Raw genomic sequence first — 113325 nt, 5'->3', positions numbered from 1 at the left:
CGGAAATCCTGAAAATCAATGACCTGATGATGTCGGTCTACAAGGATTTCGGCTTCGACGAGGTGGTGGTGAAGCTGGCCACGCGGCCAGAGAAGCGCGTCGGCACTGATGCAGCGTGGGACCATGCCGAGGATATTCTGCGGCGTGCGCTCTCCCGCATGGCGCGCGAGGACAACCGCATCAAGACCGGCATCAACGAAGGCGAGGGCACGTTCTACGGCCCAAAGTTCGAGTACACGCTTCGCGACGCCATCGGCCGCGAATGGCAGTGCGGCACGACGCAGGTTGATTTCAACCTGCCGGAGCGTTTCGGCGCGTTCTACATCGGCTCGGATTCGGAAAAGAAGCAGCCGGTCATGGTCCACCGCGCCATCTGCGGTTCGCTCGAGCGCTTCCTCGGCATCCTGATCGAAAGCCACGCCGGGCAGATGCCGCTGTGGTTCGCGCCGCTGCAGGTGGTGGTGGCAACGATCACCTCCGATGCGGACGAGTACGTGAAAAAGGTGGTGGCGAAGCTGAAAGCGGCCGGGCTTTCCGCCGAGGCCGACCTGCGTAACGAGAAGATCAACTACAAGGTGCGCGAGCATTCGCTGGCCAAGGTTCCGGTCATCCTCGTCTGCGGCAAGCGCGAGGCGGAGGAAGAGACCGTCAACATGCGGCGGCTCGGTTCACGGGATCAGCAATCCTTCGGACTTGCCGAAGCTGTTGGCTTGCTGGTGGACGAAGCTTTGCCACCGGATCTGAAGCGCCAGCGCGCGGGTAACACATAGTGCAAAAGGCGATGCCGGCTTGGCCAGCGTCGCCTTTCAAGTGTCAATCGGCGCCTTCCTCGGGGTCGATGGCGGTGGCATCGGACGCAATCACCTCGACCTCGGCGTTCTTGCCGGCCTCGACCTTGATGTCCTTCTGGTAGATTCGGTCGCGGTTCTTGGCGATGACGGTGTAGTCGCCTTCGGCAAGCACCATGGGTGCGAACGCGCCGACCATTTCCTTGATCGGATCGCCGGATTCGTTGAGCACAGACCATGACGTGTCGGCGATGGCTTCGCCGCCGGTTTCACGCACCAGCTTCATGGTGACTTCGGCGGCGCGGTGCTCGACCGTCGCCTCGGTCAGCTTGCCTGCCTCGACGCGGATGTCGGAGCGGATCACGGCGTTGACCGCGCCGTAGGTGGACACAACATGATAGACCCCGGCATTGAGGCGCACCACGGTGTTGGGTTGCACGTCCGGAATGATGAGGGGGCGGTCGCCATCCGCTTCGGCATGTCCGTCGTAAATGGAGAAGCGCAGCTTGCCGGGCGGAATGCGGACGCCGCCGGACGAAACCGCGTCCAGTTCAAGCCCGCCGGCATCAAGGACGAGGCTTTCGCGCTTCGGTTCCCGGCTGACGGTTATGCGCTTGGTGGCGCCGGCGCGGCCATAGGAGGCGTGGACGAGATAGCTGCCCGGCTCGAGCTGCAGCACGCTGGTGCCGCCATGGGCAGATGCGACCAGCGGCAGCTTGCCGTCGGCGCCCGGTTCCGGCCGGAAGACGCGCCAGACGATGCCGCGGGTGATATCGGCGCCCTTGTCCATGAGCTGGGCGCTGAGTGTGATTTCTCCCGCCTGGTCGGTGGCCAGAGACCCATTGCTGCGGGGCGGGGCATAGCCGGAAATATCGGGCAGATGGAGATTGCCGAGGCCATCGGCATCCTGCGTCTGCGCAACCCCTGCGGCCATCGCCAGCATGGCGGCGGCGAGGGCGGGGACAAAAAGGCGGCGGACCTTCACGAACATGCTTGCGTTGAACCCCAAGCCGGTGGCAATTTCAAGACCCAGAAGCCTAGGCTGACATGCCGGACGCTTCTTTTCCAGCACGACAGTGCAAGCCCGAGCCGCCCGACTTCCCGATGGTGCGCTTCAGCCCAAAATCAGACTTGAAGGATCGCGCCGTGACGTCGCCCATCATAGATTTCCTCCTTACCCGAAATTCCGCGCCGATTCCCGAATTGCGCGACCCGGCTCCCAGCGACGCCGATATTGCAACCATGATCACCGCCGCGTCTCGCGTGCCCGACCACGGGCGGCTGGAGCCGTGGCGCTTCATCGTCTACCGCGGACAGGCTCGCATCGAGATCGGGGAGAAACTGGCGGCGCTGGCCGAGGCGCGGGAGGGGCCGCTTGCGGAAAACCGCCAAAAGCAGGAACTCAGCCGGTTCTCGCGTGCGCCGCTGGTCATCGGCGTGGTCTTCGTGCCGCGCGAAAGCCCGAAGATCCCGGAATGGGAAATGTTCATCTCCGGTGGCATGGCGGCGATGAATTTGATGATCGCGGCGAATGCGCTCGGCTATGGCACAAACCTGATTTCCAACTGGTATTCTGACGTGCCGGAGGGCAGGGCGCTGCTGGGGCTGGCGCCGCAGGAACGGGTGATCGGCTTCGTTCATCTCGGCACGCTTGCCAGCCCGGCGCCGGAACGTCCGCGCCCCGATCCGGCAAAGCTGGTGACCGAATATGCGGGGCCGTGGAGGGATAACGCCTAGACAGCGATACCCGCCGCCTTGCCGCGCGCCAGCAGGCGCTGCGCCAGCCGCAGGTGCGGGCGGTCGTACATCTTGCCGTCGATGCCGACGACCCCCGGATCGCCGGCGGCCTCGAAGGCGGCCACGATCGCTGCCGAGCGCTCCAAGGCTTCCGGTGTCGGCGTAAACGCCGCGTTGATGATCGGCACCTGATCCGGATGGATCGCCATTTTGCCGGTGAAGCCATCACGCTCGGCCTCGGCGCATTCTGTCGCAAGAGCGGTGCTATTGCGGAAATCCGGGAAGATGGTGTCGATGGCCGCGACCTCTGCCGAACCGGCGGCCAGAATGGTCATCGTGCGGGCCAGACGGAAGACGTCGGTGTAGCGGCCCGTTTCATCGCGCGCGGCGCGTGCGCCGATTGCCGCCGAAAGGTCTTCCGCGCCCCAGGTCAATCCGCTCAGCCGGGCGCTGGCTCCGGCATAGGTGGAGGCGGCAAGCACGCCGGCAGCCGTCTCGGTAATGATCGGCAGGATGGCTATACCGCCGTCCGGCAGGCCGCTTTGCGCCTCGCACACCCGCAGCATGGCCGACAGGTGCTGGACGTCGCGACCGCTGTTCGACTTCGGCAGCATGATGCCGTCGGGCCGGACGGGGACCAGCGCGGCTAGGTCGGCTTCGGTCATGCCGGTCGAAAGATCGTTGACGCGAACATAGACCGCCGCCTTGGTGGCGTTGCATTGGGCGGCGATGAAAGCGGCGGCGGTCTGCCGCGCCGCATCCTTGTTCTGCTGCGCGACGGAATCCTCGAGATCGACAATCACCACATCGGCTTCGGACGAGAAGCCCTTCGCCAGCTTCCTTTCCGAATCTCCCGGAACGAACAGCAGGGAGCGCATCAGGCGGTTGCCTGGGATGGCTTTTTCATCATCATCGCCTGCCGGATGCATTTGGCGACCAGAACGTCGTGCTGGTTGTAGGCGCGATGCTCGAACTCGACGATGCCGCGGTCGGGCTTCGACTTCGATTCGCGCACAGACACGACCGTGCTTTCGACCCGGATCGTGTCGCCATGGAAGACCGGATGCGGGAAGATCGTTTCCTTCATGCCGAGATTGCCGATGGTGGTGCCCATCGTCATGTCGTTGACGGAAATGCCGATCATCAGGCCGAGCGTGAAGAGCGAGTTGACCAGCGGCTTGCCCCATTCGGTCTTCGAAGCGAAATCGAAATCGATGTGCAGCGGCTGCGGGTTCAGCGTCATGACTGAAAACAGCATGTTGTCGCTCTCGGTCACGGTCTTGCGCAACGTGTGCCGGAAGACATGGCCGACGATGAATTCCTCAAGATACAATCCGGCCATGATGATCCTCCTGCCAAGTTTGATAAGCGCTGGCCGGCGGCGCTTCAAGCGGGTTAATGAACATGGTGAACCGTTCGTAAACCATTTCTGCCTAGGGTTTCGGCAGGGCTGGAACCATTCCGGCCAGGGGCGATCGGGCGGCATGGTTGTTTCGCATTTCCTGAAATGGATCCACACGGCAAAAGTCTCGGAGCGGGTGGCCGCGGCCGCGGCGCTGGCGCGCGCCTACATCGACAGAGATCTGCCTTTCGACGACCGCTGCGCGGCGGAAGCGGCGCTGACCCTGCTGCTTGACGATCCTTCGTCCAAGGTGCGGCAGGCGATGGCGGAGGTGCTCTCCATGAGCCATCATGCACCGCCGCAGATCATCAGCGCGCTCGCCTCCGACCAGCCGGAGGTTTCCGGCGCGGTGCTGGTGCGCTCTCCGCTGTTGTCCGACGCCGATCTCATCGACCGGGTCGCTGGTGGCCAGAAGGCCATCCAGGCGCTGATCGCCGATCGGCCAGCGGTTTCCATGGCCCTGGCGGCTGCCATCGCCGAGGTCGGCGAGGCGGAGGCCTGCAAGGTCCTGCTTTCCAACAGCGGCGCCCATGTCGCCTCCCTCAGCTTTCGGCGTATGGCCGAGCGTTTCGGCCATCTGCCTGCCGTACGCGAGGCGCTGATCGGCGACAGCCGGTTGCCTGCGGACTGCCGCCATATGCTGTTGGTGAAGCTGGGCGAAGCGCTGCAGGGATCGCCGTTCGTGCTGGCGCTGATCGGTCAGGCACGGGCCGCGAAGGTTACGCGGGACGCCTGCGTCAAGGCCTCGCTGACACTGATCGAAAGCACGCGCGCGGTGGAGCATGCCGCGCTGATCGAGCATCTGCGGTTGCGCGGCGACCTGACGGCTTCGTTCCTCATTCGCACCGTGGCGCATGGCAAGGTGGATTTCTTCGGTTCGGCGCTTGTCGCCTTGACACAGCAATCCGAGCCACGGGTGAGGGCGCTGCTCGCGGGCGGTCAGGACGTGGCGCTGCAGGCGCTGTTCCGTGCCGCGGGCCTTGCCCAGGCAACCCATGGAATCCTCATCCGCGCCATGAAAATCTGGCGGGAGGTCGCCAACGGCAAGCGCGTCGCCGGTGTGCAGGAGGTCAGCTGGCTGATGCTGAAGGAACTGGGTGGCCAGCAGGCTGAGGGCGATCTGGCCGTGCTGGTGAAATCGATCCATCTCGAAGCCCTGCGGGAAAATGCCCGCGACCATGCGCTGGCGATCGCCGCTGCTTGAGAGCGATCAATGCTTCCGGTGGAAGAACGCCGGATAATCCTCGACGGCGGCGGCGATGACCCGCATCGAGGCCGCGGCGCGAAGCGCCTCGGAGGACTTTTCCGTAGCCAGTTTCGCGGAAGCGTTTCGCATCGCTTCGACCGAAGCCGCCAGGGGGTCGCTGCCTGACGTCACGATCAGGCTGCGCGCCAGCAGGCGCAGGAAATCATCGACGGGGCGGGCGATGTGGGCTGAATGTTCCGGCGCGTCCCTCAACTTCAACACTTCGAGCCCGACGGTGACGGCTGCGATGCTGCCGCCGAACAAGGCCTCACCGCGTCTGCCGGCGCGCTGTGCAAACGGCATCAGCTCGTTGATGCGGTCGTAAGAGAGGCTTTCGAACGCCGATCGCCTGGGCAGGCGGGGGTGCAGGCAAAGCCGAATCAAATCCTCGCGCAAGGCGCCGACGATGCGGGTGACGCGCTGTCGCGGATCGACTGGCAGCACGACGATGAACACGCCGATCGCCAAAAGGATGCCGACCAGCACCGACGCCGCCTGCGTCAGAAACGGCAGGGGCGCGTACGTCATCACCTGATGCGGGTTGAGGAAAACCAGGAAATTGATGGCGAAGGCGGTGGCGACGCCGACATGGCGCTGATTGGCCATGGCAAGCGCTGCCGGCACCAGAATGGGCACGACGGCGAGCGCGAACCAGCCGAAGCCCGGCAATACCGGCAGGACGAGCTGGCCAACGAGAAAGGCGAAGGGCAGAGCCAGCAGCGTTCCCTTGAAGAAGCCCCATGCGACTTCGACAGGCGCCGGGCGGGCGGCAAACAGGCTGGAGACAACGGCGACGAGGATGACGGTGCCGGTGGCCTCGGACCATTGCGTCGCCAGCCAGAATGCCCCGACCAGAAGCGTCGCGAGTCCGGCGCGGACGGCATTGCGCAGCGCTGCCTCATAGTCGCGATGGATGACAAGAGCAGGCTGCTGGCGTCGTCGGCTGCTGGTGGCGGACGGGTAGCGCAGGGCATCGAGACCGCGCATCACCTGTTTCAGGGCTTCGGCGAATTCCGCCGCTACGGTCAGCCGGGTCAGCGTGCCGACGCTGTCCGGCCCTTCGTCCGCCGAACCTTGAACGCGGGCCAGCGCGGCGGCATGGTCCAGCCGGTCGATCCAGTGCCTTGTGTCATCGAGCGTGTCGGGATTGGACGCCGCCATCTCCTCGACGATTCCTTTCAGCTCGGCGCGCACCGGCAGAAGGGCGGGGTTCTGCGGCGCCATATGGCTGTGCAGGGCGCGTGCCGCTGACAGCGCCGACAGGAGATTGCCGATGGTGCGGCGGACAGAATGCGCCCGCGTCGCCAGGCTCGGCGCTTCCAGCCTGGCATAGGCGCGCATTTCGCCAAGCGTCTGGGTGTCGGCGATAAGCTTGCGGTACGCTGCTTCGAGGGCCGCTGCTTCACCGCCGCCAAACGCGCCGCTGGCATAGGCGGCAAGGTCGCCGATGCAGCGTTTCAGCCGGGCGCTCATGGCGTCGCCGGCAAGCTGCGGCAGGATGAGCCGGCTGGTGATGCCGGCGCAGACGATGCCGAGCACGATCTCGGCGCAGCGGGCGATCGCGATATCGACGACAAGATGCGGCTGGCCGAAGACGGGCAGGGCGATGATCGTCGCGGTATAGCCGGCCAACGCCGCGCCATAGGCTTCCGGGTTGCGCAGCAGCGAGGAGACGAAGGTGCAAAGGCCGATCCACAGAACCAGCGTCGCGATGAGCAGCCAGGGTTCGGGGCCGAAAAGCTTGGTGATGCCGATGGCCGCCAGAGCACCGGCCATGGTGCCGAGCAGGCGGAAGAAGCCTTTTGCCAGCACCATGCCGGCGACCGGCTGCGCGACGATGAAAACGGTCATCATCGCCCATTGCGGGTCGTCGAGCTTCAGCGCGTAGGCGGCAAACAATGCGAACAGGCCGGCGGAGACCGTGCGCAACGCGAAAATCCAGTCGCTCGGGGTTGGCTGGATGAGGCCGGCGATGGTGTCCGCCGTATAATTTCGGATGGTCTGGATCACGTCCGTCTCCCGCGTGACCCGCAGTCTTACCCGGAAAATCCAGTGATGGAACCGCAGCGATCAGATGTCGAGAACTTCGGCCAGGGCAAACTCCGCCCGTTCCTGGATGAAGCGGAAGCGCGCTTCCGGCTTGGTGCCCATCAGCGCATCGACCGCGTCCTTGGTGCCATCCGGATCGGCCTCGTCCACATCGACCCGAAGCAGCGTGCGCTTCCTCCGGTCCATTGTCGTTTCCTTGAGCTGGGAGGCCATCATCTCGCCCAGTCCCTTGAATCGGCCGATCTCGACCTTGCCGCGCCCGGCGAATTCAGTGCGCAAAAGTTCGTCCTTGTGCGCGTCGTCGCGGGCATAGGCGACCTTGCCGCCCTGCCGTATCGAATAGAGCGGCGGCACCGCCATATAGAGATGGCCGCCCCGGATCAGGTTCGGCATTTCCTGATAGAAGAAGGTAATGAGCAGCGAGGCGATGTGAGCGCCGTCGACGTCGGCGTCGGTCATGATGATGACGCGGTCGTAACGCAGATCGTCGTCGCGGTATTTCGAGCGCGTGCCACAGCCGAGCGCCTGAATCAGGTCGGAAATCTGCTGGTTGGCGTTCAGCTTGTCGTTGCCGGCGCTGGCGACGTTGAGGATCTTGCCGCGCAGGGGCAGCACCGCCTGGCTGGCGCGGTCGCGCGCCTGCTTGGCCGAGCCGCCGGCGGAATCGCCTTCGACGATGAAGAGTTCCGCGCCGGCCGCCGCGTTCTGCGTGCAGTCGGCGAGCTTGCCGGGCAGGCGCAGCTTGCGCACGGCGCTCTTGCGGGAAACTTCCTTTTCCTGACGGCGGCGCACGCGCTCGTCGGACCGTGCGATCACCCATTCGAGCAGCTTCGAGGCTTCCTGCGGATTGTCGGCCAGCCAGTGGTCGAACGGATCGCGGATGGCGTTCTCGACGATCCGGATTGCCTCGACGGTCGCCAAGCGGTCCTTGGTCTGACCGACGAATTCCGGCTCACGGATAAAGACGGACAGCATGCCGGCGGCCGAAATCATCACGTCCTCGGACATGATGGCCGAGGCGCGCTTGTTACCGATCAGGTCGGCGTAGGCCTTGAGGCCGCGGGTCAGCACGTTGCGGAAGCCGGCTTCGTGGGTGCCGCCCTCATGCGTGGGAATCGTGTTGCAATAGGAGTTGACGAAGCCGTCGCCGCCATACCAGGTCACGGCCCATTCCAGCGAACCGTGGCCGCCCTGTTTCTCGCTCTTGCCGGCGAAGACCTCGCGGGTGACCTGGAAGTCGTCGCCAAGGCTGGCCTTGAGGTAGTCCTTGAGCCCGCCGGGGAAATGGAACTCCGCCTTTGGCGGCGTATCGTCCTTTTCGGTGAGCATCGACGGGTCGCACGACCAGCGGATGTTGACGCCGCCAAACAGGTAGGCCTTCGAGCGGGCCATGCGGTAGATGCGGGCCGGCTCGAATGCGGCATTCTTGCCGAAGATGTCCGGGTCGGGATGGAAACGGGTGCGGGTGCCGCGGCGGTTGTGCACCTCGCCGAGGGTTTCCATCGGCCCTTGCGGAATGCCGCGCGAAAAGCGCTGGCGATAAAGCTGGCGGCCGCGCGCGACCTCAACCTCGCAAAAGTCGGACAGCGCGTTGACCACCGAAACGCCGACACCGTGCAGGCCTCCGGACGTCTCATAGACCTTGCTGTCGAACTTGCCGCCGGCGTGCAGCGTGGTCATGATCACTTCCAGCGCCGACTTGTCCTTGAATTTCGGGTGCGGATCGACCGGAATGCCGCGGCCATTGTCCGTCACCGTCAGGAAACCGTCGGCGGAGAGCTCGACCTCGATGAAGGTGGCGTGCCCTGCCACCGCCTCGTCCATGGAATTGTCGATCACCTCGGCGAACAGATGGTGCAGCGCTTTCTCGTCGGTGCCGCCGATATACATGCCCGGGCGACGACGCACCGGCTCAAGTCCCTCCAATACCTCGATGTCGGCGGCGGAATAGCCTTCGCTACCGTCGCGCATGGCAGGTTTCCTGGGAGAGGCGGCGGCCTGCACCAGCGGGTCGGCCGGGCGCGAAACGGGGAGCGCGGGCTGCGCCGGCTTTTCAGAGCCGCCGAAAAGATCGTTCATGTCGTCCATATTTGCCGCAAATTCCGTCACTGCGAATCACCGCAGATACTGCCACGCTTCGGTTAACGAAGCGAACGAAACGGGTCCATATCTGTGTGGTTGCCGCTGTTTCACCCAACCATTGCGACGGCAATACGCCCTCGCCAGACAGTGTCCGTCATCCGCGCCGTGCGAACAGAATGCCGGCGATCACGATGACGCCGCCGATCGCCTGCAGGAGGCTGATCGGTTCGTTCAGCAGCATCCACGCGACGCCGGCCGCCACTACAGGCTGGATGAGGAGCGTGAGCGACGAGAAGGATGCGGGAAGCAGGGCCAATGCGTAGATGATCAGTCCCTGGCCGCAGACATGGCAGAGCCAGGCCAGCGCCAGAAGAATGGCCCATGCGTAGATCGTCGGCGGCCAGATCGTTGGCTCGAAGATGACTGTGAACGGCAGGATAAAGACTGCCGCCGAAGCGGAGGACCACAGCAGCGTCGTCAGCGTCGAGTAACGGCTGCGCAGGCGCCACAGGGCGAGGATGTAGCCGGCATAGAACGCGGCCGCGACAAGAGCGAGCGCGTCGCCGCCGACATGGCTTTGGCCGCCGGATGCCGCACCGCCATTGAGAATCGCGATACCCGCCACCGACACGGCCAGACCGATCAAGAACGTCCGTGTCACGGCGGTCCGGAACAGCAGCCAGCCGCCGAGCACGACGAAGATCGGCGCGATATTTGCGAGCAGCGTGGCGTTCGCCACCGATGTCAGATGGATGGAGACGTGCCATGTCAGAAGATCGCCGGCGAGCATCACGCCGGGCAGGGCGAGGGCAACGACATCCTTGATGCTGCCCGGCCGCTGCCGGCTGCCCGTTGCGGTGTCCGAGACTGCGCGCCAGGCGATCAAGGGCAACATGGCCAGCGCCACGCGCCACAAGGCCGTCGCCACCGGCCCGAGTTCGGACAGCCGAACGAGGATCGGCGACAGGGCGATGACGACGCCGCCGAGCACGAGCGCGCCGAGCGACAGGCCTGATGTCTGGGAGAGGGACGGGTTCATTTCAGGCCGGGGATTGGAGGTTGGCAAGCACCTATCAGCAGCGCCAGCCTCGCGTCACGACCACATGCGTCATTTCATGCGGCCAGGCGGTGCGTTCTAGTCTATCCTGGTTGCCATGACGGAAACGCAATCGCCGGCCTGCACCAGGCCGGGGAAATGCCGCGCCGCCAGAAGCCCGGAAATTGCCGCCTCGATGTCCTGCGGTGCGCCGCCGGTGCGTGCGATCGGATGGATACGGGCAACCACCTGGCCTGCTGCGACGGTTTCGCCCAGATCGACCATGGTCTCCATCAGCCCGTCGCTCTCGGCAAAGCAGAAGCAGCCGTCCGGCATGTCGAGCCATGTCGTCGGCGCGGTCTCGACGTCGCCCGCGAGGATGCCGGCATGGCGCAGCACGTTCGACACGCCGCGCCGGGCAATGCGGACGGTCTCGGCCGTCGAGCCGCCGCCGCCGCCGAGCTCGGTCGTGACGAAGACCTTCCCCATTTCCTCGGCGGCGGTGTCGTACATGCCGACCGTGTCGATTTCCAGCATCTTGACCGACCATGGCGCTGAAAACGCTTCCACCGCCGCGAAGGCCGCTTTTTCCTGAGCCTTGTCGGGTAGGACATGGGCGGCGCACCAAGGCAGGAAGTCCAGCGTCTTGCCGCCGGAATGGAAGTCGAGCACGAGGTCGGCGCGCGGCAGCAGTTCGCGCTGGAAATAGTCAGCGATCTTCTGCGTCACCGTTCCATCCGGCCGGCCCGGAAAGGAACGATTCATGTTGCCCCTGTCGATGGGCGAGGTTCGCGTCGCCGCCCTGAAAGCCGGGTAGTTCATCGCCGGCACGATGATGACCGTGCCGGAGACGTCCTTCGGTTCGAGCCGGCGCGCCAGGTCGAACAGCGCCAGCGGACCTTCATATTCGTCGCCGTGATTGGCGCCGGTCAGCAGCGCAGTCGGGCCGCTGCCGTTCTTCACCACGCAGATCGGGATCATCACCGAGCCCCACGCGGAGTCGTCGCGGCTGTAGGGCAGGCGCAGATGGCCGTGCTGGACGCCGTCCCTGTCGAAGTCGACGGTGGGGATGATCGGAGAAGGTCGCAATGACGCGGACATGATCAGTCCTTCACAACCAGCTTGCGCGGCACGTTGGCCAAGCACTCCACCCCAGTGTCGGTGATCAGGATGGATTCGGTGATCTCCAGCCCCATCGTCTCCAGCCACAGGCCGGTCATGAAATGGAAGGTCATGCCAGGCTTCAGTTCGGTCCTGTCGCCGGGACGCAGGCTCATGGTGCGTTCGCCCCAGTCCGGCGGATAAGACAGGCCGATCGGGTAGCCGGTGCGGTTGTCCTTGACGATGCCGTGCTTCTTCAGCACCGCGAAAAACGCATTGGCGATGTCCTCGCAAGTGTTGCCGGGCTTCGCTGCGGCCAGGCCGGCTTCCATGCCTTCCAGCGTGGCCTTCTCGGCGTCGAGAAAGGCCTGCGTCGGCTTGCCGAGAAACAGGGTACGCGAAAGCGGTGTATGGTAGCGGTTGTAGCAGCCGGCGATCTCGAAGAAGGTGCCTTCGCCGGATTTCATCGGCTTGTCGTCCCAGGTCAGGTGCGGCGCCGAAGCGTCCGCGCCCGATGGCAGCAGCGGCACGATCGCCGGATAATCGCCGCCGAATTCCGCTGTGCCCCGAATGCCGGCATCGTAGATCTCGGCGACGAGATCGCATTTGCGCAGGCCAACTTCCGCCTTCTCGACGATGCGGGCATGCATGGCCTCGACGATGCGCGCGGCCTTGCGCATATAGTCGATCTCGGTTGGGCTCTTGACCGCGCGCTGCCAGTTCACCAGCGCCGTCGCATCGACGAATGTCGCGTTCGGCAGATGTTTCTGCAGCGCCGCGAAGGCGGCGGCGGAGAAGTAGTAATTGTCCATCTCGACGCCGATGGTGAGCTTGTGCCAACCGCGCTCCGCGACGATCTGCGCGAGGTAGTCCATCGGGTGCCGTTCGGTGGACTGAACATAGTGGTCGGCATATGGCACGATGTTGTCATGCGCGAGATAGGCGGTGCGTTTGGCGCCGTTGGCGTCCTGTCCGCGACCGAACCAGACCGGCTCGCCATCCGGCGGCACAAGTACAGCCTGATGCACGTAGAAGGACCAGCCGTCATAGCCGGTGAGCCAGGCCATGTTGGATGGGTCCGACGAGATCAGCAGATCGACGCCTCTGGCCTCCATGGCGCGGCGGGTCTTCGCCAGTCGCTCGGCATACTCTGGGCGGGTGAATTTCAAATTGGGCTGCATTCCGTGGGTCCTGCTTGTTAGGTCGTTGGCCGAATGTTCAGCTTTCGAAGATTGTGCCGGCGCCTGCCGCTCGGCCTCGATCCCGCGCCAGCGTGGCGATTGCCGTGTCCTGCACGCCGGTACCGGTCAGATCGGCGATGGTGATGTCCTTTCTGCTCTGCCGGCCGGAGCGTTTGCCGGCGACGATCTCACCCAGTTGGGCAATGTCCGCTTCGGCCTCGAACAGGCCGGCATCGATGGCATGGTGCAGTTCGCCCAGCCGCCGCGTCTGACTGGCGTTGTCGGCGACGTAGAGGTCGGCAAGACTGATCAGGGCCGGCGCCAGTTCGTTCTTGTGCTCGGCGTCCGAGCCCATGGCCGTAATATGCTGGCCGGCTTCCGCGAAACCGGCATGGATCAGCGGCTCGGTCGACGGCGTCGTCGTGACGATGATGTCCGAGCCGGCGGCGGCCTTCGCCGGATCCGTTTCGGCGCGCACCAGGATGCCAAGCTTTTCCCGCAGTTGGCCCGCCAGCCGTTCCGCTTTGACCGCGTCGCGCGCCCAGATGCGGGCCTCGGCGATCGGGCGCACCAGCGCCAGCGCCTGGAGTTGCAGCGCTGCCTGCACGCCGGCGCCAAAGATCGCGGCAACCGAAGAGTCTTCGCGCGCGAGGTGCTTCGCAGCCACCGCGCCGGCGGCCGCCGTTCGGATGTCGGTGAGGTAGCCGTTGTCGAGTAGCAGCGCCTCGACCAGTCCGGTTTTCGAAGACAGCAGCACCATCATGCCATTAACGCTCGGCAGTCCGAGCTTCGGATTGTCGAAGAAGCCGGGGCTGATCTTGATGGCGAAACCATCGATGCCCGGCACATAGGCCGTCTTCACATCGACTTCGCCGCGATGTTCGGGAATATCGAGCCGCATGATCGGCGGCATCGCGACCGCTTCCGTCGCCAGCCTGCGGAAGGCGTTTTCTACGCAGGCGACCGCATCGAGGTCGAGCGTCACGATCTTGCGCAGGTCCGCTTCCGTAAGGATCGTCATCGACGTCATGCCGCTCGCTCCCCACCGCCAGCGCGGTCCATCTCCTCGAAACGCGTCCGCTCGCCGTTGATTACCTGCCGGTGCAGCGCCATGTCGATATTGCGGCCCGAGACCAGAGCGACGATGGGGTCGCCGGACCGCACCTTGCCAGCGAGGATCGCGGCGACGCCCACAGCGCCGGCGCCTTCCGCCACCTCGCGCTCCTGCTCGTAGAGATGCCGGATACCGGTCGCGATCTCGGCCTCGGTCAGGAGCACGACGTCGTCCAGCAGGTCGCGGCACATGGCGAAGGTGAGGCGGTTGTCTAGGCCGATGCCACCGCCGAGCGAATCCGCCAGCGTCGGCAGTTCGTCGACCAGCACCGGCCGTCCGGCATCGAGGCTGGCCTTCATCGCCGCGCCGCGCGCCATGGAGATGCCAATGACGCGCATCGCCGGATTTATGCCTTTGACGGCGGCGGCAATGCCGGAGGCAAGCCCGCCACCGGACAATTGCACCAGTACCGTTACCGCGTCTGGTACGGCCTGCATCATCTCCAGTCCGAGCGTACCTTGGCCGGCGACGATGTGCGGATGGTCGAAAGGCGGCAGCATCACCAGCCCCTGCTCGGTGACGAGACGCTCAACTTCCCGTTGCGCGTCGTCCTGGCTGTCGCCCACGATGCGCACGTCCGCACCCAGGCGCTCGATTTCCTCGACCTTGTTGCGGGGCACCAGGGCTGACATGCAGATGACTGCGCGGACGCCTTCGAGCTTAGCCGCATGGGCCAGCGCCCGGCCATGATTGCCGGTCGACGCCGCCACAACTCCATGGCGCCGGTCGTCATCGCTCAGTTGGGCGATGGCGTTGGTTGCGCCGCGCAGCTTGAAACTGCCGGTGGTCTGCCGATGCTCAAGCTTCAAATGCACCGGCACGCCGGCAACCGCGCTGAGCGAAGCCGACGGCAGGGTCGGCGTCGGCTGGATCTTCCCGGCGATGCGCGAGGCAGCCGCCCGGATATCGTCAAGCGTCACGTCCATAAGGCGCTCATCGGCAGCGTGAACAGTCGACCGAACTCGGGGCGCGCGCCATCGTCTCCGGTCAGCCGCAGGCATTGCCAGGCGGTCGCCTGGTTGCTGCTGACGACAGGCCGGCCGATTCTCGCCTCTATCCCGACGACGACAAGCGCCGTGCGCAGCGCCGTGCAGGACACGAAAAGCGCATCGGACTGTTTTGCTGTCACCTCGTGGGCCAATTCCACCAGTTCTTGGGGCGCGATCCGCGCCATTTCGCGGTCGTCGTCGAAGCCCAGGCAGGTGAACCGGTCGACCTCGAAACCGTGGCGGCTGAAATAAGCGGCCATCGGCCGGCTGGTCTCGACCGTATAGGGCGTGAGGACGCTGATGTGGCGCGCGCCGAGCGCTCTCAATCCGGCAACGCCCGCCAGTGGTGGCGTTACCACCGGCACGTCGGGCTTGGCCTGATGGATCGCCGCTTCGACTTCGGCATCGCCGATCACGACCGATGCCGAGGTGCAGGAATAACAGATCGCATCGAGCGGCTCGTCCGGCAGGATCAGCGCTGCGCCTTCGGTCAGCGAGGGCTGCATCCTGCGCAGATTTTCCGGCGTCGTCGGGTTGGCGTAGGGGATGCGCGCGACATAGACGCCGGTCTGCTCGCTTGCCACCATGCGATGGAAATCAGGTTCCGTCGTATGGTCTGTCGCCAGGATGATCAGGCCGACGCGCTTCTCGAGCGGTCGCGGATCCAGCGCCGGGCGCTTGGGATAGACATCGATCTGCGTGGTTTTGGACATGGGTGCGTTCATTCCGCGATCCGTCCGTAACGGCGTTCAAGCCAGCGAAGAATCACAACTGCGACAAGGCTGATCGCCAGGAAGAAAGCGCCGACCAGCGTGATCGGCTCGATATAGCGATAGTATGTGTTGGCGACGCTTTTCGCCTGGTTCATCAGTTCCAGCACGGTGATGGCCGAAAGCAGCGGCGTTTCCTTGAACATGGCGATGAAATAATTGGCCAGTGCCGGGATCATCGGCGGGATCGCCTGCGGCATGATGATCCGCGTCCAGGTCTGCCGGCTTGTGAGGTTGCAGGCCTTGGCAGCTTCCCACTGGCCGCGCGGCACATTGTCGATACCGGCCCGGTAGACCTCAGCCGTGTAGGTACCGTAGTGCAGGCCGAGGCCGATCACGCCGGCCACCAGCGGCGGCAGCAGGATGCCGATATCGGGCAGCACGTAGAAAATGAAATAGAGCTGCACCAGAAGCGGCGTGCCGCGAATGAATTCGGCGAAGAAGCCTACACTGCGCGCCACGATGCGGTTTTCCGAGCGGCGGCCGAGCGCGATGGCAAGCCCGACCACGGCTGCCAGAACCGAGCCCAGAAGCGTAGCGAGAATGGTAATCTTCACGCCCTGGATGAGGGTCGGCATGATCTCCCAGACAAAGGCCCAATCCCATTCCATCTACGGGGCCCACTCCATTTGCCGAATAAGGTCCATCACGTGCGCACTCCATCGAGTCCCCTTGCCATGCGGCGCTCCAGTGCGCGGATGGAAAAGGCGATAACCATGGCGAAAGCGAAGTAGAGGATGAGGATCGTCGCGAAGGGGAAGAGTGTGCTCCCGGTCTGCGAGCGCACGATGTTGGCCTGGAATGTCATGTCGGCGAGCGAGATCAGCGAAACCACGGACGTTGCCTTCAGAAGCTCGATGGCATTGTTGCCGAAAGTGGGCAGCATGATCAGCAGCGCCTGCGGCAGGATCACCTTGCGCATGCAATGCCAGCGGCTGAGGTTGAGTGCGATGCAGGCCTCATATTGCTCCTTGCCGACTGACAGGATTGCGCCGCGCACCACCTCCGCGGCATAGGCGCCGACATTGAGCCCGAGCGCCAGCACGCCGGCCTGCAGCGGCGTCAGCGTGATGCCGGCGAAGGGCAACACGAAATAGGCGAAGAACAACTGCACGAAGATGGAGGTGCCGCGGAAGAACTCGATGTAGCCGGTCGCCAGCCAGCGCAGCGGAAAGAAGCGCGAAATGCGTCCAAGCCCGGCCAGGAACGCCACGATCAGAGCCAGGATCGAGCCCATCACCGTGAGCTGTACGGTGACGAGCGCCCCTTGCAGGATCAGGCTGAGATATCCGGACCAGTCGGTCATGGGAGGTTCCAGGTTCACCTTCCCTTCTCCCTTGTGGGAGAAGGTGGTCGAGCGGAGCGAGATTGGATGAGGGGTTTTGGACGAAGTGCGATCTCGGTACTTCCAGCCCCCTCATCCGTCGCCTTGTCATCGTCCTTGCTACGCAAGTCCGGAGGCGACATCTTCTCCCACGAGGGGAGAAGGCAGGTCGAGCCAAGTCTACTTCGCCGAACAGAGCTTTTCGGTCGTGGTCGACATCGCAGCCGCGGCCGAGAAGCCATAAGGCTCGATGATCTTGGCGAACTCGCCCGATTCCTTCAGCTTGGCGAGCTCGACGTTGAAGGCGTCGCGCAGCGCCTCATCGCCCTTCTTGAAGGCGGCGCCGTCGCAATAGACCGGCGCACCCTGAACCGGCGCGATCACCTCAAGGTTCGGGTCATTGGCTTTCTTCATCAGATCGTTGATCGAAAGAACCGGCAGCGAATAGGCGTCTATGCGGCCATCCTGCACCATCTTGAGGCCGCTCTGGCCATCCGGCACGACGATGACGCGGTCGCGCGGCACGCCGGCGTTGAGCGCCAGCTTTTCCTCGGTGCCGCCGCCGGGGGCGCCGACCGTGGCAGTCTGGTCCTTGGCGACATCCTCGTAGCTCTTGAAGCCGTTAGGATTGCCCTTCTTTACCAGCATCGCTTCGGCGTCACACAGAACTGGCTCCGAGTAGGCGACGGCGGCGCAGCGCTCGGGCTTCATGAACAGGCCGGCGGTAACGACGTCATGGCGGCCGGCCTGCAGGCCGGGGATCATCGCGCCATATTCCGAGATCGAGGCGACAATGTCGTTGACTCCGAGGCGCTTGAAGACCTCGCGCGCCACGTCCGGCGCCGCGCCCGAAACCTTGCCGTCGGCGGCGACCGCCGTGTAGGGCGGCTCGTTGGCGATGGCGACGCGGGCGAAGCCCTGCGCCTTCAGCTGTTCCAGCTTCGAATTGTCCTGCGCGGAGGACGATATGGACATCAGCGCGGTGCCGGCGGCGAGCGCCGCCACTCCGGCCATGATTGCAAATTTCTTCATTGTTCCAGCTCCTCTGTAGGTCGTCCCATTATGTCGTTGCGGCTGTCAGGCCGTGGCATTGCGGTCAGACACGGTGTCCGGCGGCGATGATCTTTCGCAGGAAGGTTTGAGTCCGTTCCTGCTTGGGATTGCGGAATATCTCGTCCGGCTTGCCTTCCTCGACGATCCTGCCGCGGTCGAAGAACAGCACCCGGTCGGCGAAGTCGTGGGCGAAGCCCATTTCGTGGGTGACGAGCAGCATGGTCATGTCGGTCTCGGCTGCGAGCCTGCGCATGACGTTGAGCACTTCCTCGACCAGTTCGGGATCGAGCGCCGAGGTGACCTCGTCGAAGAGCATGATCTTGGGTGAGAGCGCCAGCGCACGGGCAATGGCGACGCGCTGCTTCTGGCCGCCGGAAAGCTGCGCCGGCATGGCTTTTGCCTTGGCAGACATGCCGACCATGTCCAGGAGCTCCATGGCGCGCTTTTCGGCCGCAGGGCGGGCAACGCCCTTGGTCAGCATAGGCGCCATCACGACATTGTCGATGACCGACATGTGCGGAAACAGGTTGAACAGCTGGAAGACCATGCCGATCTTCTGGCGCATGCGGGTCAGGTGCCGCTCGTCGGCGGGCACGGAACCCCCGTTCTTGTGCATATGGTAGAGCTGTTCGCCTTCGATCTCGATATGGCCGCCGTCGATCCGCTCCAGCGTCATCAAGATACGCAGGATGGTCGTTTTCCCCGACCCGGAAGGGCCGATCAGCGCCAGCTTCTCGCCGGGCATGACCTGCATCGACAACGCGTCCAGAACCTTGAAGGAACCGAAGCTCTTGCTGATTGCGTCGATCTTGATGATGGGCTCAGCCATCGTTTCTCCGCCGTGACGGTCAGATGCCCGAACGATGGGAAACTTACGAAATCATGTCAATTCGGAAAATAATATCAGGACAATTATTGTGATTGTCCGTATTTTCCTGAATTAGATTGCGAGCAAAAGGTGTTCGGGCTCGCCGAGCAGAAGTCGCGAGACGACGCCAAGCCCGGCGCGCAGTTCGCCCTCGGTCGTCGAACCCAGTGAAACGCGTACTGCCGATTGCCAAGGGGCGTCGGACGTACGGAAAGACAGGCCGGGCGCGATCGCCACGCCCTGGAGGCGAGCTTGGGCGACAAAGCCTTCCTCTGTCCGGTTCTCCGGCAGCGGCAACCATAGATGAAGCGCGTTGGGATGTGTCAGCACGCGTTCGGTTCCGAGCATCTCAGCGACGATGGCCTGCCGCCGCAACAGGGCATCGCGCTGCCACTCGACAAGTTCCATTGCCGTGCCGTCGGTCACCCATTTGGACGCGATCTCGGCGACAATCGGCGTTGCCATCCAGTTCGAGACGAGATGGCGATTGGCGACGGCTGCCGCGTAGCGGTCCGGCGCCGCCAGATAGCCGATGCGCAGGCCGGGCACGGTGATCTTGGTGAAGCTCGTGTAGTAGAGCGTGCGCTCGGGCGCGAAATAAGCGATCGGCGGGGCGCGGTCAGCGACTAGCGGGCCCAGCACGTCGCCCTCGATGATGGCGATGTCGTGCCTGCGGGCGACCTCGGCGAGCGCGGCGCGGCGTACCGAGTTCATCAAGGTCGCCGTCGGGTTGATCACCGAGGGCTGGACGAAAACGGCGCGAATGTCGGCGGTGCGGCACGCCTCGTCCAAAGCCTCGGGAACGATGCCCTGCGCGTCGATCTCCAGTCCCATCAGGTTGAAGCCGAGATAGGTGGCGAGCGGGATGAGCGTATGATGGCCGATGGCCTCGGTTGCGACGGTCGATCCGGGAGGCGCCACGCTCATCAGCGCGACCGTCATTGCCGCCGTGGCACCATTGGTCAGGCTGATGTTTTGCGGCGGGGCGCTGAGGCCGCAGATGTTGAGCCACTCGACGGCGATGGCGCGGTGGCGGGGGAAGACGACATTCGGCCGGAAGGACAGGGCGGAGCTCGACGGCAGGCTTTCGCTCAGCCAGAGCAGTGCCTGCTTCAGCTTCTCCAGATGCATCGGGTCGCAGACCGGCTTGAGAATAGAAAGGTCGATCACTTCGCCCAGCCGCTCGGGCAGGTAGGGCGGCTCGACCTCGCGGCGCTCCGTTTGAACAAAGCTGCCGCGGCCTATCTCGCCGGAAATCAGCCCCCGGCGGATCAATTCCTCATAGGCGCGACTGACCGTCTGCACGGATAGTTTCAGCTCATAGGCGAGCTTCCGGTGCGTCGGCAGGCGCGTGCCATTGGGCAGCCTGCCGTCATGGATGGCGCGCGCGAACTGGTCGGCAAGCGACAGGTAGGCGGGGCGCTTCAAAATGCTGGGGTCGGGCTGCCATATTGTCATGACTCATTAAAGGGCGAAATCAGTGCAATTGACAAGGAGCCAGCATCGCTCTCATGGTCGCACATGCGCAATCCTGCACAAGCCGGTACAATGAAGCTCGACGCCATCGACCTAAAAATCCTCGATGCGATCCAGCGTGACGGGCGCATCACCAAGCTTGCGCTGGCCGATAAGGTCGGCCTGTCGCCGACGCCGGCATGGCTGCGCCTGCGCAAGCTGGAAAAGGCCGGCATCGTCAGTGGCTACCGCGCCGCGCTCGACCTGCGCTCCGTCGCGCCGATCACCACCGTGCTGGTGGAGGTGACCCTGCGCAGCCATCGCCAGGCCGACTTCGACAGTTTCGAACGGGCCGTGCGCGACCTGCCGGAAATCGTCTCCTGCTGGTCGGTGGGCGGCGGCATCGACTACATGCTGAAGGTCGTCGCGCGCGACATCGACGCCTACCAGCGCCTTGTCGATGGGCTGCTGGAGCGCGAGATCGGCATCGAGCGCTATTTCACCTACATCGTCACCAGAACCGTGAAGGAGAACGAGCCGGTGTCGCTCGATGGACTGCTGCCGGAAAAAAGCGCGCAATAGACGATCTCTCTACGAACGCGGTGCCACGCAACCAGATAATCTATCCCGAACGGCCTGTTTGGACCGTCCTGCTGGCACAGCGGTCATATCATCGGTGCGTCCTGGAGGCTCCGATGAACGTACGACTGGAAGCCGTCGCGCACAGCGGCGAACTCGACCGTCTCACTGATCCGCGTCTGCTGCGCCAACTCGCCTATGTCGATGGCAAGTGGACGGCGGGAAGCCATGTCGAATCGTTTCCGGTGACAAATCCGGCCAGCGGCACGGTGATCGCCAATGTCGCCGCGCTCGACGCCCGCCAGACGGCGGCGGCCATCGACGCCGCCAGCACAGCCCTGCCGGCGTGGCGGGCCCTTCTCCCGCAACAGCGCGCGACGATCCTGCGCCGCTGGTTCGAGCTGATGCTGGCCGCAAAGGACGATCTGGCGCTGATCATGACGCTGGAGCAGGGCAAGCCGCTGGCGGAATCGCGCGGTGAGATCGATTACGCAGCCTCTTTCATCGAGTGGTATGCCGAAGAGGGCAAACGGCTGAACGCCGAGGGCGTCACCAGTCATCTGCCCGGCGCCGAGATGATGGTGCGGCGCGAGCCGGTTGGGGTCGTCGCCCTGGTCACTCCGTGGAATTTTCCCTCTGCCATGCTGACGCGAAAGGCCGCCGCGGCGCTCGCCGCCGGATGCAGCGTGGTCGCGCATCCATCGTCCGAGACCCCGCTTTCGGCACTGGCTCTGGCCGAACTCGGTGAGCGCGCCGGCCTGCCGGGAGGCGTTTTCAATGTGCTGACCGGCAGCGCAGCCGCGATCGTGGGCGAGATGTGCCGCGACTCCCGCGTGCGGGCGCTCAGCTTCACCGGCTCCACCGAAATCGGCCGCCTGGTCGCGTCGCAATGCGCACCGACGGTGAAGCGGCTGATCATGGAGCTGGGCGGCCATGCGCCGCTGATCGTCTTCGATGATGCGGAGCTCGGCCGCGCCGTCGACATCGCCATCGACGCCAAGTTCGCCACCTCCGGCCAGGATTGCCTGGCGGCGAACCGCATCTTCGTGCAGCGCGGCGTTTATGCAAAGTTCTGCGATGCCTATGCCCGGCGCATCGCGGCATTGAAGCTCGGCCACGGCCTCGACGAAAGGTCGCAGATCGGCCCGCTTATGCATGGCCGCGCCGTCGCCAAGGTAGAGCAGCAGGTGGCCGATGCGCTGGCCAAGGGCGCGCGTTGCATGGTCGGCGGCAAGCGCTCGGGGCAGGGCGAATTTTTCTTCGAGCCGACGCTTCTCGTCGATGTTCCCAACGATGCCGAGATCATGCATGACGAGACGTTCGGGCCGGTGGCGGCCGTAGCGCCGTTCGACAGCGAAGCTGAAATCATCGGCCGGGCCAATGCAACCGAGTACGGCCTTGTTGCCTATGTCGTCACCGAAAACGGCGCCCGGCAGCTGCGCTTGGCCCGCGCCCTGGACTACGGCATGGTGGCGATCAACCGCGTCAAGATCACCGGCGCGCCCATCCCTTTTGGCGGCATCAAGCAATCCGGCCTCGGCCGTGAGGGCTCGCGCTACGGCATCGAAGCCTTCACCGACCTCAAATACATCTGCCTCGACGCAGCCTGAGGCCGCGTCCACAAAATCGTTGATCAAGGAGTTCCAAATGCTCGATCCATCCAATGAACGCACCGCCTGGGACCGCGATCATTTCTTCCACCCGTCGACGCATATGGGCATGCACGCCCGTGGCGAGACGCCGACCCGGGTCATCTCCGGTGGCGACGGCGTCTACATCACCGATGTGACCGGCCGCAAAAGCCTCGACGCATTCGCGGGACTGTATTGCGTGAATGTCGGCTACGGCCGCGAGAAGATCGCCGATGCGATCGCCGCGCAGGCCAGGCAACTGGCCTACTACCACGCCTATGTCGGCCACGGCACGGATGCCTCGATCACGCTTGCCAAGATGGTGATCGACCGGGCGCCGGCCGGCATGTCGAAGGTCTATTTCGGCCTCTCGGGTTCAGATGCCAACGAAACCAACATCAAGCTGATCTGGTACTACAACAATGTGCTCGGCCGGCCGGAGAAGAAGAAGATCATCTCGCGCTGGCGCGGCTATCACGGTTCCGGCGTCATGACCGGTTCGCTGACCGGGCTGGAACTCTTCCACAATGCGTTCGACCTGCCGCGGGCGCCGATCCTGCACACCGAAGCGCCCTATTATTTCCGCCGCGCCGACCGCTCGATGAGCGAGGAGCAGTTTTCGCAGCATTGCGCCGACAAGCTTGAGGAAATGATCCTGGCCGAAGGTCCGGAGACGGTCGCCGCCTTTATCGGCGAGCCGATCCTCGGCACCGGCGGCATCGTGCCGCCGCCAGCCGGCTACTGGGAGAGAATCCAGGTGGTGCTGAAGAAATACGATGTGCTGCTGGTCGCCGACGAGGTGGTGACCGGCTTCGGGCGGCTCGGCACCATGTTCGGCTCCGACCACTACGGCATCAAGCCCGACCTGATCACCATCGCCAAGGGCCTTACCTCCGCCTATGCGCCGCTTTCCGGGGTAATCGTCGGGGACGCCATGTGGGACGTGCTGGTGCAGGGTTCCGATAAGCTGGGCGCCATCGGCCATGGCTGGACCTATGCCGCGCACCCGCTCTGCGCGGCCGCCGGGGTTGCCAATCTGGAACTGATCGACGAACTCGGCCTGGTCGAGAACGCCGCTTCGACCGGCGCTTATTTCCGCCAGCAGTTGGGGCAGGCGGTCGGCGATCATCCCAATGTCGGCGACGTGCGCGGCGACGGCCTGCTCGCCGCCGTCGAATTCGTCGAAGACAGGGACGACCGCAAGTTCTTCGATCCGGCGAAGAAGATCGGACCGCAGGTCGCGGCGGCGCTTCTGGAGCGTGGCGTTATCGGCCGGGCCATGCCGCAGGGCGATATCCTCGGCTTCGCGCCGCCGCTCTGCCTGACGCGTGAAGAAGCGGACATCGTCGTCGGCGCAGCCGCCGCCGCGATCCGCGGGGTACTGGCATGACAGTGCGCACCGTGCCGACCGTTCCGAGGACTATGGCCGCCATAGTGCTCACCGGCCATGGCAATCTGGACAAGCTCGTCTACCGCACGGATTTTCCGGTCCCGCAGCCGGCGGCCGGCGAAGTCCTCGTCCGCGTCACCGCATGCGGCATGAACAACACCGATGTCTGGGTGCGCAAGGGCGCCTATGGCACCGAAGCCGACCCCGATGCGGTTTCGACCTGGCGCCGGCAGGGCAACACGCTGACCTTTCCGCGCATCCAGGGCACGGACACGGTCGGCACCATCGTCGCGGTCGGCGATGGCGTCGCTCCGTCGCGCATCGGCGAACGGGTGATGGTCGATTTCTCGATCTACAATCGCGACGACGATTCGCTGGCCGACATCGATTATATGGGCCATGGCCGTGACGGCGGTTATGCTGAATACCAGACGCTTCCGGCCGAGAACGCGCATGTCGTCGATACCGACCTGACGGACATCGAACTGGCCACCTTCTGCTGCGCCTATCTGACCGGCGAGCAGATGCTGGAGCGGGCCGCGCTCAAAGCCGGCGAACGCGTCCTCGTTACCGGTGCGTCGGGCGGCGTCGGTTCGGGCATCGTGCAACTGGCGCGGGCGCGCGGCGCCATTCCTTATGCCGTCGTCGGCAAGGGCAAGGAAGACCAGGTCCTCGCGCTGGGCGCCGCGGCGGTGATCACGCGCGGCGACGGTGATCTCGTCTCGCAGGTTCAACGTGCGACGGCCGGCGCGTCCATCGACGTGGTCGCCGATCTGGTGGGCGGCGCGATGTTCAACGATCTCCTGACCATCCTGCGGCCGGAAGGCCGCTATACGACAGCCGGCGCCATCGCCGGGCCGGTCGTGCAGCTCGATCTGCGCACCATGTATCTCAAGCAGCTGCAGCTTCACGGTTCCAGCCAAGGCACGCGCGGCGATTTCCGCCGCATCGTCGGCTATATCGAGCAGAAGAAGATCAGGCCGGTCGTCGGCGGCGTCTACAGGCTGTCGGATTTCCATCGCGCCCAGACGGATTTCATGGAAAAGGGCTTCGTCGGCAAGCTGGTGGTGGTGCCGGACGCTGCTTTCCCGGCGGCCTAGCTGAGGCGTCCACCGCGTACCCTTGGGCGCGGCTGAGATGGGCCGCGCGTCGAAGCGGGCAACTATCGCAGCGCAGCTTGCGCCCGGAATGTGTCGGCCACGAATTTCGAGATGAACTGGACGTCGCTCGACCAGGTCTCCGCCAGCGAGGCGACCGACAATGTGCGGCGCGGAATGGGCGGACTTGCCTCGAACCGGTGGATGCGGGCGGCGATGTCGTCGCGCACGATCGCCGGCGTCATCACGGCAAAGCCGAGCCCGGCCGCCACCAGCTCACTGGTGACGGAAAGCGAGTTGCAGCCGCTCAGCGATTTCGGCATGCAGCGGCCGGTATCGAACCACTGGCGGATCGTCTTGCCGATGGTCGAAATCTCCGGCTGGGTGAAGATCGCTTCATCGACCAGATCGGCGGGTGTTAGCGTCTTGCCTGCGAGGGGATGGGACGCCGGTCCCAGCCAGGCCAGGTCGACCTCACCCAGCGGGTGGACGATGATGCCGTCGGAAGCCATGGCATCCGTGGTGATGGCGACATCGAGCTGGCGTTCGTCCAGCTGACGCAGCAGCATGGCCCCGACATCGACGGCCAGTTCGATGCGCAGGTCCGGCTTGGTGGCGTTGAGCCGGCGGATCAGCCCTGGGAGGGCGATATGCGCCACTGTTTCCACCACGCCGAGCCGCAGCAGACCGCGCAGCTTGCCGGTGCTGGTCTCGTCATGAATCTCGCGCGCCAGCGACAGCATCTGTTCGGCCTGCCGCTGGATCGCCTTGCCAGCCTCCGTCAGCCGGGTGCGCCCGCTGGTGCGGTCGAACAGGGCACAGCCGAGATCGCGCTCCAGTTCCCGAATCCGACCCGACACCGAAGGCTGCGTGACGCAGAGCTGGCGCGCGGCCGCGTGAAAGGATCCGAGCCGGGCGATCCAGTAAAAGGTTTCGATCTGGGCGAGGGTCAGCCGCATGATAAGGTAAGCCTATCACTGCCGGGTATGAAATCAATTGGAGCCGATCAAAGGAGCCGTATAGGTTTGTCGTAGCCGTTGCCGCCGGCAGCGAGCCAGCAGGGGAACAACAATGAAGAAACTCACTTCGGCACTTCTATCCCTGGCGCTCAGCGCCGCCACGATCGGCGCCGTGCATGCGCAGGAACTCCAGGAACTTCGCCTGAAAGTCATCGGCGGCTGGAGCAACGTGACCATGACCACCGCGGTTGAGCAGCCGTTCTGGCAGAAATCCATGCCGGAACTCTCGAAGGGCAGGATCACAGCCGACTTCAACAGCCTCGATACGCTGGGGCTCAAGGGCGACGAGACGCTGCGTCTGCTGAAGCTCAGGATCGCCGACATCGTCACCGGTCCGGTCAGCTTCGTCGCCGGCGACTTCAAGCTCTACGACGGGCTCGACCTTTCGGGCGCCATCCTCGACATCGACACCATGCGCAAGGCGGTCGATGCCTATCGGCCGGTCATCGACAAAAACATGCAGGAGAATTTCAACGCGCACCTTCTGATGATGTGGCCGTCGCCACCGCAGGTGTTGTTCTGCAAGGGGGAGATCAAGGGTGTCGCCGACCTCGCCGGTAAGAAGATCCGCACCTTCAACCAGACCTTGTCCGATTTCGTCGAAGCGGTTGGCGGCACGCCTGTCAACCTGTCCTTCGCCGAGGTCGTGCCGGCGCTGCAGAACGGCACGGCCGATTGCGGCGTCACCGGCACCGGCCCCGGTAACAGCGCCAAATGGTGGGAGGTTACAGACCATCTCTTCCCGCTGGTGCTTGGCTGGTCGCCCTATTTCAGCGCGATCAACCTCGACACCTGGAATCAGCTCGACGAGCCGACCAAGGCGTTTCTGACCGAATCCTTCGCCAAGCTCGAAGACGAGATGTGGACGCATGTGGCGGGAGCCGCGACCGAAGGCGTCAACTGCAATACGGGCATCGGCGAGTGCAAGAACGGCATCAAGGCCAATATGAAGCTGGTCGACGTATCGGACGCCGACAAGGCGCTTCTGGCCGGCATGGTGACCGAGACTATCCTGCCGCGCTGGGCAGAGCGCTGCGGCGAAGCCTGCGTGGCTGAATGGAATGAGACGGTCGGCAAGACCCTCGGCTTCACCGCCAAGGCAAAGTGACCATGACGGCGCGCAGCATTCCGGCCGGCCCCACGCCGCTCAAGGGGTTGCGCGCCGTTTCCCGCTACATCCTTCTCGCTGGCGGCTTCCTGATGGTGATCGCCACGGCGCTGATCGTCGTGGAGATCGTCATGCGGCAGGTGTTCCGGCACTCGCTGGGCGGCGTCGATGAACTGGCGGGTTTTGCGCTCGCCGTCGGCACGGCCTGGAGTTTCGGCGCCGTGCTGCTCGACAAGGCGCATGTGCGCATCGACACGGTTTACAGCTATTTCGACGAAAAGACGCGCGCTCTGCTCGATCTCGTCAGCCTCGCCGGAACGGTGCTGTTCATGGGCGCTATGGTTTATTTCGCCGCCGGCGTACTGATGACCAGCATCCATTTCGGCGCCTCCTCGCAAAGTTCCCTGGCCATCCCGAAGGCAGTGCCGCAGGCGCTGTGGCTGGCCGGCCTGGCGTGGTTCCTGCTGGTGGCGATCGTGCTGCTCGTCTGTTGCGCGCTGGCCCTGGTACGGCGCGACTGGCGGGAGGTGCGGCGGCTGGCTGGCGCACCGGAACTCGAGGAGGAACTGCGCGCCGAGCTCGCCGATACCGCGCAGCGCAAGGCCGACGGCACCGGAGTGCTCCCGCTATGATCGTCTTCGCACTCGGTGCCATGATCGCACTCCTGGCGCTCGGCCTACCCATTGCCATCGGTCTTGGTCTGGTCGGTATGGGACTCGCGGAGTTCTTCAGCGTGCTGCCGCTGACCCGCGCCATGGGCGAGGTCGCCTGGAGTTCGTCCACCGGCTTCCTGATGGTGTCGATCCCGCTGTTCGTACTGCTGGGTGAAATCCTGCTGCGCTCGGGCATCGCCGACCGCATGTATGCGGCGGTCGCTGCCTGGCTGTCATGGATGCCGGGGGGGCTGATGCATGCCAACATAGGCTCCTGCGCCCTGTTTGCCTCCATGTGCGGATCGAGTGTGGCGACCGCCGCAACGGTCGGCACCACGGCCATGCCGCAGATGAGCAAATATGCCTACAACCCGCCGCTCTTCCTCGGCACGCTTGCCGCCGGCGGCACGCTCGGCATCCTGATCCCGCCGTCGATCAATCTCATCGTCTATGGGCTGATTACCAACACGTCGATCCCGAAACTCTACCTGGCCGGCATCATTCCGGGACTGCTGCTGGCGCTGATGTTCATGGCCGTGGTGGCGGTCGCCTGCACCATCCGCCCTGGTTTCGGCGGCACGTCGGTCGCCGTGAGCTGGCCGGAGCGCCTGCGGCTGCTGGCGGAATTCCTGCCGCCCATCTTCATTTTCGTCGTCGTCATCGGCTCGATCTACATGGGCTGGGCGACGGCGACGGAGTCCGCCGCGCTCGGCGTCGTCGCCGCGCTGATCCTGACGGTGGTGCGCGGGCGGTTCAGCGTGGCGATCTTCGTCACCGCGGTGGAGAACACGATGAAGACCACCGGCATGATCATGCTGATCGTGGTGGCTGCCTTCTTCCTCAACTTCGTCATGACCGCAGTCGGCCTCACCACCGCCGTCGTCAATCTCGTCACCGCATATGATCTTCCGCCGCTCGGTCTGATGATGGCAGTCATCGTTTTCTACCTGATCCTCGGTGCTTTCATGGACGAGATGGCGATGATGATCTCCACGGTACCGGTCATCGCGCCTGTGGTCTTCGCCGCCGGTTTCGACGGCGTCTGGTTCGGCGTCATGCTGGTGGTGCTGATGCAGGCGGGCATGATCCTGCCGCCGGTTGGCATCAACCTCTTCGTCATCCAGGGGATCAGGCGCACCGGCCGCATCAGCGACATTGCGTGGGGTTCGACGCCTTTCGTGCTGGCGATGGTGCTTCTGATGGCGCTGCTGATCGTCTTTCCGCAGATCGCGATGTTCCTGCCCGCTGCCCTCAACTGACAGCGCCACCGACGCGCCCCGCACACCCATTTTCGCCCGCATTCACCGGAAGAAGCTGAACGCATGAGCACCGCAACCTACCGCATCGGCATCGACATTGGCGGCACGTTCACCGACATCGCCTTGGTTGACGATGCCGGGACGGTCGATATCCGCAAGGTCGCCTCCACGCCGGACGATTACAGCCGCGGCATTGCGACGGGCCTCGCCGCGCTGATCGGCGACTTGGCCATCGATCCCAAGGCGATCACCGGCATCGTGCACGCCACAACCGTGGCCACCAACACGATCCTCGAATTCAAGGGCGCGGTGACCGGGCTCGTCACCACCGCCGGTTTCCGCGATGTTCTGGAACTGCGCCGGCTGCGCATTCCGGTCCTCTATGACCTGCAATATGACAAGCCGCCGCCGCTGGTGCCGCGTCGTTTGCGGCTGGAAGTGCGCGAGCGGCTGGGGCCGGACGGCAAGGTGCGCGTCCCGCTCGACGAGGATGACGTGGTTCGAGCCGCCGAGCGCTTCCGCACCGAGGGCGTCGAGGCGATCGCCATCAGCTATCTTCATGCCTATGCCAACGCCGCACATGAAATCCGCACGGAAGAGATCCTGCGCGCTGTGCTGGGCGATGGCGTCTATATCTGCCGCGCCTCGGAAATCCTGCCCGAGATCCGCGAATATGAGCGCACCTCGACCGCCGTCGTGAACGCCTATGTCGGTCCGGTGATCCGCAACTACGCCATGGCGCTGGCCGCCCGGCTGGCGGACATTGGCGTAACCGCGCCAATCGAGATGATGCATTCGGGCGGCGGCGTCATGCGGCTGGCGGCATCGGTCAGGCGCGCCGCCTCTCTGGTGGAATCGGGTCCGGCAGCCGGCGTCATCGCCTGCGCGCGGCTGGTACGCGGCGAAGAGCGCGGCGCTAACATCATTTCCTTCGACATGGGCGGCACCACCGCCAAGGCGGCGCTGATCGAGAATGGCGAGGCCGCCCGCACCGACGAATACGAGGTCGGCGCCGGGATCAACCTGTCCAGCAAGCTGGTGAAGGGCGGCGGCTATCCCATCAAGATGCCGTTCATCGACGTTTCCGAGATCGGCGCCGGCGGCGGCAGCCTCGTCGCGCTGGATAGCCTGGGCCGCGTCACGGTCGGTCCCGAAAGCGCCGGCGCCATGCCAGGCCCGGTCTGCTATGGGCGCGGCGGCACCCGCGCCACGCTGACCGACGTGTTCGTCACCCTTGGCTACATCAACGATGTGACGCTGGCCGGCGGTTCCATCCAGGTCGATGCCGCCGCCGGCCGCGCCGCGCTGCGCAGCCAGGTCGCCGATCCGTTAGGCCAGGATGTGTTGACCACGGCGCGCGGCGTTCTGACGCTTGCGGTGTCGACCATGACACGCGCCGTCAAGGCGGTCTCGACCTATCGCGGGCGCGATCCGCGCGACTTCACGCTCGTCGCCTTCGGCGGCAATGGCCCGGTCGTGGCCGCAGACATCGCGTCGACGCTGGGCATCCGCAGCATCGTGGTGCCGCTGGCCGCCGGCGTGTTTTCCGGCTTCGGCCTGCTACGTTCCGACGTAGAGCAGGAATTCGTCCAGCCATTGCTGGTCGATGCGGCGCGGCTCGGCGCCGAAAGGCTGCCCTGCATCAAGGCTGAACTGCGCGCCCGCGCCGCCGCGGCGCTCTCTGCCGACGGCTATGACCCCAGTTCCGCCGATTTCCGCTTCAGCGCCGATCTGCGCTATTTCGGCCAGGCTTATGAGCTGAACATTGCTGGCGCCGATACCGGCGACGTCGAGGCGCTCGTCGAGGGTTTCCACCGCGAGCATGAGCGCACCTACGGCCATCGTTCCAGCGGCGATCCGGTGCAGATCGTCAATGCGCGGCTGGCGGTGCGCGTCCCGATGGCCTCGACGATCGGACGCTTCGCAAAAGCGCCTGTCTTCGAGCGCCGTGACCGCTTGGTCGCCTTTGGCAGTGAACCAGCGATGACGGCGGTGATTGGCCGCGATGCGCTGGGCCTGAAGCCGCGCCAAGGTCCATTCATTATCGAGGACTACGACTGTACCTGCGTGGTGCCGCCCCATGCATCGGCTCGCCTCGATGCTGTAGGCAACATCGAGATCGAGGTGACCCCACGATGAAACGCGTCGATCCCATCACGCTCGAGGTGATCCGCAACGGCCTGTCTTCCATTGCCGACGAGATGGCACTGATCATCATGCGCAGCGCCTATTCACCGGTGGTGCGCGACATCATGGATTATTCCACCGGCCTGTGCGATCCACACGGCCGGATCATAGCGCAGGGGCTGACGCTGCCGATCCAGCTCTGCTCCTTCCCGCGCGTGATGCGCTTCCTCAGAGAGCGCTTCGGCGACGACATGGCGCCGGGCGATATCTTCATCACCAACGATCCCTACGGCTCCGGCGGGCAGCACCTGCCGGACGTCTATGTGCTGAAGCCCATCTTCCATAACGGCGCGCTGGCAGGGTTTGCCACGACCGTGGCGCACCACACCGATCTCGGCGGCATCGTGCCCGGCAGCGTCGCCATCTACGCGACAGAGATTCAGCAGGAAGGCCTGCGCATTCCGCTGATGAAGCTGCACGAGGCCGGCCAGCCGAACGGCACGCTGCTCGGCATCATCGAATCCAACACAAGGCAGCCGGTGGAGGTTCTGGGCGATCTGCGCGCGCAGATCGCCGCCTGCACGACGGCCGAGAAAGGCCTGACCGCGCTGGTCGAGCGTTACGGCGCGGATTTCCCCGTCTATATCGAGGCACTGCATGAGCATGCCGAGGCCATGATGCGCGAGACGATCCGCGAACTGCCGAACGGCGTCTATGTCGGCGAGGATTTCCTCGACGGGCTAGGCGACAACCCTGTGCCAGTTCGTATCTGCGCCACCGTCACCATCGAGGATGACACGATCGATATCGACTTCACCGGCACGTCGGATCAGGTTGCTGCCAGTATCAACTGCCCGATCTCGCTGCCGGAATCGGCCGCCTTCACGGCGATCCGCTGCCTGTCGCGCCGCGACATTCCAAACTGCGACGGCTATTTGAAGCCGATCACCGTGCGCGCGCCGGAAGGCTGTCTTCTTAACCCGCGGTTCCCCGCCGCCTGCGGCGCGCGGGGCGTCGTCGGTTACCGCGTCTTCGACACGATCATGCAGGCGCTGGCCAAGGTGGTGCCGGAACGCGCCATCGGCGGTTCGGAAGGTGGGCCGTTCCTGATGGCGGCAGGCGGCACATACCAGGGAAGGCAGTTCGTTCTCAACGAGATGCTGGTCGGCACCTGGGGGGCGCGCGCCGATCGGGATGGCATCGAGGGCATATCCAACCCCGCCGCCAATATCTCCAACCAGCCGGTCGAGATGATCGAGGCCGAGATGCCGGTCGAAATCGTCCGCTATGGCTTTGTCACAGACACAGGCGGGCCGGGTCGCAACCGTGGCGGCATGGCGTTCATCCGCGAATTCCGCTTCCATCAGGAAACCCGTTTCAATCTGCGCGGCGACCGGCGCGACCATCCGCCCTATGGCGTCGACGGCGGCGGCGCCGGCGGTCCGTCGGCCCACATCCTTGTCGCGTCAGATGGCGGCGAGCGGATGCTGCCGGCCATGCCTATGAACGCCTTCACCGCGCGCGCGGGTGAAATCTTTCGGCTGGTGGGGGCGGGCGGCGGCGGTTTCGGCGATGCGTTGGAGCGCGCCCCGGCGCGGGTGCTGGCCGATGTGATCGAGGACAAGGTTTCGGTTGCCGGCGCGGCGCGCGATTATGGCGTCGTCATCGATCCTGCTACACTTGCAGTCGACGAGGCTGCGACGCGCGCGCTGCGCACAAGAATGACGGAGAGTGCCTGAATGGACAGGGGTGTCGCCGCCCTCAACGCGGACCTGATCGGGGTGGCGGGAAGCCGCGCGGCGCTGGAGACGCCGGCCTTGCTGCTCGACGCCACCGCCTTCGAGAAGAATGTCGCAACCTTGGCCGGCCTGGCGAGGGAAGCCGGCATGGGCCTTCGTCCGCATGCCAAGACGCACAAATGCGCGGGCATAGCCAAGGCGCAGATCGACGCCGGCGCCCTGGGCATCGCCTGCGCCAAACCGGGCGAATTGCTGGCGCTGTTCGACGCAGGCGTCGCTTCGCTCATGCTGACCGCACCGGTATCGAGCCGCCGCAAGATCGATCGTCTGGTACAGGCGGCGGCGAAGGGCTGCGCGCTGAGCGTCGTCGCCGACCGCGCCGGTCTTGTCGCCGATTATGGGGCGGCGGCGCGTGCGGCCGGCGCGACGATCTCGGTGCTGGTCGATTGCGACACCGGCCTTGGTCGTACCGGCGTCACCACGCCGGAAGGCGCTGTCGCGCTGGCGCGGATGATCGCGGCCGAGCCGGGGCTGATCTATGCGGGCGTGCAGGCCTATGCCGGGCACGTGCAGCATGTGCATAGGACGGACGAACGCCGCGCCGTCAACCGCGCGGCCAATGAAGGGCTGTCCACCATCCTGGCTGGCCTGGCCGAGGCAGGGCTCGCGCCGAAAATCGTCACCGGGGGCGGGACAGGCAGCCATGCGCTCGACTTCGAGGACCAGGTGCTTACCGAAGTACAAGCTGGCTCCTATGTGTTCATGGACGAGGGCTACAGGCCGGTGGAACTGCATGGCGCCAACGGGCCGGTTTTCGACTTTTCCATGTTCGTCATGGTCACGATCATTGCGCACAACGCCAAAGGCGAGGCGATCACCGACGGCGGCAGCAAGAGTTTCGCCATTGACGGCCCGCCGCCCCGCGCCTTCCTGAATGGCAGGGAAATCGGCACCATCGCTTGGGTCGGCGATGAGTTCGGCAAACTCGTTTTGCCTCCCGACGTGACGCCGCCGGCGGCCGGTGCCCGCATCGAATGCACCGTGCCGCATTGCGATCCGACCGCCAATCTCCACGACGCGATCCATCTGGTGCGCGGCGACCGGCTGGAGGCGATCTGGCCGATCGAAGGCCGCGGACTTTCCGACTGAATGCTCGCCCAACAATGCCGCCGCCGCGTTCTGATCCCGTTATTGCGCGGTCAACACAGGTTCGCGCCAGGCGAGGCTCAAGGTTGCAAGCGCCAACGCGGGCAGCCAGAGGGCGTTCAGCCCGAACAGCGGGTATGCGGCCGCCCCGCAGATGGAACCGACTATCAGGCCGGCCCATAGCAGAAGGTATGGCGACCAACCCCAACGGTCGCCGCCAGCCAGCGCAGCGGCGAGATACTGGCCGAACTTGACCAGCGTACCGGTCATGTAGGTTACGCCGACGCTAACCTCGCCGTCGCGCTGGAATATGGTGTTGAGGGCGCCCATGGCAATCGGCACCAACAGTATCGCGGCGCGGTCATAACCAAGCCCGGCAATCGCGGCGGCGGTCGCTACGAGCGCGGCGATAGCCCGAAGTATGGAGCGTCCTTGCGCTCCCGTGGCGCGGCGCGAAAGCAATGTGCCGACCGTCACGCCAAGCACGAAGAGAGCGATGAGGCCGGCGGGCATCGCTGCTTGCGCCAGGCTTTCCCACACGCCGACCGCCAACCGGGTTGAGTTGCCGCTCATGAAGGAAACGAAATAGCCGCCCAGGCTGAGGAAGCCGAGGGCATCGACGAAGCCCGCGACGAAGGACAAGCAGGCCGCCATGAACCGGAAATGGGGCGGCAGTCTGCGCATGTCTTTCTTGCTCCTTATTCCGCCGCGTCGGTATATTCAGAAACCGGCGGGCAGGAGCAGACGAGGTTGCGGTCGCCGGCGACATTGTCGATGCGAGACACCGGCGGCCAGTATTTGGCGGTCGTGTCCGGACCGCCGCCGGGGTAGGCGGCTTCAAGCCGCGAGTAGGGATGGCTCCACTCGCCCGCAAGCACTTCGGCTGCGGTGTGCGGGGCATTGGCCAGTGGATTGTCGTCACGCGGCCATTCGCCCTTGCCGATCCTCTCGGCTTCACCAGCAATCGCGATCATGGCTTCGGCGAAGCGGTCCAGTTCGCGCTTCGGTTCGGATTCGGTCGGCTCGACCATCAGCGTTCCCGCCACCGGCCACGACATGGTCGGCGCGTGGAAGCCGTAGTCGATCAGGCGCTTGGCGACATCTTCGACGGAGACGCCAGCGCTGTCCTTCAGCACGCGGGTGTCGAGGATGCATTCATGCGCGACGCGGCCGCTGGCGCCCTTATAGAGCACGGGGAAATACGCCTCCAGCCGCGCCACCAGATAGTTTGCGGACAGGATCGCCGTCTCGGTCGCCTGCTTCAGGCCTGACGCGCCCATCATGCGGATGTACATCCAGGTGATCGGCAGGATCGAGGCGCTGCCGAAGGGAGCCGCCGACACCGCATGAGCGGAGCCTTCCGTGACGTGCCCGGGCAGGTAGGGCTTCAGATGTGCCTTGACGCCGATCGGGCCGACGCCCGGTCCGCCGCCGCCATGCGGGATGCAGAACGTCTTGTGCAGGTTCATGTGGCAGACATCGGCTCCGATGTCGCCCGGCTGGGCGAGGCCGACCAGCGCGTTCAGGTTGGCGCCGTCGAAATAGACCTGGCCGCCATGGCTGTGGACGATCTCGCAGATGTCGCGCGCGCCCGGCTCGAACACGCCATAGGTGGACGGATAGGTGAACATCAGCGCGGCGAGGTTGCCGCCATGCTGGTCAGCCTTCGCCTTCAAATCGTCCATGTCGATGTTGCCGCCCTCGGTGCAGCGCACGACGACCACATCCATGCCGGCCATGGCAGCACTTGCCGGATTGGTGCCGTGCGCGGACGCCGGGATCAGGCAGATGGTGCGGTGGCCTTCGCCGCGCGCCTTGTGATAGGCGCGGATGGCGAGCAGTCCGGCATATTCGCCCTGGCTGCCGGCATTGGGCTGCAGGCTGACGCCGTCGAAGCCGGTGATTTCGGCCAACCAGGCTTCCAGTTCGGCGATCATGTCGCGATAGCCGGCGGAGTGCGCGGCGGGCGCGAAGGGGTGCATGTTGGCGATGCTCGGCCAGCTCACCGGCATCATTTCGGCGGCGGCATTGAGCTTCATCGTGCAGGAGCCAAGCGGGATCATCGCCCGGTCGAGCGCCAGATCCTTGTCCGCCAGCCGCCGCAGGAAGCGCATCATGTCGGTTTCGGAGCGGTTTTCATGAAAGACCGGCTGGGTGAGGAACTCCTTGCCGCGCGGCTTGCCGGGCAGGGTGCTTTGCGATGTTGCGCCCGGCTTTGCGTCAAACAGCGCGGCGAGCGCTTCGAGGTCGGCTTCGGTGGAGGTCTCGTCGAAGGCGACGCCGACATGGTCGGTATCGAGAACGCGGACCAGCCGGCCCGATTTTTCAGCGGCGGCGGCGATTGCCGCCGCCTTGCCCTTTACCTCGACCGTCACCGTGTCGAAGCGGCTGGCGCCGAGCACCGTCACGCCGGATGCCTTGAGCCCCCCGGCCAGCCGCGCTGCCAGTCCGTGGATGCGGGCGGCGATGGCCTGCAGGCCTTCCGGCCCGTGCCAGATGGCGTAGGAAACCGCCATGTTCGCCAGCAGCGCCTGCGCGGTGCAGATGTTGGACGTCGCCTTGTCGCGGCGGATGTGCTGCTCGCGCGTCTGCAGGGCGAGGCGATACCCGGGGCGGCCATGCGCATCGACCGATTGGCCGACGAGACGGCCGGGCATGAGGCGGGTCAGCTTGTCGGAGACTGCGCAATAGGCCGCGTGCGGGCCGCCGAAACCCATCGGAACACCGAAGCGCTGCATCGGGCCAACCGCGATGTCGGCGCCGAGCGAGGCCGGCGTGTCGGTCAGCGTCAGCCCCAGCGGGTCGGCGGCGAAAATAACGATGACGCCGGCGGCGCGGGCCTTTTCGATGGCAGCCTTGTGGTCGCCATAGACGCCGTTCGTATCCGGCCAGGAAACCAGAAGGGCGGCGGTGTTCTCATCGATGGCATCGCCATCGACCTCCATGCCGAGCGGTTCGGCGCGGGTGCGCAGGACATCAAGCGTCTGCGGATGCGCCGCGCCGGCCAGCGCCACCTTGCTGCGCTTCTCGCGATGATGGCGGAAGGCGATGCCGACCGCTTCGGCCACCGCCGTCGCCTCATCCAGCAGCGAAGCCGATGCGACCGGCAGGCCGGTCAATTCGGTCACCAGGGTCTGGAAATGGAACAGCAGCTCCAGCCGGCCCTGGCTGATCTCCGCCTGATAAGGGGTGTAGGCGGTGTACCAGGCCGGATTTTCGAACAGGTTGCGCTGGATGACCGGCGGGACGTGCACGCCATGATAACCGGCGCCGATGAAGCTCTTCAGCACCGTGTTCCTCGCCATCTTCGCCGCAAGTTCGGCCAGCGCATCCGCCTCGGTCGCCGGTTCGGGCAGGTCGAGGGGGCGTTGCAGCCGGATCGACTTCGGCACGGCCTGCGATATCAGCGTCTCGACCGAGGGCACGCCGATCGTCGCCAGCATGGCGCGGGTTTCGGCTGTGCCGGGGCCGATGTGGCGGGCGGAAAAAGGATAGGGTGCTGCGGTCATCACGTTTGTCCCGGTGTTAGCCGATATGGGCCTTGTAGCCTGCCTCATCGAGCAGGCCGTCGAGTTGGCCGGTGTCGGCCAGCTTCATCTTCCAGAGCCAGCCGTCGCCCGTGGCCGCGGAGTTGACCAGCGCGGGGTCGGAAGACAGCGTCTGGTTCGCCTCGACGATTTCGCCGTCGACCGGCGCATAGACATCGGACGCGGCCTTGACGGATTCGACGACCACGGCGGTGTCGCCTCGCGAGAGCGCCTTGCCGGCTTCCGGCAACTCGACGAAGACCAGATCGCCGAGCTGTTCCTGCGCATAGTCGGTGATGCCGACGGTCGCGATATCGCCCTCGACGCGGATCCATTCATGGTCGGTGGTGAAATAGGTCTTGGCCATACGGACTTATCCTTTGTGATAACGATGAGGTGTGAAGGGCAGGGGGCTGATTTCCATCGGAATTTTCGTGCCGCGGACATCGGCGAACAGGCTGGTTCCGGCTTTCGGCAGCGGCGTCGAAACGTAGCCCATCGCGACCGGATGGCCGGCCGAGGGGCCGAAACCGCCGGAGGTGACTTCGCCGGCCGGATTGCCCTCGGCGTCGAACAGGGCAGCGCCGGCGCGTACCGGCTGGCGGCCTTCCGGCTTCAGGCCGACGCGTTTGCGCTGTGCGCCGCGCTCGATGACGGTGCGGAGCGCGTCCGCGCCGATGAAGCTGCCGGATGCGCGGATGTCCTTGGGGATCGCCCACATGAGGCCGGCCTCGACCGGATTGGTGCCGGGCGTTATGTCCTGGCCGTGCAGGCAAAGCCCGGCCTCGAGGCGCAGGCTGTCGCGGGCGGCGAGGCCGATCCACTGGACGCGCGGGTCCTTGAGCAGTTCGGCGACGAACGAATGCGCTTTCTCTTCGGGGAGCGCGATTTCGAAACCGTCCTCGCCCGTGTACCCGGATCGGCTGATGAAAGAGCCAAGCATCCGATCCGCACCGGTCATGAATTTGAGAGATTCGGTCAAAACGCCGATGCGGGCGAGGGTTGCCGACGCGTGAGGCCCCTGGATTGCCAAAAAGACCCTATCAAGCGGCTTAATTTCGACGGACATATCTTCAGCCAAAGACCGCAAATGTTGTTCGTCTGTCTCGGCATTCCCTGCGTTCGCAACGACGAGGTATCTGTCCAGTCTGAGCCTCGTGACGATCAGATCGTCGATGATGCCAGCCTTATCGTTCAGAAAGAACGTGTACTTGGACTGCTCAATGGCGAGAGCCTCCGGATTGAAGGGGCAGGCCCGCGCCAGAAGCTTTGCCGCGTCGTCGCCCGAAACTTCGAAAAGCTTCATATGCGAAATATCGAACAGGCCGGCATGTTCGCGGGTGTGCTGGTGCTCCTTCATGACGCCCAGCGGATAGGTGAGCGGCATGGACCAGCCGGCAAAGCCGCCGAAGCGCGCGCCGGCTGCCTTGTGCAGATCCTCGAGAGGAAGGGATTTCAGATTGTTTTCGCCCGTCATGTCTTCTCCAGAGTCGCACGCATCCAGCCGCTGAAGCGGCAGTCCGTGCCCCTCTGTCTGAAGCCTGAGAGACTCGCGCCCCGGAACTCTGTCGGCAGCGCTTACACCTTCGGCGCGGGGCGATCATACCCCGACTTTCCAGAGTGTCTTTCCGATCTACGGTTCTTTTGCCTGAGAGATTTCGGGCGATTTCCCCTTCGGCGGCAGCTTTCGCTGCTCTCTCCCGCAAACCGGTGAGGCCGGTAAAAGCCCCTGACGAGTCGTCAATAGCCGATGGGCGACACCTTGTCACCTGCCAACGACCTTTTGTACGAGGATTGCGGCGTAGGGACTATGCGGGACGGAGACGGTCAGCAAAAGGGCGGCTTTCGCCGCCCTTGTCTGTCCGGGTATCGTCGCCGCAAAATCAGAGCGAGTCTTTCAGCTTCTGCTTGGCGTCGCCATAAGCCTTTTGAACCTTGCCGGACACCTTGTCCGCGATTCCTTCCGCCTGGGTCTTACGGTTGCCGGTTGCCTTGCCGGCGGCTTCCTTGACCGAACCCTTGACCTGTTTGGCCACGCCCGACACCTGATCCTTATTCACCATTTCGCATCTCCTGGGGAAGGTTTCACGTCCGGAAGAACGGTTCGCGGCGGCATGGGTTCCGGCAGGCAATGGAAAAAAGGATTCGGTTTTCCGGACCATCTTCCCGCATTCGAGGGCTGAATCTCCGGGGCAAAATAAAAAACGCCCCTCACACCTTTTATCGTGCGGGGGGCGTCTTTTTGTCGTCTGCCCATCTTCCGGATTTCTCCTTCCGATCTGCTTTCGACAATGGATAAATGCGCGAGATCCGGAGGGGTTCCCGCAAATCCGATCTTTTCCGGATTTTTTCAGACCGCGGACATGCGGCGGCGTCCGCTTGAAGCAAAAAGGGCGGCATTGCTGCCGCCCTTTCCGTAGATGTTGCCTGAGAAGGGCTGTCCTCGGATCGATGCCGAGGACGTGGATTAGAAATCCATGCCGCCCATGCCACCCATGCCGCCGGGCATTCCGCCCGGCATACCGCCGCCCGCGGACTCCTTCTTCGGAGCCTCGGCGATCATGGCTTCGGTGGTGACCAGCAGGCCGGCGACCGAGGCTGCGTCCTGAAGGGCGGTGCGGACAACCTTGACCGGATCGACGATACCCATGGCGATCATGTCGCCATATTCGCCGGTCTGGGCGTTGTAGCCGTAGGTGGCGCCCTTGTTCTCGAGGATCTTGCCCGCGACGATCGAGGCTTCGGCGCCTGCGTTCGACGCAATCTGGCGGCAAGGGGTCTGCAGAGCCTTGCGGACGATGTTGATGCCAGCGGCCTGGTCGGCGTTGACGCCGGTGACCTTGATCATCGAGGAAGCGCGCAGGAGGGCGACGCCGCCGCCTGCCACGATGCCTTCTTCAACAGCAGCGCGGGTCGCGTTCAGCGCGTCGTCTACGCGGTCCTTCTTTTCCTTGACTTCAACTTCCGTCGCGCCGCCGACGCGGATGACCGCAACACCGCCAGCCAGCTTGGCCAGACGCTCCTGCAGCTTCTCCTTGTCGTAGTCCGAGGTGGTCTCCTCGATCTGCTGCTTGATCTGGGCAACGCGGCCCTGGATCTCGGCCTTCTTGCCGGCGCCGTCGACGATGGTGGTGTTCTCCTTGGAGATCGACACCTTCTTGGCGCGGCCGAGCATGTTGAGGCCGACGTTCTCGAGCTTGATGCCGAGATCTTCCGAAATGACCTGGCCACCGGTGAGGATGGCGATGTCTTCCAGCATGGCCTTGCGGCGATCACCGAAGCCCGGCGCCTTGACGGCGGCGATCTTCAGGCCGCCGCGCAGCTTGTTGACGACGAGCGTGGCCAGAGCCTCGCCTTCGACGTCTTCCGAGATGATCAGCAGCGGCTTGGAGGTCTGCACGACGGCTTCGAGAACCGGCAGCATGGCCTGGAGGTTGGACAGCTTCTTCTCGTGGAGGAGGATGTAGACGTCCTCGAGATCGGCGACCATCTTGTCCGGGTTGGTGACGAAGTAGGGCGACAGGTAGCCGCGGTCGAACTGCATGCCTTCGACGACTTCCAGTTCGGTCTCGGCGGTCTTGGCTTCCTCGACGGTGATGACACCCTCGTTGCCGACCTTCTGCATCGCTTCGGCGATCATCTTGCCGACCGACTCGTCGCCATTGGCCGAAATGGTGCCCACCTGGGCGACTTCGTCCGACGACTTGATCTTCTTGGCGGCCTTGCCGAGGTGACCGACGACTTCGGTAACAGCAAGGTCGATGCCGCGCTTCAGGTCCATCGGGTTCATGCCGGCGGCTACGTATTTGTGGCCTTCCTGCACGATTGCCTGGGCCAGGACAGTCGCGGTCGTGGTGCCGTCGCCGGCGATGTCATTGGTCTTCGAAGCGACTTCGCGGACCATCTGCGCGCCCATGTTCTCGAACTTGTCTTCAAGCTCGATTTCCTTGGCGACGGTGACGCCGTCCTTGGTGATGCGCGGGGCGCCGAACGACTTGTCGATGACGACGTTGCGGCCCTTGGGGCCGAGCGTGACCTTCACCGCGTCGGCGAGGATGTTGACGCCGCGGAGCATGCGCTCGCGGGCATCGCGGGAGAATTTAACGTCTTTAGCAGCCATTTTTGAATTCCTTCGGAATTGAGGCGGTAGGGAATGGGCGGTAGGCAGTCGGGGAGTGGCATCGATTGCCTACCGCCCACTGCCGATTGCCGAATTCAGATCAGCCGATGATGCCCATGATGTCGGATTCCTTCATGATCAGAAGGTCTTCGCCATTGAGCTTCACTTCGGTGCCGGACCACTTGCCGAACAACACGCGGTCGCCAGCCTTGACGTCCAGCGGAACCAGCTTGCCTGCTTCGTCACGAGCGCCCGAGCCGACGGCGACGATTTCGCCTTCCTGCGGCTTTTCCTTAGCCGTATCGGGGATGATGATGCCGCCGGCGGTCTTTGCTTCGGATTCGACGCGACGAACGACCACGCGGTCATGCAGCGGCCGGAATTTCGACTTTGCCATTTGATTTCCTCAGGTGAAAAGATGAGAAACGATTTCCTCCGTCCGGTCGAGCCGGACCTTGGTTAGCACTCATCTTGGGTGAGTGCTAACGTGGCGCTGAGATAGTCCCGCACCCGCGCGGAGTCAATAAGAACATCGAACGCAAGAATGGTGTGGCCGCGATTTTGGCGGGGAGCGGCCCAGTGTCATAGCGCTCCCATACCGGTTCAGGCTATTTAGTTGACTCAGTCAAGCAAATGGCCGAGGGTAGCGCCATGAGCATTACCGCCGTTAAAAACCATTCGGGCAATACCGTTGAGGCGGTTCGGGCTTTCAACCGCTTCTACACGCGGCAGCTCGGGCTGCTCGACGAGGGTTTGCTGAAGAGCCCGTTTTCGCTCAGCGAGGCGCGGGTTCTCTATGAGCTTGCCGGGCATCGGGGCCGAACGGCGACGGACCTCGCGCGGGACCTTGGTCTCGATGCCGGCTATCTCAGCCGCATGCTGAAGAAGTTCGAGGCGAGCGGGCTGATCGTGCGGGAAATTTCCGAAGCCGACGGCAGGCAGGCGGCGATAAACCTGACGGAAGCCGGGCAAGACGCTTTTGCGCCGCTCAACCGGTCTTCGCAGGAACAGGTCGAGGCGCTGCTTTCGGGCCTGTCCGGCGAAAGGCGGTCCAGGCTGGTCGGGGCGATGCGAACGGTCGAGCGCCTGCTCAACCCAGCCGAGCCTGGCGAGCCTGGCGAGCCTTATGTGTTGCGGCCCCTGCAGGTCGGCGACATCGGCTGGATCACCCGCAGGCAAGGCATGCTCTACGCGCAGGAATATGGCTGGGACGAGACTTATGAGGCGCTGGTCGCGGAAATCCTCGTCCAGTTCGTGAAATCCTACGACCCCGAGCACGAGCGGTGCTGGATCGCCGAACGCGAGGGCGAAGTCGTCGGCTCGGTGTTCGTCGTGCGCAAATCGGAAACTGTCGCCAAGCTCCGGCTTCTCTATGTGGAACCATCGGCGCGCGGGCTTGGCATCGGCAAGCGCCTGGTGGAGGAATGCATCGCGTTTGCGCGCTCGAAGGGATATGAGACGCTGACACTGTGGACCAATGATATTCTGGTCTCTGCCCGCCGCATCTATCAGGCGGCCGGGTTCGTGCTCGTGGACGAGGAAAAGCATAACTCTTTCGGCAAGGACCTGGTCGGCCAGACCTGGGATCTGGTGCTTTAAAGCCAGGCTTACGAAAGTGAGCCGGACGCGGATGCAGGCGATATGGCCCCAGGTCGCACATATTTTCAAAAAATTGTGCACTGCGGCATCTTGAATTGTGAGCACGCTCATAATATGTGCCGCTTATGGTTTCAGAAGGCGTAGATAGACTCGGGTTTCTCATCCACGACGTGCACCGTCTCATGCGCAAGCGTTTTGAGGCGCGCGCCGGCGAGAGTGGCCTTTCATCGGCGCAATGGCGTCTCATGGTGCGTGTCGCCAAGGAGGAAGGCGTCGCGCAGGCCAGACTTGCCGAACTGCTCGAAATCGAGCCGATCAGCGTCTCGCGTCTTATCGACCGGATGGAAGAGGGCGGCTGGATCGAGCGCCGCAGCGACGCCGCCGACCGGCGCGTGCGCACAATCTATCCAACCCAGAAGGCCAAGGATGCCTATGCCTACATCAAGGGCATAGCAGGCGAGGTCTATGAGCAATCCCTTGCCGGTCTGTCCGCCGGCGACAGGGCGGCCCTGGTCAAGGGGCTGACAACGATGGTGGACAATCTTGCCGACGGCGACCAGCCGTCGTGCGAGACCATTAAAAACTCGGAAAGTGCATCGGCATGAACGCGGTAGCCAAGATCGACGAAAACGCATCGAAGCTGGAGATGGAAGGGCAGCCGCCGGCGGCTGTGCCGATCGCCGTGGCGCCGCCTCCGCTCGACCCGGCGCCGCCAGCCAAGGGCAAGAAGAAGCGCGGCGGAAGCTTTGCCCTCATGCTCGCCCTGCCGCTGCTGCTTGCCGTGGCGGGCGGCTATGTCTGGATAACCGGTGGCCGTTACCAGGAGACCGAAAACGCCAACCTTCGCCAGGCGCGGGTTTCCGTCGCCTCCGATGCGGCAGGCCGCATCATGGAAGTCGATGTGGCCGACAACCAGGCGGTGAAGAAGGGCGACGTGCTGTTCAAGATCGACGCGCAGCCATACCAGATCGCGCTGGCGCAGGCCGAAGCCGCCGTTGCGGGGGCCCGGGTCAGCGTCGAACAGTTGCGCGCGGCTTACGGCCAGGCGATTGCGCAGGAAAGGTCCGCCGCTAGCCAGGTGAAATACATGCAGTCACAGTATGACCGCGCCGCCGACCTCGCCCGCAAGGGCATCAACGCCAAGTCGTCGCTGGACGAGGCGCGGACCGATCTCGACAAGGCCAGGCAGGACGACGCTGTGGCCCTGCAGGGCATCGAGAGCGCCCGGGCTGCGCTCGGCGGCAATCCCGACATCAAGACAGACGATCATCCGACCGTGCTGGCGGCGCTGGCGGCCCGCGACAAGGCTGCCTACGACCTGGCGCAGACGACGGTGCGCGCGCCGGCGGACGGCGTCGTCTACCAGGCGTCGTCGTTCAAGGTCGGCCAGTTCGTTGGTGTCGGCACGCCTCTCTTTGCTTTGGTGGAAACCAGCGACAGCTGGATCGACGCCAACTTCAAGGAAACCCAGCTCACCAACATGAAGCCGGGGCAGAAGGCCGAAATCGTGCTGGATACCTATCCGGGCCGCACTTTTGAGGCGACCGTCCAGGCGATCGGGGCAGGCACCGGGGCGGAGTTTTCGCTGCTGCCGGCCCAGAACGCCACCGGCAACTGGGTCAAGGTGACACAGCGCATTCCCGTTCGGCTCAAGATGGTCGACGAGGGCGCGGCCCTGGCCCTGCGCACGGGCATGAGCGCGACGGTCTCCGTCGATACCGAGGTGAGCCGCGGGCTGGGCAGCCTGTTCGGCGGTCACGCCGTCGCAGGCGAAGCCGAGTAAGCCAGCCCGAAAGCAACTCCCATGGCCCAGATCGCTTCGGTCGATCCCCATAACGTGCCGCATCGCGGCCTGATCACCATCGCCCTGATGCTGGCGACGATCATGCAGGCGCTGGACACCACCATCGCCAACGTCGCGCTGCCGACCATGACGGGCAATCTCGGCGCGTCGCCGGACAACATCAACTGGGTGCTGACCTCGTATATCGTGGCAGCGGCTATCATGACGCCGGTGACGGGCTGGCTGGCCGACCGCCTCGGCCGCAAGGAATTGTTCCTGGCCTCCGTGATCGGCTTCACCGTGTCCTCGATGCTCTGCGGCCTGGCGTGGAGCCTGGAGACCATGGTGCTGTTCCGTCTGATGCAAGGCGTCTTCGGCGCAGCGATCGTGCCGCTGTCACAGACATTCCTGCTCGACATCAACCCGAAGGAACGCCACGGCCAGGCCATGGCGATCTGGGGCGCCGGCATCATGCTCGGTCCGATCCTGGGGCCGATGCTTGGCGGTTGGATTACCGAAAACCTCAACTGGCGCTGGGTGTTCTTCATCAACCTGCCGGTCGGCATCCTCGCCTTCCTGGGCATGGCCATCTACCTTCCCATGATTGCCAAGCGGGTGCGAAGCTTCGATTTCTTCGGCTTCGCGATGCTGTCGCTGGGTGTCGGCGCGCTTCAATTGATGCTCGACCGCGGCGGCGAGGTGGACTGGTTCTCATCGGTCGAAATCTGGATCGAACTCGGCCTGTCGCTAACCGGCTTCTGGGTGTTTGCCATCCACATGGCGAGCGCCGAGCACCCCTTCATCGATCCGCATATTTTCCTCGACCGCAATTTCCTGACCGGCCTTGCGTTCATCTTCGTCATGGGCGTGCTGATCCTGGCGAGCATGGCGCTGCTTCCGCCAATGCTGTCGAACATCTTCGGCTATCCGACCGTCACCACCGGCGTCGTCATGGGGCCGCGCGGCGTCGGCACGATGGTGGCGATGCTTGTCGTCGGCCGTATCATGAACCGGATCGACGCCCGGATCCTGGTGCTGATCGGTTTCCTGCTGACGGCGCAGTCGCTCTACACCATGGCGAGCTTTTCGCCGGAGATGGACGACAAGCTGATCCTCATCTCAGGCGTCATCCAGGGCCTGGGCATGGGAATGGTGTTCGTGCCGCTGTCGACCGTGGCGTTCGCCACACTCGACACGCGTTTCCGCACCGACGCGACGGCGCTGTTCAGCCTCGTGCGCAATCTTGGCTCGTCAATCGGTGTTTCGATCGTGGCCATGCTTCTGAGCCGCAACGTCCAGGTCAATCACACTGAATTGTCCACCTACATCAACCCCTACAACCCGAACCTGTGGGCTGCGTCGCCGCAAGCCGCGGCTGGAGACCCGGCGGCGCTTTCGCGGCTTGACGGCATGGTCAACATGCAGTCGCAGATGATCTCCTACAACAACGACTTCAAGCTGCTGATGGTGATGACGCTGGCCGCCATTCCCTTCATCATCCTGCTGCGCAAGCCGAAGGCCAAGCCAGCGGGTGGCGCGCCTGCGGTGCATATGGATTGAGGTAGGCAGTAGGCAGTAGGCAGTAGGCAGTAGGCAGTAGGCAGTAGGCTATTGCTCTCTGCGATGCGTTCTTAGAAGCAATCTCGATTGCCGATTGCCGATTGCCGATTGCCGATTGCCGATTGCCGATTGCCGATTGCCGACTATCGTCCCATCACCAGTGCCCAATACCGCCAGTCCGGCCTTTTATCGTCGCGGACATAGGCGAGACCGAAGCGCTCGAACCGCGGATCGAGCAAATTGCGCCGGTGCGGCGGCGAGTTCATCCACATGTCGAAGAGCCGGGTGAGGTCCATGCGGCCTTCGGCGATGTTTTCCGCGGCCGCGCCTTCGATGCCGTTGCCTTTGACGCGGGTGGCGAAATCCTTGCCCCAGCCGGTGGTGTGGACCATGCGCTTCGAAGCCGCCATGTAGCCGGCCTGCTGCAGCGCCGCTTGTTCAAGCCGGCTGTCCGGCGTCATGGCCGGCAGCCCTTCCTGGCGGCGCAGGCCGGCGACAATGCCGGCGGCGGACGACGATGCGCCCGCGCCGTTCCGGGACAAACGCATGGTGCCACAGGACGCCAGCGCCAGCAGGCCGGCCATGCCCGCGCCTTGCAGGAATAGCCGCCGGTTCGGCGCCAAGCTCATATCATTCGGATCGGAGGACGTGTCGGTCAGGAAAGCCATCATATCGGGCTTAGCGACAATCATGGCTTTTGACGGGCAGCGACGGGCAAAAACCCATATGACGCATTCAGATGGCTCCCTGCTGCGAATAAAAAGACAAATTCCGCGAGATCGGCTAGACTGCCGGTTCGTTCACGAGTGGCAGCTTTGGCGGCCTTCATATCTCTGGCCGCCTTCAACCAACGGGAGGACGGCTATGTCCAGCTTTCATGTCATGGCGGATGCACGCGGCGGCTATGTAAAGCCGGCGGTTCGGCGCATCACGGCAGCAGATTTGACCGACGCCCTGCGTCTCGGTTTCGAGGATTTCTGGGCGAAACCCTCGCACTACGTTTTCCTGTGCCTGATCTATCCCATCGTCGGCGTCATCCTGACCTACTGGTCGTCCGGCTCGAACGCGGTGCAACTCATCTATCCGCTGATGACCGGTTTCGCGCTGGTCGGTCCCTTCGCTGCGATCGGTCTCTATGAGATCAGCCGGCGGCGCGAACTCGGCATGGATACGTCCTGGCGGCACGCGCTCGATGTGCGGCATTCCCCGGCGCTGCCGTCGATAGCTGTGCTCGGCGCGATGCTGGTCGCCTTGTTCCTGTTGTGGCTGTTCGTGGCGGAATCCATCTATGTCAGCCTGTTCGGTGACGGTCTGCCACAATCGATTGGCGGCCTGCTGCAGGAAGTGCTGACGACCGAACGCGGCTGGATGCTGATGCTGCTCGGCAACGCCGCCGGTTTCGTGTTCGCCGTCGTCGTGCTCGCCACGACCGTCGTCGCCTTTCCGCTGCTGCTCGACCGCGACGTCGGCGCGGTCGCTGCGATCGAAACGTCGGTGCGCGCCGTCATGGCCAATCCGGTGCCGATGGCCCTGTGGGGCCTGACGGTGGCAGCACTTCTCGCTATTGGCTCGATCCCTGTCTTTGCCGGACTGGCGATCGTGCTGCCGGTTCTCGGCCATGCGACCTGGCATCTCTACCGCAAGGTGGTGGAGCCGGAACACGCGTCGAGGCCACGAAGGCCGATGTAACTGGCCCTCGTCAATCGAAGCCCAGCCGTCCGAGAAAGGGTGGCTGGTGAAGTCTGCTCTCCGCTGACCTTCCATTAATGCGCGGTCCGTCCGCGCGAAAGCTGGTGACAGGGTGAGGTTGTTCGGTTAATTCGAGCCTTGCTGGCGATCCGCCACGACCATCCTTCGAAGGAAGAGGTTTGCAGCACGGCATGGCATCCTTGCCTGACATGATCGATTCCCTCGACGCTATCCTCGCGCGCTACGACGCCGTCCTGTGCGACGTGTGGGGCGTCGTTCACAATGGCGAGACGCATTTCGAGGCTGCTTGCGCGGCGCTGAAGCGTGTGCGCGATACCGGCCGCGCGGTGGTCCTGATGACCAATTCGCCGCGCCGCAGCGATTCCGTGCTCTCTCAACTGCGGACCATCGGCGTGCCGGACGACTGTTTCGACCGCGTCGTCAGTTCCGGCGATGTGACCCGCCAGCTTATCGCCGAGGGACCGCGCAAGGTCTTCCACCTCGGACCTGACCGTGACCTTGGCCTCTACGACGATCTGGACGTGGAAATGGTCGAGGAATTCGAGGCGCAGTCTGTCGTCTGCACCGGCCTGTGGAACGATGACGACGATACGCCGGAGGACTACCGCGAACTGCTGATGCGGTTGCGGGCGCGCTACCTGCCGTTCATCTGCGCCAATCCCGACATCGTCGTCGAGCGCGGCGACCGCCTCATCTGGTGCGCCGGCGCGCTGGCGCGGGATTATGGCCAGCTGGGCGGCCGTACGCTGATCGCGGGGAAACCCTACGCACCTATCTATCAAGCCTCGCTGAAGGCAGCCGGCGACGTGCTCGGCCGCGAGATTGGCCGCGATCGGGTTCTCGCTATCGGTGATGGCATGATGACCGACATCAAGGGCGCGGTGGATAACGGCATCGACGTGCTCTACGTCTCCGCCGGCATCCATGCCCGCGACTATGGCGACCCGCTCAATCCGGACCGGGAAAGGCTGGCGGCCTTCCTCGACAAGCACGGTTATCGGCCGGTCGCCGTCATCCCCCGGCTGCGGTGACGGAGCGGGCATGAGAAAACCGTCGTTCGAACGTGTCGATGGTGCTCTGCCGGTGCCGGATCGGTTCCGTGGCGGCGTCGTGGCGATCGGCAATTTCGACGGCGTGCACCGCGGCCATCAGTCCGTTCTGCAGCGCGCGCTCGACGAAGCGGCGAAGCGTTCAGCGCCGGCGCTTGTGCTGACCTTCGAGCCGCATCCGCGCACGGTTTTCCGCCCCGATACGCCGCTCTTCGTGCTGACGTCGCCGCCGGTGAAGGCGCGGCTGCTGGCTGCCGTCGGCTTCGACGCCGTTGTCGAGCAGCCCTTTACCCGTGAATTCGCGTCGCTTTCGGCGGAATCCTTCATCACCGACGTTCTGGAGCACAAGCTCGGCGTCGGCCATGCGGTGACGGGATTTGATTTTCACTTCGGCAAGGATCGGCAGGGTGGCCCCGCTTTTCTTATGGCGGCGGGCGAGCGTCACGGCTTCGGCGTCACGCTGGTCGATGCCTTCCGGGACGAGGGGGCCGACGTGGTGTCGTCCAGCCGCATTCGCACGCTTCTGTCGCGAGGCGATCTCGGCGAGGCCAATGGTCTGCTTGGCTACCGCTATACGGTGGAAAGCCTGGTGACAGGCGGGCAGAAGCTTGGCCGCACGCTGGGATTCCCCACCGCGAACATGACGCTTTCGCCATCCTTCGGCTTGAAGCAGGGCATCTATGCGGTGCGTTTCCGCCGCGCGGATGGCGCTCTGCATGACGGCGTCGCGTCGTTCGGTCGGCGTCCCACCGTCGACGACAATGGCGCGCCGCTGCTGGAAACCTTCCTGTTCGATTTTTCCGGCGATCTCTATGGCGAGATCTGCAGCGTCTCGTTCTTCGGTTATCTCAGAGGCGAGGAAAAGTTCGACGGGCTTGACGCGCTGGTGGCGCAGATGAAACGCGACGAGGCCGAGGCGAGGGCGCTTCTCGCCACGGTGCAGCCGCTTTCCGGGATCGACGCCGAAATCGCCTTTTAGGCCACGGTCTTACGCCTGCTTCATCTTCCTGAGCGCCAGGCCGAAGGCGATGAAGGTCCAGCCCTGGAAGACGAGGTCGATGGCCAGGAACAGGCCGAGCACCCACAGGCTGTTCATCGGCCAGCGCAGCGCGATAAGCAGACCGGCCAGCGCGGTGATCACGCCGGCGGCGATGATCCAGCCGGAGCCCTTCTCGTCCCGATGCTGATAGCCGATCCACGCCCGCAGGACTCCCGACGCGACCAGCGCGACCGCCAGCATGAAGGTCAGCACCGCCGATGCGAGCAGCGGATTGTAGAAGGCGAAGAAGCCGGCGACGGCGTAGAGCAGGCCGCTGAGCAGCCAATAGGCGAAGCGTCCCCAGGTCTTGACACCGAAGGCGTGGACGATCTCGATCGCGCCGCCGAGAAGCATCAGCCAGCCGACGATGTAGACCGAAGCCACCGTCGCGATGAGCAAATTGCCGAAGGCGATGCCGCCGAGGATGAGCAGCAGGACGCCGAGGGCGACAAACCATCCCCATTTGTCGCGCGTCTGCCCGATGGCGTGTTTGAGGGCGTCGCCTTTGAGCGTGTTGCCTTGCAGGGTCATTGCTGCATCTCCATGAAAGCCTGCCTCGGGCGAGAGTAGTCCCGCTGCCCGCCGGCGTCCAGCGGCTGACTTTTCGGCCACAGGTCGCATTTAAATCAATTCTTAGGAGGACTTCGACAAAGGTTTTCCGTCACGAGTTGCGTAAGGTGTTTTCATGAGTCTCCCGAAGAAAGCCGCGGCGGTTTCATCCGTCCTCCTCCTGCTGATGCCGGCAACTGCGCGGGCCGAGAACTGGTTTTCCGGCGATTGGTACCTGACGGTCGGCGTCACCGGGCTGGTCGCGCCGAATTTCGAGGGTGGCAAGAAATACCTTTTGAGTGCTCAGCCCATCATCTCGCTGGGCAAGGCCGGCAAGGATGCGCGGTTCGTGTCGCGCAACGACAATATCTCGCTGGCGCTGATCGACGATGGCGGCGTGCGCGCCGGCCTCAACGGCAAGATCCTGTTCGGCCGCGACAATGACGAGCGCGAGTTGCGGGGCCTCGACCGGGTACGCTGGGGCGGCGAGGCCGGCGGCTTTTTCGAGTTCTATCCGACGGACTGGATGCGGGTGCGGGCGGAGGCGCGGCGCGGCTTTCGCGCGCATAGCGGTTTCGTCGCCGACATCGCCGCCGATGCTTTCTACGACGTAACGCCGACGGTGCGTGTTTCGGGCGGGCCGCGCGTCTCCATGGCGTCGTCCGACTATTTCGACGCCTATTACGGCGTCAGCGCCAAGGAGGAGGCCGCTTCGGGCTTGAGCGAATACCATCCGAAGGGTGGCATCAAGTCATATGGCCTTGGCGGCGCTGTAAGCTGGAAAGTGACGGAGCCGATGACGACGAGCCTGTTCGGCGAGTATTCGCGGCTTGCCGGGCCGGCCGCCGATTCCAGCCTGGTGAGGGAGCGCGGCTCGCGCGACCAGTTCACCGTCGGCGTATCGGCGACCTATCGCTTCGATTTCGCGATGTAAGTGACCTTCCAAGGCCACTTTATTCTTTGCCGTTCATCGGCTAAAAGCCGCGCCATGAACAGCGTTCGGCGCCAGCTTGCCTTTGCGATACGAATTACCGGCCCGGTGTTCCAGGCCGGCTGAGCTTGCTCTGCCGCCGGAGCCGCCGGGACTATGACGCGCATTTGCGCTTCTTCCAGAACATGATGGTTCAACGCCCTGGCCGCCGCCGGGCAACGCATATGGCAGAGCAATGACCGACACCGCCGAGACAATTGACTATTCCAAGACGCTTTACCTGCCGCAGACGGATTTCCCGATGCGCGCCGGCCTGCCGGAAAAAGAGCCGGTGCTGGTCAAGCGCTGGCAGGATATGGACCTCTACAAGCGCCTGCGCGAGGACGCAGCCGGCCGGCCGAAATACGTGCTGCATGACGGCCCGCCCTACGCCAACGGCAACATCCACATCGGCCATGCACTGAACAAGGTGCTGAAGGACGTCATCACCCGCTCGTTCCAGATGCGCGGTAATGACTCCAATTATGTGCCGGGCTGGGACTGCCACGGCCTGCCGATCGAATGGAAGATCGAGGAAGAAAACTACCGCTCGAAGGGCAAGTCGAAGCCCGATCTTTCCGACCCGGCCGCGATGATCGAGTTCCGGCAGGAATGCCGTCGCTATGCCGAACACTGGATCAAGGTGCAGGGCGACGAGTTCCAGCGGCTCGGCGTCGTCGGCGATTTCCACAACCCGTATCTGACCATGAGCTACCATGCCGAGGCGCGCATCGCCGGCGAATTGCTGAAATTCGCCATGAGCGGCCAGCTCTATCGTGGCTCGAAACCTGTGATGTGGTCAGTGGTGGAACGCACGGCGCTGGCCGAGGCCGAGATCGAGTACCACGACTATGAGTCGGATACGATCTGGGTGAAGTTTCCGGTGGCATCAACGGGCGGCATTAGTGGTGAAGAAGGTGATCGGGTAATCAAAGAACGGATGCGGGCGTCTGTTGTTATCTGGACGACCACGCCTTGGACGATCCCCGGCAACCGTGCCGTCGCCTATTCGCCACGCGTAAACTACGGACTTTACGAAGTTGGCGAAGTTCAAAATGATTTTGGTCCACGCCCCGGCGAACTGCTCATCTTTGCTGATGCACTCGCAGAAGATGCCGCAACAAGAGCAAAGCTTAGCTTGAACCGCCTCCGGGACGTCACGACCGAAGAACTGGACAACACGACCCTAAGCCACCCCTTCAAAGGTCTCGGCGGCGGCTATGACTTTGCCGTCCCGATGCTGCCCGGCGATCATGTCACCGACGACGCCGGCACCGGCTTCGTGCATACCGCACCCGGGCATGGCCGCGAGGATTTCGATGTGTGGGTCGAGTACGCAAAGCGGGAGGAGAAACTTATAAACGTTGCCTCGAAATTGGAGGACGGAACGTTTAACAAAGAATGGCAGGCCAAAGAACTAGCCAAATTGGCAATCCCGTTCACCGTGGACGACGGTGGCTACCTTACTAAGGATGCTCCCGGTTTCGGGCCGGATCGCGAGGGCGGAGCTGTGCGCGTCATCGACGACAACGGCAAGAAGGGCGACGCCAACCAGGCTGTCATCGACGAGCTTATCAAGCGCAATGCGCTGTTCGCGCGCGGACGGCTGAAGCACCAGTATCCACATTCCTGGCGCTCGAAAAAGCCGATCATCTTCCGCAACACACCACAATGGTTCGTCTATATGGATAGACGACTGTCCGACGAGAGAATTGATCTTACTGGCAAGCATATAACGGATGGGTCAAAGTATCTTGTGACCGACACCCTGCGTTCCCGCGCGCTTGCCGCCATCGACGACACGCGCTTCGTGCCTGCCGCCGGGCAAACCCGGTTGAGGGCGATGATCGAGGAGCGGCCCGATTGGGTGCTTTCTCGCCAGCGCGCCTGGGGTGTACCGATCGCGGTGTTCGCCGATGCCGACGGCAATGTGTTGAAGGACGAGGCGGTCAACCAGCGCATTGTCGATGCCTTCGAGACGGAGGGCGCGGACGCCTGGTTCGCCGAAGGCGCGCGCGAGCGTTTCCTCGGGAGCCGGACCAACGAGCCGTGGCTGATGGTCAAGGACATCCTCGACGTCTGGTTCGATTCCGGCTCGACCCACACTTTCACGCTGGAAGACCGGCCGGACCTGAAATGGCCGGCGGACGTCTATCTCGAAGGCTCGGACCAGCATCGCGGCTGGTTCCATTCCTCGTTGCTGGAAAGCTGCGGCACCAGGGGCAGGGCGCCCTACAATGCTGTCATCACCCATGGCTTCACCATGGATGAGGAAGGCCGCAAGATGTCGAAATCGCTCGGCAACACGGTCGTGCCGCAGGATGTCATCAAGCAGTCTGGCGCCGATATCCTGCGCCTGTGGGTGGTGACGACCGACTATTGGGAGGACCAGCGGCTCGGCAAGACCATCCTGCAGACCAACATCGACGCCTACCGTAAGCTGCGCAACACCATCCGCTGGATGCTCGGCACGCTGGCGCATGACGACGGCGCGGAGGTTCCGATTGCGGAGATGCCGGAGCTTGAGCGGCTGATGCTGCACCGGCTGGCGGAACTGGATGCGCTGGTGCGCACGGGCTATGACGCCTTCGAGTTCAAGCGTATCACCCGCGCTTTGCTCGACTTCATGGTGGTGGAGCTTTCAGCCTTCTATTTCGACATCCGCAAGGACGCGCTTTATTGCGACGGACCGTCGAGCGTGAAGCGCAAGGCCTCCGTGCAGGTGGTGCGCCATCTTTTCGATTGCCTGGTGAAGTGGCTGGCGCCGATGCTGCCCTTCACGACGGAGGAAGCATGGCTGGAGCGCAACCCGGATGCTCGCTCGCTGCATCTCGAGCAGATGCCGACCGTGCCGGCCGAATGGCGCGACGACAAGCTCGCCGAAAAGTGGCGCAAGGTGCGGCAGGTCCGCAGCGTCGTCACCGGCGCGCTGGAACTGGAGCGCGCCCGCAAGACGATCGGATCCTCGCTGGAAGCCGTGCCGGTCGTTTACATGACGGACGCCGCACTGGAGGATGCCCTGTCCGGCGTCGATCTCTCAGAAATCTGCATCACCAGCGATCTGGTCATCTCGCACGATAGTGTGCCGCCGGAGAACTTCTCGCTTCGCGAGGCGCCGGGCGTGGCGGTGGTGATCGAGAAAGCCGAGGACCGGGGCTTGCGCAAATGCGCCCGCTCCTGGCGCTATACCGCCGACGTCGGCAGCGACCCGGCCTTCCCGGATGTTTCGGCCCGCGACGCCGAAGTGCTGCACGAGCTGAAGTCGCTCGGCCGGCTTTAGGTGCACAAATGCAACGCGAGGCCCGGTTTTCCGGCCCCGCGTTGCCCTTGACTGCCGGTTGAGGTAAACACGCAAAACTTCGCCAGACAAATTGTCGCCGGAATTTCGTCGGAAGAGCGAACAGGCAACGCCGCGCAACGGGCCGCGAACAGAGGTTACAGAGTGGGATTTTCGGGGATGACCAACAGACATCATGCGCGCCTTGCGCTGCTGACGCCGCTGGTCGCGTCGGGCCTGGCCCTGGCCGGCTGCATGAGTTCTCCCACCTATGGCACGGACAAGACCGCCAACGAGCAACTCGTCGGCGATCTCAGCAACGCGTTTTCGCTGGCGCCGAAGAACGGCAACTCGATCGACTACAAGCCGCGTCCCGCGCTGGTTAAGCCGGCGCCGGGGCAGAAGGAAGCCTTGCCCGCGCCGCAGGACAGCATCACGCAGACCGCCGCCGACCAATGGCCGGAATCGCCCGAGCAGAAGCGTGCGCGGCTTCGCGGCGAGGCGACGGCGAACCGCGACGACCCGAATTTCCAGCCGCAGATCGTCGACGACACCAATGACGGCAGCCGCGTGCCCGCGCTGCAGGCCGCCGAGTCGTCCGACAACGGCCATGAGATCGGCTGGACGCATCGCAAGGCGCTGGAAGACGGCGCGAAGTTCCGCCAGCAGCTGGCCGCGACCAAGCAGGGCGACCCGACGAGCCGCCGTTACCTCAGCGAACCGCCGCTCACCTATCGTGCCGCCGCGGCCACCGCGCCGCAGGGCGAATTGGGCGAGGACGAGTACAAGAAGGAACGCCGCCTGAAGCGCGAATCGTCCGTCAAGAAGGGCAAGTTCGACTGGTGGCCCTGGTAACCGGGCAAGCGCGGTTGATCGCAGGCCCGGCTCAGGGCTCGCGGCGTTCCCGGAAAAATTCCTTCAGCACGGATGCCGAGCGGCTTTCGTCGATCCCGGCATAGACTTCCGGCACATGATGGCAGGTCGGCGCGGAAAAGAACCGCACGCCGCTGACCACCGCGCCGCCCTTCTCGTCGGTCGCGCCAAAATAAAGCCGCCGCAGCCTTGCGAAGGAGATGGCCCCTGCGCACATGGCGCAGGGTTCGAGCGTGACGTAGAGGTCGTGGCCGGTGAGGCGTTCGGAGCCGAGCCGGCGGCAGGCCTCGCGGATGACCAGCATCTCGGCGTGAGCAGTGGGGTCGGCCAGTTCGCGGGTTCGGTTGCCGGCAGCAGCGACCACAACGCCATCACGTACCACCACGGCGCCCACCGGCACTTCGCCGCGCCCGGCTGCCGCTTCCGCCTCCGACAAGGCGACGGCCATGAAGTCCGGCCGTTTCACGCTGCGTCCATTCCGATTACTCCTCGCCACCCGGCGGCGATCCTGTTATCTAGCCGCGCAAACGCGCAATCTATCTAGCCGCGCAAAAGAGCAAAGACCACATGAGTGACGAAGACGACAAGAAGCCCAGGCGCGGAGGCGATGCGCCCCGCCCGCGCGGCAAGGCCGGCGCCGGTGGTAAAAGCTTTGGCGGAAAAGGTGCTGGCGGCGGCAAGCCATCGGCGGGTTACAAGAAGCCCTTTGCCAAGCGGGCGGATGGCAAGCCTGCATCCAGTGCTGGACCGAAACGTGATTTCCAACGCAGCGAGCGGCCCGGTGTCGCCGGCGAGCGGCCCAAGCGCGATTTCCGCAAGGACGATTCGCGCGGCGAACGGCCGAAGCGCAATTTCAGCCGCCCCGGCCATGCGCCGGGTGGCGAGCGACCCCCGCGCAAGGATTTTGGCGAGCGCAAGCCCTACGAAAAGCGGGAAGGTGGAGCTCCGAGGCCGGGACGCTTCGAGCGCACTGGCCCGCGCGACAATGATGCCGTCCGCGGCGAAGGCGGCGAACGGCCGCCTCGGCGCGAGTTTGGCGATCGCTCAGGCGCTGGGGGAGGCTCCTTTGCCAAAAAAACCTATGGCAGTGGCGAGGGCGCCTCACGCAAGCCGTTCGACAAGCCGAACCAGGATTCCAGGCCCAAACGTGATTTCGGGCCAAAACGCGACTTCGGGTCGAAGCCGGATCAGGGACCGAAACGCGACTTTGGGCCCAAACGTGAATTCGGATCGGATCGAGGACCAAAGCGCGATTTCGCCGCGAAGAAGGATTTCGGTGAGCGGAAGGAATTTGGTCCAAGGAAAGACTTCGGCGACCGCAAGCCGTCCGGTGAATTCAAGCCACGGCCGCGCCCGACGGAAGCTGTCGAGGAAAGCGGCGAGCGTATCGCCAAGCGGCTGGCGCGGGCCGGCATCGCATCCCGCCGCGACGCCGAGGAACTGATCGCCGCCGGCCGCATCAAGGTCAATGGCAAGGTGCTGGCTACGCCGGCGTTCAACGTCAGCGCCGCCGATGTCATCCATCTCGACGACACGGAAATTCCGGCCATCGAGCGCACGCGGCTGTTCCTGTTCCACAAGCCGGCCGGCCTGGTGACGACAAACCGCGACCCCGAGGGCCGGAAAACGGTTTTCGACGTGTTGCCTGCGGAATTGCCGCGCCTGATGACCATCGGACGGCTCGACATCAACACCGAAGGACTGCTGCTTTTGACCAATGATGGCGGCTTGTCGCGCGTGCTGGAGCTTCCGGCGACGGGCTGGCTGCGGCGCTATCGTGTGCGTGTTCATGGCAAGGTGGATGAAAAGTCGCTGGCCGGCCTGCGCGAAGGCATCGCCGTCGACGGCGTTTTCTACGGCGCGATCGAGGCGTCGCTCGAGCGTACGCAAGGCAGCAATGCCTGGCTGACCATCGGGTTGCGCGAGGGCAAGAACCGCGAAGTGAAGAATATCCTGGGGTCGCTCGGGCTCGAGGTTACGCGGCTGATCCGCATTTCCTACGGTCCTTTCCAGCTTGGCGAACTGGCGGAAGGTCACGTGCTGGAAGTCAAAGGCCGGATGTTGCGCGACCAGCTTGGCGAGCGGCTCGTCGAGGAATCGGGCGCCAATTTCGACGCGGAAATCGCCACGCCGTTTTCCAACAAGCCGGTCCGGCGCACCGAACCCCGGCCTGACGAGGAAAACCGTCCGAAGTTCACCCGTGACGGCGACCGCCGGCCCATCGGAGAGGGCGGGCTGATCAAGAACCGCAAGCGCAAGGAAAACAGCCGCGACGAAGCGCTGGGCAAGCTTTCGACCCGGCCCGAACGGCCGAAGTTCGAGCGTGGGGAGCGGGCGGAGCGGCCGAAATTCGAACGCGGCGAAAATCCGGCACGCCCCGCAAAGTTCGGTGAGCGGCCAGATCGCTTCGTGACGTTTGCTCCCAAGCCTGGCGCCGAAAAACCGGCGATCAAGCCCCGCGCCGGCAAGAAACCCGAGCGTCCGCAAAAGCCTATCGATCCTCCGGGCCAGCGAGGTGCGAATGTGTGGATGGCGCCGGGCGCGCGGCCGCAAACCAGGAAGGCGGAGGAAGATACGCCTTCAAAGCCCGGAGCGTCCCGCCGTGACGAGGGTGGACGTGGGTCAGCAGAGGGCCGGTCTCGCTCCAAGGGGCCGCCCAGGCGTCCGAAGAGCCGCTGATGCGGATCGTCGGCGGCGAACTGCGCGGGCGGCCGCTGGCGACGCCCCGCTCGAACGACATCCGCCCGACGACCGACCGGACGCGTGAGGCGGTTTTCAACGTGCTCGCCCACCGCTTTCCTGAAAAGCTTGCCGGCGCGCGTGTGCTGGACCTTTTCGCCGGGACAGGCGCGTTGGCGCTGGAGGCGCTGTCGCGCGGCGCGGCCTACGCAGTGTTCGTCGAGGAATCCGCCGAGGGCCGCGGGCTGATCCGCACCAATGTCGAAGCGTTCGGGCTGACGGGACGCACCAAGATATTCCGGCGGAATGCGACGGCGCTTGGCGACGCCGGCACGCTCGGGCCCTTCGGGCTGGTGTTCGCCGATCCGCCCTATGGCAAGGGCCTGGGGGAGCGCGCGTTGCAATCGCTCCAAACCGGCGGCTGGCTTGCCCCCGGCGCGCTTTGCGTGGTCGAGGAAGCCGCCGCTGCACCCTTCGCGCGTGGCGACGGGTTTGCCGTCGTGGATGAGCGTTTCTACGGCGAGACGGTCATCCGCTTCATCGAAGCTGCCTGACTTCAGCCGTCTTTGGCGGTCACATGACGAACAATTCACTTTCCGCAGGCCCACGCCCTGCCTATCCTCCCGTCCGAAACGCCCGGAGCGACTGAATGAAGCATAGTGCCCGCTGGCCGAGCCGGTTCGTCATCCTGATGTTGTCGCTGATTTCGACATCCGCCTTCGCCCGGCCGTCGCCGGATGACAGCAAGATCACCAATTTCCTGCTCGACAATGGCATGGAGGTTGTTGTCATCCCCGACCATCGCGCGCCCATCGTCACCCATATGGTCTGGTACAAGGTCGGCAGCGCCGATGAGCCGCCGGGCAAATCCGGCATCGCGCATTTCTTCGAGCATCTGATGTTCAAGGCGACATCGACCCACGCGGCCGGCGAACTCGACCGTGCGGTGGCGTCGATCGGCGGCAACAACAACGCCTTCACCTCCTACGACTACACCGCGTTCTTCGAGACCGTCGCACCGTCGGCGCTTGGCCGGATGATGGAATTCGAGGCCGACCGCATGCGCAACCTGATCCTCACCGACCAGGTGGTGGCGACCGAGCGCGACGTGGTGCTGGAGGAGAGGCGCGCGCGCGTCGACAGCGATCCGCAGTCATTGCTGGAGGAAGAGGTCAACGCCACGCTGTACCAGAACCAGCCTTATCGCGTGCCCGTCATCGGCTGGATGCAGGAGATGGAGAAGCTCAACCGCGCCGACGCCAGGGCTTTTTACGACCGTTATTATCAGCCCAACAATGCCGTGCTGATCGTAGCCGGCGATGTCGAGCCAGCGGCGGTGAAGGCGCAGGCCGAAAAAACTTATGGAAAGCTCGCGCGGGGCCCGGCTCTGCCGCCGCGTATCCGCCCTGACGAGCCGGAGCAGAACACCAGCCGCACGGTGACGCTGACGGATGCCCGCGTCAGCGTGCCCAGCTTCTCGACGCAATGGGTCGTGCCCTCCTATCATACTGCCAAGCCCGGCGAAGCAGAGGCGCTGGACCTTCTGGCCGAAATTCTCGGCGGTGGCGGCAGCCGCAGCCGCCTGTACCAGCAATTGGTGGTCAAGCAGGGCATCGCGGCCATGGCCGGCGCGTCATTCCAGGGCTCGATGCTCGACGACACCAGCTTCGCCGTTTATGCCTCGCCGCGGGGCGGCGCCAAGCTCGCTGATTTGCAGGCGGCGGTGAATGCCGAGATCGTCCGCATCGTCCGGGACGGCGTCACCGGCGAGGAACTGGAAAAGGCGAAGAACCGTTACGTCCGTTCCATGATCTTCGCGCGCGACAAGCAGAACTCGATGGCGAACATGTATGGCAGCACGCTCGCAACTGGCGGCACCGTCCAGGATATCGAGCAATGGCCAGACAGGGTCCGCAAGGTGACCGCGGCGGACGTGAAGCAGGTGGCGTCGCGCTATCTGGTTCTGGGTCGCTCGGTGACGGGCTATCTGCTGCCGCCGACGACACGGCTGGAGAATTGATGATGCCGAGCTTCGAAGCCGTGCGGACGCGCGTCGCCATTCCAGCCCTGACCATGGTTCTGTCGTTGCTGTTCCTCATCCTGCCGGCGATCACGGCGCGTGCCGCCGTCACCATTCAGGAGGTGAAATCCGACAAGGGCATCACCGCCTGGCTGGTCGAGGACTATTCGGTGCCGATCGTCACAGTGCGTTTTGTTTTCGACGGCGGCAGCACCCAGGACCCGCCCGGCAAGGAGGGGCTGGCCAACCTCATCACCGGACTGTTCGACGAGGGCGCGGGTGATCTCGACAGCGAGGCGTTCCAGATCCGGTTGGACGACGCGGGGGCGGAGATGCATTTCGGCCAGACCCATGACAATATCTACGGTGCCATGCGCATGCTGGCCGAGCAGAAGGACGAGGCGTTCGATCTGCTGCATCTGGCGGTGCAGTCACCGCGTTTCGACACGGGACCGGTCGAGCGCATCCGTGGGCAGATCCTGGCTGGCATTGCCGCCAGCGAACGCGACCCGCAGAAAGTCGCAGCGACGAAATGGGCTGAGGCGCTCTATGGCGGCCATCCCTATGCGCGCCCTGACGAAGGGACGAAGGAAAGCGTGGCGGCGATCACGACGGATGACCTGCGCCAGTTCCATCGCGCCATGTTTGCCCGCGACGGCCTGCATGTGGCGGTGGTCGGCGCCATCGACGCCGCAACGCTGAAAACCAGGCTGGACGCGGTGTTCGGCGGCCTGCCGGAACACCAGTCGCTGACCCCGGTGGCGGATGTCGATCTGAAGCTCGGCAATGAATTGCATGTCCCTTACGACCTGCCGCAGACGTCCATTCAGATGGCTTATCCCGGCGTGCCGCGCGATGCGCCGGATTTCTATGCCGCCGTGCTGATGAACGAAATTCTTGGCGGCGGCACCTTCACTTCGCGTCTGTTCGGGGAGGTGCGCGAGAAGCGCGGGCTGGCCTACAACGTCAGTTCCGGGTTGGTGAACGAAGACCATGTCTCGGCGCTGATGGTGGGCACGGCCACCCGCTCGGACCGCGCAACAGAGACGCTTGGCGTGGTGCGCGACGTCATCAGGCGCATGGCCGATGAAGGCCCGACGGAAGCTGAACTCGCCGCCGCCAAGACCTACATGGTCGGCGCCTACGCCATCAACAACCTGGATTCCTCCGGCGCCATCGCTTCGACCCTCATCGAGTTGCAACTGGCGAAGCTCGGCATAGACTACATGCAGCGGCGTGTCGGTTACATCGAGGGCGTGACATTGCAGGACGTCAAGGCGGTGGCCAAAAAGCTGCTTACCCCGGAACCGGCGGTCATGATCCTGGGACCAGCCCAGAAGGACGGGAGCGCCGGATGAGCCCGACTTTCGGCGTGGCTTTCGGCGGCGGCGGCGCGCGCGGCCTGGCGCATATCCATGTCATCGAAGCGCTCGACGAGCTGGGCGTCCGACCCGTCGCCATAGCGGGTTCGTCCATCGGCGCCATCATGGGCGCCGGCATGGCGTCCGGCATGGCAGGCCGGGACATCCACGACTATGCCCGCTCCATCCTGAGTACGCGTGCGCAGGTTGCGAGCCGCATGTGGCGGGCGCGTCCGGGCACATTCGCCGAAGCTATGGAAGGCGGTTTGCGCGTCAGCCAGTTCAACATCGAGCGTATTCTCAAGGCGTTCCTGCCCGAGCAGGTGCCGGAGACCTTCGCCGAACTGAAGGTCCCGCTCAAAGTCACCGCAACCGATTTCTTCGGCCACAAGTCGACGGTTTTTCAGGATGGCGACCTGCATTCGGCGCTTGCCGCCTCGGCGGCGATCCCCGCCGTTTTCAAACCGGTGGTGCGCGGCGGCCGCATGCTGATCGATGGCGGTATCTACAATCCCGTGCCGTTCGACCTGATCGAGCACGACGCCGATATCATCATCGCGGTCGATGTGGTCGGCGCACCAACCGACGGCGAACGTAAACGGCCGACCTCGGTCGACCTGATGTTTGGCGCGACGCAACTGATGATGCAATCCATCATCGCCAACAAGCTCACCCAGTGCCGCCCGGATATCCTGATCCGGCCGCCGGTGTCGCGGTTTCGCGTGCTCGACTTCCTCAAGATCGACGCCGTGATGGCGGAAACCGCGGCGGTCAAGGACGAGGTCAAACACGCCGTCGAGGCGGCGCTCAAATCACAATACGAGCCGCGGAAGCACTGAAGCGTTCGCGTATGCTCAGTGCGCGAATACCTGCTCCATCGTGCGGAAACCCTTGAATTCGAGCGCATTTCCCGAAGGGTCGCGGATGAACAGGGTCGCCTGTTCGCCGGGCTGACCCTTGAAGCGCACCATTGGCTTCTCCAGCCAGTCGATGTCGTCGCGAGCCTCCAGCCGGGCGGCTAGCTTTTCCCAGTCGTCCATCAGAAGCACGGCGCCGAAATGCGGGATCGGTACGGCGATGCCGTCCACCTTGCCGTCGCTGGCGGCGGCTGACGCCTGCGGCCTCAGATGCGCCGACATCTGGTGGCCGAAGAGGTCGAAATCCACCCAGGTATCGGACGACCGTCCGATGGCGCAGCCGAGCACGTCACCATAGAACGCGCGCGTCTCATCGAGGTCGCGGACAGGAAAAGCGAGGTGGAAGGGTGTCATGGCGCAGAAATCCGTTCTGTCGATTGGGATACTGACGGTCTCAATGATCCGTCATGATCGATCCGCCGCGCGGCGGATGGTCGCTTCTCCCATTGCACAACTATGACCGGAACAATAGATGGTGCAGCAGCGACGCTGCCGGGTGCGGCCGAAAAATCAGGGCTCTAACATGAACGATACGCTGGATTCCGCCAAACTGACCGACCGCGTTGCCGGATTGGTGGAAGCGGCGAAACAGGCCGGCGCGGATGCCGCCGACGCGGTGGTTGCGATGAGCCGTTCCACCGGCGTGTCGGTGCGGCTCGGCAAGGTCGAGAACACCGGCGCTTCGGAAAGTGAAGACATGTCTTTGCGCGTTTTCGTCGACGGCCGCGTGGCGAGCGTCTCGGCGACCGTCAATTCCGATGCGAAGGCATTGGCCGAGCGCGCGGTGGCGATGGCCAGGGTGTCGCCCCAGGATCCGTACCAGAGTCTCGCAGACCCGGCTTTGCTCGCGCGCCAGACGATGGACCTCGATCTTTTCGACCCTACGGTCGTTTCGGCCGACAGGCTGCGCGACGACGCCCTGGCCGCGGAGGAGGCGGCGATGGCGGTAAGCGGCGTGACCAATTCCTCAGGCAGCGGCGCCGGCACCGGCTATTTCGGCATGGTGCTGGCGACGTCGCATGGGTTCCTCGGCCAATATGGCAGCAGTCAGTTCTCCCGTTCCACAAGCGTCATCGCGGGCGAGGGGACGAAGATGGAGCGGGACTATGAATTCTCGTCGAGACTGCATTTCGCCGAACTCGATTCACCGCAGGACATAGGACGCAAGGCAGGCGAGCGGGCGGTGAAACGGCTCGGCGGCCGCAAGGTGAAGACGGGCACGGTCGATGTCATTTTCGACCCGCGCGTCGCTCGTGGTCTTGCCGGACATCTGACCGGAGCCATCAATGGCGGCGCGGTGGCGCGCAAGACCAGCTTCCTGCGTGACTTGATGGGCAAGCGGGTGGCTTCCGCGTCAATCACCGTGACCGACGACCCGCTGCGTAGGCGCGGCCCTGCGTCGCGGCCCTTCGATGGCGAAGGCGTGGAGGGCGAGAAGCTTTTCATCGTGGAAAAAGGCGTGCTGCACCATTGGCTGCTTTCGACGTCCTCGGCGCGTGAACTCGGCCTGACGACCAACGGGCGCGGCGCGCGCAACGGTTCGTCCGTCGGGCCGTCGCCAACCAATTTCGCCATCGAGGCCGGAGAGGCTTCCCCGCAAGAGATGATCCGGTCGCTGAAATCCGGCTTCTACGTCAACGAGTTGTTCGGTCACGGCGTCGATATGATTACCGGCGAATACAGCCGCGGCGCTTCCGGCTTCTGGATCGAAAACGGCGAGCTTGCCTATCCGGTGTCGGAAGTGACGATCGCCTCGAACCTTAAATCCATGTTCATGAGCATGGTGCCGGCCAGCGACCTCGACCGCAATTTCGGCATTGCGTCACCGACGCTGCTGATCGAGGGGATGACGCTTGCCGGAAACTGACACAGCCGGCATTGCCGCTGCCGCCGAAGATTTCGACCTCTTGAAGAATGCCGCGCGCGAAGCCGGCGTCATCGCCATGGGCTATTTCGGCAAGAGCCCCGAAGTGTGGATGAAGGGTGGCACGTCTCCGGTCAGCGAGGCGGACTATGCCGCCGACACTTATCTGAGGGAAACGCTGCTGGCGGCGCGGCCCGACTATGGTTGGCTGTCCGAGGAGACGGCGGACGATCCGGCGCGGCTGTCGGCGCGGCGGACCTTCGTTGTCGATCCGATCGACGGTACGCGCGGCTTCCTGGAAGGACGGAGCACATGGTGCGTCAGCGTCGCCGTGGTGGAAGCAGGGAGGTCGCTGGCAGGTGTGCTCGAATGCCCCGCCAGACAGGAGACCTATTGGGCAATGCGGGGGCAGGGCGCCTTCCGCAACGGTCGTCCCATTCGGACCGGAGAGCTGGGGGAAATCCTCAATATCGCCGGGCCGAAGGCGCTGCTGGACCGGCTTCCGCAGGCGTGGCAGGGCCGGATGAACCGGGTGCCGCATATACCCTCGCTTGCCTACCGGCTGGCGATGATCGCCGATGGCAGTCTGGATGCGACTTTCGTCAAACCGAACGCCCATGACTGGGACATCGCCGCCGCCGAACTGATCCTGACGGAAGCCGGCGGGCATCTTTTCGACAGCCGCCGCCGCACGCCTTCTTATGCTGGCGAAATCACGGAACTCGGCGCGCTGGTCGCCGGCAGTACTGCACTGGTCGATGAGCTCATCGACGTGCTGGCCGACGCGCAGAGCTGATCGCGTTTCAAGGTTTCAAAGTCGGCTGCTTTGGTCTAGACCAGTCGCAAATCACGCAATGTGAGGACATGACATGGTCGGAGAAGACGGGAAAAAGCAGCTTCTGCACCTGGTTTTCGGCGGCGAACTGGCGAAGCTGGGCAGCACGGAGTTCCGCGATCTCGACAACCTCGACATCGTTGGAATCTATCCTGACTACCAGACGGCTCAGACGGCCTGGAAGGCCAAGGCACAGGCCAGTGTCGACAATGCACATATGCGGTATTTCGTCGTCCATCTGCACCGCTTGCTCGATCCGCAAAGCGGTGCCGGTTCGTAATGCGAGACGGCAAGGCAGAAATGTCGCGGACCGCCGTTTCCGCACCCGGCAAGCGACGTGATCGCCGGCTGAAGTCGTTCTGGAAACGTGTCCGCCGGCCGCTGGCCGAATCGCGGTTCGTCAAGGGCGCCATCGCCAGCCTGTTCACGCAGGCGATGCGCTTCATCCGGCTGACCAATCCGGCCGTGGCGGGCTCCATCGTCTTTGCCGGCAGCCGCTACGAGGATCTGGAGCCTGGCATCATCGCGCTCTGGCATGGCCAGCACATTTTGCTGCCGGCGTTCTATCCCAGCCGCACGCCCTTGGTGGCGATGGTTTCGCGTAGCGCCGACGCCGAGATCAATGCGCTTGTCATCGAGAAGTTCGGCATCGAGTCGGTGCGCGGTTCGGGTGGGCGCAGCGATACGCGGCAGATGGACAAGGGTGGGGCCAAGGCGCTCATCGCCCTGAAAAAGTCGCTCATGTCAGGCAAGAACGTCTGCATGATTGCCGACATCCCGCATGGAACACCGCGCGAATCAGGCATGGGCGTCGTGCTTCTGGCAAAGCTCTCCGGACGCCCGATCTTTCCCGGCGCGCTGGCGACGAGCCGCCGCAAGGTGATCGAGAAAAGCTGGGACAAGACAACGATCAATCTGCCCTTCGGGCGTTCGGCCATCGCGGTCGGCGAGCCCATCTTCGTCCCCGCCGACGCGGACGAAACCGAGATGGAAAACAAGCGCCGCGAATTGACCGCCGAGCTGAACAGCGCCACGGCCAAGGCATATCGCCTCGTGGACGAGCGCTGATGAGCGAGCGCTGGGCCAGGACGATGCTGTCCCTCTACCGCTTCGCCGGGGCTGCCGCCTATCCGCTGGCGCGGCCCTATGTGGCGTGGCGGGCTTCCAACGGGAAAGAGGACCGCAGCCGCAGCCGAGAGCGCCGGGGGGTCGCCAGCCAGCCGCGGCCGGAGGGGCCACTGATCTGGGTGCACGCGGCGAGCGTCGGTGAAACGATCGCGGTCATCCCGCTGGTCGAAAGCATTCTGGATTTCGGGGTCAATATCGTGCTGACGACCGGCACGGTGACGTCGGCGAAAGTGGTCGAGGACCGCTTGCGCGGGCGCGTCATCCATCAGTATGTCCCGCTGGACCTGAAGCCGGCGGTCAGCCGTTTTCTCGATCATTGGCGGCCGGACCTGGCGATCATCGCCGAGTCGGAAATCTGGCCGATAACCATCCTTGAACTCGGCGCCCGGAGCGTGCCGCAGGTGCTTGTCAACGGCCGGCTGTCGGACCGTTCCTTCGCCTCGTGGAAAAAGCGCGCGCACATCGCCGAGGCGCTGTTCGAGAATATGGCGCATGTGGTGGCCCAGTCGGAACTCGATGGGGAGCGCTTTAGCGCGCTTGGCGCCCGGCCCGTCACCGTTTCAGGCAATCTCAAGGTCGATACGGCCCCACCCCCGGCCAACGAAAAGGCTCTCGCGGCGCTGACCAGGCAGATCGGCCAGCGTCCGACATGGGCCGCGGTGTCCACCCATGACGGCGAGGAGGCGGTGGCGGCGGAAGTCCATGCGGCGCTGCGCCGCCGGCACAAGGGCCTGCTGACAATCATCGTGCCGCGCCATCCCAACCGGGGCGATGCGGTCGCCGCGCATATTGCGGGAATGGGGCTGAGCCTCGCCCGCCGCAGCAGCGGCGACAAGATCACCGCCGACACGGATATCCTGCTGGGCGACACGATCGGCGAGATGGGGCTTTATCTGCGGCTCACCGAGATCGCTTTCGTTGGCCGTTCGCTGACCTCGGAGGGCGGGCAGAACCCGCTGGAACCGGCGATGCTGGATACGGCCGTGCTGGCCGGGCGCAACGTGCAGAATTTCCGCGAATCCTATCAACGCCTGCTGGATAGCGGGGGCGCCAAGCTCGTGCGCGACCGCAACATGCTGGCCGGGGCGGTTAATTTCCTGCTTTCCAACGAAGTGGCCCGCCACGAGATGATCGCCGCCGGCGCCGCTACAGTGGGCGAGATGCGCGGCGCGCTGTCGCGCACCCTGAAAACACTCGAGCCTTTCATCCAGCCGCTGATCGTCAAGGCCAGGCTCAAGCGGGCGAACGGCCGGTAGAATGGCCAGCGAAGCGCCGCCCTTCTGGTGGGAAAAGCCGGACTGGCGGGCGCGGGCGCTTTTTCCGCTGTCTGCGGCCTATGCCGCGGTCGCCGGTCGCCGCATGAAGTCGGCGAGACGCGAAAGGATTGCAGCACCCGTTCTGTGCGTCGGCAACTTCACCGTCGGCGGCAGCGGCAAGACGCCGGTGGCCATTTCGCTTTGCCGGCAGGCGCTCTCGATGGGGCTGAAGCCCGGGTTCCTGTCGCGCGGCCATGGCGGCAGCTTCGCCGAGCCGCATATCGTCGATGTCCATCATGACAGCGCCAAGCATGTCGGCGACGAACCGCTGCTGCTCGCAGCCCACGCGCCGGTGGCGGTGACGCCAGACCGGGCGGCCGGTGCGCGGCTGCTCATCGACAAGCATGGCTGCGATTTCCTCATCATGGATGACGGATTCCAGAGCGGCCGCATCCATATCGATTTCGCGCTGATCGTCGTCGATGCCCGGTATGGGCTGGGCAACGGGCATGTGATACCGGGCGGGCCGTTGCGCGCGCGGGTTGCGGACCAGCTGCCCTTCGCCGATGCGCTGCTGCGGATGGGTGACGGCACCGAGGCGGATGCGGTGGTGCGGCAGGCGGCGCGCGCGGGAAAGCCGATTTTCGCCGCGCGTACCCAGCCGCGCATCGATGACGGAATCGCGGGCGGGAGATTCCTTGCCTTCGCTGGCATTGGCCATCCGGATAAATTCTTCCGAAGTGTCGAAGAAGCGGGCGGAACGGTGATGCAACGCCGATCCTTCCCGGATCATCATTTCTATGCGCAGGACGAGTTGAGCGATCTAGCGGCGGATGCGGAGAAGGAAGGCCTTGGCCTGATCACCACAGCCAAGGATGCCGTGCGGCTGGCCCAGGAGCCCTTACCGGAAGGATTCAGGGAAAAGCTGGACGTGCTTGAAATCGAAACGGTTTTCGATCTCGAGAACACGCCTGAGCGTATCGTCAATGAGACGCGGGAAGCGTGGCGGCGGCGTCGGCTGGCCAATCCGGGAACGGGCAGCTAGCCGCGCTTGCGCAACTCCGGATGGGCTTCGATCTCACGGCCGAGCGAAACGACGGCACTGGCGTATGGCTCCTGCCGGGCGACGCTCCAGTATTTCAGGTCGTCCAATGGAATGGATTCACCGGTGACGGCGCAGCGCACGAACGCACCCGGGCTGGTGATCTGGAAATCGCCATCGAGATAGCGGATGCGGGCTTCCCTGCCGCCTGGGCCTTCGAAACGGTTCATCATCTTGCTGTGCCGGTCTCCATACGATTTCATCGCCACAAATAGGGGCCAGGGTCAAGCGCAACCAGCCTGACGCAACGTTCGGTTGCTAGCAAGGCTGCGAAAGTTGTAGGAAAGCCGGGACTGCATGGCCATTTCCGCCGTTCGCCTGATGTCGCTGATTGCGGAAGCGGTGAAGTCGCAGCCGCTGGCCAAGGCCGACCCGGCAAAGGTCGCGCTGGTCAAGGCGCTGGTTGCTCCCGCGCCACCAACAGGTTCATCTGCGAGCACGATCAGCACTCTGATACCGTCGGCGGCGTTGCCTCTGTCGGAGACGGTGCGGTCGCAACAGGATGGATCGGCGGCTGTCCTGCGCGCCTACGGGCTCGCGGGAGCGGCCTTTTCGACCGAAGTCGCGGCGGAGGAACCGCGTCCTCCGGGCGGCGCTTCCGATCCTCTGGCTCGTACGGATGTGCCTGCGCCAGGGGCGCGCGCGGCCGAACCACCCGCATCAAACCGTCCCGCTCCTTTTCCATTGCATGGGTTCGCGGTGCTTCCGCCTGCCGCGCAGGCTGACGCCTTGGCGGTCAAGTCCGGTAAGGGAGCCGTCCAAAAACGTTCGATACGCGGTGTACAGGCTCCCGCAGAATCAACCGGCGAGAAAATCTCGGTCGGCCTGATCGTGACCGCTTCAGCGGTTGTCGCCGCAATGTTGCTGGCGCTGATCCTGGCGTTCTAGGCTACCGCTCGGCTTTCAGGAACGCATCGATGCGCCCGCGATCCACGCCGGCCTGTTTGCCGATGCGCTGCGCCAACTCGGCGGCTGCGGCGCGGGGACGGCCAAGCGGGCGATCCATCCAGTAGGACACCGGATTGAGGGCCGTGCGCTCGTCCACCGGAACGATGCGTCCGGATTTGAGCTGATGTTCGGTCAGCGGCGGCCTTGCCAGCGCGACGCCCAGACCATGGGCGGCAGCGTCGAGGACGAGGTTGTAATCCTCGAAGCGGCGATCCTGCGGACGCGGGCGATAGTCGATGCCCTGTGCGCCGAGCCATGCCCGCCATCCGGACGCGTCGGAATCGTTGATGAGCGGGTATTTGAGCAGCCGGGAAGGGTTGCCCTTGCCGATGTCGTGCGCCAGTTCCGGCGACGCGACCGGAAAGATGTGCTCTTCGAACAGTTGCAGCGATATGCGATCCGGGATGCGTCCGCGCCCGCAGCGGATCGACAGATCGATGCCCTGGTCGGCGAGGTCCGCCTGGCGGATGTCGACATCGAGAATGATGCGCAGCCGCGGTTCGCCGCTTTCGAGTGCTGGAAGCCTCGGCATCAGCCACAGGCCGCTGACGGACGGTATCGACGTCAGCCTGACGACGGCGGTGCCGCGCGGCTCTACCCAGCGGTCGGAGTTCGAGGCGATCAGCGCGAACGCTTCCGTCGTGCGCAGGTGCAGACGGTTGCCTTCGATGGTGAGGGCGACGCCGCGCGCGCCGCGGTCGAACAGCTTCAACCCGAGCCAGTCCTCGAGCTTGGCGATCTGCCGGCTGACGGCGCCGTGAGTGAGGTTTAGCTTGTCGGCCGCTGCCGAAAAGCTGCCGCTGCGCGCCGCCGCGTCGAAGGCGCGCAGGGTTTCGAGTGGCAGCATGTCGTAGCTGTGATCCATGCTCACAGCTCATCGCCGATTTCGTCGTTTGTCAATGGCGGGAAACGGGTGTCATGTGCCGGCCTACCACAGCTAATGCTTAGCCCGTTCAACAGAGCACAAGCCATGAGCGCCACAGTGAGCCTTTCGAATACGACACCGCGCATCGACACGACCGCCGCCATCGCCGTCGCCCTGACGGTTGTCGGCTGGGCATCGGCATTTCCGGCCATCCGCGCCGGACTTGCCGCTTTCGGCCCTCTGGAACTCGGCGCCCTGCGCTTCGCCATCGCGGCGGTGCCCGCAGCCCTTTACCTCGCCATCCGCCGCCCGGCGCTGCCCCGGAAAGAGGAGCTTTGGCGGTTCGCCGTCGGCGGTGTGATCTTCATCGCGCTCTACACGGCGCTGCTCAACATCGGCGAACTGACTGTTTCCGCCGGCGCGGCGTCCTTCATCATCAATGTCAGCCCGATTTTCACCGCCATCATGGCTATGGCGTTGCTCGGCGAGCGCTTTTCCAGGCTGGCATGGCTCGGCACCTTCGTATCGTTCGCCGGCATCGGCATCATTGCCATCGGCGAAGGGCAAGGGTTGAGCTTCAACGGCGGCGCGCTTCTGGTGCTCGGGTCGGCGCTGTGCTCCTCCATCAACACCATCGTGCAGAAGCCGCTGCTCGTCCGGCACCATCCGCTGACCATCTCGGCCTGGAACATGGTGCTCGGCGCGCTGTGCCTTTCGTTCTTCCTGCCAAGCGCCTTGCGCGAAGCGGCGGTAGCCGACAATGCCGGCATCGGCGCCGTCGTCTTCCTCGCCATCGTCCCCGGCCTGATCGCCTATGCGGCGTGGTCGACGGCGCTGTCGCGCCTGCCAGCGGCGCGTGCCTCGAACTTCCTCTATCTCATCTCGCCCATGGCGACGATCATCGGCTTCTTCTGGCTGGGCGAAGTGCCTTCGCTCGGCGGCATTCTCGGCGGTGCGCTGGCGCTGGGCGGCGTGGTGCTGGTGAATTTGAAGCGGTAGCGCTCGCGCCCTCTCCACAAGGAGAGGGTAAAAACTCATCGCCGCCCGAACAACCGCTCGATATCGGCCAGCTTCAGCTCGATATAGGTCGGGCGGCCGTGGTTGCAGGTGCCGGAGCCGGGCGTCGCCTCCATCTGCCGCAGCAGGGCATTCATCTCCTCCGGCTTCAACCTGCGGCCGGAACGGACCGAGCCGTGGCAGGCCATGGTCGCGGCGAGGCGGTCGAGCCGGGCCTTCAGCCTATCGACAGTGTCGTTGTCGGCAATCTCGTCGGCGAGGTCGCGCACCAGTTGCACGACATTCGTTTCGCCAAGCATGGCGGGTGTTTCCCGCACGGCGACCGCGCCGGGACCGAAGCGTTCCAGCCGCAGACCGAAACGGGCGAAGGTTTCCGCATGCAGCGCCAGCCGCTCGGCGTCCTCCTCCGGCAGATCGACGATTTCGGGCAGAAGCAGCATCTGCGCCGGCAGCGGCCGCGAATGCAGCGCGGTTTTCAACGCCTCGTAGACCAGCCGTTCATGCGCCGCGTGCTGGTCGACGATGACCAGCGAGTCGGCGGTCTGCGCGACGATGTAGTTTTCATGCACCTGCGCGCGGGCCGCCCCCAATTCCATCTGCAAAAGCGACGCGTCAGCCTCGCCAAAGCCGGCGCGGGCGTCGGCGCTGTGCAGCGAACCGGTGTCGAAGACTTGCGGATCCTCGCCAAAGCCCGCGGCGACAACCGTTTCAAAGTCGAGCGGGCGCTGGTGCGAGCGTTCAATGTCGAACGCCGCCGAGCCCGAGGTCCGGTAAGACCCGTAGCCGCCGTGACCGGTCGTGGAGGCGGCGGCACGGGCATACCTCGCCGCGCCGGGCCGGAACGCCGCCATCATGCCGGCGGCGCCGGTGGTCGCCGGGCGAATGCCGGCCCCCGCCAGCGCCTGCCGGACGCCGCCGACGATCAGCCCGCGCACCATGCCGGGATCGCGGAAACGCACATCGGCCTTGGCCGGATGCACATTGACGTCGACCGTCGCCGGGTCGAGCGTCAGGAACAGCGCCGTCACCGCATGGCGGTCGCGCGGCAGAACATCGGCATAGGCGCCGCGCAGCGCGCCGGCGATGAGCTTGTCGCGCACCGGACGGCCGTTGACATAGGCATATTGCTGCAAGGCGTTGGCGCGGGTGAAGGACGGGATGGAGACATGGCCGGTCAGGCGCACGCCCTCGCGCTCGGCATCGAGATGCAGCGCATTGTCGGGAAATTCCGCGCCCATGATCTGCGCGATTCGGCGCAGCCTCCCTTCGGCGTCTTCCATCGTCGCCGGCAGTTCCAGCGTCGAGCGGTCGGAACCGGCGAGGGTGAAGCGGACGGCGGGAAATGCGATGGCGATGCGCTTCACCACATCGGCGATGGCCGAGGCCTCGGCGCGCTCGCCCTTCATGAATTTGAGGCGGGCGGGTGTGGCGAAGAAGAGGTCGCGCACCTCGACCGTCGTGCCCTTGTTGGCGGCGGCTGGCCTGACCGCCGACACGCGGCCGCCCTCGATGCCGATCTCGGCGGCGGTATCGCCGGTCGCGGTGCGGGAGCGGATGGAAAGTCGCGACACCGAGCCGATGGAGGGCAGCGCCTCGCCGCGAAAGCCCAGCGACCGGATATCGTGTATGTCGCTTGACAGCTTGGACGTGCAATGACGCGCGACCGCAAGCTCCAGTTCCCGCTCCGGGATGCCTGAACCGTCGTCGGTGACGCGGATCAGGCCGAGGCCGCCGCCCGCGGTGACGATCTCGACCCGCGTGGCGCCGGCATCGAGCGCGTTCTCGACCAGTTCCTTGACGACGCTGGCCGGGCGCTCAATGACCTCGCCGGCGGCGATCTGGTTGATCATCGTTTCGGAAAGCTGGCGAATGGGCATCGGAAGACTATACGGGGATTCGACGCAGCCGGGATAGCAGCGCGGCGATGAAACCTCTGCAAAACCTTCGGCTTCATTCATGCCCGATCGATGTTCGAGCGCAATGGGCTTGATCGACCGCAAAAAAGCCGGGATGAAATGTCTGGTGCCAATGCGAATCCCGTTTCCGATGGATCGACGCCGATGAAAATGCCGTTCCTGTTCGTTGCCCTTGTGCTGGCCGCGCCCCCCATTGCTGTAGCTGGTCCCGCTGCGGACGCCGTCAAGTTCTTCTACACGCCGGTCAAGTTCGAGCCGGACGCCAAATATCGCGACCGCTTCACCGAACCGGTGACGAAGCTTTTCGCCCTCAATGACGAGGCGCTGCGGAAAAACCCCGACCAGATGCCGTGCATCGATTTCGATCCGGGGCTGGACGCGCAGGATTTCGACCAGAAGACGGTTTCGCGCACGCTGAAGCTTGACGAAACGATCAGTGGCGACACGGCGGAGGTCACCGCACGCTTCGATCTCTTCCCGGAGGGAGAAGGCGAGGGGTCCCGCCGCGAAATGATCTGGTCGCTCAAGCAGGTCGGCGGTTCCTGGAAGGTCGCCGACCTGACGTCGAAGACCAATGGCTGGACGCTCAGCACGCTGGAATGCATGACGGGCGAAAGCCTGGACTAGGAGAAGTCTGACATGCGTAGCCGGCGGTGGGTTTTCATGATCGCGTGCCTGCTGCCATTGGGGGCGAGTGCGTCCGCCGAAGGGTTGCTGGGCGCAGCGCCCGCGCAACCGGCCCCGGCGGCTTCAGGCGGCGGCAATGTCCCGTTGAAGATGGATGGTCCCCTGGCGCTGGTGAAGCCGTTTTACGAGAAGCTCGGCTCCGAACTCGACCCGGTCCAGCGCGGCAACTTCATCGATCCCGCCAGGACCGTGCTCGACAAGGCGGATGCCTTGCGTAAATCCGAGGGCGAATGTCTCGACCCGAACATGGCGCTGGACAATGCGCCGGCCGACAAGGCGCAGATCGGCGGCAGCCTCAAGATGCTCGATGCCATCAGCGGCGACAGCGCCAATGTGGTGGTTGCGTTCGTCGTCGATGGCAGTCCGCACCGGCTGGAATGGAAGCTGAAGAAAATCGGCGATGCGTGGAAAATCGCCGACCTTTTGTCAGTGACCGGCGAATGGGCGCTCAGCCAGTATCAGTGCGAGTAGAAGGCATGTCGCGGCGGGAGCAGGCAAGGTCGGCACACGCGCAGCCACGACGTGCAAATGAGCAGAATTTCTAGCTGAACTCTCAATATTCGTCGCGCCAGCGGAGGCGTCATTGTTCCTCTCGGTTTTCGACCTGTTCAAGATCGGCATCGGCCCGTCGAGCTCCCACACGATGGGACCGATGACGGCCGCCGGCCGTTTCCTCGACGAACTGGCCGGCAACGACTGGCCGCGCCCCGCCGGCGCGACGGTGGACCGTGTCGCGGCCAGCCTGCATGGCTCGCTCGCCTATACCGGCATCGGCCATGGCTCGGACAGGGCGGTAGTCCTGGGGTTTGCCGGGCAGAACCCGTCGCAGGTCGATCCCGACGAGGCCGATGCCATCGTCGCCGGCATCGCGGCAGTCAGGCGCGTCTCGCCGCCCGGCCACCCGTTCTACCGGTTCGATCCGGCAATCGACCTCGTGCTTGACAAGAAGACGCCGCTTCCCGGCCATGCCAACGGCATGACGTTCTACGCCTACGACGCCGGCGACCGGCTGCTGCTGAAGCGCATCTATTATTCGGTCGGCGGCGGCTTCGTCGTTTCCGAGGAGGAATTGCAGCGGGCGAAGGCCAGGGGAAGCATCACCACCGAAGGCAAGAAGGTGCCCTATCCCTTCCGCAACGCGGCCGAGATGCTTGCGATGGCAGCCAGGAGCGGCCTGTCGATCGCCGAGATGAAGCGCATCAATGAAGAAACGCAGATGCCGGGCGAAGAACTCGACGCCGGTTTGGATGCCGTCTGGACCGCCATGCGCGCCTGCATCGACCGGGGCCTGGCGCAGGAGGGCATCATGCCGGGCGGGCTGAAGGTGCGCCGCCGGGCGCGGCAATTGCACGACAAGCTTCAGGAGGAGTGGCGGCTGAACCGTCCGAACCCGCTGCTCGCCAATGACTGGCTCTCCATCTACGCCATGGCGGTCAACGAGGAGAACGCCGCTGGGGGCCGCGTCGTCACCGCGCCAACCAATGGGGCGGCAGGGGTGATGCCTGCGGTGATGCGCTACTGGCTGCATTTCCACCCCGAAGCCGACCAGACTTCGATCCGCGATTTCCTGCTCACGGCGGCGGCGGTTGGTGGCATCATCAAGAGCAATGCCTCGATCTCCGGCGCCGAAGTCGGCTGCCAGGGCGAGGTGGGGTCGGCCTCTGCGATGGCGGCGGCCGGCCTGTGCGCCGTCATGGGCGGCACGCCCGCGCAAGTGGAGAACGCCGCCGAGATCGCGCTGGAGCATCATCTCGGCATGACCTGCGATCCGGTCGCCGGGTTGGTGCAGGTGCCCTGCATCGAGCGCAACGCGCTTGGCGCGGTGAAGGCGGTGACGGCCGCCTCGCTGGCGATCAAGGGCGACGGTTCGCATTTCGTGCCGCTGGACGCCGCCATCGAGACCATGCGCCAGACAGGCCGCGACATGAGCGAGAAATACAAGGAGACGAGCCTCGGAGGCTTGGCGGTCAACGTGGTGGAATGCTGAAGCTCGCTTCCTTTCCTGTGAGCGGGGGGAAAGCGACCCTGTGCAAAACCCGTGGCGATGTTGAACCGGCGTCAGGCAACCGCTAGATTCCCGCCATGGCTCTCAATCTGATAAAGCTCTGCGTCGGCTGCGACAGCGTCGAGGATCTGGAGGAATGGATCGCATTCCGCCTCGATGAGAAGCGCCGCGCCGGCCAGGCCGTCGAGCATTTCCACACCACCCGCATGGTGCCGACGCGCGGTGCCGAGATCGTCGGCATCGGATCGCTCTACTGGGTCATCAAGGGCAATGTGCAGTGCCGTCAGCGCATCACGGAAATCCGCCCCTTCACCGACGCGGAGGGTATTGGCCGTTGCCATCTGGTGCTGGATACCACCGTCGTGCGGACTGCATGGCAGCCGCGCCGGGCTTTCCAGGGCTGGCGTTATCTGAAACCGGCCGACGCGCCGGTCGACCTGGCCCGAGGCGCTGCGGCCGGAATCGCCGAAATGCCGCCCAAGCTGCGGCAGGAACTAGCCGAACTCGGCCTGCTCTAGAACCCGGCTCCAGCTTCATCTTCGCGTAAATTTGAAAGCGCGGTCCACCGGCCGCCATTATTGTTCGTTAGCAACCGCGAACCGCCTGCGACACGACGACTCGCATCGATCGCCGAGGTGGAGTCTTCGATGATGCAGTTCCGGCTTTGCCGCCGCTGTGCAAATGCACTTATGATCGACCGATGACCCTGATTGGCCTGGATATATGAGCGTTCTTATCGCGGCCTTTGCCGCAATCCTGCTCTTGCTCGCCGTGCTGGCGCTGTTCCTGCGCGCCGACCCATCGACCATGGCGCGTTCAATGCGGCGACTGGCTCCGCTGGCGCTTCTGCTTTGTGGTCTGGGCGCCATCTCGGCCGGCCGCGCCGGGCTGGCATTGCCCTTCCTCGCCGCAGCCATCCTGTGGCTGGGCTTTACCTGGAAAAACCGGCCCAAGCCGTCTGCTGGCCAGAAATACGCGACAGTGCGGACTGCCGCGCTGGAAATGAACCTCGACCATCGCACTGGTCGCCTTGAAGGACTTGTTCTTGCAGGATTGAGCGAGGGACGGATGCTCGGTTCGATGGAATTGCACGAACTGACGGGACTCTATCGCGAAGTTGGCGGCGACCCCGACAGCGTCCGGCTTCTAGAGGCGTATCTTGACAGCCGTTTTCCCGTCTGGCGAGAGCACGCGCAACCGTATATCCGCGAAGGGCTGGGCGTTGCGCCAGGTCCGGGCGCCATGACTAAGGAGGAGGCCTACGAGGTCCTTGGTCTTGAAGCGGGCGCCGCCCCGGCGCAGGTCCGCGAGGCGCACCGACGCCTGATGCAACGCCTCCACCCCGATATCGGTGAGGCGTCTTTCCTGGCGGCGCGGATCAACAAAGCCAAGGACATCCTGCTCTCTAATCACAACTAGCGCTCCTTCGACCTAAAACATTACCCGGGAGTATCCCGCCGTATCAGTTACTGCTGTACGGCGTAGCAGGAAATTTTCTTCTTTTTCAAAGTGTTGCAGGCGTTCCATGCGGCATCCTTGGATTCGAAGCCGCCGAAGCGCGCGCGGTAGAACGTTACCCCGCCCTTGGCGAAGGGAACGGTGAAGCCAGCGGCTTCGGCGAGCACGGCCGGCGCCTTCTTCGCGGTCTTGTCGAGAGCCGACTGCGCTTCCGACGGGCTGGGGGATGACGCGACCTGGACGACCCAGCCGGCCGAGACGGACGCGGTCGACACAGGATCGATCGCGGCGGGTTCGGCCGCGGCATAGGCTTCCACGACCGGAGCCGGCACCGGCGCGACAGCGGCGGCTTCCGCCTTGGTCGGCAGTTCGATCTCGGCGTTTGCCGAGGCCACCTGAACCTCTTCCCGCGGCCGGCGGCCGGGCGTCGGCACGTCGTTCTTGGGCAACAGCACCTTGGCGAGCGCCGTGACCGGATTGTTCTCCGCCAGCGCGACCAGCGGGCCGTCGCCGCGCGGCGAGGCTTTCGGCAGATAGGCCTTGATCAGCTGGGCCATCTGAGCGTCGCGCTTGGCGCCCGAGGCGCCGCCCATGACGACCGCCACCAGCCGGCGGTTGCCGTCCTCGACGGAAGAGACGAGGTTGTAGCCGGAGGCACGGGTGTAGCCGGTCTTGATACCGTCGACGCCCCTGATGCGCCCGAGCAGCCGGTTGTGGCCGTTGATGCGCGTGCGTCCATACATGAACGAACGCTGGGAGAAATAGCCGTAATACTGCGGATAGTGCTCGCGCAGCGCGATGCCGAGAACCGCCATGTCATGGGCGGTGGTGAACTGGGCCGGGTTGGGCAGGCCGTGGGCATTGCGGAAGACGGTGCTCTTCATGCCGAGCGCGCGCGCCTTCGCCGTCATCATGCGAGCGAAATTCTCTTCGGAGCCGCCCAGGAACTCGCCCATGGCCGTGGCGGAATCGTTGGCCGACTTGGTCACCATCGACAGGATAGCGGTTTCCACCGTCACCGATCCGCCTTTGCGGACGCCGAGTTTGGTTGGCGGTTCGGCGGCTGCGTTGGCCGAGAAGACGATCGGCGTGCTCTTGTTGATCTTGCCCTTCGAGAGGGCCTCGAAAGCCATGTAAAGGGTCATCATCTTGGTGAGCGAAGCGGGATAGCGCCGCGCATTCGCGTCCTTGGCGTAAAGCGTCTTGCCGGTCTTCGCGTCGATCACCACGGCCGCGTATTGCGCAGCCAGGGAGGCCGTCACGTCGGCCACGACGATCGTCATCGCCAAAAGGGCGATCACGGCCGGTTTAAAGGATGAGAGGGATTTGGAAATAACTGCCGCCAACGCCTTACGCACTGTTTTACCCTTTGACTTTTTTGTTGCTGGGGAGGGCAAAGGTCCCGCCCGATGGGGCAAGCTAGCGTGGGCAACGTTACCAATCCGTTTATGGTAACCGCCGCGTTCACCAATTTTCCCGCAGTCGAGGCAAACTTTATTCGAATCTTAGTAAACGGCGGCGCATCCGACTCACTGATTGCGGCGCACATTGACTTTTTGTGCGCTGCACAATATCTACAGGGCATTGCACAACAAGTCGGATCCAAGGAGCCGCGCAGATGACCCAGACCTACGAGGACTTCAGTAAATACGGCAAGGAGTTCGCCGACACCGGGCTCAAGAGCTTCGCGTCCGTTTCCAAGGGCGCCCAGGCGATCGCCGTCGAGGCCACCGACTACAGCAAGAAGAGCTTTGAGAACGGCAGCGCCTTTTTCGAGAAGCTGTTTTCCGCCAAGTCGTTCGAGAACGCGGTGGAAATCCAGACCGACTACGTGAAGCAGTCGTACGAGTCGCTTGTTGCTGAGGCCACCAAGATCGGCGATCTTTACGCCGAGCTCGCCAAGGAAACCTACAAGCCTTTCGAATCGCTCGTCGCCAAGGCGAAGTAACGGGCTTTCAATTCTGTCCGATTGCAGGCATTCGCCCCGCAAACGAACCCGGTCGCGTTTCTGCGGCCGGGTTTTTTCGTTTCATGGCGTCCGCATAAATCAAGTTTGCGAAAAACCCGGCGGATTGGCGGCCTGGCTGTATTGTCAGGCAACCAGAAGGGCTTAAAATCCGGCAACGAAGACCTACATGTCGTTACATAGACGGGGATTCGACCCAGAGGCAGGGCTAAGTGACAATCGGTCTAACTGCCACGACACATGTGGCGCGTATGCAAAACGAAGGCGGTGACGGCAATGGGGCCGGACGCAGCACAGCTGTCATCACGCGCACGAAGACCAAGACCAAAAAGCCCAGCCTGTATCGGGTTCTGATCCTCAACGACGACTACACCCCGATGGAATTCGTGGTCCACGTCCTGGAGCGGTTTTTCCAGAAGGACCGCGAAGCCGCCACGCGCATCATGCTCCATGTTCACAATCATGGGGTGGGCGAATGCGGGGTCTATACATTCGAGGTGGCCGAGACCAAAGTGTCTCAGGTCATGGATTTCGCCCGACAGAATCAGCATCCGCTGCAATGCGTGATGGAGAAGAAGTGAGGAATTGATGCCTGCATTTTCCCAAGGGCTGGAAAAAGCGCTCCACCAGGCGTTGACGTTCGCCAATGAACGTCACCACGAATATGCAACTCTCGAACACCTGCTGCTCGCCCTGATCGACGACGCCGAGGCCGCGGCCGTCATGCGCGCCTGCAATGTCGACCTGAGCGAACTGCGGCAGACCGTGGTTACCTATATCGATACCGAACTGGACAACCTCGTCACCGGTTATGACGAGGATTCCAAGCCGACCGCCGGTTTCCAGCGCGTGATCCAGCGCGCCGTGATCCATGTGCAGTCATCCGGCCGCGAAGAGGTTTCCGGCGCCAACGTGCTTGTCGCCATCTTCGCCGAGCGCGAAAGCCATGCCGCTTACTTCCTGCAGGAACAGCAGATGACCCGCTACGACGCGGTCAACTATATCTCGCATGGCATCGCCAAGCGCCCCGGCGCTTCCGAGAGCAGGACCCCACGCGGGGCCGAGGAAGAGCAGGGCGGCGTACCAGGCGCCGATCCGCAGGAGGACGGCGGCAAGAAGAAGCAGCAGGATGCCCTGACCGCCTATTGCGTCAACCTGAACAACAAGGCGAAGGCCGGCCGCATCGATCCGCTGATCGGCCGCAGTTCGGAGATCAGCCGCACCATCCAGGTGCTGTGCCGCCGGTCGAAGAACAATCCGCTCTATGTCGGCGACCCCGGCGTCGGCAAGACGGCGATCGCCGAAGGCCTGGCCAAGCGGATCGTCGAGGGCGATGTGCCGGAGGTGTTGAACGACGCGACCATCTTCGCGCTCGACATGGGCACGCTGCTTGCCGGCACGCGCTATCGCGGCGATTTCGAGGAACGGCTGAAGCAGGTCGTGAAGGAGCTTGAGGATTATCCGGGCGCCATCCTGTTCATCGACGAAATCCATACCGTGATCGGCGCCGGCGCAACGTCCGGCGGCGCCATGGATGCGTCCAACCTGTTGAAGCCGGCGCTGTCTTCCGGCGCGATCCGCTGCATCGGATCGACCACCTACAAGGAGTTCCGCCAGTTCTTCGAGAAGGACCGGGCGTTGGTGCGCCGGTTCCAGAAGATCGACGTCAACGAACCGACCATCGAGGACGCCATCGAAATCATGAAGGGGCTGAAGCCCTATTTCGAGGATTTCCACAAGGTCAAGTACACGGCCGACGCCATCAAGGCTTCGGTCGAGCTTTCGGCCCGCTACATCAACGACCGCAAGTTGCCGGACAAGGCGATCGACGTGATCGACGAGACCGGCGCCTCGCAGATGCTGGTGCCCGAGGCCAAGCGCAAGAAGACCATCGGCATCAAGGAGATCGAGGCGACTATCGCCACCATGGCGCGCATCCCGCCGAAGTCCGTCTCGGCGGATGACGAGAAGGTGCTGGCGGGTCTGGAGATCGAACTCAAGCGGGTCGTCTACGGCCAGGATACCGCCATCACCGCGCTGACCTCGGCGATCAAGCTGGCGCGCGCCGGCCTGCGCGAGCCGGAGAAGCCGATCGGCTCCTATTTGTTCTCGGGTCCGACCGGCGTCGGCAAGACCGAGGTTGCCAAGCAGTTGGCGGCGTCGCTCGGGGTTGAGCTGCTGCGGTTCGACATGTCGGAATATATGGAACGCCACACCGTCTCGCGGCTGATCGGCGCGCCTCCCGGCTATGTCGGCTTCGACCAGGGCGGCCTGTTGACCGACGGCGTCGACCAGCATCCGCACTGCGTGCTTTTGCTGGACGAAGTGGAGAAGGCCCATCCGGACCTGTTCAACATCCTGTTGCAGGTGATGGACCATGGCAAGCTGACGGACCATAACGGCAAGTCGATCGATTTCCGCAACGTGATCCTGATCATGACCACCAATGCGGGTGCTTCGGATGCGCAGCGCGCTGCCATCGGTTTCGGCTCGACCAAGCGCGAGGGCGACGACGTGGAGGCCATCAACCGGCTGTTCACGCCGGAATTCCGCAACCGTCTCGATGCGATCATCCCGTTCGGCTCGCTGCCGGTGCCGGTCGTGCATCAGGTCGTGCAGAAGTTCGTCATGCAGCTGGAAGCGCAGCTTTCCGAGCGTGGCGTCACCTTCGACCTGTCGCCCGACGCCATCGCGTGGCTGGCCGACAAGGGCTACGACGAGCGCATGGGCGCGCGTCCGCTCGGCCGCGTCATCCAGGAGCATATCAAGAAGCCGCTGGCGGACGAGGTGCTGTTTGGAAAGCTGAAGAACGGCGGCACGGTGCGCGTCACGGTCAAGAAAAAGGAGACTGGCGAATCCGGTCTCAAGCTGGAATCGCTGGCCGACGAAGCGCCGGTGAAGCCGAAGAAGGAAGAGCCGGCCGACAGGCCGAAGGCCCGCAAGGCTCCGGCCAGGAAGCCGGCGGCCAAGAAGGCGGTCGCGAAGAAAGAAGAGCCGAAAGGCAAGGACGGCGGCAAGCGCAGCCTGGTGCCGCAACTGCCACGGAAAAACTGAGCACCGCCAGCCAGTCGCGAAAATCGAAAAAGCCCCCGGTTCGCCGGGGGCTTTTTTGTTGGCAGGATCTAGCGGAGCGGCATATCCGCGGCCGGAAAGCGCCGGATGAAGAGACCCGCCGTCTTCCATACGATCACTGCAAGGATGGCGCCTGCGTATCCGTCGACGGCATAATGCCATCCCAGTACGACCGAGCCGGTCATGATCAGGACGGCGAAGACACCCAGCAAGGCCCCGGCCAGTTTCGACCGCGCGCCCGCATAAAGCGCGATAAGAACCGCGGTCGCCACGTGCAGGGACGGGAAGGCCGAAATGCCGGTATTGCCGTTTGCGATGTTCAGGTAGCCGCTCCAAAGCGTATCCTGGGTCTGCAGAGCCCAGACCGCGTGACTGCGTGCGGCTGCGGCGAGGGCGTCGGTGAGCGGCTGGTAGTCGTCGCCCAGGCCAAGCCGAGCGAAATAGCAGGGACCGGCGGATGAGAAACCGATTGCGACGAAAAATCCGCCGACAAGCCACAGCGTCATCAAGCTGATGAGGTAGCGATGCCTGAGCGCATTGTCGCGCTGGGTTATGGCGCAGGCGAATATCGAGCCGACGAGGACAACGAACCAGAAATTGTAGGCGAAGTTCAGGCCAAGAACAGCGAGCGGACTGCTAACCAGCCACCAGAGCCATTCATAAGGCTCCCTGCCGAAATGCAGGAAGCGGTCGAACCGCATCAGCGTTTCGTCCCAGGAAAACGGCTTCAGGATCGATATCGAACCCTTGAGCACGCCGAAAGCGCTGGCAAAAAGGATAAAGGCGGCTATGCCGTTGATGCCGTTCGCCAGGCGTTCGCCATTGCTGAAAAAATGCCCGAATGGCCGCAGAAATGACGAAAGAGGGTGGGGATCGCGCTCCACAATCGCGAGCCAGGCCAGTTTGACGAGCGCAAATCCGCAGCCGCCGAGCCAGAAAGCCGCCAGCAGGTACAGCCCGAAATCGGCTACGGTCCCGAAGTCGGGCACGCTGCGGGTATGCCAGCCGATCAGCAGGGAAAGAACCAACGTACCGATCGCCAGCGCATGAATCTGGCGGTGACGCCACACGGCAGCCAGAAAGATTCGCCCGTAATCGTGCCAGGCTGGCGATGTTCGCGGGGTGATGGACATTGTCTGGACCATGCGATCCTCATGGGTTCGCGCGAACTTATGCGCAAACCGCTTGCCATTTCGCTAATCGGCGCCGTCCGGCGGCAATTCTTCAGGTGTGCGTCAGGATCGATCGGGCCGAAATGCCCTGAGGTCAACTGCTGGGCCAGACACATTTTGATATCGTTCCAGCGCCGCCTCTATGCTACCCGACATTTCGATGCCTGTTGATCCATCCCTTTCGAGACGTTCATACCGCCGCCGCGTCTGGCTGCTGAGAGGCATTCGCGCCGCCTTTTCCCTGCCGGGTCTTATCCTGGCGAGCTCCTTCATCGGGTTTGCCGCACTTGCCAAGGATGCCGGGCTGACGCTGACGCAGACGGTGTTCATGACCGGCATCGTCTGGGCGCTCCCCTCGAAAGTGGTGCTGGTCGGCAGCGTCATCTCCAATACGGCGCTGCCGGCAGCGGCGCTTGCCGTGACGCTGTCGGCAATCCGGCTGATGCCGATGGTGGTGTCGATCATGCCCGAGGTGCGCACCGAGCGTACCCCAAGGTGGGTGCTCTACGCACTCGCGCACTGCGTGGCCGTTACTTCCTGGGTGGTCGCCCTCGAACGTTTCCGAACCGTGCCGCGCGACATGCGCACGACCTACTATGCGGGGCTCGGCTTTACGCTGATCCTGTTCAACATGCTGGTGGTGGCTGTCGTCTTTGTCCTGGCGCAATCGCTGCCGCCGGCGGTATCGGCGGTGCTGTTCATGCTGACGCCGATCTACTTCCTGACGTCGCTATGGGGTTCGGCACGGGAGCGCGCCGTCCATGTCGCCATGGTGCTGGGGCTGGTGCTCGGCCCTGTCTTCCACCTGCTGTTGCCCGAGTTCGATCTGGTTGCGGCCGGGCTCATCGGTGGCGGCCTTGCCTATGGCTGGCACGTTGTCACCAAGAGGAGGCGGGCCGAATGACGTTTTTCAGCAATTCGGCCTGGTGGTGGCCTTATCTCTTCATTCTCGTCGGCGGATGGATGGCCACCGACATATGGCGCTTCCTTGGCGTCTATCTCGGCGGCCGGATGTCGGAAGACTCCGAGGCCATGGTGCTGGTGCGCACCATGGCGACGGCGCTGGTGGCGGCGGTCATCGGCAATCTGATCGTGTTTCCCACGGGCGCCCTGGCCGATACGTCACTTGCCTTCCGCATCGGCGCTGCGGGGCTCGGCTTTTTTGCCTATATCGTCAGTGGCAAACGGATGCTGGTCGGCATCGTCACCACCGAAATCGTGCTTTGTATCGGGCTCTATATGGGCCTTTGACGGTCAGCCGGCAGCCTGCATGGCGGCGCGCGCCTTTTCCATGTTGGCGGTGAGCACGTCCGGATCTTCCTTTACCCCTGCATGGGGTTTTAGCTCAACGCCCTCGAAGCGAGGGAGAACGTGGACGTGGAGGTGATAGACGCTCTGTCCCGCCGCCGGTTCGTTGAATTGCCGGATGGTGACGCCGTCGGCGTTGAAGGCGGACTTTAGCGCCTTGGCCACCTTCTGCACGGTCTTGAACAAGGCGCCCAGCGTTTCCGGATCGGCATCGAGCAGATTGCGCGACGGCGCCTTCGGAACCACCAGCGCGTGCCCGTCGCCCTGGGGCATCAGGTCCATGAACGCGACGGTCGCATCGTCTTCGTAGAATTTGTATGCAGGCAGTTCGCCGCGCAGGATTTTGGCGAAGACGTTGGCGGGATCGTATTCTGTCATGATTGGCCTCGAAAAAGCGGACGAACGACTGACCGCAGGGGTACTCCAAACTGACGCCACTTGGCCATAGCCAACGAGGCGCGCCAGACTGCGGTTACTCATCCTCTATCGTCTGTTCCAGGTTCTTGCGGAAAGGCGTGTGCTCTTCCAGATACCCGCTCATCTGCTCGACGTCCTGCCGCTCACGCCTGAGATAGTCGGCAATGGCGCGCCGCAGGCCAGGGTGGGCGATGTAATGCGCGGAATGCGTGGTGACGGGCCGGTAGCCGCGCGCCAGCTTGTGCTCCCCTTGCGCGCCGGCTTCGACGACCTTCAGCTTTCGCTCGATGGCGAAGTCGATTGCCTGATGGTAGCAGACCTCGAAATGCAGGAAGGGATGATCTTCGATACAGCCCCAGTTGCGGCCGAAAAGCGCGTCCGAGCCGATGAAATTGATCGCTCCGGCGATGTAGCGCCCGTTTCGTTTGGCCATGACAAGCAGAATATCGTCCGGCATGCGTTCGCCAATGAGCGAGAAGAACTCCCGGTTGAGATAGGGCCGGCCCCATTTGCGGCCGCCCGTATCCATGTAGAACGCGTAGAAATCGTCCCACACCCGCTCGGTCAAATCCTTGCCGGTCAACCGCTCGATGCCGATGCCGTCGGCCAGCGCCTCGCGCCGCTCCTTCTTCAGCGCCTTGCGCTTGCGGGAGGCGAGCGTCGCCAGGAAATCGTCATAAGTGGCAAAACCTTCGTTGAAGAAATGGAACTGCTTATCGGTGCGGTGAAGGAAGCCGGCAGCTTCGAGGGTCGGGATATCGGCTTGCGGCATGAACGTGACGTGTGCGGAGGATACGCCCACCCTGTCGGTGACGAGCTTGATGCCTGCGGCAAGGCCGGCCTTGACGGCATCCTCATCCTCGCCCTGCGACACAAGCAGGCGCGGTCCGGTTGCAGGAGTGAACGGGACGCAGCATTGCAGCTTCGGATAATATTGCCCGCCGGCGCGCTCGAAAGCGTCGGCCCAGCCATGGTCGAACACGTATTCGCCCTGGCTGTGCGACTTCACATAGCAGGGAACGGCGCCGAGCAGACGGCCGTCGGCCGTTTCCAGCCGCAGATGGTGGCCTTGCCAGCCGCTGCGGCGGATGGCGCAGCCGGAATCCTCCAGCGCACTCAGAAAAGCGAAGGAAAGGAAGGGGTTGTAGCCGCCCGGTGATCCGGGAACGGTGCCGCCGAGCTTGTCCCATTCAGGAGCATCGAACGCGGCCATGCCGTTGGCGATACGCACGACATAATCTGTCTGCGCAGTCTTGCCGGCTCCGTCGCTGCCTTGATTCATCAGCCTTACTTAATCGTCCGCATGGCGGGTGCAAGGCCATCCTGTGGCTTGGGACTTCACGCGACCGGCACTTCCGGGCGGAAGCCCTCGAAGGTGATCTGGTCTCCATATTTGTAGCTCAGCTCCAGCGCCGGCTGGTCGCGAACCGTCCAGGTGATGACCGGCATCTTCAGCTTCTTGCGCACGAAACTGACGAACGGATTCGGCAGGTCGCCGGCGGCGTAGGAGGTGAAAGCGAGGTCGTGGGCCAGCATGGAGAAATGCGCCTCGATCAGCCTGTTCTCCTTGCCATAGGCAGTGAGGCCGCCGGGGATGCCCGGCGCGAATTTGGAAAAATCGCGGATCAGCCAGTGGTCGAACGACATGATCGCCGCCTTGCCGTCGTATTTCTTCAGCCTCTCGCCGACCGCGGCCACCAGCCCTTCGTCGCGACCCGGCGTGCCTTTCAGTTCGATGACCAGGGGAACGCGCCCGGCGACCAGCTTCAGCATCTCGTCCAGCGTCGGAGCATGGTCGGCGGTGCCGCCAATGCGCAATTGCTGCATTTCGGCGGTGGTGCGCTGCCAGACGAACCCGTCCTGGCCCGCCAGCCGCTTCAAGTCGTCATCATGGATGACGACCGGAACGAAATCCGATGTCAGATGGACATCGCATTCGATGGCGTAGTTGTGCTTCACGGCTGCTGAAAAGGCGGAAAGCGTGTTTTCCCACCGGGTCTTGTTGAGGTCATGCAGGCCGCGATGGGCGATAGGGCGCGCGGTCAACCAGGAAAGATCGCTCATGATCGCTATTCGACCTCGAATATCGCTTCGACCTCGACCGCTGCGTTGAGCGGCAACGAGGCGGTGCCCACGGCGGCGCGGGCGTGCTTGCCGCGCTCTCCAAGGACAGCCGCCAGAAGGTCGGACGCGCCGTTGGCGACCAGATGCTGCTCGGTGAAATCCGGGGTCGAGGCGACGAAGACCGTGATCTTCACCAGCTTGCTGATCTTCTCGAGATCGCCGAGCGCGGCCTTGGCCTGCGCCAGCACGTTGATGGCGCAGAACTTCGCCGCTTCCTTTCCCGTCGCAGTGTCGACTTCGCGTCCCAGCAGGCCGGCAGCCTGGAGCTTGCCATCCTTGAGCGGCAACTGTCCGGCCGTGAACAGCAGGTTGCCGGTTCGCGCATAGGGCACATAGTTGGCGGCCGGCGCCGCGGCCGCCGGGATGACGATGCCCAGATCGCTCAGCCGCTTTTCGATTGTTTCAGCCATGGTATTTCCCTATTGCTTGATGACATGCGTCGGCGTGGCCGAAATTGCTATTTTTGCCTCGCTTATGCCACGACTTTTTTTAAGCTGGATCATCTATCCCCGCGCGCTGCATCAGCCGCCATGACCGGAGACCGCCATGCGGGCCAAGCGCCTCGTTCTTCCAGCCCTGTTGCTTTCGGCTGCCCTGTTGCCGGCCCAGGCCTTGGCCGTGCCGCCCTTGCAACCGCATCGGGCCGTCTATGACCTGTCGCTGGACAAGGCGTCCGAACGCTCCGGCATCACCGGCATCTCTGGCCGGATGGTCTACGAGTTCAATGGCTCGGCCTGTGAGGGGTATGCGGTCAATTTCCGCTTTGTCACACAGATCGACACGCGTGAAAGCTCGCGGTTGACGGACCAGCAGACGACGACGTTCGAGGACGGCCAGGGCAAGACTTTTTCCTTCCTCACCAAGTCCTTCGTCGACCAGAATCTCGACAAGGAGGTGAGGGGCAAGGCGGTCCGCGATACCAAAGGGGTCAGGGTCGACATCGAGAAGCCGAAGAAGGATTCGCTGGAACTGATGGCCTCGCAGTTTCCGACACAGCATCTGGTCGAGTTGATCGGCAAGGCTGAAAAGGGTGAAAACTTTTACGAAACCAGCCTTTTCGACGGATCCGAGGATGCCAACAAGATCATGGCCACGACCGTCGTCGTCGGCAAGGCGACCGAGGCGAGCAAGAGCGACCCCGAATTGCCGGCTCTGTCGAAACTGGCCAAGGATAAGTACTGGCCGGTCGACATCGCCTATTTCGACGAAAGCGACAAGCAGGGTGGCGAGGAAGTTCCGCAGTACCGCATCTCCTTCAAGCTGCATGAGAACGGCCTGACGCGCGACCTGGTGATGGACTACGGCGAGTTTTCGATGACGGGCAAGCTGGTCAATCTTTCCCTGTTCGACCCGGCGCCGCAGAAGACCTGCAATCAGTAGCAGCCGGTGCATGGCGGTCTATGTCGATGCTGCGATCTGGAAGTGGGCCGGCCGCAAATGGTGCCATCTGCTGGCCGACGATGTCGATGAACTTCACCGTTTCGCCGCGCAGCTCGGCATAAAGCGCTCTTCCTACCAGGGACCGCCGAAAACGGCGGCGCCGCACTATGACATCACCGGTCTGGAGCGCGACCGGGCCGTGCGGCTGGGTGCGGTGGAATGCAGCCGCGAGCAGATCGTGGCAGTGTACAAGCGGGTGAAGGTGCGGGATTTCCGGCGGCAGCATCAGAGGTAGGCGCGCACCAGCATCACGGCCGGAACCAGCAGCACCACCGTCCAGGACGGCGCTCGCGCGAAAACCAGCACTGCGAAGCCGGCCAAGGCCAAACAAGCGTCGAACAGACTGAAAACCGAACCTACCAGTACCGGATCATAGAAGGCGGCAGCCAGTACACCGACGACAGCGGCGTTCGTTCCCTGCATGGCCGCGTCGGTGCGGGCGTTTGCGCGCAAGGCGCCGACGAAGGGCAGCGCGCCATAGACGAGCAGCAGGCCCGGCAGGAATATCGCGATCAGCGCCATGAGGCCGAGGACGATGCCGGCGAAACCCGGAGCCATGCTCGCGCCGAGATAGGCCGCGAAGGTGAAGAGCGGGCCGGGCAGGGCCTGCGCCAGTCCGTAGCCAGCAAGAAAGCTTTCCTGGGATACCCAGCCGGGCTCGACCACAGAGGCTTGCAGCAAGGGCAACACGACGTGCCCGCCGCCGAAGACGAGCGCGCCGGATTGATAAAAGGCATTGAACTGTCCGACGATGTGCGCGCCGCCACCGAGGGTTGCAGCCGGAGGCAATGCCACAAACAGCAGCATCGCCGCGGCGACCGCCGCCAGGCCGGCCTGCCTGGAGACCGGGACGGGGAGGCTGGATGGCGCCACGCCGGCCTTGGCTGTGCAGAAATAGGCGCCGAAAAGACCGCCGAGCACGATCGGTCCGATCTGCCCCAGGAAGCCGCCGACTGCCAGCGATATGGTGAGAGCGGCGAGGGCGATCAGAGCGCGCGGCAGGTCGGGCACCAATGAACGCGTCATGCCCCAAAGCGCCTGCGCGACTATGGCGGCCGCAACCAGCTTGAGCCCATGCACGATGGCGTCCGCCGTCGGGCCGGCCAACAACGCTGCTCCTAAACCGAAACCCAGCATCAGGATCGCCGAAGGCAGCGTAAAGCCCAGCCACGCGGCCAGGCCACCAATCAAGCCATTGCCGCGCAGCAGACCGAGCGAGAAGCCGACCTGGCTGGAGGCCGGCCCGGGCAGGAACTGGCACAGGGAAACGAGATCGGCATAATGCCGGTCATCCACCCACCGTCGGCGCGTTACGAACTCGTCGCGGAAATAACCGAGATGAGCGACGGGTCCGCCGAAAGAGATCAGCCCCAGCCTGAGGAAGATCAGGAAGATACTGGCGAACGTGCCGACGGCTTTGTCGGATTCCATCGTTTCGGGAAGCGGCATGGGCCGGGCGGCCTTCCTGGTGGCAGGGCGGGTGGGTCGAAACCAATCGATGCCGGTTTGCCGCGCCGCGCGCAAGCGGCCTCGTGTCGCGGCACCCTATTGCCGCCCCGCTTGCTTTTCCCGGCCTTCCCCTCTATATGCGCGCTCATTCCACACACGGACTTTGGTTTCCGACCGGGAGAAATCCGGAGGCGACCGCCGGTGGCGTCAGGGGCTTTTCCCGAAACGTCGTTGTCCGTGGAGGCCAACCGGAAAGGAAATAAAGAATGGCATTGCCCGATTTCAGCATGCGCCAGCTTCTTGAAGCTGGTTCCCACTTCGGCCACCAGACCCACCGCTGGAACCCGAAGATGGCGCCCTACATCTACGGCGCCCGCAACAACATCCACATCATCGACCTGTCGCAGACGGTTCCGCTGCTGCATCAGGCTTTGAAGCAGGTTTCCGATACTGTCGCCAAGGGCGGCCGCGTGCTGTTCGTCGGCACCAAGCGCCAGGCCTCGGACATCGTCGCCGACGCCGCGCAGCGTTCGGCCCAGTACTACGTCAACTCCCGCTGGCTCGGCGGCATGCTGACCAACTGGAAGACGATCTCCAATTCGATCCAGCGCTTGCGCAAGCTCGACGAGATCCTGTCGGGCGGCGAAGCCCATGGCTTCACCAAGAAGGAACGCCTGAACCTCGACCGTGAGCGCGAGAAGCTCGACAAGGCGCTCGGCGGCATCAAGGACATGGGCTCGACGCCCGACCTGATGTTCGTCATCGACACCAACAAGGAAGCCATCGCCATCCTCGAGGCGAAGCGTCTCGGCATCCCGGTCGTCGCGATCATCGATTCCAACTGCGATCCGGACAAGATCGACTTCCCGATCCCCGGCAATGACGACGCGGCGCGCGCCATCCAGCTCTATTGCGATCTGATCGCCAAGGCGGCCATCGACGGTATCGCGCGCCAGCAGGGCGCTCTGGGCGTCGACGTCGGCGCTTCGGCTGAGGCTCCGGTCGAGCCGGCTATCGAAGAAGCATCGGCTCCGGTTGCCGAGGAGACGCCTGTTCCGACGGACGACGCACCGAAAGCCTGATCGTGGAGGCCGTTCGCGGCCTTCATCCATCTCACACATCGGCGCGCTAAGCGCTTGAGCGAGGCGCATCATCGAAGGCTCGATGGTGCGCCACCCATTTGAATCCAATGGGCATTTCGAACAAAGAGGCGACAATGAGCATTTCAGCAGCACAGGTCAAAGAACTGCGCGACCTCACCGGCGCGGGCATGATGGACTGCAAGGCGGCCCTGGCCGAAACCAATGGCGATATGGAAGCCGCCGTCGACTGGCTGCGCAAGAAGGGCATTTCCAAGGCCGACAAGAAGGCCAGCCGCACCGCGGCCGAGGGCCTTATCGGCGTCGATTCCGGAGTGCGCGAAGCGGCGATCGTCGAGGTCAATTCCGAGACCGACTTCGTCGCCCGAAACGACGCCTTCCAGCAGATCGTCGCCAATGTATCCAAGGTCGCCTTGGCCTATGGCAAGACGGAAGCTGTCGCCATGGCGAAGTATCCCGGTTCCGACAAGTCGGTCACCGACACCATCAAGGATGCCGTCGGCACCATCGGCGAAAACCTGTCCTTCCGTCGCTCCGACAAGCTTACGGTCAGCCAGGGCGCGGTGGCGACGTACATCCACAATTCGGTTGCCGATAATCTCGGCAAGCTTGGCGTGCTCGTGGCGATCGAGACGACCGGCGATGCGCATAAGGCCGGCGCCTTCGCGCGTCAGGTCGCCATGCATATCGCGGCGATCAACCCGCTGGCGCTGAGCGAATCGGAAATCGATCCGGCCGCTGTCGAGCGCGAGAAGGCGATCTTCTCGGATCAGGCGCGCGCCTCCGGCAAGCCCGAGAACATCATCGAGAAGATGGTCGAGGGCCGGCTGCGCAAGTTCTACGAGGAAGTGGTGCTGTTGAAGCAGGCTTTCGTGCTCAATCCCGACCTCACCGTCGAGAAGGCGCTGAAGGAAGCCGAGAAGGAAATCGGCGCTCCGGCCAAGATCACCGCCTATGTGCGTTTCGCCCTCGGCGAAGGCATCGAGAAGGAAGAGACCGACTTCGCGGCGGAAGTTGCGGCTGCCGCCAAGGGCTAGGTCTCCAGCATTTTTACGAGCGTTTATCGGTCGGGTGTCCTGAAAGATACCCGGCCGATTTTCTGTTTGAACTCAAGGAAAACGTTCGAATGCACGCGTGCGGCCCCGCGTGACATCGCGGTGTCCTTCGTGTATCGGGTCAAGCCATTGCGGCAATATCGGGTGGCGCCGGGCGGCGAGCCGCCCTGCATGTCCGCCACCATGATTTCGGGGACGATATGACGGCCAAGCCTCTCTACCGACGTGTCCTGCTCAAGGCTTCCGGCGAAGCGCTCATGGGCGATCAGCATTTCGGCATCGACGTATCGGTTGTGGACCGCATCGCATCGGACATTGCTGAAGCGCGGGCGCTGGGCATCGAGGTGGGCGTCGTCATCGGTGGTGGCAATATCTTCCGCGGCGTCGCGGTCGCCTCCAAGGGTGGAGACCGTGTTACCGGCGACCATATGGGCATGCTGGCGACGGTCATCAATTCGCTGGCGCTGCGTACCTCCCTGATCAAGATCGGCGTCGATGCGGTGGTGCTGTCGGCCATCGCCATGCCGGAACTGTGCGAAAGCTTCTCGCAGCGCCAGGCCACCGCCTATATGAACCAGGGCAAGGTCGTCATCTTCGCCGGCGGCACGGGAAACCCGTTCTTCACCACCGATTCGGCGGCCGCGCTTCGTGCGGCCGAAATCGGCGCCGATGCCCTGTTCAAGGGCACGCAGGTGGACGGTGTCTATTCCGCCGATCCGAAGAAGGACCCCAAGGCGACCCGTTTCGAGCGGATCAGCCATGCCGAAGTGATCAATCGCGGTCTCTCGATCATGGATACGGCTGCGATTGCCCTTGCGCGCGAAAACAACATTCCGATAATCGTCTATTCGATCCACGAGAAGGGCGGGTTTGGCGATATACTGAGAGGCGGCGGCCGGTGCACGGTCGTCGCAGACGATTGAAAGCGAGCCCGGCGAACGGGCCGAGGAGACGGTTATGAGTGGCGACTATGACGATCTGAAACGGCGCATGGACGGGGCGATCGCCGCCTTCAAGCAGGACTTGGCTTCGCTGCGCACCGGGCGTGCCTCGAGCAATCTCCTCGACGCCGTGCAGGTGCAGGCCTACGGCACCGCCATGCCGATCAATCAGGTCGCCAGCGTATCGGTTCCGGAGCCGCGCATGATCTCGGTGTCGGTCTGGGACAAATCCATGGTCAGCGCCGTCGACCGCGCCATCCGCGAAGCCAATCTCGGCTTCAACCCCATCGTCGATGGCACCAATTTGCGCATACCGCTGCCCGAGCTCAACGAGCAGCGGCGCAAGGAACTGGTGAAGATTTCGCATGGCTATGCCGAGAATGCCCGTGTCGCTGCGCGCCATGTGCGCCGCGACGGTATGGACTTTCTCAAGAAAGCGGAAAAGGACGGCGATATTTCCGAGGACGACCAGCGCAAGCGATCCGACAGCGTGCAAAAGCTGACGGACGAGACGATCAGCACCATCGACAGTCTGCTTTCCGAAAAGGAAGCGGAAATCATGCAGGTTTAGGGTCTGCTGCAAAGCCACCCGAAAGCGAGAGAATGGCAAGCCCCGGGGCACCCGCGCATGTCGCGATCATCATGGACGGCAATGGCCGCTGGGCTAAGGCCCGCGGCCTGCCGCGACTTGCCGGCCACCGGGCCGGCGTCGAGGCGTTGCGCCAGGCGGTGCGGGCGGCTCCGCAGTTCGGAGTGTCCTATTTGACGGTGTATGCCTTCTCGTCCGAGAACTGGTCGCGGCCGAAGTCGGAAGTCAGCGACCTGATGGGATTGCTGAAGCTTTTCATCCGGCGCGATCTCGCCGAATTGCACCAGAACGGCGTCAAGGTTCGTATCATCGGCGACCGCGTCGGCCTGCAGCCGGACATTCGCGGCCTGCTTGAAGACGCCGAGGCGCTGACCGCCGGCAACACAGGACTGACGCTCGTCATCGCCTTCAACTATGGCGGGCGCGACGAGATCGTACGCGCCGCGAGCCGCTTGGCCAATGCCGTCGCCCGAGGCGAAATCGCCGCCGAGGCGATCACCATGGAAACGTTTTCGTCCGCCCTGGACACCTCGGACATTCCCGACCCTGACCTGGTCATCCGCACCAGCGGTGAATTGCGGCTTTCCAACTTTCTTCTGTGGCAGGCGGCATACAGCGAACTGGTTTTCCTGCCGTGCTACTGGCCCGATTTCAGCCGCGACCATTTTGCCGAAGCGCTGCGCGATTTCAGCGGGCGTCAAAGGCGGTTTGGAGGCCTCGCCGCTCAAGACGTCGCGTCATGAGCGCGCAATGAGCAACCTTCAAGTTCGCGTCATTTCGGCGCTTGTGCTGGTTGCGGTCATTCTTGTTCCGACATGGTTCGGCGGTTTCCTGTTCCGATTGGCCAGCGCGGTAATCGCTGGCGCGATTTTCTACGAATGGACGCAGATGGCGCGGTCGGCGGTGTCGTCGATCGGACCGGCCACAAACCTGCTGCCGCAAGCGCTGATGCTGGTCTTTGCGCTGGCGTTGGTCGCCGATTTGCCGGCCTGGTCCCTTCTGCTGCTGCTGGCGGCTATCGTGGCGGCGACGGCCATTTTTTCCTCCATGCGTGGCACCGGACAATGGGACGCCGCCGGGCTCGCCTATGCCGGGCTTTCCGGCCTGTCGCTGGCGCTGCTTCGCGATTCCAACCATGCAGGGCTGGTTGCGGTGCTGTTTCTTTTCGCAGTCGTCTGGGCGACCGACGTCTTTGCCTATTTTGTCGGGCGCGCGGTCGGCGGGCCGAAGCTCGCGCCCTCCATTTCGCCCGGCAAGACACGCAGCGGCGCGGTCGGCGGCGCGGTTGGCGGCGTCGTGGCCGGCGTGCTGCTGGCGATCCTGGCTGGCGCCGGCAATATTTTCACGCTGGCTTTGGTGGCGCTGGTGCTTTCCGTCGTCGCCCAGGCAGGCGACCTGTTCGAATCCTGGGTCAAGCGGCGGCATGGGCGCAAGGATTCGGGCAATCTGATCCCTGGCCATGGCGGCGTCATGGACAGGGTGGACGGGCTTGTCGCGGCGGCGTTCGCCCTTTACCTGATCGGCTGGATGGCGGCGTCGGCCGAGCACCCGGCGCAGGGACTTTTCCCCGCATGAAGGGCGCGGGCTGTTGCGCGCGTCATGGATTTGCCTGCTTTGACGAAGAAGTCAGAGCCGGCCGTTACGGCATAGAGGGCACCTTTTGACCGAGATCATGCACGCCGTCTTCAGCACCGAGGGCATTGTCCTCGGCACGCTCGTGCCGTTCCTGTTCGTGCTGACGGTCGTCGTGTTCGTGCATGAGATGGGTCACTATCTGGTCGGCCGCGCCTGCGGCATCGGCGTTCAGGCCTTTTCCATCGGTTTCGGGCCGGAACTCGTCGGCTTCAATGACAGGCACGGCACGCGCTGGAAGCTCTGCGCCGTGCCGCTCGGCGGCTATGTGAAGTTCGTCGGAGATATGAACGCGACCTCCAGCCAGCCCGGCGCCGAGGAACTCGACGCCCTGAGCGAGGACGAGCGCAAGGTCGCCTTCCACACGCAGCCGATCTGGAAGCGCGCCGCCACCGTGTTCGCAGGTCCGCTGTTCAATTTCCTTTTGACCATCGCCGTGTTTACCGTGCTGTTTTCCGTCTACGGGCGCTATGTCTCGGAGCCGATGGTGGCTTCGGTGACCGCCGACAGCCCGGCTGCACAGGCCGGAGTGATGCCGGGCGACCGTTTCGTCAGCGTCGACGGCCGCAAGGTCGAAACCTTCGGCGACGTGCAGCGGCTGGTTTCAGGCCGGGCAGGGGACGCGATCACCTTCGTCATGCTGCGCGATGGCAAGGAAGTCAGTCTGACCGCGACGCCGAGCCTGATGGAGCAGGAAGACGCGCTTGGAAACAAGGTCAAGGTTGCGATCATCGGTGTCACCAATAACGAGCAGGTCGGCCAGCCGCGGCTCGTCACCTACGGCCCGGTGCAGGCGCTTTCAGCGGCGGTGTCGGAAACCGGCCATATCATCGAGCGCACAGGCCAGTTCCTGACGCGCTTCGCCGTCGGCCGGGAGGACAAATGCCAGCTCGGCGGTCCGGTGAAGATCGCCGGCATGGCCGGTCAGGCGGCCAAGCTCGGCTTCGAATGGCTGGTGCAGCTGGTGGCGTTGCTGTCCGTCGGCATCGGCATCCTCAATCTGCTGCCGATTCCACCGCTGGATGGCGGTCACCTCGCCTTTTATGCCATCGAGGCGGTCATCAGGCGGCCCGTTTCGGAATGGATGATGGAGGCCGTCTACCGAACGGGGTTGGTTCTGGTTCTGGGCTTCATGGGGTTCGTGTTCTGGAACGATCTGTTCGGGTGCTGAAATCATGAACAAATTCAGTACGTCAGCCGATGGCATTGAGGGTGCGTTTACCATGCGTGGGGATATGCGTGACGCGAAAGCCACGCCTGCGCGGGAAGTAAATACAAATTAACCAGAAGCCTTGCGTGTAGGGAAAATCCGGTTATTACGGTATGGGAAATTTACCGCGACGTCCGGTTTTCTCGCCGTGGGGACTTCGAGAAAAAGGTTATAGAGCCCGATGAAGGCATCCAAGTTTCTTAGCGCTGCTTCAGCGGCGGCTTTGTCCGCCGCCCTGGTTGTTCCAGGTGCGCTTGTTGTTCAGTTCGCCGCCGTTTCGGCGGCCGAGGCTGCTGTGGTGAGCAGGATCGAAGTGCGTGGCAACACGCGCGTCGATGCCGATACGATCCGCAACTATGTCTCGATCAAGCCCGGCAAGTCGTTCTCGGGCGGCGACATCGACGAGGCCGTCAAGGGCCTGTTCGGCACCGGCCTGTTCTCCGACGTCCAGATCAACCAGGTCGGCTCCTCGCTGGTCATCACCGTGTCCGAGTACAAGGTGGTCAACCAGGTGCTCTTCCAGGGCAACAAGAAGATCAAGGACGCGCAGCTTTCGAACGTCGTGCAGCTGAAGCCGCGCGGTTCGTTCTCGCAGGCCACGCTCGACGCCGATGCCCAGGCGGTCAAGGCTGCCTACGGCAATATCGGCCGCGACGACGCCTCGGTGACGACGCAGATCATGGATCTGGGCGACAACCGCGTGAATGTTGTGTTCAACATCACCGAAGGCGACCGCACCAAGATCGCGGCGATCAATTTCGTCGGCAACACGGCCTATTCCAGCCGTCGTCTGGCCGATGTCATCAACACCAAGCGTTCGACCGTGCTGTCGTTCCTGCTGCGCGACGACGTCTATGACGAGCAGAAGCTGCGCGCCGACGAAGAGCTGCTGCGCCGTTTCTACTACAATCACGGCTATGCCGACTTCCAGGTCGTCTCGGCGTTCGGCGAGCTTGACGATGCGACCAACGAATACACTGTCACCATCACCGTGCAGGAAGGCGAGCGCTACCGCTTCGGCGACGTGTCCGTCGACAGCACCATTCCGGAAGTCGATGCGGCCTCTTTGAATTCGGTGGTCGAGTCCCATGCCGGCGATGTCTACAGCGCCAAGGATGTCGAAGATTCGATCATCGCCATCACCGAGCGTGTTGCTGGCCAGGGCTATGCCTTCGCGCAGGTTACGCCGCGCGGCGACCGCAATTACGAAAACCGCACCATTTCGGTTGTCTATACGGTCGATCAGGGCACCAAGGCCTATGTCGAGCGTATCGAAATCCGCGGCAATTCGCGCACGCGCGACTACGTCATCCGCCGCGAGTTCGATATCAGCGAAGGCGACGCCTTCAACCAGGTGCTGATCCAGCGCGCGAAGAAGCGGCTGGAAGCCCTCGATTTCTTTGAGAAGGTCGATATCTCCACGGCGCCCGGCTCCGAGCCGGACCAGGTCGTCCTGGTCGTCGATGTGACCGAGAAATCGACCGGTGAATTTTCCATCGGCGCCGGCTATTCGACCGGTGGCGACACGCCCGGCGCTTCGGTGCAGGGTTCGGTGTCCGAGCGCAACTTCCTCGGCCGCGGCCAGTTCATCCGCTTCTCGGCGGGTGGCGGCAAGAATTCGCGCGACTATTCGTTCTCATTCACGGAGCCGTATTTCCTCGGCCACCGCATCTCCGCTGGTTTCGATATCTTCAAGTCGACCCGCGACTATGACAATTACGACTCTGAATCGACCGGCGCGACGATCCGTTTCGGCCTGCCGATCACCGACAACATCACAACTCAGCTCGCCTACAATATCTCGCAGGAGAAGTACGAGCTGGATGACGATTGCATAACCGCCGGTGGATATGACCCTCTGAAATGTACGGTCTCCACTGCAATCCTCGATGGCATCGATGAAAGCCCGTGGCTGAAGTCGTCGATCAGCGGCGCGCTGATTTACAACACCATCGACAACGAGAAGAAGCCGCATAGCGGTATCTACGCCAATCTCGGCGCCGAGTTCGCCGGCGTCGGCGGCGACGCCAAATATGTCAAGCTGACGGCGCGCGGTTCCTACTACCAGACATTGTCGGAAGAGCTGGATATCGTCGGCGTGTTTTCGGGCGGCGCTGGCTATATCGCCAGCTATGGCGATGGCAAGCTGCGCGTGTTCGACCATTTCAAGAGTAACGACCGTATGATCCGCGGCTTCGAGTACAATGGCATCGGTCCGATAGCCAACGATGCGGACGATCATGTCGGTGGTACGACCTATTTCAATGCTTCGGCGGAAGCGCAGTTCCCGCTGCCAGCAGTTCCGGAAAGCCTCGGCCTGCGTGGCGCGGTGTTTGCCGACGCTGCGACCCTCTACGGTACGGAGTTAGCGTCCAACCGTGTTCTGTCCGGGTCGGCTAATATGGAATGGCGCGCTTCCGTCGGCATCGGCATCCTGTGGGATTCGCCGTTCGGGCCGCTGCGCGTCGATTACGCCGTACCGGTCAAGAAGGAAAAGACCGACGACGTCCAGGAACTCAACTTCGGCATGTCCACCCGCTTCTAAGCGCGGACGTTTCCGGGCCTCGCGGTCCGGAAACGTGTGACCCGATCAGCTGGATATTGCTTTGCGATGACCGAACCGGTGTTTTTCGCGCCTTCCCGCCAGTATACGGTGGCCGAGGTCGCGAACTTGACTGGCTCGTCGCTGGTCAACCCGGCCTATGCCGATACGGTCATCGACACCATAGCTTCCGCGACCGAAGGCGGCGAGCGCGCGCTCGTCTTCGTCGATGGCAAGCGCAATGCCGGCCTGATGGCGTCACTGTTCGCGACGGCCGTCCTTTGTCCCATTGAACTGGCTGACGCGGCGCCCACCGGCGTCGCCGTGCTGGTAAACCAGCGGCCGCAACTGGCGTTCGCCACGATCGGCAGGCTGCTTTTCCCGGCCGCGGCCACGCCCGTCGCGCTGACGTCTGAAAAGGGCATATCCAAGCAGGCTCATGTGGATGCGACTGCGAAGGTCGAGAAGGGCGCCATCATCGAGGCCGGCGCGGTGGTCGGTCCGGGCGCCGCCATCGGCAGCGGCACCATCATTGCCCCCAACGCCGTAATCGGAGCCGGATGCCAGATCGGCCGTGATGGCTATGTCGGCCCCAATGTGAGCGTGCAATATGCGCTGATCGGCAATCGCGTCATCATCCATGGCGGCGCCAGCATCGGCCAGGACGGTTTCGGCTTCGTGCCGGGTCCGAAAGGCCCGGAACGTATGCCGCAGATCGGCCGCGTCATCATCCAGGACGATGTCGAGATCGGTTCCAACACCACGGTGGACCGCGGCGCCATGGCCGATACGATCATCGGCGAGGGGACCAAGATCGACAATCTGGTGCAGATCGCCCACAATGTCCGCATCGGGCGCGGCTGCATTATCGCTGGCCATTGCGGTCTTTCCGGTTCGGTGACGCTCGGCGATTTCGTCATGCTGGGCGGCCGTGTCGGCATCGCCGACCACATCACCGTTGGCGACCGCGCCCAGGTGGCCGCATCTTCCGGCCTGATGTACGACATTCCGGCCGGCGAGCGCTGGGCCGGCCTGCCGGCGCAGCCGATGCGCGATTTCTTCCGCGAGCTTTCAGCCATCCGGAATTTCACCAAGCACACCAAGGGGGACAAGAATGGCTGACGCGGCGGGCGCTGCGCTGGGGGCGGTGGACATTATGGGGCTGTTGAAGCTCCTGCCACATCGCTATCCGTTCCTGATGATCGACCGCATCGTCGAGATCGACGGTGACGATTCCGCCGTCGGCATCAAGAACGTGACCATCAACGAGCCGCATTTCCTTGGCCATTTTCCGGACCAGCCGGTGATGCCGGGCGTGCTGATCATCGAGGCGATGGCGCAGACCGCCGGCGCCATCTGCATCCGCCAACTCGGGACGACCAAACCATCCCTGGTCTACTTCCTCACCATCGACGGGGCCAAGTTCCGCAAGCCCGTCGTTCCCGGCGATCAGTTGCGCATTGCGGTGAAGAAGATCAAAAAACGCGGCAATCTCCTCAAATTCGCCTGCGAGGGTCTTGTCGACGGCGCAAAAGTCGCGGAGGCCGAGATTTCCGCTATGATGGTCGAGAACGACTGAACCCCCGGGTGCTTATGAAAATCGAGACTTCCATCCATCCTTCGGCGGTTGTCGAAGCCGGCGCGCAGATCGGCGCGGGCGTTCGCATCGGTCCCTTCTGCCATGTCGGCGCCGATGCCATTGTCGCGGACAACGTGGAATTGGTCAGCCATGTCTCGATCATGGGAGCGACCACGGTCGGCGCAGGCACCAGGGTCTACCCGATGGCAACGCTCGGTGCGCCGCCGCAGAACGCGCGGCACAAGGGCGGGCGAACGACGCTCATCATCGGCGCGAACTGCACCATCCGCGAGGGCGTGACGATGCACACCGGCACCGATACAAGCCGGGGCGAAACGGTGATCGGCGACAATGGAAATTTCCTCGCCTATGCGCATGTCGCGCATGACTGCATCGTCGGCAAGAACGCGACCTTCGCCAATGGCGCGACGCTCGGCGGCCATTGCGAGATCGGCGACAACGTCAACATCGGCGGGCTGACCGCCGTGCACCAGTTCGTTCGCGTCGGCGACAATGCCTTTCTCGGCGGCTGCTCGGCCGTGGTCGGCGATGTCATCCCTTACGCGATTGCCGTAGGCAACCGTGCCCAGTTGCGCGGGCTCAACATTATCGGGCTGAAACGCTCGGGGCTTGAGCGCGCCGAAATCCATCTGCTGCGCCGGGCCTACCGGACGATCTTCGACCGCTCCCGCACCATCGGTGAGAATGTCGAACTGGCGCGGGGCGAATTTTCCGGATCGCCCACAGCCATGAAGATCATCGACTTCATCTCCAGCCGGGGCAAGCGCCATTACGCCATGCCGCCGCTGACGGGCGGAGCCGACGACGATGCCGATGACGAAGACTGAAGACGCCGCGCGTTTTCAGCTTCCTCCCGGCAGCAAGGTCGGGATCGTCGCCGGAGGCGGCAGCCTGCCCATCGAAGTGGCCGATACGCTGAAGCGGCAAGGCCTGGCCCCCTTCGTCCTTATCGTTGAAGGCGAGGTCGGGCCCGATGCCGGGCTTGACCGGTACGAACATGAGACATTGGCGCTGGAGCATGTCGGCTCGCTCACGGCCACACTGAAGCGCCATGGCGTCACCCATCTGGTGCTGGCCGGTGAGATCAGGCGGCGGCCCCGGCTTTCGGCCATGCGCCTCAATTTCGGGCTGTTGTCCATCGTTCCGCTCCTCCTCAGGGCGCTGGCGCGCGGCGACGACGGCCTGTTGAAGATACTGGTTCGCGGCATTGAGGCACGGGGCTTCCAGGTGGTCGGCGCGCACGAGATCGTGCCCGATCTGCTTGCTAGCGAAGGCGCTTTCGGAAAGATCGCGCCCAAAAAATCGGACTGGCGGGACATCGAGGCCGCGCGTGCGGCCGCCAAGGCGATCGGGGCACTCGACATCGGCCAGGCCGCGGTGGCCATCGGTGGCAGGGCTGTCGCGCTCGAAGGCATCGAGGGCACCAACGGCCTGTTGGAGCGGGTGAAGGATTTACGCGGTCACGGACGCCTTGCCGGAAAGGCGGGCGGGGTGCTGGTCAAATGCGCCAAGCCCGGGCAGGAAGTGCGCGCCGACCTGCCATCGATAGGCCCGCAGACCGTCGAACTGGCCCATGCCGCCGGGCTGTCCGGCATTGCCGTCGAGGCCGGGCGCTCGCTGGTGATGGAGGCGGGCAGGGTGATCGAAGCCGCAGACCGGCTGGGCCTGTTCGTCATCGGCCTGCCGGCAAAGGATGATGTTCATGGAGACCGCATCCATGGAGCATGAGCCGACGGACAGCAGGCCGCTCAGAATCGCGGTGGTCGCTGGGGAGGAATCCGGCGATCTGCTCGGCGCGGATCTCGTACGGGCGCTGCAGCTTGCCAGCGGCCGCGAGGTTCACCTTGCCGGCATCGGTGGTCGCCATTTGCAGGAACTCGGGCTTGCCTCGCTGTTCGATGCCGGCGAGATCGCGCTGGTCGGCGTCAGCGCCATCCTGCGCGACCTGCCGCGGCTGATCCGCCGCATCGGCCAGACAGCCGCTGCCATCGCCGCCGAGCAGCCGGATTGCCTCGTCACCATCGACAGTCCGGATTTCTCGCTGCGGGTTGCGAAGAAGGTGCGCGCGGCGAACCCGTCCATTCCGGTCATCCATTATGTCTGCCCCAGCGTCTGGGCCTGGAGGCCGGGCAGGGCGCCCGCCATGAAGCCCTATGTCGATCGCATATTGTGCCTGCTGCCCTTCGAGCCGGCCGAATTGCAGCGCCTGGGTGGGCCGCCGGGCACCTATGTCGGCCACCGGCTGACGCACGATGCCGGCGTCGCGCTGGCAGCCGAAGGACAGCGCAATCCGCGCGATCTGTCGGCGGAGCGTACCAAGACGCTGCTGTTGCTGCCGGGTTCACGTCGCAGCGAGGTGCACCGGCTGATCGAACCGTTCGGCGAAACCGTTTCGGTGCTGCAGGCGCGTGGGCATAGATTGCGGCTGCTGCTGCCGACCGTTCCGCATGTGGCCGATCTGGTGCGCGCGTCGGTTTCCGGCTGGCGGGATCAGCCCGAGATTGTCACCGCCCAGGACGCCAAATGGCAGGCTTTCGGCCAGGCTGATGCGGCGCTGATTGCCTCCGGCACGGTCTCGCTCGAACTTGCGCTGAGCGGGGTGCCGATGGTTTCGGCATACCGGCTGGACCCGGTCATGCGCCTTGCGCAGCGGCTGATCACGTCCTGGTCGGCATTGCTGCCGAACCTGATCGCCGACCGCGCCATCGTGCCGGAGTTCTACAACGACTATGTCCGGCCGGGGAATCTGGCACGGCATGTCGAGGCGCTGTTCACCGACACCGAGATGCGCGCCTGGCAGAAGGAAGGCTTTGCGGAGGTGCGCCGCCGCATGGCGACCGACCGCCCGGCCGGCGAGATCGCAGCCGAGGCGGTGATGGAAGTAATTCGGCAATAGGCAATCGGCAATCGGGTAAATTGGCCTTGCACGGCTGAAATCTGTGCACGATGCAGTGCCGACTGCCGACTGCCGACTGCCGACTGCCGACTGCCGTTCTACCGCTTGGCAATCGGCACGTAATCCCGCTCCGGCGCGCCGGTGTAGAGCTGGCGCGGACGGCCGATCTTCTGGTGCGGGTCCTCGATCATTTCCTTCCACTGCGCGATCCAGCCGACGGTGCGGGCGACGGCGAACAGCACGGTGAACATGGTAGTGGGGAAGCCCAGCGCCTTCAGCGTGATGCCGGAATAGAAGTCGACGTTCGGGTAGAGCTTCTTCTCGATGAAGTACTCGTCGGTCAGCGCGATCTTCTCGAGCTCCATGGCGATGTCGAGCAGCGGATCGTCCTTGATGCCGAGTTCGCCGAGAACCTCATGCGCGGTCTTCTGCATGATCTTGGCGCGCGGATCGTAGTTCTTGTAAACGCGGTGGCCGAAACCCATGAGGCGGAACGGATCGTTCTTGTCCTTGGCGCGACCGATGAATTCCGGGATGTGGTCGACATGGCCGATCTCGGACAACATGTTGAGCGCCGCCTCGTTGGCGCCGCCATGCGCCGGCCCCCACAGGCAGGCAATGCCGGCGGCGATGCAGGCGAACGGGTTGGCGCCGGAAGAGCCGGCCAGGCGAACCGTCGAGGTCGAGGCATTCTGCTCATGGTCGGCGTGCAGGATGAAGATGCGCTCCATGGCGCGCGCCAGCACCGGGTTCACCTTGTATTCCTCGCATGGCACGGCGAAGCACATGTGGAGGAAGTTGGCGGCGAAGCCGAGGTCGTTCTTCGGGTAAATGAAGGGCTGGCCGATATGGTACTTGTAGGCCATGGCGGCGATGGTCGGCATTTTTGCGATCAGGCGCATGGAAGCGACCATGCGCTGGTACGGATCCGAGATGTCGGTGGAGTCGTGATAGAACGCCGACAGCGCCCCGACGACGCCACACATGACGGCCATCGGATGCGCGTCGCGGCGGAACCCGGTGAAGAAGCGCGACATCTGCTCATGCACCATGGTGTGGCGCGTCACGCGGTAATCGAAATCGTCCTTCTGGGCCTTGGTCGGCAGCTCGCCGTAAAGAAGCAGGTAGCAGACTTCGAGGAAGTCGCCATGCTCGGCCAACTGGTCGATCGGATAGCCGCGGTGCAGCAAAACGCCAGCATCGCCGTCGATGAAGGTGATTTCCGATTCACAGGCGGCGGTCGAGGTGAAGCCTGGATCGTAGGTGAAAGCGCCCGTCGTCGAGTAGAGTGCACCGATGTCGATGACGTCCGGGCCGATGGAGCCGCTTCGGACCTTGAACTGGTGGGACTTGCCGCCCAGGTCCAGTGTTGCAGTCTTTTCGGTCATCGCAAACTCCTTTTGTTTCCTCTTGCCCTTCAGGCAAAATTATCTTGCAACGCAAAGCGTTGGAAAAATTTTTGAATGCGCGAGAACACTACCCCGCCCGAGGGTGCATGCCTGATTAGTCCAACGCTAATGTTGCACCGCAATACGCGCCTTTCAATGCCAATTTCTTGTGCCAGGTCCCCTCTAATCGATTTGATCGCCGATGCGCGCCAGACTTTCGTCGCGACCCAGCACGGCCAGAACGTCGAACACGCCGGGAGACGTGCTGCGGCCCGTCAGAGCGGCGCGCAAGGGCTGCGCAAGCTTGCCGAGCTTAAGGCCGTTTGCCTCGGAATAAGACCGTACGACGGCCTCAGTCGATGCCGCGTTCCAGTCGGTCACGGCCTCAAATCCCGGCAGCAATGCCGCAAGCACGGCTTTGGCATCGGCGTCGAGAATCGCGTGCGCCTTCTCGTCCAGCGCCAGCGGCCGGTCGGCGACGAGGAAATAGGCGCTGTCGGCCAGCTCCACCAGTGTCCTGGCGCGCTCCTTCAGCCCGGGCATGGCCTGTAGCAGCCGGTCCTTGGCCTTCTCGTCCAGCTTCGCGGCCAGCGCCTCGCCATTCGGCAGATGCGGCAGCGTCTCGATGAAGATATTCGTCAGCGCCGCGTCGTCCATGGCGCGCATGTGAACGCCATTCAGCGCTTCGAGCTTGGCGAAGTCGAAGCGCGCGGCGCCCTTGTTGACGTCGACAATGTCGAACCACGAGACCATGTCGGCCACGGACATGATTTCGTCGTCGCCATGGCTCCAGCCAAGCCGCGCCAGATAGTTCAGCAGCGCCTCGGGCAGATAGCCCATGGCGCGATAGGCCTCGACGCCGAGCGCGCCATGGCGCTTGGACAGCTTCGCTCCGTCGGCGCCGTGAATGAGCGGAATATGCGCCATCCTCGGCACGGTCCAGCCCATGGCGTCGTAGATCACCGTCTGGCGCGCTGCGTTGGTCAGGTGGTCGTCGCCGCGGATGATGTCGGTGACGCCCATGTCATGATCGTCGACCACCACGGCATGCATGTAGGTCGGGTTGCCGTCGGAGCGCAGGATGATGAAATCGTCGAGGTCCTTGTTGGGAAAGCGCACGTCGCCCTGCACCTTGTCGCGCACCAGAGTTTCGCCCTCGGACGGAGCCTTGATGCGGATCGCGCCGCGCACGCCGGCAGGCGCCTCCGACGGGTCGCGGTCGCGCCAGCGGCCGTCGTAGCGGGGCGGGCGCCCTTCGGCGCGGGCCTTCTCGCGCATCGCCTCCAGTTCCGCCGGCGTGGCGTAGCAATAATAGGCCTTGCCGTTGCGAACCAGTTCCTCGGCCACCTCGCGGTGGCGAGCGGCGCGCTCGAATTGCGAGACCGGCTCGCCCTCCCAGGTCAGGCCAAGCCAGGACAGTCCATCAAGGATGGCGGCGGTGGCCGCATCGGTGGAGCGTTCGCGGTCGGTATCCTCGATGCGCAGCAGCATCGTGCCGCCCGTATGCCTGGCATAGAGCCAGTTGAACAGCGCCGTGCGCGCGCCGCCGATATGGAGATAGCCGGTGGGCGAGGGGGCAAAGCGGGTAACGACCGTTTCGGACATAGAACTCTTCAGAACCTTCGGGCATTGGCGGACTTTTCCGCGCCGGGCGTTCATGTAGCATAGGGGGGCATGGGCGCAAGGGGCAGACCCGATGGCGGGGCAGGGCCGGGGCGGCAAAGACAGCGGGAAAGCTGACCGCGACGTCAGCGAACGGTCGCTGTTCGCGCCGACGCCGGCGCCGGATTCTCATGCCGGGTTGCGGGTAGATACCGCGGCTATGCGAAGCTCGCCGGTCACAGCCGATGACGGCGCAGCAGCGTCGCCGTTGCGGGAGCCGGCGCACGGACCTGCCCCTCAAGGTGAAATCCTTCCCGCGGAATATCTGCCCGGAAAGATCCAGCTTTCCCGGCCCGGTCCGGCCAGATGGCGGCTCGCGCAAAGTCTTGGCCGGATTTCCGTCCATGACCTTGGCCGCAGCCTTGCCGTGGCCTCCGGTACGGAACTCGACCGAGGCGTCGGCTTCCTGCTCGTTCCTGTCTTCCTGGCCACTGGAGCCCTGTTCTATTTCGCGGTGGCATCCGAACCCGGTTTCCTGCAGCCGGTCATGTGCGTCGTGGCTTTGGCCTGCCTGATGCTCGCCTGCCGCTCGCAGCCGAAAATGCATCTTTTGTTCGCTGTCGGGTTCTTTTGCGCGCTCGGCGTTCTGGCGGCGAAGGTCGAGACCTGGCGGGGCGGCGGCGAGACGCTCGGGTCGGACATTTCCACGCGCCTGACCGGTCGGGTCGTTTCAATCGACGAACTGGCCAGCGGCCGGGTGCGGCTGACGCTGGACGTGATTTCGACCGCGCGGCCGAAGCTGCGTTACCAACCGGAGCGCGTGCGGCTGTCGGCCCGCGCCATCCCGGCCGGAACAATGGCGGGATCGCAGGTCAGCGGCTTCGTGCGACTTTTGCCGCCGACCGGGCCGGTGAGGCCGGGCGGCTACGACTTCTCCTTCGAAAGCTATTTCGAGGGCCTGGGCGGCAGCGGCTTTTTCCTCAGCAATCCCAAGCTGGAGCCAATCAAGGAGGTGCCGCTCAAGGCGCGGCTGGCGACGGCGGTGCAGAATATCCGCGACGCCATCGCAGGCCGCATCCGCGCCACCATTGGCGGACCGGAAGGCGAAATCGCCGCCGCCCTCATGGTCGGCGTGCGCGCCGGCATTCCCGAGCCGATCAACGAGGCGATGCGGCGCACCGGCATCTACCACATCATCTCGATTTCCGGGCTGCACATGGCGCTGGTCGCCGGCACGGTGATGGTGATGCTGCGCGCCGCCTTCGCGCTGTTTCCCGGCTTTTCTTCGCGACGCCCGGTGAAGAAATATGCCGCCGCGGCGGCGCTGTTTTCGATCGCGGCGTACCTTTCCATTTCGGGCGTCGTTGTCGCCGCCGAGCGCAGCTTCATCATGCTGGCGGTGATGCTGACGGCGGTGCTGTTCGACCGCGCGGCGCTGACCATGCGCAACCTCGCCATCTCGGCGGTCATCGTCATCCTGGTGTCGCCGCACGAGGTGGTCGGCCCGAGCTTCCAGATGTCGTTCGCAGCGACCGCGGCGCTGGTTGGCGCCTATGCGTGGTGGTCGGACTACCGCGCGACCAAAAGCGCAAGCGGCCCGCCGGCGGAGCGCTCACTCCTCGCCGATCTCACGGGCCGGTTCTTCAGCGCCGGGGTCGGCATCGCCGCGACCACGATCATCGCCGGCAGCGCCACCGCCTTGTTCGCCATGTGGCACTTCCAGCGCGTGTCGCCGCTCAGCCTGTTCGCCAACCTCGCCGTGATGCCCATCGTCTCGCTGGCGGTGATGCCCTTCGCGGTGCTCTCCGCCATCGCCATGCCGTTCGGCGCCGACGGGCCATTTCTCTACGTGGTGGGAAAGGGGCTGACGGCGATGATCGCCATCTCCGATTGGATTTCCGTGCGGTCGCCAGTCGATGCGGTCGGGCTGGTGTCCATCCAGTCCGTCCTGCTCGTCACCGTCGCGCTGGTGATCGCGACCGTGGCGACGACCCGGCTGCGCCTGGCGGCCATTCCGTTCGCGCTTGGCGGCATACTCGCCATGCCGAGCGTGCGAACGCCGGACGTCCTGGTCGCGGAGGATGCGCATCTGATCGCCATGCCGATCGGCGGCGGCGAACTCGCCGTCAATCGGCCGAAGCCGAACCAGTTCACCATCGACAACTGGCGTCGCGCGCTTGATGCGGAAACTGTGATCGGGCCCGAAACCCTCAAAGGCGAAGAAACAAGGCTGGTCACAACCGGCGCGCTCGACCTCCCGCCCGGCACGCCATTTCTCTGCACACCGGACAGTTGCGTGGCGCGGCACGTCTCGGGGGCAATCGTGGCGCGGGTGAAGGACGAACGGTCGGCCGGCAATGCCTGCGGATTCGCGGCCTTGATCGTCATCGACGACGCAACCGCTTCCGATCCCTGCCATGACCCGCTGGTTGCGGTCATCACCAGACAGGAGCTTGCGCAATCGGGCAGCGCCGCCGTGTATTTCGCTCCGCAGTCAGCCGCCGCGCCAGCGGAAATCCAGTTCGCCATCGTTGGCGACTACCGGCCCTGGCACGTGCAGCGGCAGTTCTCGCGCGAGGCGAGGGGACTGCCGCCGTTCGAGCGCCGGTCACGCCAGGACGCGAGCCGTCAAAGACGAAATGCGGAAGACGAGCAAAATTCGGAAGATGAATGACGCAACCATGCGCGGCAAACTCCAAGCCGCGTGTCGGATTCGATACGTCAAGCCAAGCCAAGCCAAGCCGCTGATCCGGATCAGTAGCGCCTGATCAGCCCGACCAGCCGACCCTGCACCTTGACCCGGTCGGGGCCGAAGATGCGGGTTTCATAGGCGGGGTTCGCCGCTTCCAGCGCGATGGATGCGCCCTTGCGGCGGAAGCGCTTGAGGGTCGCCTCCTCGTCGTCCACCAGGGCGACGATGATCTCACCGGGGCTGGCGGTGTTGGCGTTGCGGATGATGACCGTGTCGCCGTCGAAAATGCCGGCCTCGATCATCGAATCGCCCTTGACCTCGAGCGCGTAGTGCTCGCCGCCCGAAATCATGTCCGGCGGCACGGAAATCGAATGGGTCTTGTGCTGGATGGCGTCGATCGGCACGCCGGCGGCGATGCGGCCCATGACGGGAATGGAAATGGCGGCGGCGGCATCGTCGTCGTTGCCGGCGGCCTGCAGACGGGTCGGCTCCTTCGGTTGCGGCCTGCCGAGGCCACCCTGGATAATTCCGGGCGAGAATTTCCGCGCGGCGTTGAGACCTGGCGCGATCGAATCCGGCAGGCGAAGCACTTCCAGGGCGCGGGCGCGGTTCGGCAGCCGGCGGATGAAGCCGCGCTCTTCCAGCGCCGTGATGAGCCTGTGGATGCCCGACTTCGAAGCCAGATCCAGCGCCTCCTTCATCTCGTCGAAGGAAGGGGGAATGCCGCTTTCCTTCAGCCTTTCATGGATGAAAAGAAGCAGTTCATGTTGCTTGCGCGTCAGCATTGCGGCCCCCAAGGGTGTCGAACAGAATCGAAAAAACAAACCCAGAACAAACACTATCTGTTCCAGTTGTGTTCCGCAACCGTTTAAAGTTTAATGAATGTGTTGACGTTTTGTTCAGCAAGCCCGCCGCCACGCGGGCGTCAGCGCAGCATCAGCACCTTGCACGGGTCCCCGGCTGCGGCGGCGGGGGCGAAAGGCTCGCGCACGATCAGGCCGTTGGCGTCGGCCATCATGCGCAGCATGGACGAATCCTGCACGCTGAAAGGCGTCGCCGTTAGGCTGCTTGCTCCATCGTGGACGACGGCGCGCACATAATCCTGGCGCTGGTCGTTTTCGGCCATCGGGGCGGCAAGCTGTGCCTCGCGGATGTCTTGCACGAATTGCCGCCCGCCAAGGCGGGCCAGCAGCGGCTTGAGGAACAGCTGCGTACAAACGAGGCTCGCCACCGGGTTGCCAGGCAAGCCAACGCAGCGGATGGGCCCCATGCGCCCGAACATCAGCGGTTTGCCGGGACGCATGGCGATCTTCCAGAAATCCAGCGTCATGCCCTCGCCGGTGAGCACGTCGTGGACGAGATCGTGATCGCCGACGGAAGCGCCGCCGAGCGTGACGATGACGTTTGCGCCAGCCGCCACCGCCTTGCGCACCAGGGCTGCGATGGCGTCCTTGCTGTCCTTGGCGATGCCGAGATCAATGGCTTGCGCGCCAACCGAGCGGGCCGCGGCGGCGACGCCATAGGCATTGGACGAGATGATCTGGTCTGGCCCGAGTTCAGCGCCCGGCAGCATCAATTCGTCGCCGGTGGCGATGATGGCGACGAGCGGCTGGCCGATGACGGGGACTCGCGGATAGTTTGCCGAAGCCGCCAGCGAAAGGGCCGCGGGATCGAGCAGCCGGCCTTTTTCAAGGACGACGTCGCCGTCGGCAAAATCGAGGCCGGCCTTTCGCACATTGCGGCCAGGGCTGGCCGGTTCCAGCACCTCAATGACGCCGTTGCCGGTGGCGCGGACGTTTTCCTGGATGACGACCGTGTCGGCACCCGCCGGCAGCGGTGCGCCGGTGAAGACACGCACTGTCTGGCCGCGCTCCACAGTACCGGCAAATCCCTGGCCAGCCGGCGCGGCGCCGATCACGGTGAGCTGGGCGGGCGCGGTCGACACATCGGCCGCCTTGACCGCGTAGCCGTCCATGGCGGAAGCGTGGAAGGGCGGCTGGGTACGCCGGGCGACCAGAGGCTGTGCAAGGACACGCTCGAAAGCCTCGTGCAGCGCGACGTTCTCGGCGGGCAAGGGCTCAACGCCGTCCAGCAGGCGCTGCAGTGCTTCGGCGACTGGAACAAGCGCCATCACGCCGCCTCGTAATCGCCTGATTTTCCGCCGCTTTTCAGCTTCAGCCGAATGCCGGATATGACCATGGCCCGGTCTACGGCCTTGGCCATGTCGTAGATGGTCAGGCAGGCGACGGAGGCTGCCGTCAGCGCTTCCATTTCCACGCCTGTCTTGCCGGTTACGCGGGCTTGCGCCGTCACGCGCAAGCCCGGCAAGCTTTCGTCGGGCTCGATCTCCACCGACACCTTGGTCAGCAGAAGCGGGTGGCAGAGCGGGATCAGCTCATGCGTCTTCTTGGCGGCCATGATACCGGCGATGCGCGCGGTGCCCAGCACGTCGCCCTTCCTGGCATTGCCGTCGAGGATCATGCGCAGCGTTTCCGGCTGCATGGAGACGAACCCTTCGGCCACCGCGAAGCGAACAGTCTCGGCCTTGCCGCCGACATCGACCATGTTGGCTTCGCCGGTGGCGCCGATATGGGTGAGGCCTGGGACGGGCAGCGAATCGCCGGCCATCTCAGGCCTGCGCCGCGGCGATGTCGAGGCTGAGCAGCGCGCGCGTCGCTTGCGTCACGTCGGGCTGCCGCATCAGGCTTTCGCCGACCAGGAAGGTATCGATCCCGCTTTTCTGCAGCCTGCGGCAATCTTCATTGGTGAAGATGCCGCTTTCGGACACCAGCAGGCGATCGTTCGGGATCATCGAGGCGAGCCGTTCGGAGGTCTGCAACGTCGTCTCGAAGGTGCGCAGGTCGCGATTGTTGATGCCGATCAGCCTTGATTTCAGCCGAAGCGCCCGCTCGGTCTCGGCTTCGTCATGCACTTCGATGAGAACGTCCATCCCGAGCGAAAACGCCGTATCCTCAAGTTCGGCCGCCATCGCGTCATCGACGCTGGCCATGATGATGAGGACGGCGTCGGCGCCCCAGGCCCGCGCCTCATGGACCTGATAGGGGTCGAAGAG

At 64.0% G+C, this 113325-nt stretch carries 105 protein-coding genes, 1 pseudogene and 1 riboswitch (2 of these 107 running past the window's edge); of the genes and pseudogenes, 62 read left to right on the top strand and 44 right to left on the bottom strand.

The window, feature by feature from the left end:
* On the top strand, positions 1 to 770 hold the final stretch of the coding sequence (gene thrS / locus J2X35_RS07165; RefSeq protein WP_310183319.1) for a threonine--tRNA ligase. The gene continues 1222 nt to the left of window position 1, outside the view; 770 of the gene's 1992 nt are visible here — the last part of the coding sequence; the start codon falls outside the window, past its left edge; the stop codon is at positions 768 to 770.
* Between the two features lie 43 nt (positions 771 to 813).
* Here thrS and J2X35_RS07160 read toward each other — a convergent pair whose 3' ends face one another.
* Positions 814 to 1779, bottom strand: coding sequence for a hypothetical protein (locus J2X35_RS07160; RefSeq protein ID WP_310183317.1), 966 nt, complete (start codon positions 1777 to 1779; stop codon positions 814 to 816).
* A gap of 155 nt (positions 1780 to 1934) precedes the next feature.
* Between J2X35_RS07160 and J2X35_RS07155 the strand changes: the two genes are divergently transcribed.
* Positions 1935 to 2525, top strand: coding sequence for a nitroreductase (locus J2X35_RS07155; RefSeq protein ID WP_310183315.1), 591 nt, complete (start codon positions 1935 to 1937; stop codon positions 2523 to 2525).
* Here the strand turns inward: J2X35_RS07155 and J2X35_RS07150 are convergent.
* On the bottom strand, positions 2522 to 3403 hold the full coding sequence (locus J2X35_RS07150) for a CoA ester lyase (protein WP_310183314.1): 882 nt from the start codon (positions 3401 to 3403) through the stop codon (positions 2522 to 2524). The two genes, J2X35_RS07155 and J2X35_RS07150, sit on opposite strands and share 4 nt — an antisense overlap.
* The gene (locus tag J2X35_RS07145) at positions 3403 to 3867 is read right to left on the bottom strand and encodes a MaoC family dehydratase (RefSeq protein WP_056115576.1); all 465 of its coding nucleotides are present in this window, start codon (positions 3865 to 3867) and stop codon (positions 3403 to 3405) included. The genes J2X35_RS07150 and J2X35_RS07145 overlap by 1 nt, the downstream gene beginning before the upstream one ends.
* A 142-nt stretch (positions 3868 to 4009) precedes the next feature.
* Here J2X35_RS07145 and J2X35_RS07140 point away from each other — a divergent pair, with 142 nt between their 5' ends.
* Complete coding sequence (locus J2X35_RS07140; RefSeq protein WP_310183311.1) at positions 4010 to 5131, top strand: DUF2336 domain-containing protein; 1122 nt, start codon at positions 4010 to 4012, stop codon at positions 5129 to 5131.
* A gap of 6 nt (positions 5132 to 5137) precedes the next feature.
* Here the strand turns inward: J2X35_RS07140 and J2X35_RS07135 are convergent, their stop codons facing one another.
* The 13 genes from J2X35_RS07135 to J2X35_RS07075 all read right to left on the bottom strand — a co-directional run bounded on the left by J2X35_RS07135 (position 5138) and on the right by J2X35_RS07075 (position 20198).
* A complete protein-coding gene (locus tag J2X35_RS07135; protein ID WP_310183310.1) occupies positions 5138 to 7183 on the bottom strand; it encodes an FUSC family protein in 2046 nt (681 codons plus the stop codon).
* Positions 7184 to 7243: 60 nt separating this feature from the next.
* Entirely contained in the window at positions 7244 to 9310 is a 2067-nt protein-coding gene (gene parE / locus J2X35_RS07130) for a DNA topoisomerase IV subunit B (RefSeq protein WP_310183308.1), read from the bottom strand.
* Positions 9311 to 9458: 148 nt separating this feature from the next.
* Positions 9459 to 10343: a DMT family transporter gene (locus J2X35_RS07125; protein WP_310183307.1), complete on the bottom strand. Its 885-nt coding sequence runs from the start codon at positions 10341 to 10343 to the stop codon at positions 9459 to 9461.
* 96 nt (positions 10344 to 10439) lie between these two features.
* Positions 10440 to 11441 (bottom strand): N(2)-acetyl-L-2,4-diaminobutanoate deacetylase DoeB, encoded by a 1002-nt coding sequence (gene doeB / locus J2X35_RS07120; RefSeq protein WP_310183305.1) that lies wholly within the window; start codon positions 11439 to 11441, stop codon positions 10440 to 10442.
* 2 nt (positions 11442 to 11443) lie between these two features.
* Positions 11444 to 12622 carry an ectoine hydrolase DoeA gene (doeA, locus tag J2X35_RS07115; RefSeq protein WP_310183302.1) on the bottom strand — a complete coding sequence of 393 codons (1179 nt, stop codon included), beginning with the start codon at positions 12620 to 12622 and terminating at the stop codon, positions 11444 to 11446.
* Between the two features lie 37 nt (positions 12623 to 12659).
* Positions 12660 to 13652: an ectoine utilization protein EutC gene (gene eutC / locus J2X35_RS07110; protein ID WP_310183300.1), complete on the bottom strand. Its 993-nt coding sequence runs from the start codon at positions 13650 to 13652 to the stop codon at positions 12660 to 12662.
* Entirely contained in the window at positions 13649 to 14662 is a 1014-nt protein-coding gene (gene eutB / locus J2X35_RS07105; protein ID WP_310183297.1) for a hydroxyectoine utilization dehydratase EutB, read from the bottom strand. Before eutB ends, eutC begins: the two co-directional genes overlap by 4 nt.
* Positions 14653 to 15450, bottom strand: a complete 798-nt coding sequence (gene eutA / locus J2X35_RS07100) for an ectoine utilization protein EutA (protein ID WP_405023187.1) — start codon at positions 15448 to 15450, stop codon at positions 14653 to 14655. The genes eutB and eutA overlap by 10 nt, the downstream gene beginning before the upstream one ends.
* Positions 15447 to 16106: an ectoine/hydroxyectoine ABC transporter permease subunit EhuD gene (gene ehuD, locus J2X35_RS07095; RefSeq protein ID WP_310183294.1), complete on the bottom strand. Its 660-nt coding sequence runs from the start codon at positions 16104 to 16106 to the stop codon at positions 15447 to 15449. The genes eutA and ehuD overlap by 4 nt, the downstream gene beginning before the upstream one ends.
* Before the next feature lie 35 nt (positions 16107 to 16141).
* Positions 16142 to 16801: an ectoine/hydroxyectoine ABC transporter permease subunit EhuC gene (gene ehuC, locus J2X35_RS07090; protein ID WP_310183290.1), complete on the bottom strand. Its 660-nt coding sequence runs from the start codon at positions 16799 to 16801 to the stop codon at positions 16142 to 16144.
* 198 nt (positions 16802 to 16999) lie between these two features.
* On the bottom strand, positions 17000 to 17851 hold the full coding sequence (gene ehuB, locus J2X35_RS07085) for an ectoine/hydroxyectoine ABC transporter substrate-binding protein EhuB (protein WP_310183287.1): 852 nt from the start codon (positions 17849 to 17851) through the stop codon (positions 17000 to 17002).
* A 64-nt stretch (positions 17852 to 17915) separates the two neighbouring features.
* Positions 17916 to 18701 (bottom strand): ectoine/hydroxyectoine ABC transporter ATP-binding protein EhuA, encoded by a 786-nt coding sequence (gene ehuA, locus J2X35_RS07080; RefSeq protein ID WP_310183285.1) that lies wholly within the window; start codon positions 18699 to 18701, stop codon positions 17916 to 17918.
* Between the two features lie 111 nt (positions 18702 to 18812).
* Positions 18813 to 20198 carry a PLP-dependent aminotransferase family protein gene (locus J2X35_RS07075; RefSeq protein ID WP_310183283.1) on the bottom strand — a complete coding sequence of 462 codons (1386 nt, stop codon included), beginning with the start codon at positions 20196 to 20198 and terminating at the stop codon, positions 18813 to 18815.
* A gap of 90 nt (positions 20199 to 20288) precedes the next feature.
* On the opposite strand from J2X35_RS07075, the gene J2X35_RS07070 reads away from it, so the two are divergent.
* The 4 genes from J2X35_RS07070 to J2X35_RS07055 all read left to right on the top strand — a co-directional run bounded on the left by J2X35_RS07070 (position 20289) and on the right by J2X35_RS07055 (position 24895).
* A complete protein-coding gene (locus tag J2X35_RS07070; RefSeq protein ID WP_310183281.1) occupies positions 20289 to 20777 on the top strand; it encodes an Lrp/AsnC family transcriptional regulator in 489 nt (162 codons plus the stop codon).
* A gap of 113 nt (positions 20778 to 20890) precedes the next feature.
* On the top strand, positions 20891 to 22384 hold the full coding sequence (locus J2X35_RS07065) for an NAD-dependent succinate-semialdehyde dehydrogenase (protein WP_310183278.1): 1494 nt from the start codon (positions 20891 to 20893) through the stop codon (positions 22382 to 22384).
* Between the two features lie 37 nt (positions 22385 to 22421).
* The gene (locus J2X35_RS07060; RefSeq protein ID WP_310183274.1) at positions 22422 to 23795 is read left to right on the top strand and encodes an aspartate aminotransferase family protein; all 1374 of its coding nucleotides are present in this window, start codon (positions 22422 to 22424) and stop codon (positions 23793 to 23795) included.
* Positions 23792 to 24895: an alcohol dehydrogenase family protein gene (locus tag J2X35_RS07055; protein WP_310183273.1), complete on the top strand. Its 1104-nt coding sequence runs from the start codon at positions 23792 to 23794 to the stop codon at positions 24893 to 24895. Before J2X35_RS07060 ends, J2X35_RS07055 begins: the two co-directional genes overlap by 4 nt.
* 62 nt (positions 24896 to 24957) lie before the next feature.
* Here the strand turns inward: J2X35_RS07055 and J2X35_RS07050 are convergent, their stop codons facing one another.
* Positions 24958 to 25851 (bottom strand): LysR family transcriptional regulator, encoded by an 894-nt coding sequence (locus tag J2X35_RS07050; protein WP_310183271.1) that lies wholly within the window; start codon positions 25849 to 25851, stop codon positions 24958 to 24960.
* Between the two features lie 112 nt (positions 25852 to 25963).
* On the opposite strand from J2X35_RS07050, the gene J2X35_RS07045 reads away from it, so the two are divergent.
* From J2X35_RS07045 to J2X35_RS07020, 6 genes are all read left to right on the top strand, one after another.
* Positions 25964 to 27019: a TRAP transporter substrate-binding protein gene (locus J2X35_RS07045; protein WP_310183269.1), complete on the top strand. Its 1056-nt coding sequence runs from the start codon at positions 25964 to 25966 to the stop codon at positions 27017 to 27019.
* Between the two features lie 2 nt (positions 27020 to 27021).
* Complete coding sequence (locus tag J2X35_RS07040; RefSeq protein WP_310183267.1) at positions 27022 to 27651, top strand: TRAP transporter small permease; 630 nt, start codon at positions 27022 to 27024, stop codon at positions 27649 to 27651.
* A complete protein-coding gene (locus J2X35_RS07035; RefSeq protein ID WP_310183266.1) occupies positions 27648 to 28931 on the top strand; it encodes a TRAP transporter large permease in 1284 nt (427 codons plus the stop codon). Before J2X35_RS07040 ends, J2X35_RS07035 begins: the two co-directional genes overlap by 4 nt.
* 63 nt (positions 28932 to 28994) lie before the next feature.
* Positions 28995 to 31070, top strand: coding sequence for a hydantoinase/oxoprolinase family protein (locus tag J2X35_RS07030; RefSeq protein WP_310183265.1), 2076 nt, complete (start codon positions 28995 to 28997; stop codon positions 31068 to 31070).
* On the top strand, positions 31067 to 32797 hold the full coding sequence (locus J2X35_RS07025; protein ID WP_310183263.1) for a hydantoinase B/oxoprolinase family protein: 1731 nt from the start codon (positions 31067 to 31069) through the stop codon (positions 32795 to 32797). The genes J2X35_RS07030 and J2X35_RS07025 overlap by 4 nt, the downstream gene beginning before the upstream one ends.
* Positions 32798 to 33946, top strand: a complete 1149-nt coding sequence (locus tag J2X35_RS07020) for a DSD1 family PLP-dependent enzyme (protein ID WP_310183261.1) — start codon at positions 32798 to 32800, stop codon at positions 33944 to 33946.
* Between the two features lie 39 nt (positions 33947 to 33985).
* Here the strand turns inward: J2X35_RS07020 and J2X35_RS07015 are convergent, their stop codons facing one another.
* The 7 genes from J2X35_RS07015 to groES all read right to left on the bottom strand — a co-directional run bounded on the left by J2X35_RS07015 (position 33986) and on the right by groES (position 41987).
* Positions 33986 to 34627: a YoaK family protein gene (locus J2X35_RS07015; protein WP_310183259.1), complete on the bottom strand. Its 642-nt coding sequence runs from the start codon at positions 34625 to 34627 to the stop codon at positions 33986 to 33988.
* A gap of 14 nt (positions 34628 to 34641) precedes the next feature.
* Positions 34642 to 37455, bottom strand: a complete 2814-nt coding sequence (gene gcvP / locus J2X35_RS07010) for an aminomethyl-transferring glycine dehydrogenase (RefSeq protein WP_310183258.1) — start codon at positions 37453 to 37455, stop codon at positions 34642 to 34644.
* 13 nt (positions 37456 to 37468) lie between these two features.
* On the bottom strand, positions 37469 to 37837 hold the full coding sequence (gene gcvH, locus J2X35_RS07005; RefSeq protein WP_056109956.1) for a glycine cleavage system protein GcvH: 369 nt from the start codon (positions 37835 to 37837) through the stop codon (positions 37469 to 37471).
* A 6-nt stretch (positions 37838 to 37843) separates the two neighbouring features.
* Positions 37844 to 38947 (bottom strand): glycine cleavage system aminomethyltransferase GcvT, encoded by a 1104-nt coding sequence (gcvT, locus tag J2X35_RS07000; protein WP_310183257.1) that lies wholly within the window; start codon positions 38945 to 38947, stop codon positions 37844 to 37846.
* 149 nt (positions 38948 to 39096) lie between these two features.
* Positions 39097 to 39183: riboswitch (glycine riboswitch) on the bottom strand.
* A 170-nt stretch (positions 39184 to 39353) separates the two neighbouring features.
* On the bottom strand, positions 39354 to 39533 hold the full coding sequence (locus J2X35_RS06995; protein WP_056109952.1) for a CsbD family protein: 180 nt from the start codon (positions 39531 to 39533) through the stop codon (positions 39354 to 39356).
* Positions 39534 to 39937: 404 nt separating this feature from the next.
* Positions 39938 to 41590, bottom strand: coding sequence for a chaperonin GroEL (gene groL, locus J2X35_RS06990; protein ID WP_056109950.1), 1653 nt, complete (start codon positions 41588 to 41590; stop codon positions 39938 to 39940).
* A gap of 100 nt (positions 41591 to 41690) precedes the next feature.
* Entirely contained in the window at positions 41691 to 41987 is a 297-nt protein-coding gene (gene groES / locus J2X35_RS06985; RefSeq protein ID WP_056100728.1) for a co-chaperone GroES, read from the bottom strand.
* A gap of 254 nt (positions 41988 to 42241) precedes the next feature.
* Here groES and J2X35_RS06980 point away from each other — a divergent pair, with 254 nt between their 5' ends.
* From J2X35_RS06980 to J2X35_RS06965, 4 genes are all read left to right on the top strand, one after another.
* A complete protein-coding gene (locus J2X35_RS06980) occupies positions 42242 to 43189 on the top strand; it encodes a bifunctional helix-turn-helix transcriptional regulator/GNAT family N-acetyltransferase (RefSeq protein WP_310183254.1) in 948 nt (315 codons plus the stop codon).
* A 125-nt stretch (positions 43190 to 43314) separates the two neighbouring features.
* Entirely contained in the window at positions 43315 to 43794 is a 480-nt protein-coding gene (locus J2X35_RS06975) for a MarR family winged helix-turn-helix transcriptional regulator (protein ID WP_056109948.1), read from the top strand.
* Positions 43791 to 44972 (top strand): HlyD family secretion protein, encoded by a 1182-nt coding sequence (locus J2X35_RS06970; protein WP_310183251.1) that lies wholly within the window; start codon positions 43791 to 43793, stop codon positions 44970 to 44972. The genes J2X35_RS06975 and J2X35_RS06970 overlap by 4 nt, the downstream gene beginning before the upstream one ends.
* A 21-nt stretch (positions 44973 to 44993) precedes the next feature.
* Complete coding sequence (locus J2X35_RS06965; protein WP_405023186.1) at positions 44994 to 46532, top strand: DHA2 family efflux MFS transporter permease subunit; 1539 nt, start codon at positions 44994 to 44996, stop codon at positions 46530 to 46532.
* A 143-nt stretch (positions 46533 to 46675) separates the two neighbouring features.
* Here the strand turns inward: J2X35_RS06965 and J2X35_RS06960 are convergent, their stop codons facing one another.
* A complete protein-coding gene (locus J2X35_RS06960; protein WP_056115567.1) occupies positions 46676 to 47161 on the bottom strand; it encodes a CAP domain-containing protein in 486 nt (161 codons plus the stop codon).
* 235 nt (positions 47162 to 47396) lie between these two features.
* Here J2X35_RS06960 and J2X35_RS06955 point away from each other — a divergent pair, with 235 nt between their 5' ends.
* The 3 genes from J2X35_RS06955 (at position 47397) to J2X35_RS06945 (ending at position 50270) form a co-directional block, all read left to right on the top strand.
* Positions 47397 to 48221, top strand: a complete 825-nt coding sequence (locus J2X35_RS06955; protein WP_056109944.1) for a DUF2189 domain-containing protein — start codon at positions 47397 to 47399, stop codon at positions 48219 to 48221.
* Positions 48222 to 48412: 191 nt separating this feature from the next.
* Complete coding sequence (locus J2X35_RS06950; RefSeq protein ID WP_310183250.1) at positions 48413 to 49273, top strand: TIGR01459 family HAD-type hydrolase; 861 nt, start codon at positions 48413 to 48415, stop codon at positions 49271 to 49273.
* Positions 49274 to 49283: 10 nt separating this feature from the next.
* The gene (locus J2X35_RS06945) at positions 49284 to 50270 is read left to right on the top strand and encodes a bifunctional riboflavin kinase/FAD synthetase (protein WP_310183249.1); all 987 of its coding nucleotides are present in this window, start codon (positions 49284 to 49286) and stop codon (positions 50268 to 50270) included.
* Positions 50271 to 50279: 9 nt separating this feature from the next.
* Here J2X35_RS06945 and J2X35_RS06940 read toward each other — a convergent pair whose 3' ends face one another.
* Entirely contained in the window at positions 50280 to 50861 is a 582-nt protein-coding gene (locus tag J2X35_RS06940; protein WP_056109938.1) for an HdeD family acid-resistance protein, read from the bottom strand.
* Between the two features lie 205 nt (positions 50862 to 51066).
* Between J2X35_RS06940 and J2X35_RS06935 the strand changes: the two genes are divergently transcribed.
* The 3 genes from J2X35_RS06935 to J2X35_RS06925 all read left to right on the top strand — a co-directional run bounded on the left by J2X35_RS06935 (position 51067) and on the right by J2X35_RS06925 (position 55981).
* Positions 51067 to 51813 (top strand): MipA/OmpV family protein, encoded by a 747-nt coding sequence (locus J2X35_RS06935; RefSeq protein ID WP_310183753.1) that lies wholly within the window; start codon positions 51067 to 51069, stop codon positions 51811 to 51813.
* Between the two features lie 232 nt (positions 51814 to 52045).
* Positions 52046 to 55129, top strand: coding sequence for an isoleucine--tRNA ligase (ileS, locus tag J2X35_RS06930; protein WP_310183248.1), 3084 nt, complete (start codon positions 52046 to 52048; stop codon positions 55127 to 55129).
* Between the two features lie 177 nt (positions 55130 to 55306).
* Positions 55307 to 55981, top strand: coding sequence for a hypothetical protein (locus J2X35_RS06925; RefSeq protein ID WP_156459796.1), 675 nt, complete (start codon positions 55307 to 55309; stop codon positions 55979 to 55981).
* 31 nt (positions 55982 to 56012) lie between these two features.
* On the opposite strand, the gene J2X35_RS06920 is transcribed toward J2X35_RS06925, so the two are convergent.
* Positions 56013 to 56465: a nucleoside deaminase gene (locus tag J2X35_RS06920; protein ID WP_056109930.1), complete on the bottom strand. Its 453-nt coding sequence runs from the start codon at positions 56463 to 56465 to the stop codon at positions 56013 to 56015.
* Between the two features lie 101 nt (positions 56466 to 56566).
* On the opposite strand from J2X35_RS06920, the gene J2X35_RS06915 reads away from it, so the two are divergent.
* The 5 genes from J2X35_RS06915 (at position 56567) to J2X35_RS06895 (ending at position 62898) form a co-directional block, all read left to right on the top strand.
* Positions 56567 to 58678, top strand: coding sequence for a pseudouridine synthase (locus J2X35_RS06915; protein ID WP_310183241.1), 2112 nt, complete (start codon positions 56567 to 56569; stop codon positions 58676 to 58678).
* Entirely contained in the window at positions 58678 to 59232 is a 555-nt protein-coding gene (rsmD, locus tag J2X35_RS06910; protein ID WP_310183239.1) for a 16S rRNA (guanine(966)-N(2))-methyltransferase RsmD, read from the top strand. Before J2X35_RS06915 ends, rsmD begins: the two co-directional genes overlap by 1 nt.
* A gap of 137 nt (positions 59233 to 59369) precedes the next feature.
* The gene (locus tag J2X35_RS06905; protein WP_310183752.1) at positions 59370 to 60698 is read left to right on the top strand and encodes a pitrilysin family protein; all 1329 of its coding nucleotides are present in this window, start codon (positions 59370 to 59372) and stop codon (positions 60696 to 60698) included.
* Complete coding sequence (locus tag J2X35_RS06900) at positions 60698 to 62056, top strand: M16 family metallopeptidase (RefSeq protein WP_405023185.1); 1359 nt, start codon at positions 60698 to 60700, stop codon at positions 62054 to 62056. The genes J2X35_RS06905 and J2X35_RS06900 overlap by 1 nt, the downstream gene beginning before the upstream one ends.
* Positions 62053 to 62898, top strand: a complete 846-nt coding sequence (locus J2X35_RS06895) for a patatin-like phospholipase family protein (protein WP_310183235.1) — start codon at positions 62053 to 62055, stop codon at positions 62896 to 62898. Before J2X35_RS06900 ends, J2X35_RS06895 begins: the two co-directional genes overlap by 4 nt.
* Positions 62899 to 62913: 15 nt before the next feature.
* Here J2X35_RS06895 and J2X35_RS06890 read toward each other — a convergent pair whose 3' ends face one another.
* On the bottom strand, positions 62914 to 63330 hold the full coding sequence (locus J2X35_RS06890) for a VOC family protein (RefSeq protein ID WP_310183233.1): 417 nt from the start codon (positions 63328 to 63330) through the stop codon (positions 62914 to 62916).
* 169 nt (positions 63331 to 63499) lie between these two features.
* Here J2X35_RS06890 and J2X35_RS06885 point away from each other — a divergent pair, with 169 nt between their 5' ends.
* The 6 genes from J2X35_RS06885 (at position 63500) to lpxK (ending at position 69104) form a co-directional block, all read left to right on the top strand.
* Positions 63500 to 64843 carry a TldD/PmbA family protein gene (locus tag J2X35_RS06885; RefSeq protein ID WP_310183232.1) on the top strand — a complete coding sequence of 448 codons (1344 nt, stop codon included), beginning with the start codon at positions 63500 to 63502 and terminating at the stop codon, positions 64841 to 64843.
* On the top strand, positions 64830 to 65636 hold the full coding sequence (locus J2X35_RS06880) for a 3'(2'),5'-bisphosphate nucleotidase CysQ (RefSeq protein WP_310183231.1): 807 nt from the start codon (positions 64830 to 64832) through the stop codon (positions 65634 to 65636). Before J2X35_RS06885 ends, J2X35_RS06880 begins: the two co-directional genes overlap by 14 nt.
* A gap of 73 nt (positions 65637 to 65709) precedes the next feature.
* A complete protein-coding gene (locus J2X35_RS06875) occupies positions 65710 to 65955 on the top strand; it encodes a DUF4170 domain-containing protein (protein ID WP_056109915.1) in 246 nt (81 codons plus the stop codon).
* A 20-nt stretch (positions 65956 to 65975) separates the two neighbouring features.
* Positions 65976 to 66743: a lysophospholipid acyltransferase family protein gene (locus tag J2X35_RS06870; RefSeq protein ID WP_310183230.1), complete on the top strand. Its 768-nt coding sequence runs from the start codon at positions 65976 to 65978 to the stop codon at positions 66741 to 66743.
* Entirely contained in the window at positions 66743 to 68059 is a 1317-nt protein-coding gene (gene waaA / locus J2X35_RS06865; RefSeq protein ID WP_310183227.1) for a lipid IV(A) 3-deoxy-D-manno-octulosonic acid transferase, read from the top strand. Before J2X35_RS06870 ends, waaA begins: the two co-directional genes overlap by 1 nt.
* 1 nt (position 68060) lies before the next feature.
* The gene (gene lpxK, locus J2X35_RS06860; RefSeq protein WP_310183225.1) at positions 68061 to 69104 is read left to right on the top strand and encodes a tetraacyldisaccharide 4'-kinase; all 1044 of its coding nucleotides are present in this window, start codon (positions 68061 to 68063) and stop codon (positions 69102 to 69104) included.
* Here lpxK and J2X35_RS06855 read toward each other — a convergent pair.
* Positions 69101 to 69334 carry a DUF2093 domain-containing protein gene (locus tag J2X35_RS06855; RefSeq protein WP_310183222.1) on the bottom strand — a complete coding sequence of 78 codons (234 nt, stop codon included), beginning with the start codon at positions 69332 to 69334 and terminating at the stop codon, positions 69101 to 69103. The genes lpxK and J2X35_RS06855 overlap by 4 nt on opposite strands.
* Positions 69335 to 69458: 124 nt before the next feature.
* Here J2X35_RS06855 and J2X35_RS06850 point away from each other — a divergent pair, with 124 nt between their 5' ends.
* On the top strand, positions 69459 to 70049 hold the full coding sequence (locus tag J2X35_RS06850) for a hypothetical protein (protein ID WP_310183220.1): 591 nt from the start codon (positions 69459 to 69461) through the stop codon (positions 70047 to 70049).
* 1 nt (position 70050) lies between these two features.
* Here J2X35_RS06850 and J2X35_RS06845 read toward each other — a convergent pair whose 3' ends face one another.
* Positions 70051 to 70974, bottom strand: coding sequence for a LysR family transcriptional regulator (locus J2X35_RS06845; RefSeq protein WP_310183218.1), 924 nt, complete (start codon positions 70972 to 70974; stop codon positions 70051 to 70053).
* A 105-nt stretch (positions 70975 to 71079) separates the two neighbouring features.
* Between J2X35_RS06845 and J2X35_RS06840 the strand changes: the two genes are divergently transcribed.
* The gene (locus J2X35_RS06840; protein WP_056109906.1) at positions 71080 to 71973 is read left to right on the top strand and encodes a DMT family transporter; all 894 of its coding nucleotides are present in this window, start codon (positions 71080 to 71082) and stop codon (positions 71971 to 71973) included.
* A gap of 35 nt (positions 71974 to 72008) precedes the next feature.
* On the opposite strand, the gene mutL is transcribed toward J2X35_RS06840, so the two are convergent.
* Positions 72009 to 73868 (bottom strand): DNA mismatch repair endonuclease MutL, encoded by a 1860-nt coding sequence (gene mutL, locus J2X35_RS06835; RefSeq protein ID WP_310183217.1) that lies wholly within the window; start codon positions 73866 to 73868, stop codon positions 72009 to 72011.
* 183 nt (positions 73869 to 74051) lie between these two features.
* Here mutL and J2X35_RS06830 point away from each other — a divergent pair, with 183 nt between their 5' ends.
* From J2X35_RS06830 to J2X35_RS06810, 5 genes are all read left to right on the top strand, one after another.
* Positions 74052 to 74534, top strand: a complete 483-nt coding sequence (locus J2X35_RS06830) for a hypothetical protein (protein WP_056115555.1) — start codon at positions 74052 to 74054, stop codon at positions 74532 to 74534.
* A gap of 12 nt (positions 74535 to 74546) precedes the next feature.
* Positions 74547 to 75065, top strand: coding sequence for a hypothetical protein (locus J2X35_RS06825; protein WP_310183214.1), 519 nt, complete (start codon positions 74547 to 74549; stop codon positions 75063 to 75065).
* Between the two features lie 112 nt (positions 75066 to 75177).
* Complete coding sequence (locus tag J2X35_RS06820) at positions 75178 to 76581, top strand: L-serine ammonia-lyase (RefSeq protein ID WP_310183211.1); 1404 nt, start codon at positions 75178 to 75180, stop codon at positions 76579 to 76581.
* Positions 76582 to 76676: 95 nt separating this feature from the next.
* Positions 76677 to 77117 (top strand): DUF1489 family protein, encoded by a 441-nt coding sequence (locus tag J2X35_RS06815; RefSeq protein ID WP_310183208.1) that lies wholly within the window; start codon positions 76677 to 76679, stop codon positions 77115 to 77117.
* A 205-nt stretch (positions 77118 to 77322) separates the two neighbouring features.
* Positions 77323 to 78018 carry a DnaJ domain-containing protein gene (locus J2X35_RS06810; RefSeq protein WP_310183206.1) on the top strand — a complete coding sequence of 232 codons (696 nt, stop codon included), beginning with the start codon at positions 77323 to 77325 and terminating at the stop codon, positions 78016 to 78018.
* A gap of 47 nt (positions 78019 to 78065) precedes the next feature.
* Here the strand turns inward: J2X35_RS06810 and J2X35_RS06805 are convergent, their stop codons facing one another.
* Positions 78066 to 79415 carry a D-alanyl-D-alanine carboxypeptidase gene (locus tag J2X35_RS06805; RefSeq protein ID WP_310183203.1) on the bottom strand — a complete coding sequence of 450 codons (1350 nt, stop codon included), beginning with the start codon at positions 79413 to 79415 and terminating at the stop codon, positions 78066 to 78068.
* Between the two features lie 260 nt (positions 79416 to 79675).
* On the opposite strand from J2X35_RS06805, the gene J2X35_RS06800 reads away from it, so the two are divergent.
* The 3 genes from J2X35_RS06800 (at position 79676) to clpA (ending at position 83077) form a co-directional block, all read left to right on the top strand.
* Entirely contained in the window at positions 79676 to 80005 is a 330-nt protein-coding gene (locus tag J2X35_RS06800) for a phasin family protein (protein ID WP_056109894.1), read from the top strand.
* 269 nt (positions 80006 to 80274) lie between these two features.
* Positions 80275 to 80604 (top strand): ATP-dependent Clp protease adapter ClpS, encoded by a 330-nt coding sequence (gene clpS, locus J2X35_RS06795; protein WP_056109892.1) that lies wholly within the window; start codon positions 80275 to 80277, stop codon positions 80602 to 80604.
* 7 nt (positions 80605 to 80611) lie between these two features.
* Positions 80612 to 83077, top strand: coding sequence for an ATP-dependent Clp protease ATP-binding subunit ClpA (clpA, locus tag J2X35_RS06790; RefSeq protein ID WP_310183200.1), 2466 nt, complete (start codon positions 80612 to 80614; stop codon positions 83075 to 83077).
* A gap of 68 nt (positions 83078 to 83145) precedes the next feature.
* On the opposite strand, the gene J2X35_RS06785 is transcribed toward clpA, so the two are convergent.
* Positions 83146 to 84240: a phosphatase PAP2 family protein gene (locus J2X35_RS06785; RefSeq protein ID WP_310183197.1), complete on the bottom strand. Its 1095-nt coding sequence runs from the start codon at positions 84238 to 84240 to the stop codon at positions 83146 to 83148.
* A 187-nt stretch (positions 84241 to 84427) separates the two neighbouring features.
* On the opposite strand from J2X35_RS06785, the gene J2X35_RS06780 reads away from it, so the two are divergent.
* Positions 84428 to 85171 (top strand): AzlC family ABC transporter permease, encoded by a 744-nt coding sequence (locus J2X35_RS06780; protein ID WP_310183195.1) that lies wholly within the window; start codon positions 84428 to 84430, stop codon positions 85169 to 85171.
* A complete protein-coding gene (locus J2X35_RS06775) occupies positions 85168 to 85518 on the top strand; it encodes an AzlD domain-containing protein (RefSeq protein WP_310183193.1) in 351 nt (116 codons plus the stop codon). Before J2X35_RS06780 ends, J2X35_RS06775 begins: the two co-directional genes overlap by 4 nt.
* Before the next feature lie 3 nt (positions 85519 to 85521).
* Here the strand turns inward: J2X35_RS06775 and J2X35_RS06770 are convergent, their stop codons facing one another.
* The 4 genes from J2X35_RS06770 to J2X35_RS06755 all read right to left on the bottom strand — a co-directional run bounded on the left by J2X35_RS06770 (position 85522) and on the right by J2X35_RS06755 (position 88526).
* Positions 85522 to 85953: an HIT family protein gene (locus tag J2X35_RS06770; RefSeq protein ID WP_310183190.1), complete on the bottom strand. Its 432-nt coding sequence runs from the start codon at positions 85951 to 85953 to the stop codon at positions 85522 to 85524.
* A gap of 94 nt (positions 85954 to 86047) precedes the next feature.
* The gene (locus J2X35_RS06765; RefSeq protein WP_310183187.1) at positions 86048 to 87274 is read right to left on the bottom strand and encodes a GNAT family N-acetyltransferase; all 1227 of its coding nucleotides are present in this window, start codon (positions 87272 to 87274) and stop codon (positions 86048 to 86050) included.
* A 56-nt stretch (positions 87275 to 87330) separates the two neighbouring features.
* Positions 87331 to 88056, bottom strand: coding sequence for a glycerophosphodiester phosphodiesterase (locus tag J2X35_RS06760; RefSeq protein WP_310183184.1), 726 nt, complete (start codon positions 88054 to 88056; stop codon positions 87331 to 87333).
* 5 nt (positions 88057 to 88061) lie between these two features.
* The gene (locus J2X35_RS06755; protein WP_056109880.1) at positions 88062 to 88526 is read right to left on the bottom strand and encodes a RidA family protein; all 465 of its coding nucleotides are present in this window, start codon (positions 88524 to 88526) and stop codon (positions 88062 to 88064) included.
* Between the two features lie 136 nt (positions 88527 to 88662).
* On the opposite strand from J2X35_RS06755, the gene J2X35_RS06750 reads away from it, so the two are divergent.
* Together J2X35_RS06750 and J2X35_RS06745 are read left to right on the top strand one after the other, a co-directional pair.
* Complete coding sequence (locus J2X35_RS06750; protein WP_310183182.1) at positions 88663 to 89496, top strand: cell envelope integrity EipB family protein; 834 nt, start codon at positions 88663 to 88665, stop codon at positions 89494 to 89496.
* A gap of 10 nt (positions 89497 to 89506) precedes the next feature.
* Entirely contained in the window at positions 89507 to 89791 is a 285-nt protein-coding gene (locus tag J2X35_RS06745) for a DUF4031 domain-containing protein (protein WP_056109877.1), read from the top strand.
* On the opposite strand, the gene chrA is transcribed toward J2X35_RS06745, so the two are convergent.
* A complete protein-coding gene (gene chrA / locus J2X35_RS06740; RefSeq protein ID WP_405023184.1) occupies positions 89782 to 91005 on the bottom strand; it encodes a chromate efflux transporter in 1224 nt (407 codons plus the stop codon). The genes J2X35_RS06745 and chrA overlap by 10 nt on opposite strands.
* A gap of 266 nt (positions 91006 to 91271) precedes the next feature.
* On the opposite strand from chrA, the gene rpsB reads away from it, so the two are divergent.
* From rpsB to lpxB, 13 genes and pseudogenes are all read left to right on the top strand, one after another.
* Positions 91272 to 92087 (top strand): 30S ribosomal protein S2, encoded by an 816-nt coding sequence (rpsB, locus tag J2X35_RS06735; protein WP_310183180.1) that lies wholly within the window; start codon positions 91272 to 91274, stop codon positions 92085 to 92087.
* Between the two features lie 134 nt (positions 92088 to 92221).
* Positions 92222 to 93142 carry a translation elongation factor Ts gene (gene tsf / locus J2X35_RS06730; protein WP_310183177.1) on the top strand — a complete coding sequence of 307 codons (921 nt, stop codon included), beginning with the start codon at positions 92222 to 92224 and terminating at the stop codon, positions 93140 to 93142.
* A 218-nt stretch (positions 93143 to 93360) separates the two neighbouring features.
* Entirely contained in the window at positions 93361 to 94083 is a 723-nt protein-coding gene (gene pyrH, locus J2X35_RS06725; protein ID WP_056109869.1) for a UMP kinase, read from the top strand.
* A 34-nt stretch (positions 94084 to 94117) separates the two neighbouring features.
* Positions 94118 to 94672, top strand: a complete 555-nt coding sequence (gene frr, locus J2X35_RS06720; protein ID WP_056109867.1) for a ribosome recycling factor — start codon at positions 94118 to 94120, stop codon at positions 94670 to 94672.
* Between the two features lie 20 nt (positions 94673 to 94692).
* A pseudogene (locus tag J2X35_RS06715) lies at positions 94693 to 95433 on the top strand (isoprenyl transferase); the annotation flags it as partial.
* A 7-nt stretch (positions 95434 to 95440) separates the two neighbouring features.
* Positions 95441 to 96265, top strand: a complete 825-nt coding sequence (locus J2X35_RS06710; protein ID WP_310183173.1) for a phosphatidate cytidylyltransferase — start codon at positions 95441 to 95443, stop codon at positions 96263 to 96265.
* 85 nt (positions 96266 to 96350) lie between these two features.
* Positions 96351 to 97493: an RIP metalloprotease RseP gene (gene rseP, locus J2X35_RS06705; protein ID WP_310183172.1), complete on the top strand. Its 1143-nt coding sequence runs from the start codon at positions 96351 to 96353 to the stop codon at positions 97491 to 97493.
* A 220-nt stretch (positions 97494 to 97713) separates the two neighbouring features.
* Positions 97714 to 100077 (top strand): outer membrane protein assembly factor BamA, encoded by a 2364-nt coding sequence (bamA, locus tag J2X35_RS06700; protein ID WP_310183171.1) that lies wholly within the window; start codon positions 97714 to 97716, stop codon positions 100075 to 100077.
* Positions 100078 to 100143: 66 nt separating this feature from the next.
* Positions 100144 to 101196, top strand: coding sequence for a UDP-3-O-(3-hydroxymyristoyl)glucosamine N-acyltransferase (gene lpxD, locus J2X35_RS06695; RefSeq protein WP_056109860.1), 1053 nt, complete (start codon positions 100144 to 100146; stop codon positions 101194 to 101196).
* On the top strand, positions 101189 to 101653 hold the full coding sequence (gene fabZ, locus J2X35_RS06690) for a 3-hydroxyacyl-ACP dehydratase FabZ (protein ID WP_310183169.1): 465 nt from the start codon (positions 101189 to 101191) through the stop codon (positions 101651 to 101653). Before lpxD ends, fabZ begins: the two co-directional genes overlap by 8 nt.
* Positions 101654 to 101667: 14 nt before the next feature.
* The gene (gene lpxA / locus J2X35_RS06685; RefSeq protein WP_310183168.1) at positions 101668 to 102501 is read left to right on the top strand and encodes an acyl-ACP--UDP-N-acetylglucosamine O-acyltransferase; all 834 of its coding nucleotides are present in this window, start codon (positions 101668 to 101670) and stop codon (positions 102499 to 102501) included.
* The gene (locus J2X35_RS06680; protein WP_310183167.1) at positions 102488 to 103402 is read left to right on the top strand and encodes a UDP-2,3-diacylglucosamine diphosphatase LpxI domain-containing protein; all 915 of its coding nucleotides are present in this window, start codon (positions 102488 to 102490) and stop codon (positions 103400 to 103402) included. Before lpxA ends, J2X35_RS06680 begins: the two co-directional genes overlap by 14 nt.
* Positions 103377 to 104570 carry a lipid-A-disaccharide synthase gene (lpxB, locus tag J2X35_RS06675; protein ID WP_310183164.1) on the top strand — a complete coding sequence of 398 codons (1194 nt, stop codon included), beginning with the start codon at positions 103377 to 103379 and terminating at the stop codon, positions 104568 to 104570. The genes J2X35_RS06680 and lpxB overlap by 26 nt, the downstream gene beginning before the upstream one ends.
* Positions 104571 to 104668: 98 nt before the next feature.
* Here the strand turns inward: lpxB and gltA are convergent, their stop codons facing one another.
* Together gltA and gltX are read right to left on the bottom strand one after the other, a co-directional pair.
* On the bottom strand, positions 104669 to 105958 hold the full coding sequence (gene gltA / locus J2X35_RS06670; protein WP_056109855.1) for a citrate synthase: 1290 nt from the start codon (positions 105956 to 105958) through the stop codon (positions 104669 to 104671).
* A gap of 183 nt (positions 105959 to 106141) precedes the next feature.
* Entirely contained in the window at positions 106142 to 107563 is a 1422-nt protein-coding gene (gltX, locus tag J2X35_RS06665; RefSeq protein WP_310183162.1) for a glutamate--tRNA ligase, read from the bottom strand.
* A 91-nt stretch (positions 107564 to 107654) separates the two neighbouring features.
* Between gltX and J2X35_RS06660 the strand changes: the two genes are divergently transcribed.
* On the top strand, positions 107655 to 110234 hold the full coding sequence (locus J2X35_RS06660; RefSeq protein ID WP_310183160.1) for a ComEC/Rec2 family competence protein: 2580 nt from the start codon (positions 107655 to 107657) through the stop codon (positions 110232 to 110234).
* Between the two features lie 80 nt (positions 110235 to 110314).
* Here J2X35_RS06660 and lexA read toward each other — a convergent pair whose 3' ends face one another.
* From lexA to trpC, 4 genes are all read right to left on the bottom strand, one after another.
* Positions 110315 to 111037 carry a transcriptional repressor LexA gene (gene lexA, locus J2X35_RS06655; protein ID WP_056109849.1) on the bottom strand — a complete coding sequence of 241 codons (723 nt, stop codon included), beginning with the start codon at positions 111035 to 111037 and terminating at the stop codon, positions 110315 to 110317.
* Positions 111038 to 111177: 140 nt separating this feature from the next.
* Positions 111178 to 112383 carry a gephyrin-like molybdotransferase Glp gene (glp, locus tag J2X35_RS06650; RefSeq protein WP_310183157.1) on the bottom strand — a complete coding sequence of 402 codons (1206 nt, stop codon included), beginning with the start codon at positions 112381 to 112383 and terminating at the stop codon, positions 111178 to 111180.
* The gene (gene moaC, locus J2X35_RS06645; protein WP_056109845.1) at positions 112383 to 112880 is read right to left on the bottom strand and encodes a cyclic pyranopterin monophosphate synthase MoaC; all 498 of its coding nucleotides are present in this window, start codon (positions 112878 to 112880) and stop codon (positions 112383 to 112385) included. The genes glp and moaC overlap by 1 nt, the downstream gene beginning before the upstream one ends.
* A gap of 1 nt (position 112881) precedes the next feature.
* Positions 112882 to 113325, bottom strand: partial view of an indole-3-glycerol phosphate synthase TrpC gene (trpC, locus tag J2X35_RS06640; RefSeq protein WP_310183154.1) — the 3' portion only. The gene runs 369 nt beyond the window's last position; the window shows 444 of its 813 coding nt (coding positions 370–813); the start codon falls outside the window, past its right edge; the stop codon is at positions 112882 to 112884.

The sequence above is a fragment of the Mesorhizobium sp. BE184 genome, assembly GCF_031457045.1.
Taxonomy (GTDB): domain Bacteria; phylum Pseudomonadota; class Alphaproteobacteria; order Rhizobiales; family Rhizobiaceae; genus Mesorhizobium.
The sequence above is the reverse complement of the archived record's forward strand: the minus strand, read 5'-3'. Positions and strand labels throughout refer to the sequence as shown.

Coding starts and splice junctions, on each gene's coding strand:
- J2X35_RS07160 (WP_310183317.1), bottom strand. CDS start 1,779: ATGTTCGTGAAGGTCCGCCGCCTTTTTGTCCCCGCCCTCGCCGCCGCC.
- J2X35_RS07150 (WP_310183314.1), bottom strand. CDS start 3,403: ATGCGCTCCCTGCTGTTCGTTCCGGGAGATTCGGAAAGGAAGCTGGCG.
- J2X35_RS07145 (WP_056115576.1), bottom strand. CDS start 3,867: ATGGCCGGATTGTATCTTGAGGAATTCATCGTCGGCCATGTCTTCCGG.
- J2X35_RS07140 (WP_310183311.1), top strand. CDS start 4,010: ATGGTTGTTTCGCATTTCCTGAAATGGATCCACACGGCAAAAGTCTCG.
- parE (WP_310183308.1), bottom strand. CDS start 9,310: ATGGACGACATGAACGATCTTTTCGGCGGCTCTGAAAAGCCGGCGCAG.
- J2X35_RS07125 (WP_310183307.1), bottom strand. CDS start 10,343: ATGAACCCGTCCCTCTCCCAGACATCAGGCCTGTCGCTCGGCGCGCTC.
- doeB (WP_310183305.1), bottom strand. CDS start 11,441: ATGTCCGCGTCATTGCGACCTTCTCCGATCATCCCCACCGTCGACTTC.
- doeA (WP_310183302.1), bottom strand. CDS start 12,622: ATGCAGCCCAATTTGAAATTCACCCGCCCAGAGTATGCCGAGCGACTG.
- eutC (WP_310183300.1), bottom strand. CDS start 13,652: ATGACGTCGATGACGATCCTTACGGAAGCGGACCTGCGCAAGATCGTG.
- eutB (WP_310183297.1), bottom strand. CDS start 14,662: ATGGACGTGACGCTTGACGATATCCGGGCGGCTGCCTCGCGCATCGCC.
- eutA (WP_405023187.1), bottom strand. CDS start 15,450: ATGAACGCACCCATGTCCAAAACCACGCAGATCGATGTCTATCCCAAG.
- ehuD (WP_310183294.1), bottom strand. CDS start 16,106: ATGGAATGGGATTGGGCCTTTGTCTGGGAGATCATGCCGACCCTCATC.
- ehuC (WP_310183290.1), bottom strand. CDS start 16,801: ATGACCGACTGGTCCGGATATCTCAGCCTGATCCTGCAAGGGGCGCTC.
- ehuB (WP_310183287.1), bottom strand. CDS start 17,851: ATGAAGAAATTTGCAATCATGGCCGGAGTGGCGGCGCTCGCCGCCGGC.
- ehuA (WP_310183285.1), bottom strand. CDS start 18,701: ATGGCTGAGCCCATCATCAAGATCGACGCAATCAGCAAGAGCTTCGGT.
- J2X35_RS07075 (WP_310183283.1), bottom strand. CDS start 20,198: ATGACAATATGGCAGCCCGACCCCAGCATTTTGAAGCGCCCCGCCTAC.
- J2X35_RS07070 (WP_310183281.1), top strand. CDS start 20,289: ATGAAGCTCGACGCCATCGACCTAAAAATCCTCGATGCGATCCAGCGT.
- J2X35_RS07065 (WP_310183278.1), top strand. CDS start 20,891: ATGAACGTACGACTGGAAGCCGTCGCGCACAGCGGCGAACTCGACCGT.
- J2X35_RS07060 (WP_310183274.1), top strand. CDS start 22,422: ATGCTCGATCCATCCAATGAACGCACCGCCTGGGACCGCGATCATTTC.
- J2X35_RS07055 (WP_310183273.1), top strand. CDS start 23,792: ATGACAGTGCGCACCGTGCCGACCGTTCCGAGGACTATGGCCGCCATA.
- J2X35_RS07050 (WP_310183271.1), bottom strand. CDS start 25,851: ATGCGGCTGACCCTCGCCCAGATCGAAACCTTTTACTGGATCGCCCGG.
- J2X35_RS07045 (WP_310183269.1), top strand. CDS start 25,964: ATGAAGAAACTCACTTCGGCACTTCTATCCCTGGCGCTCAGCGCCGCC.
- J2X35_RS07040 (WP_310183267.1), top strand. CDS start 27,022: ATGACGGCGCGCAGCATTCCGGCCGGCCCCACGCCGCTCAAGGGGTTG.
- J2X35_RS07035 (WP_310183266.1), top strand. CDS start 27,648: ATGATCGTCTTCGCACTCGGTGCCATGATCGCACTCCTGGCGCTCGGC.
- J2X35_RS07030 (WP_310183265.1), top strand. CDS start 28,995: ATGAGCACCGCAACCTACCGCATCGGCATCGACATTGGCGGCACGTTC.
- J2X35_RS07025 (WP_310183263.1), top strand. CDS start 31,067: ATGAAACGCGTCGATCCCATCACGCTCGAGGTGATCCGCAACGGCCTG.
- J2X35_RS07020 (WP_310183261.1), top strand. CDS start 32,798: ATGGACAGGGGTGTCGCCGCCCTCAACGCGGACCTGATCGGGGTGGCG.
- J2X35_RS07015 (WP_310183259.1), bottom strand. CDS start 34,627: ATGCGCAGACTGCCGCCCCATTTCCGGTTCATGGCGGCCTGCTTGTCC.
- gcvH (WP_056109956.1), bottom strand. CDS start 37,837: ATGGCCAAGACCTATTTCACCACCGACCATGAATGGATCCGCGTCGAG.
- gcvT (WP_310183257.1), bottom strand. CDS start 38,947: ATGACGGGCGAAAACAATCTGAAATCCCTTCCTCTCGAGGATCTGCAC.
- J2X35_RS06995 (WP_056109952.1), bottom strand. CDS start 39,533: ATGGTGAATAAGGATCAGGTGTCGGGCGTGGCCAAACAGGTCAAGGGT.
- groL (WP_056109950.1), bottom strand. CDS start 41,590: ATGGCTGCTAAAGACGTTAAATTCTCCCGCGATGCCCGCGAGCGCATG.
- groES (WP_056100728.1), bottom strand. CDS start 41,987: ATGGCAAAGTCGAAATTCCGGCCGCTGCATGACCGCGTGGTCGTTCGT.
- J2X35_RS06980 (WP_310183254.1), top strand. CDS start 42,242: ATGAGCATTACCGCCGTTAAAAACCATTCGGGCAATACCGTTGAGGCG.
- J2X35_RS06975 (WP_056109948.1), top strand. CDS start 43,315: ATGGTTTCAGAAGGCGTAGATAGACTCGGGTTTCTCATCCACGACGTG.
- J2X35_RS06970 (WP_310183251.1), top strand. CDS start 43,791: ATGAACGCGGTAGCCAAGATCGACGAAAACGCATCGAAGCTGGAGATG.
- J2X35_RS06965 (WP_405023186.1), top strand. CDS start 44,994: ATGGCCCAGATCGCTTCGGTCGATCCCCATAACGTGCCGCATCGCGGC.
- J2X35_RS06960 (WP_056115567.1), bottom strand. CDS start 47,161: ATGAGCTTGGCGCCGAACCGGCGGCTATTCCTGCAAGGCGCGGGCATG.
- J2X35_RS06955 (WP_056109944.1), top strand. CDS start 47,397: ATGTCCAGCTTTCATGTCATGGCGGATGCACGCGGCGGCTATGTAAAG.
- J2X35_RS06950 (WP_310183250.1), top strand. CDS start 48,413: ATGGCATCCTTGCCTGACATGATCGATTCCCTCGACGCTATCCTCGCG.
- J2X35_RS06945 (WP_310183249.1), top strand. CDS start 49,284: ATGAGAAAACCGTCGTTCGAACGTGTCGATGGTGCTCTGCCGGTGCCG.
- J2X35_RS06940 (WP_056109938.1), bottom strand. CDS start 50,861: ATGACCCTGCAAGGCAACACGCTCAAAGGCGACGCCCTCAAACACGCC.
- J2X35_RS06935 (WP_310183753.1), top strand. CDS start 51,067: ATGCCGGCAACTGCGCGGGCCGAGAACTGGTTTTCCGGCGATTGGTAC.
- ileS (WP_310183248.1), top strand. CDS start 52,046: ATGACCGACACCGCCGAGACAATTGACTATTCCAAGACGCTTTACCTG.
- J2X35_RS06925 (WP_156459796.1), top strand. CDS start 55,307: ATGACCAACAGACATCATGCGCGCCTTGCGCTGCTGACGCCGCTGGTC.
- J2X35_RS06915 (WP_310183241.1), top strand. CDS start 56,567: ATGAGTGACGAAGACGACAAGAAGCCCAGGCGCGGAGGCGATGCGCCC.
- rsmD (WP_310183239.1), top strand. CDS start 58,678: ATGCGGATCGTCGGCGGCGAACTGCGCGGGCGGCCGCTGGCGACGCCC.
- J2X35_RS06905 (WP_310183752.1), top strand. CDS start 59,370: ATGTTGTCGCTGATTTCGACATCCGCCTTCGCCCGGCCGTCGCCGGAT.
- J2X35_RS06900 (WP_405023185.1), top strand. CDS start 60,698: ATGATGCCGAGCTTCGAAGCCGTGCGGACGCGCGTCGCCATTCCAGCC.
- J2X35_RS06895 (WP_310183235.1), top strand. CDS start 62,053: ATGAGCCCGACTTTCGGCGTGGCTTTCGGCGGCGGCGGCGCGCGCGGC.
- J2X35_RS06890 (WP_310183233.1), bottom strand. CDS start 63,330: ATGACACCCTTCCACCTCGCTTTTCCTGTCCGCGACCTCGATGAGACG.
- J2X35_RS06885 (WP_310183232.1), top strand. CDS start 63,500: ATGAACGATACGCTGGATTCCGCCAAACTGACCGACCGCGTTGCCGGA.
- J2X35_RS06875 (WP_056109915.1), top strand. CDS start 65,710: ATGGTCGGAGAAGACGGGAAAAAGCAGCTTCTGCACCTGGTTTTCGGC.
- J2X35_RS06870 (WP_310183230.1), top strand. CDS start 65,976: ATGTCGCGGACCGCCGTTTCCGCACCCGGCAAGCGACGTGATCGCCGG.
- waaA (WP_310183227.1), top strand. CDS start 66,743: ATGAGCGAGCGCTGGGCCAGGACGATGCTGTCCCTCTACCGCTTCGCC.
- lpxK (WP_310183225.1), top strand. CDS start 68,061: ATGGCCAGCGAAGCGCCGCCCTTCTGGTGGGAAAAGCCGGACTGGCGG.
- J2X35_RS06855 (WP_310183222.1), bottom strand. CDS start 69,334: ATGATGAACCGTTTCGAAGGCCCAGGCGGCAGGGAAGCCCGCATCCGC.
- J2X35_RS06850 (WP_310183220.1), top strand. CDS start 69,459: ATGGCCATTTCCGCCGTTCGCCTGATGTCGCTGATTGCGGAAGCGGTG.
- J2X35_RS06845 (WP_310183218.1), bottom strand. CDS start 70,974: ATGGATCACAGCTACGACATGCTGCCACTCGAAACCCTGCGCGCCTTC.
- J2X35_RS06840 (WP_056109906.1), top strand. CDS start 71,080: ATGAGCGCCACAGTGAGCCTTTCGAATACGACACCGCGCATCGACACG.
- mutL (WP_310183217.1), bottom strand. CDS start 73,868: ATGCCCATTCGCCAGCTTTCCGAAACGATGATCAACCAGATCGCCGCC.
- J2X35_RS06830 (WP_056115555.1), top strand. CDS start 74,052: ATGAAAATGCCGTTCCTGTTCGTTGCCCTTGTGCTGGCCGCGCCCCCC.
- J2X35_RS06825 (WP_310183214.1), top strand. CDS start 74,547: ATGCGTAGCCGGCGGTGGGTTTTCATGATCGCGTGCCTGCTGCCATTG.
- J2X35_RS06815 (WP_310183208.1), top strand. CDS start 76,677: ATGGCTCTCAATCTGATAAAGCTCTGCGTCGGCTGCGACAGCGTCGAG.
- J2X35_RS06810 (WP_310183206.1), top strand. CDS start 77,323: ATGAGCGTTCTTATCGCGGCCTTTGCCGCAATCCTGCTCTTGCTCGCC.
- J2X35_RS06800 (WP_056109894.1), top strand. CDS start 79,676: ATGACCCAGACCTACGAGGACTTCAGTAAATACGGCAAGGAGTTCGCC.
- clpS (WP_056109892.1), top strand. CDS start 80,275: ATGCAAAACGAAGGCGGTGACGGCAATGGGGCCGGACGCAGCACAGCT.
- clpA (WP_310183200.1), top strand. CDS start 80,612: ATGCCTGCATTTTCCCAAGGGCTGGAAAAAGCGCTCCACCAGGCGTTG.
- J2X35_RS06785 (WP_310183197.1), bottom strand. CDS start 84,240: ATGGTCCAGACAATGTCCATCACCCCGCGAACATCGCCAGCCTGGCAC.
- J2X35_RS06780 (WP_310183195.1), top strand. CDS start 84,428: ATGCCTGTTGATCCATCCCTTTCGAGACGTTCATACCGCCGCCGCGTC.
- J2X35_RS06775 (WP_310183193.1), top strand. CDS start 85,168: ATGACGTTTTTCAGCAATTCGGCCTGGTGGTGGCCTTATCTCTTCATT.
- J2X35_RS06770 (WP_310183190.1), bottom strand. CDS start 85,953: ATGACAGAATACGATCCCGCCAACGTCTTCGCCAAAATCCTGCGCGGC.
- J2X35_RS06765 (WP_310183187.1), bottom strand. CDS start 87,274: ATGAATCAAGGCAGCGACGGAGCCGGCAAGACTGCGCAGACAGATTAT.
- J2X35_RS06760 (WP_310183184.1), bottom strand. CDS start 88,056: ATGAGCGATCTTTCCTGGTTGACCGCGCGCCCTATCGCCCATCGCGGC.
- J2X35_RS06755 (WP_056109880.1), bottom strand. CDS start 88,526: ATGGCTGAAACAATCGAAAAGCGGCTGAGCGATCTGGGCATCGTCATC.
- J2X35_RS06750 (WP_310183182.1), top strand. CDS start 88,663: ATGCGGGCCAAGCGCCTCGTTCTTCCAGCCCTGTTGCTTTCGGCTGCC.
- J2X35_RS06745 (WP_056109877.1), top strand. CDS start 89,507: ATGGCGGTCTATGTCGATGCTGCGATCTGGAAGTGGGCCGGCCGCAAA.
- chrA (WP_405023184.1), bottom strand. CDS start 91,005: ATGCCGCTTCCCGAAACGATGGAATCCGACAAAGCCGTCGGCACGTTC.
- rpsB (WP_310183180.1), top strand. CDS start 91,272: ATGGCATTGCCCGATTTCAGCATGCGCCAGCTTCTTGAAGCTGGTTCC.
- tsf (WP_310183177.1), top strand. CDS start 92,222: ATGAGCATTTCAGCAGCACAGGTCAAAGAACTGCGCGACCTCACCGGC.
- pyrH (WP_056109869.1), top strand. CDS start 93,361: ATGACGGCCAAGCCTCTCTACCGACGTGTCCTGCTCAAGGCTTCCGGC.
- frr (WP_056109867.1), top strand. CDS start 94,118: ATGAGTGGCGACTATGACGATCTGAAACGGCGCATGGACGGGGCGATC.
- J2X35_RS06710 (WP_310183173.1), top strand. CDS start 95,441: ATGAGCAACCTTCAAGTTCGCGTCATTTCGGCGCTTGTGCTGGTTGCG.
- bamA (WP_310183171.1), top strand. CDS start 97,714: ATGAAGGCATCCAAGTTTCTTAGCGCTGCTTCAGCGGCGGCTTTGTCC.
- lpxD (WP_056109860.1), top strand. CDS start 100,144: ATGACCGAACCGGTGTTTTTCGCGCCTTCCCGCCAGTATACGGTGGCC.
- fabZ (WP_310183169.1), top strand. CDS start 101,189: ATGGCTGACGCGGCGGGCGCTGCGCTGGGGGCGGTGGACATTATGGGG.
- lpxA (WP_310183168.1), top strand. CDS start 101,668: ATGAAAATCGAGACTTCCATCCATCCTTCGGCGGTTGTCGAAGCCGGC.
- J2X35_RS06680 (WP_310183167.1), top strand. CDS start 102,488: ATGACGAAGACTGAAGACGCCGCGCGTTTTCAGCTTCCTCCCGGCAGC.
- lpxB (WP_310183164.1), top strand. CDS start 103,377: ATGGAGACCGCATCCATGGAGCATGAGCCGACGGACAGCAGGCCGCTC.
- gltA (WP_056109855.1), bottom strand. CDS start 105,958: ATGACCGAAAAGACTGCAACACTGGACCTGGGCGGCAAGTCCCACCAG.
- gltX (WP_310183162.1), bottom strand. CDS start 107,563: ATGTCCGAAACGGTCGTTACCCGCTTTGCCCCCTCGCCCACCGGCTAT.
- J2X35_RS06660 (WP_310183160.1), top strand. CDS start 107,655: ATGGCGGGGCAGGGCCGGGGCGGCAAAGACAGCGGGAAAGCTGACCGC.
- lexA (WP_056109849.1), bottom strand. CDS start 111,037: ATGCTGACGCGCAAGCAACATGAACTGCTTCTTTTCATCCATGAAAGG.
- glp (WP_310183157.1), bottom strand. CDS start 112,383: ATGGCGCTTGTTCCAGTCGCCGAAGCACTGCAGCGCCTGCTGGACGGC.
- moaC (WP_056109845.1), bottom strand. CDS start 112,880: ATGGCCGGCGATTCGCTGCCCGTCCCAGGCCTCACCCATATCGGCGCC.